The organism is Neisseria subflava (assembly GCF_005221305.1).
Classification (GTDB): domain Bacteria; phylum Pseudomonadota; class Gammaproteobacteria; order Burkholderiales; family Neisseriaceae; genus Neisseria; species Neisseria subflava.
This window is the reverse complement of sequence record NZ_CP039887.1, coordinates 1,840,546-1,955,888: the sequence shown is the minus strand read 5'-3', so window position 1 is coordinate 1,955,888 and position 115,343 is coordinate 1,840,546. Positions and strand designations below refer to the sequence as shown.

General features: G+C 50.9%; 96 protein-coding genes, 2 tRNA genes, 3 rRNA genes, 1 other RNA gene and 5 pseudogenes (1 of these 107 running past the window's edge). 53 read left to right on the top strand and 54 right to left on the bottom strand.

Annotation, left to right across the window (positions count from 1 at the left end; genetic code table 11):
- Positions 1–536: the 5' portion of a tRNA pseudouridine(65) synthase TruC gene (gene truC / locus FAH66_RS09565; protein ID WP_049352517.1), read on the bottom strand. The gene continues 181 nt to the left of window position 1, outside the view; only the first 536 of its 717 coding nucleotides appear in the window; it begins with the start codon at positions 534–536; its stop codon lies beyond the left edge, outside the window.
- Positions 537–676: 140 nt separating this feature from the next.
- Here truC and FAH66_RS09560 point away from each other — a divergent pair, with 140 nt between their 5' ends.
- Positions 677–1,405: an LOG family protein gene (locus tag FAH66_RS09560; protein WP_137041420.1), complete on the top strand. Its 729-nt coding sequence runs from the start codon at positions 677–679 to the stop codon at positions 1,403–1,405.
- Positions 1,406–1,517: 112 nt separating this feature from the next.
- On the opposite strand, the gene FAH66_RS09555 is transcribed toward FAH66_RS09560, so the two are convergent.
- Together FAH66_RS09555 and sstT are read right to left on the bottom strand one after the other, a co-directional pair.
- Positions 1,518–3,374 carry an ABC transporter ATP-binding protein gene (locus FAH66_RS09555; RefSeq protein ID WP_137041419.1) on the bottom strand — a complete coding sequence of 619 codons (1,857 nt, stop codon included), beginning with the start codon at positions 3,372–3,374 and terminating at the stop codon, positions 1,518–1,520.
- Between the two features lie 227 nt (positions 3,375–3,601).
- Positions 3,602–4,825 (bottom strand): serine/threonine transporter SstT, encoded by a 1,224-nt coding sequence (gene sstT / locus FAH66_RS09550; protein WP_137041418.1) that lies wholly within the window; start codon positions 4,823–4,825, stop codon positions 3,602–3,604.
- 447 nt (positions 4,826–5,272) lie between these two features.
- On the opposite strand from sstT, the pseudogene FAH66_RS09545 reads away from it, so the two are divergent.
- The 3 genes and pseudogenes from FAH66_RS09545 to FAH66_RS09540 all read left to right on the top strand — a co-directional run.
- A pseudogene (locus FAH66_RS09545) lies at positions 5,273–7,051 on the top strand (autotransporter assembly complex protein TamA); the annotation flags it as partial.
- Positions 7,018–7,197, top strand: coding sequence for a M78 family metallopeptidase domain-containing protein (locus FAH66_RS11245; protein ID WP_372512715.1), 180 nt, complete (start codon positions 7,018–7,020; stop codon positions 7,195–7,197). The pseudogene FAH66_RS09545 and the gene FAH66_RS11245, both read left to right, overlap by 34 nt.
- Positions 7,194–11,342, top strand: a complete 4,149-nt coding sequence (locus FAH66_RS09540) for a translocation/assembly module TamB domain-containing protein (protein WP_137041416.1) — start codon at positions 7,194–7,196, stop codon at positions 11,340–11,342. The genes FAH66_RS11245 and FAH66_RS09540 overlap by 4 nt, the downstream gene beginning before the upstream one ends.
- A gap of 239 nt (positions 11,343–11,581) precedes the next feature.
- Here FAH66_RS09540 and FAH66_RS09530 read toward each other — a convergent pair whose 3' ends face one another.
- The 10 genes from FAH66_RS09530 to gltX form a co-directional block, all read right to left on the bottom strand.
- On the bottom strand, positions 11,582–11,755 hold the full coding sequence (locus tag FAH66_RS09530) for an anti-sigma factor family protein (RefSeq protein ID WP_049323681.1): 174 nt from the start codon (positions 11,753–11,755) through the stop codon (positions 11,582–11,584).
- Between the two features lie 12 nt (positions 11,756–11,767).
- Positions 11,768–12,346 (bottom strand): sigma-70 family RNA polymerase sigma factor, encoded by a 579-nt coding sequence (locus FAH66_RS09525; RefSeq protein WP_137041414.1) that lies wholly within the window; start codon positions 12,344–12,346, stop codon positions 11,768–11,770.
- A gap of 142 nt (positions 12,347–12,488) precedes the next feature.
- A complete protein-coding gene (locus FAH66_RS09520; RefSeq protein WP_137041413.1) occupies positions 12,489–13,175 on the bottom strand; it encodes an HvfC family RiPP maturation protein in 687 nt (228 codons plus the stop codon).
- The gene (locus FAH66_RS09515) at positions 13,165–14,007 is read right to left on the bottom strand and encodes an HvfB family MNIO-type RiPP peptide maturase (protein ID WP_137041412.1); all 843 of its coding nucleotides are present in this window, start codon (positions 14,005–14,007) and stop codon (positions 13,165–13,167) included. The genes FAH66_RS09520 and FAH66_RS09515 overlap by 11 nt, the downstream gene beginning before the upstream one ends.
- 86 nt (positions 14,008–14,093) lie before the next feature.
- Positions 14,094–14,411, bottom strand: coding sequence for an HvfA family oxazolone/thioamide-modified RiPP metallophore (locus FAH66_RS09510; protein ID WP_003686668.1), 318 nt, complete (start codon positions 14,409–14,411; stop codon positions 14,094–14,096).
- 83 nt (positions 14,412–14,494) lie between these two features.
- The gene (locus FAH66_RS09505) at positions 14,495–14,944 is read right to left on the bottom strand and encodes an HvfX family Cu-binding RiPP maturation protein (protein WP_137041411.1); all 450 of its coding nucleotides are present in this window, start codon (positions 14,942–14,944) and stop codon (positions 14,495–14,497) included.
- A gap of 223 nt (positions 14,945–15,167) precedes the next feature.
- A complete protein-coding gene (recQ, locus tag FAH66_RS09500; RefSeq protein ID WP_137041410.1) occupies positions 15,168–17,477 on the bottom strand; it encodes a DNA helicase RecQ in 2,310 nt (769 codons plus the stop codon).
- A gap of 217 nt (positions 17,478–17,694) precedes the next feature.
- Positions 17,695–18,030: a zinc ribbon domain-containing protein YjdM gene (locus FAH66_RS09495; RefSeq protein ID WP_137041409.1), complete on the bottom strand. Its 336-nt coding sequence runs from the start codon at positions 18,028–18,030 to the stop codon at positions 17,695–17,697.
- A 59-nt stretch (positions 18,031–18,089) separates the two neighbouring features.
- Positions 18,090–18,428, bottom strand: coding sequence for a hypothetical protein (locus FAH66_RS09490; protein WP_003686752.1), 339 nt, complete (start codon positions 18,426–18,428; stop codon positions 18,090–18,092).
- 290 nt (positions 18,429–18,718) lie between these two features.
- Complete coding sequence (gene gltX, locus FAH66_RS09485; protein ID WP_137041408.1) at positions 18,719–20,113, bottom strand: glutamate--tRNA ligase; 1,395 nt, start codon at positions 20,111–20,113, stop codon at positions 18,719–18,721.
- Positions 20,114–20,276: 163 nt separating this feature from the next.
- Between gltX and FAH66_RS09480 the strand changes: the two genes are divergently transcribed.
- Entirely contained in the window at positions 20,277–21,371 is a 1,095-nt protein-coding gene (locus tag FAH66_RS09480; RefSeq protein ID WP_070631988.1) for an ABC transporter substrate-binding protein, read from the top strand.
- Positions 21,372–21,488: 117 nt separating this feature from the next.
- The gene (locus FAH66_RS09475; protein ID WP_003686739.1) at positions 21,489–21,746 is read left to right on the top strand and encodes a hypothetical protein; all 258 of its coding nucleotides are present in this window, start codon (positions 21,489–21,491) and stop codon (positions 21,744–21,746) included.
- A 70-nt stretch (positions 21,747–21,816) separates the two neighbouring features.
- On the opposite strand, the gene FAH66_RS09470 is transcribed toward FAH66_RS09475, so the two are convergent.
- Positions 21,817–22,473, bottom strand: coding sequence for a YdcF family protein (locus FAH66_RS09470; protein WP_049352480.1), 657 nt, complete (start codon positions 22,471–22,473; stop codon positions 21,817–21,819).
- A gap of 25 nt (positions 22,474–22,498) precedes the next feature.
- Complete coding sequence (gene arsC / locus FAH66_RS09465) at positions 22,499–22,858, bottom strand: arsenate reductase (glutaredoxin) (RefSeq protein WP_004519164.1); 360 nt, start codon at positions 22,856–22,858, stop codon at positions 22,499–22,501.
- 169 nt (positions 22,859–23,027) lie between these two features.
- Here arsC and FAH66_RS09460 point away from each other — a divergent pair, with 169 nt between their 5' ends.
- From FAH66_RS09460 to FAH66_RS09435, 6 genes are all read left to right on the top strand, one after another.
- Entirely contained in the window at positions 23,028–23,510 is a 483-nt protein-coding gene (locus FAH66_RS09460; protein WP_049349226.1) for a TlpA disulfide reductase family protein, read from the top strand.
- A 248-nt stretch (positions 23,511–23,758) separates the two neighbouring features.
- The gene (ftsE, locus tag FAH66_RS09455; RefSeq protein ID WP_003681151.1) at positions 23,759–24,409 is read left to right on the top strand and encodes a cell division ATP-binding protein FtsE; all 651 of its coding nucleotides are present in this window, start codon (positions 23,759–23,761) and stop codon (positions 24,407–24,409) included.
- Positions 24,406–25,323: a permease-like cell division protein FtsX gene (gene ftsX, locus FAH66_RS09450; RefSeq protein WP_063076502.1), complete on the top strand. Its 918-nt coding sequence runs from the start codon at positions 24,406–24,408 to the stop codon at positions 25,321–25,323. The genes ftsE and ftsX overlap by 4 nt, the downstream gene beginning before the upstream one ends.
- Positions 25,324–25,519: 196 nt before the next feature.
- On the top strand, positions 25,520–26,773 hold the full coding sequence (gene murA / locus FAH66_RS09445) for a UDP-N-acetylglucosamine 1-carboxyvinyltransferase (RefSeq protein ID WP_049333045.1): 1,254 nt from the start codon (positions 25,520–25,522) through the stop codon (positions 26,771–26,773).
- A gap of 127 nt (positions 26,774–26,900) precedes the next feature.
- Complete coding sequence (gene metG / locus FAH66_RS09440; protein WP_137041407.1) at positions 26,901–28,958, top strand: methionine--tRNA ligase; 2,058 nt, start codon at positions 26,901–26,903, stop codon at positions 28,956–28,958.
- 23 nt (positions 28,959–28,981) lie between these two features.
- Positions 28,982–29,176: a hypothetical protein gene (locus FAH66_RS09435; RefSeq protein WP_049328774.1), complete on the top strand. Its 195-nt coding sequence runs from the start codon at positions 28,982–28,984 to the stop codon at positions 29,174–29,176.
- Between the two features lie 109 nt (positions 29,177–29,285).
- Here the strand turns inward: FAH66_RS09435 and rsgA are convergent, their stop codons facing one another.
- Positions 29,286–30,152 carry a ribosome small subunit-dependent GTPase A gene (rsgA, locus tag FAH66_RS09430; RefSeq protein WP_070632024.1) on the bottom strand — a complete coding sequence of 289 codons (867 nt, stop codon included), beginning with the start codon at positions 30,150–30,152 and terminating at the stop codon, positions 29,286–29,288.
- 151 nt (positions 30,153–30,303) lie between these two features.
- On the opposite strand from rsgA, the gene FAH66_RS09425 reads away from it, so the two are divergent.
- The 5 genes from FAH66_RS09425 to FAH66_RS09405 all read left to right on the top strand — a co-directional run bounded on the left by FAH66_RS09425 (position 30,304) and on the right by FAH66_RS09405 (position 35,149).
- The gene (locus FAH66_RS09425; protein WP_137041406.1) at positions 30,304–30,921 is read left to right on the top strand and encodes a tellurite resistance TerB family protein; all 618 of its coding nucleotides are present in this window, start codon (positions 30,304–30,306) and stop codon (positions 30,919–30,921) included.
- 99 nt (positions 30,922–31,020) lie between these two features.
- A complete protein-coding gene (locus FAH66_RS09420; RefSeq protein ID WP_137041405.1) occupies positions 31,021–31,941 on the top strand; it encodes a patatin-like phospholipase family protein in 921 nt (306 codons plus the stop codon).
- A gap of 108 nt (positions 31,942–32,049) precedes the next feature.
- Positions 32,050–33,906, top strand: coding sequence for a ribonuclease catalytic domain-containing protein (locus tag FAH66_RS09415; protein ID WP_137041404.1), 1,857 nt, complete (start codon positions 32,050–32,052; stop codon positions 33,904–33,906).
- A gap of 135 nt (positions 33,907–34,041) precedes the next feature.
- On the top strand, positions 34,042–34,269 hold the full coding sequence (locus FAH66_RS09410; protein WP_003681131.1) for an exodeoxyribonuclease VII small subunit: 228 nt from the start codon (positions 34,042–34,044) through the stop codon (positions 34,267–34,269).
- Positions 34,253–35,149, top strand: coding sequence for a polyprenyl synthetase family protein (locus FAH66_RS09405; protein ID WP_137041403.1), 897 nt, complete (start codon positions 34,253–34,255; stop codon positions 35,147–35,149). The genes FAH66_RS09410 and FAH66_RS09405 overlap by 17 nt, the downstream gene beginning before the upstream one ends.
- A gap of 214 nt (positions 35,150–35,363) precedes the next feature.
- Here the strand turns inward: FAH66_RS09405 and FAH66_RS09395 are convergent.
- Together FAH66_RS09395 and FAH66_RS09390 are read right to left on the bottom strand one after the other, a co-directional pair.
- Positions 35,364–36,021, bottom strand: a pseudogene (locus FAH66_RS09395) (IS5 family transposase); the annotation flags it as partial.
- A 58-nt stretch (positions 36,022–36,079) separates the two neighbouring features.
- Positions 36,080–36,748, bottom strand: a complete 669-nt coding sequence (locus FAH66_RS09390) for a TetR/AcrR family transcriptional regulator (protein WP_137041402.1) — start codon at positions 36,746–36,748, stop codon at positions 36,080–36,082.
- A 404-nt stretch (positions 36,749–37,152) separates the two neighbouring features.
- Between FAH66_RS09390 and FAH66_RS09385 the strand changes: the two genes are divergently transcribed.
- From FAH66_RS09385 to FAH66_RS09375, 3 genes are all read left to right on the top strand, one after another.
- Complete coding sequence (locus FAH66_RS09385) at positions 37,153–39,198, top strand: TonB-dependent receptor (RefSeq protein ID WP_137041401.1); 2,046 nt, start codon at positions 37,153–37,155, stop codon at positions 39,196–39,198.
- 314 nt (positions 39,199–39,512) lie between these two features.
- On the top strand, positions 39,513–39,911 hold the full coding sequence (locus tag FAH66_RS09380; protein ID WP_137041400.1) for an extensin: 399 nt from the start codon (positions 39,513–39,515) through the stop codon (positions 39,909–39,911).
- Between the two features lie 115 nt (positions 39,912–40,026).
- Complete coding sequence (locus tag FAH66_RS09375) at positions 40,027–41,253, top strand: MFS transporter (protein WP_137041399.1); 1,227 nt, start codon at positions 40,027–40,029, stop codon at positions 41,251–41,253.
- 173 nt (positions 41,254–41,426) lie between these two features.
- Here FAH66_RS09375 and ftsY read toward each other — a convergent pair whose 3' ends face one another.
- On the bottom strand, positions 41,427–42,959 hold the full coding sequence (gene ftsY / locus FAH66_RS09370) for a signal recognition particle-docking protein FtsY (RefSeq protein ID WP_167480335.1): 1,533 nt from the start codon (positions 42,957–42,959) through the stop codon (positions 41,427–41,429).
- A gap of 145 nt (positions 42,960–43,104) precedes the next feature.
- On the opposite strand from ftsY, the gene msrAB reads away from it, so the two are divergent.
- A complete protein-coding gene (gene msrAB / locus FAH66_RS09365; protein WP_137041398.1) occupies positions 43,105–44,673 on the top strand; it encodes a bifunctional peptide-methionine (S)-S-oxide reductase MsrA/peptide-methionine (R)-S-oxide reductase MsrB in 1,569 nt (522 codons plus the stop codon).
- A gap of 131 nt (positions 44,674–44,804) precedes the next feature.
- Here the strand turns inward: msrAB and purB are convergent, their stop codons facing one another.
- Entirely contained in the window at positions 44,805–46,175 is a 1,371-nt protein-coding gene (purB, locus tag FAH66_RS09360) for an adenylosuccinate lyase (RefSeq protein WP_070749732.1), read from the bottom strand.
- A 210-nt stretch (positions 46,176–46,385) separates the two neighbouring features.
- Between purB and FAH66_RS09355 the strand changes: the two genes are divergently transcribed.
- Positions 46,386–46,826 carry a surface-adhesin E family protein gene (locus FAH66_RS09355; protein ID WP_137041397.1) on the top strand — a complete coding sequence of 147 codons (441 nt, stop codon included), beginning with the start codon at positions 46,386–46,388 and terminating at the stop codon, positions 46,824–46,826.
- 385 nt (positions 46,827–47,211) lie between these two features.
- Here the strand turns inward: FAH66_RS09355 and FAH66_RS09345 are convergent, their stop codons facing one another.
- A complete protein-coding gene (locus FAH66_RS09345; protein ID WP_036473516.1) occupies positions 47,212–47,781 on the bottom strand; it encodes an L-threonylcarbamoyladenylate synthase in 570 nt (189 codons plus the stop codon).
- 71 nt (positions 47,782–47,852) lie between these two features.
- Positions 47,853–49,124 (bottom strand): phosphoribosylamine--glycine ligase, encoded by a 1,272-nt coding sequence (gene purD / locus FAH66_RS09340; RefSeq protein WP_107868142.1) that lies wholly within the window; start codon positions 49,122–49,124, stop codon positions 47,853–47,855.
- Positions 49,125–49,263: 139 nt separating this feature from the next.
- Here purD and FAH66_RS09335 point away from each other — a divergent pair, with 139 nt between their 5' ends.
- Positions 49,264–49,575: a DUF4298 domain-containing protein gene (locus FAH66_RS09335; protein ID WP_003686705.1), complete on the top strand. Its 312-nt coding sequence runs from the start codon at positions 49,264–49,266 to the stop codon at positions 49,573–49,575.
- Positions 49,576–49,629: 54 nt separating this feature from the next.
- On the opposite strand, the gene FAH66_RS09330 is transcribed toward FAH66_RS09335, so the two are convergent.
- The 5 genes from FAH66_RS09330 to FAH66_RS09310 all read right to left on the bottom strand — a co-directional run bounded on the left by FAH66_RS09330 (position 49,630) and on the right by FAH66_RS09310 (position 53,834).
- Positions 49,630–50,241, bottom strand: a complete 612-nt coding sequence (locus FAH66_RS09330) for an IMPACT family protein (protein ID WP_137041396.1) — start codon at positions 50,239–50,241, stop codon at positions 49,630–49,632.
- A 61-nt stretch (positions 50,242–50,302) separates the two neighbouring features.
- Positions 50,303–51,235 (bottom strand): electron transfer flavoprotein subunit alpha/FixB family protein, encoded by a 933-nt coding sequence (locus FAH66_RS09325; RefSeq protein WP_137041395.1) that lies wholly within the window; start codon positions 51,233–51,235, stop codon positions 50,303–50,305.
- 10 nt (positions 51,236–51,245) lie between these two features.
- The gene (locus tag FAH66_RS09320; protein ID WP_137041394.1) at positions 51,246–51,995 is read right to left on the bottom strand and encodes an electron transfer flavoprotein subunit beta/FixA family protein; all 750 of its coding nucleotides are present in this window, start codon (positions 51,993–51,995) and stop codon (positions 51,246–51,248) included.
- A gap of 188 nt (positions 51,996–52,183) precedes the next feature.
- The gene (gene waaC, locus FAH66_RS09315; protein WP_137041393.1) at positions 52,184–53,152 is read right to left on the bottom strand and encodes a lipopolysaccharide heptosyltransferase I; all 969 of its coding nucleotides are present in this window, start codon (positions 53,150–53,152) and stop codon (positions 52,184–52,186) included.
- A 46-nt stretch (positions 53,153–53,198) separates the two neighbouring features.
- Positions 53,199–53,834 carry a nicotinamidase gene (locus tag FAH66_RS09310; RefSeq protein ID WP_137041392.1) on the bottom strand — a complete coding sequence of 212 codons (636 nt, stop codon included), beginning with the start codon at positions 53,832–53,834 and terminating at the stop codon, positions 53,199–53,201.
- A 170-nt stretch (positions 53,835–54,004) separates the two neighbouring features.
- On the opposite strand from FAH66_RS09310, the gene tsaA reads away from it, so the two are divergent.
- Positions 54,005–54,679 (top strand): tRNA (N6-threonylcarbamoyladenosine(37)-N6)-methyltransferase TrmO, encoded by a 675-nt coding sequence (gene tsaA, locus FAH66_RS09305; protein ID WP_137041391.1) that lies wholly within the window; start codon positions 54,005–54,007, stop codon positions 54,677–54,679.
- Positions 54,680–54,774: 95 nt separating this feature from the next.
- On the opposite strand, the gene gap is transcribed toward tsaA, so the two are convergent.
- On the bottom strand, positions 54,775–55,779 hold the full coding sequence (gene gap / locus FAH66_RS09300) for a type I glyceraldehyde-3-phosphate dehydrogenase (protein ID WP_137041390.1): 1,005 nt from the start codon (positions 55,777–55,779) through the stop codon (positions 54,775–54,777).
- 569 nt (positions 55,780–56,348) lie between these two features.
- Here gap and lpxC point away from each other — a divergent pair.
- The gene (gene lpxC / locus FAH66_RS09295; RefSeq protein WP_137041389.1) at positions 56,349–57,263 is read left to right on the top strand and encodes a UDP-3-O-acyl-N-acetylglucosamine deacetylase; all 915 of its coding nucleotides are present in this window, start codon (positions 56,349–56,351) and stop codon (positions 57,261–57,263) included.
- 237 nt (positions 57,264–57,500) lie between these two features.
- Here the strand turns inward: lpxC and ggt are convergent, their stop codons facing one another.
- Positions 57,501–59,270, bottom strand: a complete 1,770-nt coding sequence (ggt, locus tag FAH66_RS09290) for a gamma-glutamyltransferase (RefSeq protein ID WP_137041388.1) — start codon at positions 59,268–59,270, stop codon at positions 57,501–57,503.
- 482 nt (positions 59,271–59,752) lie between these two features.
- Here ggt and gnd point away from each other — a divergent pair, with 482 nt between their 5' ends.
- Complete coding sequence (gene gnd / locus FAH66_RS09285; RefSeq protein WP_137041387.1) at positions 59,753–61,201, top strand: decarboxylating NADP(+)-dependent phosphogluconate dehydrogenase; 1,449 nt, start codon at positions 59,753–59,755, stop codon at positions 61,199–61,201.
- Positions 61,202–61,396: 195 nt separating this feature from the next.
- Here the strand turns inward: gnd and FAH66_RS09280 are convergent, their stop codons facing one another.
- A complete protein-coding gene (locus FAH66_RS09280) occupies positions 61,397–62,347 on the bottom strand; it encodes a D-2-hydroxyacid dehydrogenase (protein ID WP_137041386.1) in 951 nt (316 codons plus the stop codon).
- Between the two features lie 128 nt (positions 62,348–62,475).
- Here FAH66_RS09280 and FAH66_RS09275 point away from each other — a divergent pair, with 128 nt between their 5' ends.
- Together FAH66_RS09275 and dinG are read left to right on the top strand one after the other, a co-directional pair.
- On the top strand, positions 62,476–62,694 hold the full coding sequence (locus FAH66_RS09275) for a DUF2061 domain-containing protein (protein ID WP_003686746.1): 219 nt from the start codon (positions 62,476–62,478) through the stop codon (positions 62,692–62,694).
- Between the two features lie 164 nt (positions 62,695–62,858).
- A complete protein-coding gene (gene dinG / locus FAH66_RS09270) occupies positions 62,859–65,009 on the top strand; it encodes an ATP-dependent DNA helicase DinG (protein ID WP_137041385.1) in 2,151 nt (716 codons plus the stop codon).
- Between the two features lie 64 nt (positions 65,010–65,073).
- Here the strand turns inward: dinG and FAH66_RS09265 are convergent, their stop codons facing one another.
- Entirely contained in the window at positions 65,074–65,529 is a 456-nt protein-coding gene (locus FAH66_RS09265) for a GNAT family N-acetyltransferase (protein WP_137041384.1), read from the bottom strand.
- A gap of 167 nt (positions 65,530–65,696) precedes the next feature.
- Between FAH66_RS09265 and FAH66_RS09260 the strand changes: the two genes are divergently transcribed.
- Positions 65,697–65,963, top strand: a complete 267-nt coding sequence (locus FAH66_RS09260) for a DUF3079 domain-containing protein (protein ID WP_003686685.1) — start codon at positions 65,697–65,699, stop codon at positions 65,961–65,963.
- 82 nt (positions 65,964–66,045) lie between these two features.
- Here the strand turns inward: FAH66_RS09260 and FAH66_RS09255 are convergent, their stop codons facing one another.
- Positions 66,046–66,528: a dihydrofolate reductase gene (locus FAH66_RS09255; protein WP_137041383.1), complete on the bottom strand. Its 483-nt coding sequence runs from the start codon at positions 66,526–66,528 to the stop codon at positions 66,046–66,048.
- Positions 66,529–66,724: 196 nt separating this feature from the next.
- On the opposite strand from FAH66_RS09255, the gene FAH66_RS09250 reads away from it, so the two are divergent.
- Positions 66,725–67,522 carry a factor H-binding protein gene (locus FAH66_RS09250; protein WP_137041624.1) on the top strand — a complete coding sequence of 266 codons (798 nt, stop codon included), beginning with the start codon at positions 66,725–66,727 and terminating at the stop codon, positions 67,520–67,522.
- An 89-nt stretch (positions 67,523–67,611) separates the two neighbouring features.
- On the opposite strand, the gene asd is transcribed toward FAH66_RS09250, so the two are convergent.
- On the bottom strand, positions 67,612–68,727 hold the full coding sequence (gene asd / locus FAH66_RS09245) for an aspartate-semialdehyde dehydrogenase (protein ID WP_137041382.1): 1,116 nt from the start codon (positions 68,725–68,727) through the stop codon (positions 67,612–67,614).
- Positions 68,728–68,969: 242 nt separating this feature from the next.
- Here asd and FAH66_RS09240 point away from each other — a divergent pair, with 242 nt between their 5' ends.
- Positions 68,970–69,557 carry an RDD family protein gene (locus tag FAH66_RS09240; protein ID WP_137041381.1) on the top strand — a complete coding sequence of 196 codons (588 nt, stop codon included), beginning with the start codon at positions 68,970–68,972 and terminating at the stop codon, positions 69,555–69,557.
- A gap of 89 nt (positions 69,558–69,646) precedes the next feature.
- On the top strand, positions 69,647–70,969 hold the full coding sequence (mltA, locus tag FAH66_RS09235; protein WP_137041380.1) for a murein transglycosylase A: 1,323 nt from the start codon (positions 69,647–69,649) through the stop codon (positions 70,967–70,969).
- A 108-nt stretch (positions 70,970–71,077) separates the two neighbouring features.
- Here mltA and rnpB read toward each other — a convergent pair.
- From rnpB to FAH66_RS09200, 7 genes are all read right to left on the bottom strand, one after another.
- Positions 71,078–71,439, bottom strand: an RNA gene (gene rnpB / locus FAH66_RS09230) — RNase P RNA component class A.
- A 52-nt stretch (positions 71,440–71,491) separates the two neighbouring features.
- Positions 71,492–72,199, bottom strand: coding sequence for a hypothetical protein (locus FAH66_RS09225; RefSeq protein ID WP_137041379.1), 708 nt, complete (start codon positions 72,197–72,199; stop codon positions 71,492–71,494).
- Positions 72,200–72,253: 54 nt separating this feature from the next.
- The gene (locus FAH66_RS09220; protein WP_137041378.1) at positions 72,254–72,487 is read right to left on the bottom strand and encodes a methionine-binding protein; all 234 of its coding nucleotides are present in this window, start codon (positions 72,485–72,487) and stop codon (positions 72,254–72,256) included.
- A 13-nt stretch (positions 72,488–72,500) separates the two neighbouring features.
- Positions 72,501–73,085 (bottom strand): Holliday junction branch migration protein RuvA, encoded by a 585-nt coding sequence (ruvA, locus tag FAH66_RS09215; RefSeq protein ID WP_137041377.1) that lies wholly within the window; start codon positions 73,083–73,085, stop codon positions 72,501–72,503.
- A gap of 98 nt (positions 73,086–73,183) precedes the next feature.
- Positions 73,184–73,903, bottom strand: a complete 720-nt coding sequence (locus FAH66_RS09210; protein ID WP_137041376.1) for a septal ring lytic transglycosylase RlpA family protein — start codon at positions 73,901–73,903, stop codon at positions 73,184–73,186.
- 48 nt (positions 73,904–73,951) lie between these two features.
- Positions 73,952–74,416: a tRNA (uridine(34)/cytosine(34)/5-carboxymethylaminomethyluridine(34)-2'-O)-methyltransferase TrmL gene (trmL, locus tag FAH66_RS09205; protein ID WP_049329344.1), complete on the bottom strand. Its 465-nt coding sequence runs from the start codon at positions 74,414–74,416 to the stop codon at positions 73,952–73,954.
- A gap of 64 nt (positions 74,417–74,480) precedes the next feature.
- Entirely contained in the window at positions 74,481–75,197 is a 717-nt protein-coding gene (locus FAH66_RS09200) for a ComF family protein (protein ID WP_137041375.1), read from the bottom strand.
- Here FAH66_RS09200 and bioH point away from each other — a divergent pair.
- On the top strand, positions 75,196–75,942 hold the full coding sequence (gene bioH, locus FAH66_RS09195; RefSeq protein WP_137041374.1) for a pimeloyl-ACP methyl ester esterase BioH: 747 nt from the start codon (positions 75,196–75,198) through the stop codon (positions 75,940–75,942). The two genes, FAH66_RS09200 and bioH, sit on opposite strands and share 2 nt — an antisense overlap.
- A gap of 55 nt (positions 75,943–75,997) precedes the next feature.
- Positions 75,998–76,792, top strand: a complete 795-nt coding sequence (locus tag FAH66_RS09190) for a class I SAM-dependent methyltransferase (protein WP_137041373.1) — start codon at positions 75,998–76,000, stop codon at positions 76,790–76,792.
- Positions 76,793–76,936: 144 nt separating this feature from the next.
- On the opposite strand, the gene FAH66_RS09185 is transcribed toward FAH66_RS09190, so the two are convergent.
- The 3 genes from FAH66_RS09185 to FAH66_RS09175 all read right to left on the bottom strand — a co-directional run bounded on the left by FAH66_RS09185 (position 76,937) and on the right by FAH66_RS09175 (position 78,956).
- Positions 76,937–77,185, bottom strand: coding sequence for a BolA family protein (locus tag FAH66_RS09185; RefSeq protein ID WP_003686612.1), 249 nt, complete (start codon positions 77,183–77,185; stop codon positions 76,937–76,939).
- Positions 77,186–77,311: 126 nt separating this feature from the next.
- Positions 77,312–77,641 carry an FKBP-type peptidyl-prolyl cis-trans isomerase gene (locus tag FAH66_RS09180; RefSeq protein ID WP_137041372.1) on the bottom strand — a complete coding sequence of 110 codons (330 nt, stop codon included), beginning with the start codon at positions 77,639–77,641 and terminating at the stop codon, positions 77,312–77,314.
- Between the two features lie 139 nt (positions 77,642–77,780).
- Positions 77,781–78,956 (bottom strand): cytochrome-c peroxidase, encoded by a 1,176-nt coding sequence (locus FAH66_RS09175; RefSeq protein WP_137041371.1) that lies wholly within the window; start codon positions 78,954–78,956, stop codon positions 77,781–77,783.
- A 381-nt stretch (positions 78,957–79,337) separates the two neighbouring features.
- Here FAH66_RS09175 and efeU point away from each other — a divergent pair, with 381 nt between their 5' ends.
- From efeU to efeB, 3 genes are all read left to right on the top strand, one after another.
- Positions 79,338–80,162, top strand: a complete 825-nt coding sequence (efeU, locus tag FAH66_RS09170) for an iron uptake transporter permease EfeU (protein ID WP_137041370.1) — start codon at positions 79,338–79,340, stop codon at positions 80,160–80,162.
- A gap of 12 nt (positions 80,163–80,174) precedes the next feature.
- A complete protein-coding gene (gene efeO / locus FAH66_RS09165) occupies positions 80,175–81,341 on the top strand; it encodes an iron uptake system protein EfeO (RefSeq protein WP_137041369.1) in 1,167 nt (388 codons plus the stop codon).
- Between the two features lie 134 nt (positions 81,342–81,475).
- Positions 81,476–82,741, top strand: a complete 1,266-nt coding sequence (gene efeB, locus FAH66_RS09160) for an iron uptake transporter deferrochelatase/peroxidase subunit (protein ID WP_137041368.1) — start codon at positions 81,476–81,478, stop codon at positions 82,739–82,741.
- Positions 82,742–82,819: 78 nt separating this feature from the next.
- Here efeB and FAH66_RS09155 read toward each other — a convergent pair whose 3' ends face one another.
- The 3 genes from FAH66_RS09155 to FAH66_RS09145 form a co-directional block, all read right to left on the bottom strand.
- Positions 82,820–83,287, bottom strand: a complete 468-nt coding sequence (locus tag FAH66_RS09155; RefSeq protein ID WP_137041367.1) for a CinA family protein — start codon at positions 83,285–83,287, stop codon at positions 82,820–82,822.
- 76 nt (positions 83,288–83,363) lie between these two features.
- Positions 83,364–84,209: a mechanosensitive ion channel family protein gene (locus FAH66_RS09150; protein WP_137041366.1), complete on the bottom strand. Its 846-nt coding sequence runs from the start codon at positions 84,207–84,209 to the stop codon at positions 83,364–83,366.
- A gap of 111 nt (positions 84,210–84,320) precedes the next feature.
- Positions 84,321–85,322, bottom strand: coding sequence for a thiamine ABC transporter substrate-binding protein (locus tag FAH66_RS09145; RefSeq protein WP_137041365.1), 1,002 nt, complete (start codon positions 85,320–85,322; stop codon positions 84,321–84,323).
- A gap of 64 nt (positions 85,323–85,386) precedes the next feature.
- Between FAH66_RS09145 and FAH66_RS09140 the strand changes: the two genes are divergently transcribed.
- The 4 genes from FAH66_RS09140 to glmS all read left to right on the top strand — a co-directional run bounded on the left by FAH66_RS09140 (position 85,387) and on the right by glmS (position 89,856).
- On the top strand, positions 85,387–86,034 hold the full coding sequence (locus tag FAH66_RS09140; RefSeq protein ID WP_137041364.1) for a pyrimidine 5'-nucleotidase: 648 nt from the start codon (positions 85,387–85,389) through the stop codon (positions 86,032–86,034).
- 61 nt (positions 86,035–86,095) lie between these two features.
- On the top strand, positions 86,096–86,380 hold the full coding sequence (locus FAH66_RS09135) for a membrane lipoprotein lipid attachment site-containing protein (RefSeq protein WP_003686634.1): 285 nt from the start codon (positions 86,096–86,098) through the stop codon (positions 86,378–86,380).
- Positions 86,381–86,478: 98 nt separating this feature from the next.
- On the top strand, positions 86,479–87,852 hold the full coding sequence (gene glmU / locus FAH66_RS09130) for a bifunctional UDP-N-acetylglucosamine diphosphorylase/glucosamine-1-phosphate N-acetyltransferase GlmU (RefSeq protein WP_137041363.1): 1,374 nt from the start codon (positions 86,479–86,481) through the stop codon (positions 87,850–87,852).
- Positions 87,853–88,017: 165 nt separating this feature from the next.
- Positions 88,018–89,856 (top strand): glutamine--fructose-6-phosphate transaminase (isomerizing), encoded by a 1,839-nt coding sequence (glmS, locus tag FAH66_RS09125; protein WP_137041362.1) that lies wholly within the window; start codon positions 88,018–88,020, stop codon positions 89,854–89,856.
- Between the two features lie 171 nt (positions 89,857–90,027).
- On the opposite strand, the pseudogene FAH66_RS09120 reads toward glmS, so the two are convergent.
- Positions 90,028–91,034 (bottom strand): annotated as a pseudogene (locus tag FAH66_RS09120) (IS5 family transposase).
- A gap of 208 nt (positions 91,035–91,242) precedes the next feature.
- On the opposite strand from FAH66_RS09120, the gene FAH66_RS09110 reads away from it, so the two are divergent.
- Positions 91,243–93,378, top strand: a complete 2,136-nt coding sequence (locus tag FAH66_RS09110; protein WP_137041360.1) for a Dam family site-specific DNA-(adenine-N6)-methyltransferase — start codon at positions 91,243–91,245, stop codon at positions 93,376–93,378.
- Between the two features lie 16 nt (positions 93,379–93,394).
- On the top strand, positions 93,395–95,389 hold the full coding sequence (locus FAH66_RS09105) for an AlwI family type II restriction endonuclease (protein WP_137041359.1): 1,995 nt from the start codon (positions 93,395–93,397) through the stop codon (positions 95,387–95,389).
- Positions 95,390–96,282: 893 nt separating this feature from the next.
- Here the strand turns inward: FAH66_RS09105 and FAH66_RS09100 are convergent.
- Together FAH66_RS09100 and FAH66_RS09095 are read right to left on the bottom strand one after the other, a co-directional pair.
- Entirely contained in the window at positions 96,283–97,581 is a 1,299-nt protein-coding gene (locus FAH66_RS09100) for a M16 family metallopeptidase (protein WP_137041358.1), read from the bottom strand.
- A 58-nt stretch (positions 97,582–97,639) separates the two neighbouring features.
- Positions 97,640–98,989 carry a M16 family metallopeptidase gene (locus FAH66_RS09095; RefSeq protein WP_137041357.1) on the bottom strand — a complete coding sequence of 450 codons (1,350 nt, stop codon included), beginning with the start codon at positions 98,987–98,989 and terminating at the stop codon, positions 97,640–97,642.
- A 193-nt stretch (positions 98,990–99,182) separates the two neighbouring features.
- Here FAH66_RS09095 and FAH66_RS09090 point away from each other — a divergent pair, with 193 nt between their 5' ends.
- A complete protein-coding gene (locus FAH66_RS09090) occupies positions 99,183–100,361 on the top strand; it encodes a phosphoglycerate kinase (protein ID WP_004519232.1) in 1,179 nt (392 codons plus the stop codon).
- Between the two features lie 165 nt (positions 100,362–100,526).
- Here the strand turns inward: FAH66_RS09090 and yccS are convergent, their stop codons facing one another.
- The 3 genes from yccS to FAH66_RS09075 all read right to left on the bottom strand — a co-directional run bounded on the left by yccS (position 100,527) and on the right by FAH66_RS09075 (position 105,190).
- Positions 100,527–102,662, bottom strand: a complete 2,136-nt coding sequence (gene yccS, locus FAH66_RS09085; protein ID WP_137041356.1) for a YccS family putative transporter — start codon at positions 102,660–102,662, stop codon at positions 100,527–100,529.
- A 165-nt stretch (positions 102,663–102,827) separates the two neighbouring features.
- The gene (locus tag FAH66_RS09080) at positions 102,828–104,057 is read right to left on the bottom strand and encodes a PilT/PilU family type 4a pilus ATPase (RefSeq protein WP_003682885.1); all 1,230 of its coding nucleotides are present in this window, start codon (positions 104,055–104,057) and stop codon (positions 102,828–102,830) included.
- Positions 104,058–104,143: 86 nt separating this feature from the next.
- Positions 104,144–105,190 carry a type IV pilus twitching motility protein PilT gene (locus tag FAH66_RS09075; RefSeq protein ID WP_003682881.1) on the bottom strand — a complete coding sequence of 349 codons (1,047 nt, stop codon included), beginning with the start codon at positions 105,188–105,190 and terminating at the stop codon, positions 104,144–104,146.
- Positions 105,191–105,307: 117 nt separating this feature from the next.
- On the opposite strand from FAH66_RS09075, the gene FAH66_RS09070 reads away from it, so the two are divergent.
- The 4 genes from FAH66_RS09070 to dksA all read left to right on the top strand — a co-directional run bounded on the left by FAH66_RS09070 (position 105,308) and on the right by dksA (position 108,087).
- The gene (locus tag FAH66_RS09070; RefSeq protein WP_137041355.1) at positions 105,308–106,003 is read left to right on the top strand and encodes a YggS family pyridoxal phosphate-dependent enzyme; all 696 of its coding nucleotides are present in this window, start codon (positions 105,308–105,310) and stop codon (positions 106,001–106,003) included.
- A gap of 76 nt (positions 106,004–106,079) precedes the next feature.
- Positions 106,080–106,877 carry a pyrroline-5-carboxylate reductase gene (proC, locus tag FAH66_RS09065; protein WP_137041354.1) on the top strand — a complete coding sequence of 266 codons (798 nt, stop codon included), beginning with the start codon at positions 106,080–106,082 and terminating at the stop codon, positions 106,875–106,877.
- 2 nt (positions 106,878–106,879) lie between these two features.
- On the top strand, positions 106,880–107,437 hold the full coding sequence (locus FAH66_RS09060) for a YggT family protein (RefSeq protein WP_137041353.1): 558 nt from the start codon (positions 106,880–106,882) through the stop codon (positions 107,435–107,437).
- Between the two features lie 233 nt (positions 107,438–107,670).
- A complete protein-coding gene (gene dksA / locus FAH66_RS09055) occupies positions 107,671–108,087 on the top strand; it encodes an RNA polymerase-binding protein DksA (RefSeq protein ID WP_070631586.1) in 417 nt (138 codons plus the stop codon).
- A gap of 235 nt (positions 108,088–108,322) precedes the next feature.
- Here dksA and FAH66_RS11240 read toward each other — a convergent pair.
- Positions 108,323–108,724 (bottom strand): annotated as a pseudogene (locus FAH66_RS11240) (transposase); the annotation flags it as partial.
- Positions 108,725–108,829: 105 nt separating this feature from the next.
- Positions 108,830–109,435: pseudogene (locus tag FAH66_RS11235) on the bottom strand (transposase); the annotation flags it as partial.
- A 602-nt stretch (positions 109,436–110,037) separates the two neighbouring features.
- On the opposite strand from FAH66_RS11235, the gene FAH66_RS09035 reads away from it, so the two are divergent.
- From FAH66_RS09035 to rrf, 5 genes are all read left to right on the top strand, one after another.
- Positions 110,038–111,578: ribosomal RNA gene (locus tag FAH66_RS09035) — 16S ribosomal RNA — on the top strand.
- Between the two features lie 105 nt (positions 111,579–111,683).
- Positions 111,684–111,760 (top strand) — tRNA-Ile (locus FAH66_RS09030).
- Positions 111,761–111,765: 5 nt separating this feature from the next.
- Positions 111,766–111,841: transfer RNA gene (locus FAH66_RS09025), tRNA-Ala, on the top strand.
- A gap of 348 nt (positions 111,842–112,189) precedes the next feature.
- Positions 112,190–115,078, top strand: a 23S ribosomal RNA gene (locus FAH66_RS09020).
- A gap of 95 nt (positions 115,079–115,173) precedes the next feature.
- Positions 115,174–115,287 (top strand): 5S ribosomal RNA (rrf, locus tag FAH66_RS09015).
- Together the 16S, 23S and 5S rRNA genes with 2 tRNA genes alongside form the textbook arrangement of a ribosomal RNA operon.
- The last annotated feature ends 56 nt before the right edge of the window (positions 115,288–115,343 follow it).

Sequence of the window (115,343 nt, the reverse complement as noted above, 5' to 3'; positions counted from 1 at the left end):
TTGGTGTCGCCGACGATGGGGTGAAAAATGTGTTTCATATGGCGGCGGAGTTGGTGTTTGCGACCGGTGTGCGGCGTGAGTTCGGCCCACGAATAACGCGAGGTCGGATAACGCAGGGCCGATTGGAACGGCAACTCGGTTTGTGCCAGACAACGGTAGGCGGTTTGCGCTTCCTGCAATGTGGCTTCGGTCTGCGCTTCGGCGATTTTGTCAGGCATATATTTGAGGGCGTAATCAATCAGGCCGTCTGAAGGCAGATGACCGCGAACTATCGCCCAATAAGTTTTTTCGATAGTTTTGTTTTCAAACTGCTGCGTCAATAACCGTGCGGCTTCCGTATCGAGGGCAAACAACAAGACGCCGGAAGTCGGGCGGTCGAGGCGGTGGACGGGATAAACGTGCTGCCCGATTTGATCGCGCAGGGTCTGCACGGCAAAACGGGTTTCGTGTTTGTCTAACCAGCTTCGGTGTACCAGCATTCCGGCAGGTTTGTTGACGGCGATGGTGCGGCTGTCGCGGTGGATAATATCGAGCATGGCGGAGCAGTTGAATAAAAGCAGATATTGTAACGGGCTTTTGAAGATGTGGCAGAAACACTTGCCGCCGAAACCCAACTTTCAGACGGCCCGCCCCTTTCGGGTTACAATACTGCACATAAAAACACGAAGGAAAAGCCGTGAGCCTGCTCAAAAAACTGCCCAAACCCATGCTGCCCGACGAAACCCGCCGCGATATTCAGGCGCGCGAGTCGTATCATGTATTGAAGATTATTTCCGAATTTGTCGAGGCCGGCGAAGAATTGCGCGCCATTCAGCCAGCCGTCAGCATTTACGGCAGCGCGCGCACGCCCGAAAACCATCCTGACTACGAGTTCACATTACGCTTGGCACGCAAACTGTCGGATGCCGGATTTTCCGTGATTTCCGGCGGCGGGCCGGGCATTATGGAAGCGGCTAACAAAGGCGCGTTTGCAGGCGCAAGTCCGGCGGTGGGGCTGAATATCGTGTTGCCGCACGAGCAAAAAGCCAATCCGTATCAGGATTTGTCGATTAAATTCCAACACTTTTTCCCGCGCAAAGTCATGTTCGTCAAACACGCCGTGGCGTATGTCGTCATGCCCGGCGGTTTCGGCACGTTGGACGAATTGTTTGAAAGCCTGACCTTGGTGCAAACCGGCAAAACGCCAGACCGCCCGATTATCTTAGTGGGCAAAGCATTTTGGGCAGGATTGTTGGACTGGATACGCGAGCAGTTGCTGAGCAGAAACCTGATTTTGGAAGAGGATTTAAACCTGATCCGCGTCATCGACGACGAAGACGAAATCATCGAAGAAATCTTCGCCCATTACGAAAACCGCTTGGAAGACTTGTCCGAACACCAAAATGCTTGGTCGTTGGGGCTGTAAAAAACTAAGGTTTCAACTAAAAAAAGGCGGTTATCCCGCCTGCCCTTTGCTTCATTAATAAAGGCCGTCTGAAAATCCGTTTCAGACGGCCTTTTATCTTCTTTCAAAGCGTTTAATTGTTTTCCCACTCGACATGCTCACTCAAGAAGCCGCCGCTTTGGTGTGCCCAAAGTTTGGCATACAGGCCTTGTTTCTCGAGCAACTCGGTGTGGCTGCCTTCTTCGATGATGCGGCCTTTGTCCAAGACGATGAGGCGGTCCATCGCGGCGATGGTGGAGAGGCGGTGGGCGATGGCAATCACGGTTTTGCCTTCCATCATTTTGTCGAGGCTTTCTTGGATGGCGGCTTCAACTTCGGAGTCGAGTGCACTGGTGGCTTCGTCAAGCAACAGAATCGGCGCGTCTTTGAGCATGACACGGGCGATGGCGATACGTTGGCGCTGGCCGCCGGAAAGTTTCACGCCGCGTTCACCGACGTGTGCGTCATAGCCTCGTCGGCCTTTGGCATCACTTAAGTTAGGAATAAAACCGGCGGCCTCGGCGCGTTCGGCGGCGGAAATCATCTCGGCTTCGCTCGCATCGGGACGGCCGTAGATAATGTTGTCGCGGACGGAACGGTGCAAGAGGGAGGTATCTTGCGTTACCAAACCGATTTGGGCGCGCAGGCTTTCTTGGGTAACGCTGTCCACGGTTTGGCCGTCGATCGAAATCGTGCCGCTTTGCGGTTCGTAAAAGCGCAGGAGCAGGTTGACGATGGTGGACTTGCCTGCGCCGCTGCGGCCGATCAAGCCGACTTTTTCGCCGGGTTTGATGTTCAGATTAAAGCCGTTGAGGAGCGGTTTGCCTGCTTCGTAGGAGAAATCGACGTGATCAAACTTGATTTCGCCTCGGGTAACTTTCAGCGGCAGGGCGTGCGGTTTGTCGAGGATGGTGTGGGGTTTGGACAGGGTGGCCATGCCGTCGCCGACAGTGCCGATGTTTTCAAACAATCGGGCGGATTCCCACATGATGTATTGCGACAAACCGTTGACGCGCAACGCCATGGCTGTGGCTGTGGCAACCGCGCCGACGCCGACTTGTCCGTGATACCAAAGCCAGATGCCCAGCGCGGTCGTGCCGGCGGTCAGCGAGCTGTTGACGATGAAGCTGCATGTGTGCAGCAGCGTCGCCAAACGCATTTGGGCGTGTACCGTAACCATAAATTCTTCCATCGACTGCTTGGCGTAAGCCGCTTCGCGCGCGCCGTGGGAGAAGAGTTTGACGGTGGTGATGTTGGAATAGGCATCGGTAATGCGGCCGGTCATCAGCGAGCGCGCATCCGCCTGCCGCGCGGCGGTTTTGCCGAGCTTGGGAATCAGGAAGCGCATCACTAAGGCGAAGCCGATAATCCAGCCGATAAAGGGCAACAGCAACCAGCTGTCGAACGAAATCAAAATCACGCCGGACGTGATGAAATACACCAGCACATACACAACCATGTCGGCAACCGTCATCACCACGTCGCGCATCGCCAGCGCGGTCTGCATGACTTTGGCGGACACACGGCCGGCAAATTCGTCCTGATAAAAACCGAGGCTTTGTCCCAGCATCAGGCGGTGGAAATTCCAGCGCAGGCGCATGGGGAACACGCCTTGCAGGGTTTGCAGGCGCACGTTGGACGCGAGGAAGGTCCAGAGGGCGAAAAACACCATCATCCCCGCCATTGCTGTCAACGCCCAGCCTTTTTCGGCAAACAGGGTGGCGGGCGTGTATTTGCCGAGCCAGTCCACGACTTTGCCCATAAATTGAAACAGCAGGGCTTCCATAATGCCGATACCGGCGGTAAACACCGCCAATACGGCAATCCATTTGCGCAAGCCTTCGATGTTGCTCCAGACAAACCGCCACAGCCCTTTTTCAGGCGTTTTCGGGGCGGCTTCGGGATAGGGGTCGATTCGGGATTCGAACCATGAGAATATTTTTTTAATCATTGTTTTTGCAAATGTGATAAGACGGTCAGGCCGTCTGAAAAGAGGTGTTCAAATACATTCAAGACTGTATTTTACGGTAAAAATCCAACTGATGACAGCGGATACCGTTAGTCCGACCAAACCAATCTCTCGGCGTGACCATCTAAAAATCCCTTTTCTTTGCATAAAACAAAGGCCGTCTGAAACTTTTCAGACGGCCTTTGCTGGATTTAGGTTGCCCTTAAAAATCACTCTTTACGTTGACGGCCCAAATCGGCAGCGGCAGTAAACAAGACGTCAGTGGAAGAGTTTAACGCAGTTTCTGCAGAGTCTTGAATCACGCCGATGATGAAGCCGACGGCAACCACCTGCATGGCCACATCGTTATCGATACCGAACAGGCTGCACGCCAAAGGAATCAGCAGCAACGAGCCGCCGGCCACACCGGATGCACCGCACGCGCTGACAGTTGCCACCAGGCTCAGCAGCAGGGCAGTGGCGAAGTCAACCGTAATGCCTTGCGTGTGCGCCGCAGCCATCGCCAAAACGGTAATGGTGATTGCCGCACCGGCCATATTGATGGTTGCACCCAATGGAATGGAGATAGAGTAAGTGTCTTCGTGTAAGCCCAGTTTTTTCGCCAATGCCATGTTCACAGGGATATTGGCGGCGGAAGAACGGGTAAAGAAGGCATAAACGCCACTTTCGCGCAGGCAGGTAAACACCAGTGGGAAAGGGTTGCGGCGGATTTGCGACCACACAATAATCGGGTTGACCACCAAAGCAATAAACAGCATACAGCCGAGTAATACAGCCAACAGCTGCATATAACCGGCAAGCGCTTCAAAACCGGTTTCCGCGATAGTAGAAGACACCAAGCCGAAAATACCCAACGGCGCAAAACGGATAATCCACTTCACGACGGTCGAAACGGTATCGGCCAAGTCGGCCGCCACTTGGCGGGTCGTATCCGAACCGTGATGGCGCAAAGCCGCACCCAATACCAAGGCCCAAGCCAAAATGCCGATATAGTTGGCATTGGCCAGCGCGTTAATCGGGTTGGCCACCAAATTCATCAGTAGTGTTTTCAATACTTCGACAATGCCGGAAGGCGGCGCAACGGATACATCACCGGCCGTACGCAGAATCAGCGTGGTCGGGAATGCCATACTGGCAATGACTGCCACCACAGCCGCAGCAAACGTACCGAAAATATACAAAATCAAAATCGGTTTGATGTGGGCCTGATTGCCTTTTTGGTGTTGCGCAATGGCGGCAGTCACCAAAACAAATACCAAAATCGGCGCGATAGCCTTAAGCGCACCGACAAACAGGCTGCCCAGCAGTCCTGCGCTGATACCGACTTGCGGCGAAATTGCACCCACAATAATACCTAAAACCAAGCCGATGGCGATTTGCGCCACCAGGCTGACGCGATTGAGCGCGTTCAAAATCGGATTGCCACTTGCCATATCCGTTCCTTCACAATTTAAAGATATGTTAAAAAAGTCTTACATTCTAAAATAAAAAATCATTTGTCGGCGAGGTTTTCATGCACACCTCACAAAAACAGCATTAAAGTTTAGCATTTATGACAAAGTTGGCACTTTATTCCAAAAATATGAGCAAATCCGCTCAAACCCTACTTTAAAGTATGCCCATACCGTTGCCTTATCCCTCTGTATCTTGATTTCGGACGGCCTGAAATCTGCACCATAAGGCCGAATACAAAGGCAAATTCATCAGTCAAAACACAAAACATAACTATTACAATCAGATAGAAAAAACCAAAATCCTCCCTTATGTCGCATTTTGCAACGTTATTGCGCTAAATTTCCGTTTATATCCATAGCCTGAAAGCTTGCAGAAATAATGTTAAAATCCCCAAACTAAAGAATTGTCGCTGTCGAACACACATCATGACCAAACTGACCTACCCTGTTTTATTTGCATCATTGGCGCTCGCCTACGGACACGCGTTGGCAGTAGATACTTCCGTTCCCAAAGCGGAAGACTACGAAGCTGTTCCCGAATCCGAAATGCCCAAGCAGCCCAAAGACGACCAAACAGGCAAACTCAAGCCCAAATTCCCCGTCAAAATCGACACTCAAGACAGCGAAGTCAAAGAAATGCTTGAAGAATACCTGCCGCTGATTACCCAGCAGCAGGAAGAAGAGCTGGATAAAGAACAGGTCGGCTTCCTCGCCGAAGAGGCACCCGACAACGCCAAAACCATGCTCCGGACCAAAGGCTACTTCAACAGCAACGTCAATATTCAAGACCACGGCGAGAGCTATACCGTCAACGTCACCCCCGGCCCGCGCACCAAAGTCGACAACGTCAGCGTGGCCATCCTCGGCGACGTATTGAATGACGACAACTTGGCCGAGTACTACCAAAATGCGATGGAAAACTGGCAGCAGCCTGTTGGCGAAAACTTCGACCAAGACGGCTGGAGTGCAAGTAAAACCTCCGTCCTCAGCGCGGTAACACGTAAAAAATACCCTTTGGCGAAACTCACCACCACCCAAGCCACCATCAATCCCAATACCCAAAAAGCCGACTTGAACGTCATCGTGGAGAGCAACCGCCCCATTTACTTTGGCGATTTCCAAATCACCGGCACGCGCCGCTACCCTGAGAGCGTGGTTTCCGGCATGGCACGTTTCCACCCCGGTTCGCCTTACGACTTGGACAAAATCCTCGACCTGCAACAGGCACTCGAGCAAAACGGCCACTACTCCGGCGCGTCCGTACAGGCCGATTTCGATCAACTGCAAGGCGACCGCGTTCCCGTCAAAATCAACGTGACCGAAGTCAAACGCCACAAACTGGAAACCGGTATCCGCTACGACTCCGAATACGGAATCGGCGGCCGCATCGCCTACGACTATTACAACCTCTTTAACAAGGGTTACATCGGTTCCATCGTTTGGGACATGGACAAATACGAAACCACGCTGGCCGCCGGTATCAGCCAACCGCGCAACAACCGCGGCAACTACTGGACCAGCAACGTTTCCTACAACCGCTCGACCACGCAAAACCTTGAAAAACGCGCCCTGACCAGCGGCATTTGGTATGTCCGCGACCGCAATAATATCGATGCCCGCTTCGGCCTCGAATTTATTACCGAAGACCGCAAAGTCCCCGACACCAGCTACGATTTGGGCCGAAGCCATGCCACCATGCTGACCGCCTCATGGAAACGGCAAAGCATTGAAACCGAGCTGCACCCTCAAAACGGCTACTACCTCGACGGCAAAATCGGCACAACCTTGGGCAAATTCCTCTCCTCCACCCAAATGGCACGCGCCACGGCACGGGCAGGCTATTTCTTCACGCCTGAAAACAAAAAAATCGGTACATTCATCGTACGCGGACAGGCAGGCTACGTTTATGCCCGCGAAGGCGAAGAAGTGCCGTCCAGCCTGATGTTCCGCACCGGAGGCGCAACTTCCGTACGCGGTTACGAACTTGACAGCATCGGCTTGGCCGGCCCCAACGGCTCCGTCCTGCCGCAACGCGCCTTGGTGGTCGGCAGCCTTGAATATCAATTCCCGGTTACCAAGAGCTTCTCCGGCGCCATCTTCCACGATGTCGGCGATGCGGCAAGCAACTTCAAACACATGACCTTAAAACACGGTACCGGCTTGGGCGTGCGCTGGTTCAGCCCGGTTGCACCGTTCTCCTTCGATATTGCCTACGGCCACCACGACAAGAAAATCCGCTGGCACATCAGCTTGGGCACAAGGTTTTAAAAACATACTCACCATCCATTCTTTCAGACGGCCTCAGCCATTTCAGGCCGTCTGAAAAACAGACAAACAGAAAAATATCATGACCGATACTGCAAACACTTCCACGCCGTCTGAACAACAGTCCGCCCCGCCAAAGCGCAAAAAACGCCTGTTGCGCGGCTTTGTCCTGTCCGCCTTGGGCGTATTGACCGTTTCCGCCGGCGCAATCGGCTGGCTGGTCGGTACGGAATCGGGTTTGCGTTTCGGTTTGTACAAAATCCCGTCATGGTTCGGCGTCAAAATCTCTTCGGACACGCTGAAGGGCACGCTGATTGAAGGTTTTGAAGGCGACAAATGGTTGATTGAAACAGAAGGTGCGGACATCAAAATCAGCAGCTTCCGCTTTGATTGGAAACCGTCCGAGTTGACCCGTCCATCCTTGCACATTACCGAAGTCGTGGCCGGCGACATCGCCATCGTGACCAAACGCACGCCGCCCAAAGAAGAAGAGCCATCAAAAGGCCTGCCCGACAGCATAGACCTGCCCGTTACCGCCTATCTCGACCGTTTGGAAACCGGCAAAATCAGCGTGGGCAAGCGTTTTGACAAGCAGACCGTCTATCTCGACCATCTGCACGCGGCCTATCATTACGACAAAAAAGAACACCGCCTCCACATCAAAACCGCCGATACGCCATGGAGCAGCTCGACAGGCGCGGTAGTGATCGGTTTGAACAAACCCTACGTCCTCAATACCGCCATCTACACCAAAGGCCAGCTTGAGGGCGAAACCCTACATGGTACGGTACGCCTGTGGGGCAGCCTGCAAGACGTATCCACCGACCTACTGCTCGATAGCGACAACGTTCATTTGTCTGCAAAATCCACTATTCATCCATTCGCCGACAGCCTCAATGAAACCGTCGGCGAAATCCTGATTAAAGGTTCCAACATCAATCCGCAGGCCTTCCTGCCCAGCCTGCCCAAAGCGCGCCTGAATTTCGACGCCACCACCATTCCGTCGTTTACCAACGGCGTTGCGTTGGAAGGCTCGATTGACTTGGAAAACGACCAAGCCGGTTTTGCCGATGAAAATTATATCCCTGTCAAACGCATCCTCGGCGAATTCATCGTCGACGATAAAGGCACGGTCATGATTGAAGACATCGGCGTCGACCTGCTCAAAGACGGCAGCATCGATGTGTCCGGCTCAATCGATACCGCCCAAGACCAGCTCAAACTCGCACTGGGCATCAACAATACCGGCGCAGACGACTTTGTCCGTCAAAACATCGCAGGCCGTCTGAACGGCAGTATCGACGTCAAAGGCGAAACCTCCTCCCCTGTCGTTAACTGGAATCTCGACAGCGGATTTGCACGTACAGACGGCATGCTGTTTTTCCAAACCGACAAACAGCTCGGCCAGCACACGCTCAAGCTCGACAAAGTCCGCCTGGTTCCGCAAAACGGCGGCGAACTCAACGCCAAAGGCTCGCTCGAACTCTTCAAAGACCGCAAACTGCAACTGGACATCGTCAGCAAAGCCTTCAACCCTGCGCGCATCGATCCGCAGCTTCCGCAAGGTAGTGTCAACGGCAACATCAACTTGACCGGCATCCTGGCGCAAGAAAAATTCGCCGGCAAAATGCAGTTTGCACCGAGTACGCTCAACGGCGTTCCGCTCAGCGGCAAAGCCGACGTCGCTTATGAAAACAAACACCTCTCACGCGCCCTGACCGATCTGACCCTCGGCAACAACATCGTCAAAACCAACGGCAGCTTCGGTAAAAAAGACGACCGCCTCAACCTCAATATTACCGCCCCCGATTTGTCGCGTTTCGGCTTCGGCTTGGGTGGGCTGCTCAACGCGCGCGGCTACATCTCCGGCAGCTTTTCAGACGGCCTCAAAACCCTTGAAGCTGATTTGAACGGCGAAGCGCGCAACTTCAAAGTCGCCGATGCCGTCAACATCCGCACCCTCGACTTCAAGCTTAAGGGTTCGCCCGACACCAACCGTCCGTTGAGTGCCGATATTAAAGGCGAACACATCGCCGTCTCCGGCGGCGCGGCCATGATCGACAACGTCAACCTGCTCATCAGCGGCACAGGCTCGCACCACCACATCCGCGGCAACAGCAGCATGGCGGTGGACAACAAACGCTACAAGCTCGACCTCAACGCCACCGGCGGTCTCAACAAAGACCAAACACAATGGAAAGGCACGGTTGACACGCTCGACATCAACGGTGCGTTCAACCTCAAACTGCAAAACCGCCTCAACCTCGAAGCCGGCAGCGAACGCGTTTCCCTCAGCAGCGCGCGTTGGGCGGCCATGGGTGGCAGCCTCAACCTGCAAAATTTCGTTTGGGACAAGAAAGCCGGCATTACCAGTAAAGGCAGCGCACAAAATCTGCACATTACCGAATTGCACAACTTCTACACTCCGCCTATCGAACACAACCTCGTTTTGGGCGGCGACTGGGATTTGGCGTACAGTCAAAACGCGCGTGGCTTCCTCAACATCAACCGTCAAAGCGGCGACATCATTCTGCCGAGCAAAGACCCGAAAAACAAACAGCCTTTGGGACTTTCCGCGCTCGCCCTGCGCACCCGTTTCCAAAACGGCCGCATCGACAGCACGCTGGAAGGCAACACCCGCTTCGGCAAAGTTAACGGCACGCTCGGCATCGCGCAACAGTTCGGCAACAATATCAACAACGCCCCTGTTAGCGGCAAGGTCAATATCAGCGTTCCCGATTTGGGCTCGCTCAAATCCTTTATGCCGGCGACAGCCCAAGGCATTGCAGGCCGTCTGAACGCGACCGCCACCATCGGCGGCCGACTCGGTTCGCCTACCGTCAACAGCAACCTCGACCTCCAAACCAATTACGGCCGTGCCGACGGTACCGTCAACATCGGTCAGGGCACCAGCTTCGATACCGCCCCTCTGAGCGGCAAGCTTAACCTGAACGTCGCCAACCTCGAAGTCTTCCGCAACTTCCTGCCCGTCGGCCAAACCCTCAAAGGCCGTCTGAACGTCGCCGTCAACTTGGCAGGCCGTCTGAACGATCCGCAACTGAGCGGCCTGATTAACGGCGACAACCTCTATTACCGCCATCAAACCCAAGGCCTGATTCTGGACAACGGCGTATTGCGTTCACGCCTGCAGGGTCAAAAATGGGTGATCGACAGCCTCAAATTCCACCGTGGCGGCACGATTGAGCTCAAAGGCGCGGTCAACCTTGCCAACGCCAATCCCGATGTTGACGTGGACATCGTCTTCGACAAATACCGCACCCTCTCGCGTCCGAACCGCCGACTGCAGCTCTCCGGCGCGGCCAAAGTCCTCTACAATCCGGAAAAAGGCGTATCGCTCAACGGCACACTCAACACCGACTTCGGCAGGTTTGGTTCGCAAAAATCCTCCATGCCGACCCTCGATGACGACGTGGTCGTACTGGGCGAAACCCCAAAAGAAACAACGGCCACCACGCCTATTAATATGAATCTTGTCTTGAACATCAACGACAATGTCCGTTTTGTCGGCTACGGCGCAGACGTTACCATCGGTGGCAAACTGACCCTCACTTCCCGCCCGGGCGAAACCGTCCAAGGCGTCGGTACCGTTCGTGTTGTCAAAGGCCGCTACAAAGCCTACGGCCAAGACCTCGAAATCACCAAAGGCGCGGTTTCCTTCGTCGGCCCACTGACCGATCCGAACCTCAACATCCGTGCCGAACGCCGTCTCTCCCCGGTCGGTGCAGGTGTCGAAGTTCTCGGCAGCCTTAACAATCCGCGCGTGACCTTGGTTGCCAAAGAAGCCATGAGTGAAAAAGACAAACTCTCCTGGCTCATCCTCAACCGTGCCAGCAGCGGCAGCGACGGCGACAACGCCACGCTCTCTGCGGCCGCCAGCGCATTACTTGCTGGCCAAGTCAACGACCGCATCGGCCTTGTCGATGATTTGGGCTTCACCAGTAAACGCAGCCGCAACGCCCAAACCGGCGAGCTCAACCCTGCCGAACAAGTCCTGACTGTCGGCAAACAGCTCACCAACAACCTCTACGCAGGTTACGAATACGGCATCTCCAGCGCCGAACAATCCGTCAAACTCGTGTACCAACTGACCCGCGCCATCCAAGCCGTTGCCCGCATTGGCACACGCTCCTCAGGCGGCGAGTTGAAATACACCATCCGCTTTGACAACCTGTTCGGCAAAGACAAACCGGAGCCGGAAGAGCAACAATAAGAGCCGTGAAAAAGGCCGTCTGAAATTTATCTTTCAGACGGCCTTTATCTTGTTCTACCGTATCAAAATCTTAAGCCATGCCTCCAAAAACAAAGGCCAACGGCGCAAGTTTGAAAACAAATACTGCTAAAAAAGTAAGCTGCAAAACATGTCTTATTCAAGATTAGCGATACATAAAGCAGATACAAAAAGGCCGTCTGAAACTGACAGGGGTAGGTTTCAGACGGCCTTTTTTTGAATCATCGAAACATCTTGTGCATGGCGTTGCTGATTAATTCGAGCTGTTTCTTATATTCGCGGCAACGGGGGCAGAGCGACAGGTGCACAGCAAGGGCAATACGGTTAAAAAGACTGAGGCGCACTTGGTCTTGCTGTTTGGAAATCAGATCGGTTATTTTTCGGCATTTTTTCATGACGTTTTCCTGTCAGGCATGGGAGAACCATTTGATTTGCAGGCACTGGCGCAAGGTTTCGCGCGCGCGGTGCATGATGGTGTGGTAGTTGGCATGGCTGATGCCGCATTGTTCGCGGATTTCATCGCTTGAAAAACCGAGGATCTCTTTCATGGTAAACACGCGGGCGGTATTTTCCGGCAGATGGTAGAGGCAGGTCTGTAAAACTTGATAGAACTCTTTATTGTTCAAACTGGCTTCGGGCGAGTCCCAACCCTGAGGCTGTCCTTCGTCCGTCCAATGCCCGTCGGCGGCAAAATGTCCTTCAAAGGCTTCATCTAAGGCTTCTTCGTCGCGCGTGACGAAAACTTGGCGTTGCCGCCCGATTTGGCGCAGGCAGTCGGTGATTTTGTTTTTCAAAATGGCAAACAACCAGCTGCTCACTTGGGCGCCGCCTTTGAAACCCTCGGCCGCACGGTAGGCGGAAAGCATGGTTTCCTGTACGAGGTCTTCCGCCAAATCGGGGCGGTCGGGCAGCTGGATATGGGCAAAGCGCAACAGCAGTTTGCGGGATTCGACAAGCTCGGCATCGGTCAGTTCGGGTAGGGCCATAATGTATCAGTATGAAATGAATGATCAATATGTTTCTGATTTTACGCTGATACGGAAAGAGCATGCGATTGAATCTATAAACGATTTCAGTAGTTTTTTTGTTTCGCCAAAACCGGCAGTACCCGTTTCAGACGGCCTTGGTTTATGCCGCAACCAAAATGCCCTGTTCCCGCCAATCCGTCCATTTCTGCCTTAATGCGTCCTGCCAAACGTTTTCAGACGGCATGAACTCTGCCAGCATGGTTTGCAGGCCGTTTAGGGAAGTGGGCGTTTCTGCCAGCGTTTCCAGCAATAATGCACCGAATCCATCAAGCGTTTGATACATCACGTCGTCTTCCTTATCGCGCCACACCAAAACAGCAGTTTCCGCCTCCTGCAATTCATCGGTCACATCATACTGATAACGGCGCACAAAGGCGGCGGGAGAAAGGGTGTAAGCTAAATCGTCTGAATCGGCGTGGGTTGTTTGGCTGTCGGTTTGAGCGGTTTCGGCGAGCAGCTGGGTGTGTTCAAAGTCCATCAATGCCAAGAGGTCGTCTGAAAGCGGCAGGCTTTGGCAATATTGGAGGAACTCGCCGGGGATTTCTTGAAAATAGGGCGTTTGGGCGCGCGCGTCGCGGACGAAACCTTCTTTCAGACGGCCCCATTCTTCGCTGTCAAAGTATTGCAGCGTTTCGGTATAACAGCGGTCGATAAAGCTATGGATATTGTTGCGTATCAATCGGATATAGACGTTCAACCGCTCTTGCGGCAATCCGTCTGCGGCTTTGCCTTCGCGTATGGCTTGGGCAAAGCGGTGTTGGTATTGGGCGGAAGTTTCAGGCTGCACGGCGGTATTCCTTTCCGGCACGCATTTGATAGTCGGCGATTTTGGCGACTTCGGCTTCGAGTTCGGCAAAAGGCGGGAAATTGAAATCGCGTTCCAACAGGGTGGGCGGGATGGTCGGCAGCTTGGTGTAGGCAAGTTCGAGCAAATCCCAAACAGTCGGCAAAACCGCCGCGCCATGCGTATCAATCAACAATTCCGGCGTTTCGACATCGTGTCCGGCGATGTGGATGTAGCACACGCGCTCTGCGTCAACGTTTTCCAAAAAGGCTTCGGGCGACAACAGTCCGTGGTTAACGGCGTTGACGTAGATATTATTCACATCGAGATGAATGCCGCAGTCGGCTTCGCGGGCAACGGCGTTGAGAAACTCGACTTCGTTCATTTCGGCAAGCGGGGAATGCAGGTAGTAGGAAGTGTTTTCTACGGCAATGCGGCAGCCCAACCGGTCTTGCACTTCACGGATACGCCGCGCGGTATGCCGCACCATTTCTTCAGTGAAAGGCAGCGGCAACAAATCGTAAAGATGACCGCCATCGTGGCAATAGCTCAAATGGTCGGAGAAAAACGTGCAGTCATAACGGCGCATCATTTCTTTGATGCCGTCTATCAAGTCGGTATCCAGCGGGGCTTGTCCGCCCAATGACATGGATAATCCGTGCAATGCCAGCGGCAGCCGCTCTGCCACGCGGTCAAACTGTTTGCGCGCCCTGCCGCCCATTTTCAGCCAATTTTCGGGGGCGGCTTCGATAAAGCGTATCGGGCTGTCGTCTGAAAGCGAGAGGAAGTCTTCCGCCAAGTCGCGGCGGTAGCCCAAGCCTGCATGTTGAATCATGGTGATGTCCTGTTATGGTGCCGTATGAACGACAAAGTCGCATTTTCGTTTATAAAATGCGACTTTGTTAAAGGTATATTGCAGGATTATTTAGAACCGCATTTACCTTCGCCGCATTTGCCTTCTACTACTTTGGCAGCTTTGGCTTTAGATGCTTTGCCTTTTTTAGCGTGAGTTTTTTCCACGGTTGAACCGCATTTGCCTTCGCCACATTTGCCTTCGCTTGCTTTAGAAACAGCGCTTGCACCGCATGAACCTTCACCGGCTTTAACCGCACCGCAAGAGCCTTGAGCAGATTTTTGAACACCTGCTTTGCTGCTTAACGGTTTATCAGCGGCAACAACACCGGCAGCCAGAGACAGGGACAATGCACCGGCCAGAGCAGCAGCTACATTTTTTTTCATTTTAACTTCCTTTTAAAAATATGGGTTTAAATAAATCAAGGGATAATATCGGGCATTTAAAGTCGGCCCGCGACCGTGAATCATTAAAGAAAATGCTTGATGCGGCAACAGCGTTTCTTCAGCAGGGCATCCAAAGACAGACCGCCTGCGCCCTGCAATAGGACAGGAAATAAAACCACCAAATAAATCAGTGCCATTTTATAACCGTTGTCGCACACATTGTACCCCAAGCCGGCATGTACCGCAGACCATGCGACAGCCGTTACGACCATCAATCCCAGCGCGGACAGCCGCGTTGCCAAGCCGACGATGAGTAGCGCAGGCAAAACCAGTTCCGCCCACATGGCCAAATTCCAGTTGACCGTATCCGGCAACAAATTGAACGGAAAGGTAAATTGACTGTTGATATCTGCAAACCAGTTTTCCCCGTTCCATTTTTCCAGGCCGGACTCAAGAAATTCATACGCGGCAAAAAGCCTGAGCGTCAACAAGCCGAAAGCAGCCTGCCAAGAGGGGTTGGATGAGGTGTTCATTTATTTTCCTTATTGATGTGTGTTGAATAGGATGGGACGAAAAATCAATCGGCACCATCCCATATTTCATGCCTGTTTAGACGTGACGGCCTCAAAAAACTGACACATTCAATACAAATATTTTCTTATTTATTGTTTTATAAAAATTAAAAATTCAAAAAGGCCGTCTGAAACACCATACTTGATTGGGTTTCAGACGGCCTTTGACAATAAACGCGGTCAATTAATCCGCTTGTTTGCACAATTCGACAATTTCCGCGCCATATTTATCGGTTTTTTCCACACTTATGCCGTGGATTTCTGCCAGCTCCGCCAAATCTTGCGGCCGTCGGGCGGCAATGGCGCGCAAGGTGACTTTACTGCATATCTGATAGGCTTCGAGGCCTTCATGGCGGGCAGTATCGATGTTCCACTGAAGCAAACGGCGCATCAATCGGCGTTTGCGTTTGTCCTCTTCGCTCAGGCCGTCTGAAAACGGGCTGCAGATGTTTAAAATACCCTCGCCGTATTGTTCGATACGTTTTTCGCCGAGTTTATACACGCCCAAAAGGTCGATGGGTTCGGCAGGCGTATTGGTCAGCAAGTCGTCCATGCTTTCGTTGGAGAATACCGTCCCCAGCGTCACTTGATCGGCACTTGCCTGCTGCTCGCGCCAAGTTTCCAAAGCCTGTTTTAAGGCCTGTTCGCGCTCGCCCAAGCTGTGGATAACTTGTGCGCTGTCTGTGGAAACCGTACCAGCTTCAGCCGTTTCGCAAACGTCGAGTACCTCCAAACCGAATTTATTGATTTTCGCCTCGCCCAAGCCGTAGATTTGATGTAAATCTTCCAAATTTCGGGGCATTTTTTCGACAATATCGCGCAGGGTTTTGTCGCCGCAGACCACATAGGCCGGCACTTCTTCTGCCCGGGCGCGTTGTTGCCGCCATTGGCGCAATGCCTGCCACAAACGCTCTTCGCGCTCGGTACGCAACCAATCGTCTTTCGGCTTTTGGGTGGCCGTTTTTTCGCGGCGCAGGGGGCGCAGCATGACTTCGGTTTCGCCCTTGAGGACTTTTTTTGCCGCTTCGGTCAGCTGCAAGGCTTGATGTTGCTCGACGTTGACGGTGAGATAGCCCAGGCTGATGCACTGGCGGATGACACTGCGCCACTCCTTGTCGGTCTGTTCGCTGCCGATGCCGAATGTGGATAACTTGTCATGGCCGTTGCGCTGTATCCAATCGTCGCTTTTACCGCGCAAAAGGTTGGTGATGTAACCGGCGGCAAAGCGTTGTCCGGCGCGGTACACGCAGCTGAGTAATTTTTGCACCAACACCCTACCGTCAAACCGCACGGGCGGATGCAGGCAGTTGTCGCAATGGCCGCAGGGTTCGGATTCTTCGCCGAAATGTTTGAGCAACAGTACGCGGCGGCAGGCGGCGGTTTCGCAGACGGAAAGCATGGCATCGAGTTTTTGCATTTCGATTTGCTTTTGCACCTCGTCGCTGTTGCCTTCGGCAATCCGTTCGCGCAGCAACACCCAATCGTTCAAGCCGTAACACAGCCAGCTCACGGCTGGCAGCCCGTCCCGGCCGGCGCGCCCCGATTCCTGATAGAAATGTTCGACACTCTGGGGCATATCGAGATGGGCGACAAAGCGCACGTCGGGTTTGTCTATGCCCATGCCGAACGCCACGGTCGCCACCACAATAATATTGTCTTCATGCGTAAAGCGGCGTTGGTTTTCCTCACGCACGTCCATGCTCAAACCGGCATGATATGGAATCGCCTCCAAGCCGTTTTCACACAAAAACTGCGCCACATCCTCAACTTTTTTACGGCTTAGGCAATACACAATGCCGCTTTGCCCATGCATCTGCTTGCGGATGAAATCCAGCAATTGTTTTTTGCCATTATTTTTTTCGATAACCTGATAATAAATATTCGGGCGGTCAAAGCTGGAGATAAATTCGGGCGCATTGTCCAAGTGCAGATAATGCTTGATGTCGGCGCGCGTGGCCGCATCGGCGGTAGCGGTCAGGGCGATGCGCGGGATGTTCGGATAGCGTTCGGCAAGCATGCCGAGCTGTTGATATTCGGGGCGGAAATCGTGTCCCCATTGGCTGACGCAATGCGCCTCATCAATGGCAAACAGGCTGACGGTTTGTTGGTCGAGAAAACGCAAAAAGCGGTCGGTAACCAAGCGTTCCGGCGCGACATAAAGCAGTTTCAGACGGCCTTGGGCAAGCTTGTCGGCAATCTCGCGCGCCTCATCTGCCGATGTGCTGCTGTTGACTGCCGCCGCTTCAATCCCGGCCACATGCAGGCTGGCCACTTGGTCGTTCATCAACGCAATCAGCGGCGATACGACAACCGCCACGCCTTCGCGCATCAGCGCCGGAATCTGGTAACACAAAGACTTGCCCCCGCCCGTCGGCATCAGCACCATCAAACTCTCGCCTCCGGCCAAAGCATTGACGATAGCCTCCTGCTTGCCACGAAATTCGGGATAACCGAATACTTCGTGCAAAATCTGTTTGGCGGTCGGCTGAGGCATAATGATTCCGTAGAATAGGAGAAAGCGTTATTTTAACGGTTTTACACCCGCGTATGTGCGGAACATTTTGCCGCTGCTTTTTCAGACGACCTCAAATTCAAATCTATCAAATTTATTTAATTTTAAATAAAGATTTGTTTTATTTTGAATGGAATGTATAAAGGCCGTCTGAATCCTAATCTTCGGATTTCAGACGGCCTTTTCAAAAATAAAATCTTTAGGCTTTTTTGACGAACTCAGACTTCAAATTCATCGCGCTGCCATCGATTTTACAACCGATATTGTGGTCGCCCTCTTGCAAGCGGATGCCTTTGATTTTGGTGCCTTGCTTGATGACCATAGAGCTGCCTTTGACTTTCAGATCTTTAATCAAGACAACCGTATCGCCATCTTGCAAGACCGTGCCGTTGGCATCTTTGACTTCCAAGGCATCATCGCTTGCAGCCGCAGCATCGGCCTCGTTCCACTCATGGGCGCACTCAGGGCAAACGTATTGAGCGCCGTCTTCGTAAGTATATTCGGAGTGGCATTTCGGGCAGGGAGGTAGGGACATGAGGTTTCCTTATAAATATGATAAAAGAAGCGTAAAACGCAAATAATACAATGTCTAAATTATTGCTTCGCCTTGCTGCCGCCTGCACCGTAAACGGCATTCCAAGCCGCGTCCAACATCTGGCCGGCCTGTTGCAACTTGGCATTTTGCTGCTCTTTCTGAGCCAAGGCCGTTTGAATTTCGCCTTTCAAACGGTCAATATCAGATTGCGCTGCCTGCAAACGGCGCTGCGCACTTTCCAAATCGCTTTGCAGGGAAATGATTTTGCTGTCGTTGCTGTTTTGCTCATGCAAAGCGGCACGGTAAACTGATTGGACGGACAACAAACGGTCTTCCGCCTCACCGGCATACGCGGCGGCGGCGGATAACATCATCAGGGCAAGTAAGGTTTTTTTCATGGGTTTTCCTTTAAAGTTGTTTGATTTGTAAAGTAAAGCGCAGAGCCGATTTTTCAGCCGCCAAGTACATAATAGGCTTGTTGGTCTTTGTTCTTGATGGTTTATTTTATCCAATCCGGACATTCAGGCTGCTGATAAAAGTTAATTCAATCAACTGTTGCAGCAGGCAGGTCGCTATTATTTTCTCATATTATTCTCTGCCTTATTCCATTATTTTCTGGTTTTATTAGAAAAGGCCGTCTGAAAACTTGGTATCCCCAGTTTTCAGACGGCCTTTTATTATTCATGCCTTACGAACGTATCCGTTTCAACACTTCTTCTTTGCCGATCAATGCCAACACGGCATCGACGCTGGGGGTTTTCGCCGTGCCGCAGACGGCGAGGCGCAGGGGCATGCCGAGTTTGCCCATTTTGATGCCTTCTTCGTCGCAGAAGGGTTTGAACAGGTCGTGGATGGCTTCGGCATTCCAGTCTTCCAAACCTTCGAGGCGTTCGGCAAAGCGCAGCATACGGGCGGCAGCTTCGTCGTCCCAGTGTTTCTGCACGTCTGCTTCGGCAGGCGTTTGTTTGACGTAGAAGTAGAGGCACTCGTCGGCGAGGGTGTTCAGGTCTTGGGCGCGGTCTTTGATCAGTGCCAACACGTCTTCCAACGCAGGTTTTGCCGTGTCGTAAATGTCGCGCAGGGCGAGGCGGGGTTTGACGAGTTCGGCAAGTTTTTCGTTGGCGGTGATTTTGATGTGTTCGCCGTTGATCCAGTAGAGTTTTTTCAAGTCCATACGGCTGGGAGACGGGGAAACGTCTTTCAAATCGAACCATTCGATGAATTGTTCCATCGTGAAGAACTCGTCGTCGCCGTGCGCCCAACCCAAACGCGCCAGATAGTTGAGCATGGCTTCGGGCAGGATGCCCATTGCGCCGAAATCGGTAATAGCAACGGTATCACCGCTGCGTTTGGAGATTTTTTTGCCTTGTTCGTTAAGAATCATCGGCAGATGGCCGTATTCGGGCAGGTTTGCGCCGATGGCTTTTAAGATGTTGATTTGTTTCGGAGTGTTGTTCACATGGTCGTCGCCGCGGATAACGTGGGTAACGCCCATGTCGTAGTCGTCCACGACGACGCAGAAGTTGTAGGTCGGCGTGCCGTCGGCGCGGGCGATAATCAGGTCGTCGAGCGCTTCGTTGGGAATGGAGATTTCGCCTTTGACCAAGTCCGTCCACTGGGTAACGCCGTCCAAAGGCGTTTTGAAGCGGACGACAGGTTGCACGTCGGCAGGGATTTCGGGCAGGGTTTTGCCTGCTTCGGGGCGCCAGCGGCGGTCGTAAGTCGCCGTGCCTTCTTTTTCGGCTTTCTCGCGCATGCCTTCCAACTCTTCTTTGCTGCAATAGCAGTAGTAGGCATGGCCTTTTTCTAAAAGTTCGGCAATGACCTCTTTGTAGCGGTCGAAACGGCGAGTTTGGTAAACGACGTTGTCGGCGTTGTCGTAGTTCAGGCCGACCCATTTCATGCCGTCGAGGATGATGTTGACGGATTCGGCGGTGGAACGCGCCAAGTCAGTGTCTTCGATACGCAATAGGAATTCGCCTTTGTGATGACGGGCAAACGCCCATGAAAACAAGGCGGTGCGCACACCGCCGATGTGCAGGTAGCCGGTGGGGCTGGGGGCGAAACGGGTTTTGACGGTCATGATGGCTCCAAAGTCTTTGAAAACAGGTATTTTACTTTTTCGGCGTGGTTTAAACAATGTAAGGCCGTCTGAAAATAATGTTGGCGCAGAAGGACCGTCTGGGACTTTTCTCCTGAAAACAAATCAAATATAATGATAATTATTTCTTTTAAAGGATCCGCTCATGAACAAACGCGCTTTATTTGCCGCCCTCGCCCTCCTGCCCCTTTTTGCCCAAGCCGAAATCAAAACTATCAAAGATGTATTGGGACGCGAAGTCAAAGTCGATGTCCCTGTCAAACGCGCGGTTTTGGCGTTTTACTATCCCGACTATATCGCGGTAACGGGCGCGGACAAATTTAAAAACGTCATCGGCATTTCGCGTGAGTTTTGGGAGAAATTCAATCCCGGCAGCTGGGCGATGTTCAAACAGAAGCTGCCTACGCTGCAAAACATTGCGGACATCGGCAACATCAACACCGGCACGTTTTCACTGGAGAAAACGCTCGCGCTCAAGCCGGACGTATTGATTCTGGCCGACTGGCAGTATAAGGCCATCGCCACCCATCTGCCGCGCATTAAAGCGGCAGGCATACCCGTCGTCGTGGTCGATTTCAACGCCGAAACCGTCGCGCGGCACACGCGCAGTGCGGAAATTTTCGGCGAACTCAACGGTACGCAGGCGCGCGCCCAAAAAATTGCCGCCGAATACGCCCGAGGCATTGCCGACATCCAAAAACGCGTCGCACGCGCCAAGCAGTCCAAACCGAAAATCTATATCGAGTTCGGCGACAAAGGCCCGTCCGAATACAGCTACACCTTCGGCAAAGATATGTGGGGCGCGATTGCCGACACAGCAGGCGGCAACAATATCGCCGCGCCTTACGTTAAAAACTGGGGACCGATAAACCCTGAAAAATTCCTGACGGCCAAACCCGACGTCATCGTCATTTCGGGGACGGAAAACGGCCATAAAGACAAGCCTGACATTATGGCGATGGGCATAGGCATCAGCCAGGCCGATGCGCAACGCCGCCTGGCCGGATTTGTCAAACGCAAAGGCTGGGCAGACATTCCTGCCGTCAAAAACAAACGCGTTTACGGCATCTACCACACCGCCTCCCGCTCGCTCGCCGATTTGGCCAGCGCGCAATTTATCGCCAAAACCCTGTATCCGCAGCAGTTTGCCGACATAGACCCAAACAAGACCTATCTGGACTTCTACCGCAAATACCTGCCCGTCGTGCCGGACGGTACGTTTTACATCCAATTGAAATAGCGGCTGCAAAAATCATAGGCTCAGGCCGTCTGAAGATTCAGACGGCCTGAGCATGCTATGCCCATAAAGATTTAATGAGTATAATTACTGTTCTTTCAACAAAATTACTGGGTACGTATGAACGGACAAAACCAAATCGGCCATCAGCAGGCTCCTGTTGTAAGCGTCAAAGAATGGTTGCTAACAAACTTGATTATGATGATTCCGCTGGTCAATCTGATCATGATGCTTGTGTGGGCATTCAGCTCAAACACCAATCCGAATAAAGCCAATTATTTCAAGGCTGCCTTGATTCTGTTTGCCATCGTAATGGCAATTTATCTGGTGCTGGCTGTAGTCATTTTTGGCAGTATAGCTGCAAATCAATATCAATAAGTAAGCATACATTTAGGCCGTCTGAAACCTAAAAGGATTCAGACGGCCTTTTACATGGATTACCGAAGGCTCAACCACCTATCCAATTCCAAACGGCATCGCTCCATTTGCCGATACGGTAGAGAAACAAAGAATAGCTCTCCTGCATCAGAAACTTGGCTTTCTTGCTGCGCTCATCAAAGCGCGTGGTCGGGGTGGCGGAGAACTGCGCATCTGACAAGCCCAAATCGGCGGCCATTTCTTCGGCACGCGCCAAATGATACGGGTCGCTGACAACGATAATACTGCCGACTCCGTTGGCGTGCATGATGGGGACGATATTGCGCAGGTTTTCGTAAGTGTTGCGCGACGTGTTTTCAAACAGGATATTGTGCGCCGGTATGCCCTGCTTGAGCGCGTATCGGCGCCCCACTTCGGCTTCGGTCATAAATCCTTTTTTGGGTGTCCCGCCGGTGAAAATGATTTTACCGACCCGATGGCTTTGGTAGAGCGTAATGGCGTGGTTGATGCGCTCACGGAATACCGGCGACGGGCGTTTGTCCCACGCCGCCGCACCCAACACCACCGCCGCATCGGCATGAGCGTCCTTCGGCAAGGTTTGCAAACCTGTCCGGTAAATCTGCCATGTGCCGGTCAAAAAAATACCGCACACCAGCAGAACGCTCAAAGCAAGGCCGCGAAACAGGTAATATCGCAGGCCATTGCGGCTTTTAAGCAGGGAAATCATCTTCAGACGACCTTATCCAACCCCGTCAGCCGAGTAGGGCGGCAATGTTTTCCAACGGACGGCCGATGGCTGCACGCGTAGGCGTTACCAAAACGGGACGCTCAAGCAGGGCAGGGTGTTCGGCGATTGCCTGAAGCAGGGCGGCATTGTCCAAATCGGGATTGTCCAAACCCAATTCTTTGTACAAATCGTCTTTCGTGCGCATCATGCCGCGCACCGATTCGATGCCGAGTTTGGCAAACATATCCTGCAAAGTCGCCAAATCAGGCGCGGTATCCAGATATTTGACTACATCGGCGGCAACGCCTTTTTCTTCGAGCAAAGCCAGCGCGGCACGCGATTTGCTGCAACGCGGGTTGTGATAAAGTGTGAATTCAGACGGCATGAAAGTCTCCGTATTATTGCAAAATCATTCAATGATGGCGGTTATTATCGTCTGCAACTGATTTTTACTCAAACTTTTTACCTGATATCTTGATATGAATCGGTAGGCATACCCACCAAACCGTTTTACAATAAACACAATTTCGATTGGCAACCTCAAGGATACAACCATGAAAGCCTTAACCGCCCTTCTCTTGTCCGCCACCGTTTTTACCGCTGCGCCGGCCTTTGCCGCCGATGAAACAGCAGGTTGGCAGGACAACAAACCGCAAAGCCTGGAATCGCTCAAAGCCCCCGTGCGCGTGGTCAACCTTTGGGCAACCTGGTGCGGCCCCTGCCGTAAAGAAATGCCCGCCATGTCGGCATGGTACAAAGCTCAGAAAAAAGGCAGCGTCGATATGGTCGGCATCGCGCTGGATACGACCGACAACATCGGCAAGTTCCTGAAACAAACGCCGGTCAGCTATCCGATTTGGCGTTACACCGGCGCCAACAGCCGCAACTTCATGAAAGCCCACGGCAACAACGTCGGCGTATTGCCCTTCACTGTCGTCGAAGCGCCGAAATGCGGCTACAAACAAACCATCACCGGCGAAGTCAACGAAAAAAGCCTGACCGCCGCCGTGAATTTGGCCAAAACCAAATGTAAATAAAACAGCGGATAAGGTGCTTAACCTACGCTGATACTGAGGCCGTCTGAAACCCAATCGTTCAGACGGCCCTTTTTCAAACCATATTGCTTTGTGTTGCAAACCGGCAGTGTCTCCACAGGCAGAACCGAGGTTTCACTATCAAAAAGCAGCCGAAATATTTATAATCTGTGAATATCCCCATTTTTTCAGACGGCATGTTGCCCTATCGATGACGCCGGCCGTCTGACTCCCTATTTTCAGGAAAACCCATGATCCGTTTCGAACAAGTTTCCAAAACCTATCCCGGCGGTTTCGAAGCCCTGAAAAATGTCAGTTTCCAGATTAACAAAGGTGAGATGATTTTTATCGCCGGCCATTCGGGTTCGGGCAAATCCACCATTTTGAAGCTGATTTCAGGCATTACCAAGCCTACCAAAGGCAAGGTTTGGTTCAACAATCAAGACCTCGGCACCTTGAGCGACAATCAGATCGGCTTTATGCGCCAACATATCGGCATTGTCTTCCAAGACCACAAAATCCTCTACGACCGCAATGTCTTGCAAAACGTTATCCTGCCTTTGCGGATCAGCGGCTACCAGCCGCGCAAAGCTGAAGAGCGCGCGCGTATTGCGATTGAGAAAGTCGGCTTGAAAGGCCGCGAAAACGATATGCCCATCACTTTGTCCGGCGGCGAACAACAACGTTTGTGCATCGCGCGCGCAGTGGTTCACCAACCCAGCCTGCTGATCGCCGACGAGCCGTCCGCCAGCCTCGACCGCGCCTATGCGCTGGATATTATGGAATTGTTCAAAACCTTCCATGAAGCAGGCACGACTGTGATTGTTGCGGCGCATGATGAAACGCTGATGGCGGATTACGGCCACCGCGTCTTGCGCCTGCAGAAAGGACGTCTCGCATGAGTATGATTCATTACATCTCGTTACACGTCGAATCGGCGCGCGCCGCGCTCAAAGAGCTTCTGCGCCAACCCATCGGCACGCTGCTGACCCTGCTCATGCTTGCCGTTGCCATGACCTTGCCGCTGTTTATGTATTTGGGTATCCAAAGCGGTCAAAGCGTATTGGGTAAACTCAACGAGTCGCCGCAAATTACGGTTTATATGGACACCGATGCAGCAGGTTCTGATGCTGACACGGTGAAAAATCTGCTCCAACGCGACAGCCGTATCGATAAAGTCCGCTTTATCAGCAAGCAGGAAGGTTTGGAAGAATTGCAGACCAATCTCGACCAAAACCTCGTTTCCATGCTCGATGGCAATCCGTTGCCCGATGTCTTTATCGTTACGCCCGACCCTGCCACTTCTCCGGATCAGATGCAGGCCATCTATAAAGACATTACCAAACTCCCACGCGTCGAATCGGCAACCATGGATACGGAATGGGTACAAACCCTTTATCGTATTAACGAATTTATCCGCAAGATTTTGTGGTTCCTCTCACTGACTTTGGGCATGGCCTTTGTCTTGGTGGCACACAACACCATCCGCCTGCAAATCCTCAGCCGCAAGGAAGAGTTGGAAATCACCAAGCTGTTGGGTGCGCCCGCTTCCTTCATCCGCCGTCCTTTCCTTTATCAGGCAATGTGGCAGAGTATTTTCTCCGCCGCCGTCAGCTTGGGTTTGTCGGCTTGGCTGCTGGCCGAAGTACGGCCGCTGGTGGACGCGATTTTCAAACCCTACGGTCTGAACATCGGCTGGCGTTTCTTCACATTTAGCGAAGTGTCGCTGGTATTCGGCTTCGTCATCGCGCTGGGCGTATTCGGCGCATGGCTGGCCACCACGCAACACCTCTTAGGCTTCAAAGCCAAAAAATAAGCCTTGGCAAACAGGCCGTCTGAACCATTCAGACGGCCTGAAATCTTATCCTTTCGCAACTTAAACAAACCTTGTGAAAATTTAATACTGCCAAATCTAACAGCAAGGGCATAATCCCTTATAATTGATGGCTTATTATCCATCTCATTTCATTTGTGCGGCATAAGCCGTGCAGACAAATAACGAAAGACATCCTGTGGACAAACTCAAAATCTCTGCCAACGGCCCCCTCAACGGCGAAATCATCGTATCCGGCGCAAAAAATGCCGCCCTGCCGCTGATGTGTGCCGGTCTGCTGACTTCCGGCACTTTACGCTTGAAAAACGTACCCATGCTCGCCGACGTCAAAACCACCCAAAAACTGCTGCAAGGCATGGGCGCACGCGTTTTGACCGACAATATCTCCGAATTTGAAATCAACGGCGGCACCGTCAACAACACCTGCGCACCTTACGAGCTGGTAAAAACCATGCGCGCATCCATCTTGGTTTTGGGCCCGACCCTCGCCCGCTTCGGCGAAGCCCAAGTCAGCCTGCCCGGCGGCTGCGCCATCGGCTCACGCCCGGTTGACCAACACCTCAAAGGCCTCGAAACCATGGGTGCGGAAATCACCATCGAACACGGTTACGTCAAAGCCAAAGGCCGTCTGAAAGGCACGCGCGTTACCATGGATGTCGTAACCGTAGGCGGTACCGAAAACCTGCTGATGGCGGCCACGCTTGCAGAAGGCACCACCATCCTCGAAAACTGCGCCATCGAACCCGAAGTCGTCGATTTGGCCGAATGCCTCGTCAAAATGGGCGCAAAAATCAGCGGCATCGGTACAGCAACCATGACCATCGAAGGCGTAAAAGAGCTTCACGGCTGCGAACACAGCGTCGTTCCCGACCGTATCGAAGCCGGTACCTTCCTCTGCGCCGTCGCCATGACCGGCGGCAAAGTCGTCCTGCGCAATGCCGCCCCAAAAACCATGGAAGTCGTATTGGACAAACTGACCGAAGCCGGCGCCATCATCGAAGCAGGCGACAACTGGATTTCCATCGACATGCAACAACGCCCCAAAGCCGTGGACATCCGCACCGTCGTCCACCCGGGCTTCCCAACCGACATGCAGGCGCAGTTTATGGCCATGAACGCCATTGCCGAAGGCAGCAGCCGCGTGGTGGAAACCATTTTTGAAAACCGCTTCATGCACGTTCCCGAACTCAACCGCATGGGCGCAGACATCACCACCGAAGGCAACACCGCCTACATCAAAGGCGTGGAAAAACTCTCCGGCGCCGTCGTGATGGCAACCGACCTGCGTGCCTCCGCCAGCCTCGTTATGGCAGGCTTGGTCGCAGATGGCGAAACCATCGTCGAACGCATCTACCACCTCGACCGCGGCTATGAATACATCGAGAAAAAACTCGGCGGCGTAGGCGCAAAAATCGAACGCGTACGCGGTTGATTCCATACGCAGCCGATAAATAAAAGGCCGTCTGAAACACCGGCAATCGGGTTTCAGACGGCCTTTGCGTATTGTTTTGCGGTATAATTCCCGACATCTTTATCCATTGTTTTTAAAAGCACAAACCATGACACGCAAAATCCTTGTCACTTCCGCACTGCCGTATGCCAACGGCAGCATCCACCTCGGCCACATGGTCGAACACATCCAAACCGACGTTTGGGTGCGCTTTCAAAAACTGCGCGGCCACGAGTGCCACTACTGCTGCGCCGACGACACCCACGGCACGCCCGTGATGCTGGCCGCGCAAAAACAAGGCATCGCGCCCGAAGACATGATTGCCAAAGTGCGCGAAGAGCACCTCGCCGACTTCACCGGCTTTTTCATCGGCTACGACAATTATTACAGCACCCATTCCCCTGAAAACAAACAGTTTTCCCAAGACATTTACCGCGCGCTGAAAGCCAACGGCAAGATTGAGAGCCGCGTCATCGAGCAGCTTTTCGACCCCGAAAAACAAATGTTCCTGCCCGACCGCTTCGTTAAAGGCGAATGCCCCAAATGCCACGCCCAAGACCAATACGGCGACAACTGCGAAGTCTGCGGCACGACCTATTCCCCAACCGAACTGATTAACCCGTATTCCGCCGTTTCCGGTGCCAAACCCGAATTGCGCGAATCCGAACACTTCTTCTTCAAACTGGGTGAATGTGCCGACTTCCTGAAATCATGGACTTCCGGCAACAACCCGCACGACGGCAAGCCCCATCTTCAACCCGAAGCCCTCAACAAAATGAAAGAATGGCTGGGCGAAGGCGAAGAAACCACCCTGTCCGACTGGGACATCTCCCGCGACGCGCCGTATTTCGGTTTCGAAATCCCCGACGCGCCGGGCAAATACTTCTACGTCTGGCTGGACGCGCCCGTCGGCTACATGGCGTCGTTTAAAAACCTGTGCGACCGCATCGGCATCGATTTCGACGAATACTTCAAAGCCGACAGCCAAACCGAGATGTACCACTTCATCGGCAAAGATATCCTCTATTTCCACGCCCTGTTCTGGCCCGCCATGCTGCATTTCTCCGGCCACCGCGCCCCGACCGGCGTGTACGCACACGGCTTTTTGACCGTGGACGGACAAAAAATGTCCAAATCGCGCGGCACATTCATCACCGCCAAATCCTATCTGGAACAAGGCCTGAACCCCGAGTGGATGCGCTACTACATCGCCGCCAAACTCAACAGCAAAATCGAAGACATCGATTTGAACCTGCAAGACTTTATCAGCCGCGTAAACAGCGACCTCGTCGGCAAATACGTCAACATCGCCGCCCGCGCGTCAGGTTTCATCGCCAAACGCTTTGAAGGTCGTCTGAAAGACGTTTCAGGCAGCGCATTGCTGGCAAAACTCGCCGCCGAAAGCGACACCATCGCCGAGCAATACGAGAACCGCGAATACGCACGCGCCCTGCGCGACATCATGGCCTTGGCGGACATTGTCAACGAATACGTCGATGCCAACAAACCTTGGGAACTCGCCAAACAGGAAGGTCAAGACGAACACCTGCACGAAGTATGCAGCGAACTCATCAACGCCTTCACCATGCTGACCGCCTACCTCGCCCCCGTATTGCCGCAAACCGCCGCCAACGCCGCGCGCTTCCTCAATCTGGACGCGATTACCTGGGCGAACACGCGCGAAACCCTAGGCGAACACGCCATCAACAAATACGAACATTTAATGCAACGAGTGGAGCAAAAACAAGTGGACGATTTAATCGAAGCCAACAAACAAAGCATTGCCGCCGCAGCCGCGCCTGCCGCTGAAGAGAGCAAATACGAAAAAGTCGCCGAACAAGCGAGCTTCGACGACTTCATGAAAATCGACATGCGCGTCGCCAAAGTATTGAACTGCGAAGCCGTCGAAGGCAGCACCAAACTTCTGAAATTCGACCTCGATTTCGGTTTTGAAAAACGCATCATCTTCTCCGGCATCGCCGCGTCTTATCCCAACCCCGTCGAATTGAACGGCCGCATGGTCATCGCCGTCGCCAACTTCGCCCCGCGCAAAATGGCAAAATTCGGCGTATCCGAAGGCATGATCCTCTCCGCCGCCACCGCCGAGGGCAAACTGAGGCTCCTCGATGTCGACGCAGGCACACAGCCTGGGGATAAAGTGGGCTAAGTATCAAATCTTAAGGAGAAACCATGTTAAACCTTTCCGCACCGGTACTTAAAGAAATTGAGTTGCTTCATGATGCAGGCTTATCAGTTGGCGCTATTGTTGCAGTGTTGCGTCTGAAGTTTCCGGTAGAGCTCCATGATCGGGAGGACAAGAAAATTGAAGAAGCCGTTCTTCTCATGATCAATCCGCCGCGAAAAGCACCTTCTCTTTCCCGCTAAGGTAGCAGTGCTGGTTGAAAGGTAAATTTGGTTATGCTTCAACAAAAGGCCGTCTGAAAGTTTCAGACGGCCTTTTTATTTATCCAAACGCTTAGTTTCCGTTCAATCTTTATCTTAACAATTCATCGGTAACGCGTTGCAGAAACTCGATACGCTCGGGTTTGGCTTCGCCTGATTCGGCAGCGGCTTTGACGGCGCAGCCGGGTTCGGCGCGGTGGGTGCAGTTGTGGAAACGGCACTGGCCGATAAGGTGGCGCAGGTCGGGGAAATATTGCAGTAAATCGGCGGCTTGGAGATGATGCAGGCCGAATTCTTGCAGGCCGGGGGAGTCGATGAGTCGGGTTTCTGCGTTTAAATCGTATAGTTGGGCGTGGGTGGTGGTGTGTTTGCCGGAATCGAGCGCGGTGGAAATGTCGCCGGTTCGGGCGGCTTGGTTGCCGAGTAGGGCGTTGGTCAGGGTGGACTTGCCCATGCCGCTTTGTCCGAGCAGGATGTTGGTTTGCCCTTCTAAAATGGGACGCAGGATGTCGGCGTTTTCCAATGCGTTGGTTTCGACCACTAAATAGCCGAGTGTTTCGTAGAATTTGAGTTTCTCGCGCCATTGGGCGGTTTCGGGGAGGTCGGCTTTGTTGAGGACAATGACGGCGTCGATGCCGGCCGCTTCTGCCGCGAGGAGGGCGCGTTGCAACAGGGCTTCGCTGGGTGAGGGGCTGGCGGCGGTTACGATGAGCAGTTGGGTAACGTTGGCGGCAATCAGTTTGGTTTTCCACGCGTCTTGGCGGTAGAGCAGGCTTTCACGCGGAAGGTAGTCTTCAATCACGACTTGTTCGCCGTTGATGGGGCTGATGCGGACTTGGTCGCCGCAGGCGAAATCGACGCGTTTTTTGCGGGTGGTGGCGTCATATGTTTGGCCGTCGGGGGTGCGGACGATATAACGGCGGCCATAGCTGGTAATGATTTGGGCGGTATCGGTCATGATGGGGTTTATTGTTTGGAATGGTGTGATTGTACCGAAAGTCGGCTATGGCCGTCTGAAAACTTGTTTGCACCTTTTAACTTTCTTTGGCTTGGTTTTTTGGTGTTTCTGCCCTATATTTGCAATGTATTTGTTTTCAGGAGATTTTTTTATGGATTTCAGTCAGTTGCTCAATCAGGTTTTGGGTGCGGCTCAAAAAGGTAGCAAAGCGGTGGCGGACAGTCCGCTCAATTCTTTCGGCGGCGGCGCGCTGACGGGTGCTTTGGCATCGATGCTGTTGAAAAAGAAAAACACGAAGAAGCTGGTCAAGGCCGGCTCGGTCGCTGCTTTGGGTTTTCTGGCTTATAAAGGCTATCAAAACTGGAAACAAAACCGCCAGCAGGAAGAATTGCCGCAAAGTGCGTTCCAACCTGCCGGTCTGATTGGTGAAAACCACAGCCGTGTGATTTTGCAAACGATGATTGCGGCGGCGGCTTCAGACGGCCTGATTGACGATGCGGAACGCGCGGCCATTGAGCGTGAAAGCGGCAACGATGCGGAAATGGCGGCATGGCTGCAGGCTGAATATGCGCAACCGGCCTCCATCGAGCAAATTGCCGCTTCAGTCGGCAGCGACGAGGCTTTGGCAGCCGAAACTTATCTGGCGGCCCGATTGGTCTGCGCAGACTTGTCGCGCAAGGAAATCGTATTCCTGAGCCGTTTGTCCCAAGCTTTGAATTTGGACGACCAGCTAGTCGAAAGCTTGGAAAAACAGCTCGAATTGGCTTAAGCTTGATTTAAAAGGCCGTCTGAAATCTGATTTCAGACGGCCTTTCGACTTAATTTAAGAGTAGAATAACCCTTTCGACATATTAAAGGCTGTCTGAACATGAATAAACTTTTTTCCACATTCAAAACGTTTTTAGCCGCTTCGTCCGTCTTGGTATTGGCTGCCTGTCCAAGCGGCAACGCGCCGCAATCCAAACCTTCTACGCAGGGTCAAAATACGGTTTCACATACTGCACCCAAACCGAAAGCCACGGTTGCGCTGGCTTTGGGCGGCGGTGCGTCCAAAGGCTTTGCCCATATCGGTATTATTAAGGTTTTGAAAGAAAACAATATTCCGGTCAAAATCGTTACCGGTACATCCGCCGGCTCGATTGTCGGCAGTATGTACGCTTCGGGAATGTCGCCCGACCGCCTCGAATTGGAAGCGGAAATTTTGGGTAAAACCGATTTGGTGGATTTGACCTTGTCCACCAGCGGCTTCATCAAAGGCGAAAAACTGCAAAACTACATCAACCGCAAAGTCGGCAACCGCCCGATGCAGCAGTTCCCCATCAAATTTGCCGCCGTTGCGACCAATTTTGAAAGCGGCAAACCGGTGGTGTTCAACGTTGGCAATGCCGGACAGGCCGTCCGCGCTTCTGCGTCGATTCCGAACGTGTTCCAGCCTGTCGTTATCGGCAACCGCAAATATGTAGACGGCGGCCTGTCGCAGCCCGTACCGGTCAGCGCGGCGAAAAAAATGGGCGCAAACTTCATCATTGCCGTCGATATTTCCGCCCGTCCGGCCAAAAATGTCAGCCAAGGCATGTTCTCCTATCTTGACCAAACCTTCAACGTAATGAGTCAAACTGCGTTGCGCCAAGAATTGGGACAAGCCAATGTGGTCATCAAACCGCAGGTTTTGGAGCTGGGTTCGGTTGGCGGTTTCGACCAAAAACAACGCGCCATCCAACTGGGTGAACAGGCCGCACGCGCCGCCCTGCCTGAAATCAAACGCAAACTGGCGGCATACCAGTATTAATCATCCGCCGTTTGAACAGGCCGTCTGAAAGTATGTTTTTCAGACGGCCTTTCTTGTGCAAATCTGCTAAAATCACGCGTTTCCTACAAATCATAAAATCCTAAAAAAATGAATATCTTTTACGAAGAGTCCGGCCAATTCAAAGTTGCCTCCATCGTCCAAAAAAACGACGCTACCTACCAAGTCGATACCCAACACGGCAAGCGCACCAAAGTGAAGGCAAACAATGTCTTTGCCGAGTTTGACGGCGATATGGCGGCATTTTTGGAGAACGCGCAAGCACAGGCGGCGGACATCGACACCGATTTATTGTGGGAAGTATGCGGCGAAGAAGAATTTACCGCCGAAGCCATCGCCGAAGAATATTACGGCCATGCGCCGACCAAAACCGAGCTGGCGGCAACTTTAATTGCGCTTTACGCCGCGCCGATGTATTTCTACAAAAAAGCCAAAGGCGTGTTCAAAGCCGCGCCCGAAGAAACTTTGAAACAGGCGCTTGCCGCCATCAAACGCAAAAAACAGCAAGACGCGCAAATCGACGCTTGGGCGGAAGCCTTGAAACACGGCGAGATGCCGTCTGAAATCGCGGCGGATTTGAAAACCATCTTACACGCGCCCGACAAGCAGTCACTGACTTACAAAGCCTTTACCAAAGCCGCCGACGAGCTGAAAATCTCCGCCTACGAACTGGCGAAAAAAACGGGCGGCATTACGTCCATTCCCCAATACCTACAAGACGGGTTTGAAATCAAATACTTCCCCAAAGGAACAGGCTTCCCCGACCTTCCGCTTCCTGAAATGCCCGACTTGCCCAAGGCTGACGTTACCGCCTTTTCCATTGACGACGAATCGACCACCGAAGTGGACGATGCCTTGAGCCTGACCGACTTGGGCAACGGCAAGAAGCGCGTCGGCATCCACATCGCCGCGCCGTCGCTTGCCATTAAACCAGGCGACAAAATGGAAAAAAACATCATGGAACGCTTGAGTACGGTCTATTTTCCCGGCGGCAAAATCACCATGCTGCCTGAAAACTGGATTGCCGCGTTCAGCCTTGATGCGGGTGCATACCGCCCTTCCATCAGCATTTATTTCGATGTGGACAGCGAGTTCAACGTCGGCGCGCCAACCTGCAAAATCGAAGCGGTCAACATCGCTGAAAACCTGCGCATTCAAACCATCGAGCCGCATTTCAACGCCGAAACCGGCTTGGACGAAGCGGGCGAAATGATGTTCGCCCACCATCAAGACCTGATTTGGTTCTATCAATTTGCCATCGCCCTGCAAAAAGCACGCGGCAAATACGAACCCGACCGTGCGCCGCAATACGATTACAGCATCGAATTGGATGAGGAAGGCAACGTATCCGTCGTCCGCCGCGAACGCGGTTCGCCCATCGATACGCTGGTCAGCGAAATGATGATTCTTGCCAACAGCACTTGGGCGCAAATGCTGGACGAAAACGAGCTGCCCGGCCTTTTCCGCGTCCAACCGGCAGGCAAAGTGCGCATGAGCACCAAATCCGAGCCACACATCGGCATGGGTGTGCAGCATTATGGCTGGTTTACCTCGCCGCTGCGCCGCGCCGCCGACTACATCAACCAAAAACAGCTGATCAGCCTGATAGATGATACTGCCGAGCCGCTGTATCAAAACAGCGATGCCGAGCTTTTCGCCGCGCTGCGCGACTTTGATGCCGCCTATACAGCCTACGCCGACTTCCAACGCCAAATGGAAGCCTACTGGAGCCTCGTCTATCTGCAACAGCAAGGCACGAGCGAGCTGACGGCCACCATCCTCAAAGAAGACCTCGTCCGCATTGAAGGCCTGCCGCTGGTAACGCGCGCGACCGGTATTCCGTTTGACGCGCTGCCTAAATCGCAGGCATTGTTCAAAATCACTGAATTGGATGCCGAGAAGCAGTTTATCGCGCTCAACTATCAAAAAGCCGTTTTACCGGGCTGATAACGTTATTCCGTTTGAAAAAAGGCCGTCTGAACAAAGAAACAGAAATCTTTGATTTCGTTTTCATCCCTGTTCAGACGGCCTTAATCATCTAAAAATGCTACAATTCCCCTTTTCTGCCCATCATTTCAAACCATGAAAAAAAACGCCCCCCAATCCTTTGAAGAAGCCTTATCCCGCCTCGAAACCCTGACCCAGGCCATGCAAAGCAGCGAAATGCCGCTGGAAGACGCTTTGGCCGCCTATCAGGAAGGCAACGAATTGGTCAGATACTGCCAAACCAAATTAGCGGAAGTCGAGCAGAAACTGCAAGTATTGGATGCTGGCGAACTGAAGGAGTTGAACCTTGAACCCGGCGAATGAACTCAAAACATGGCAGCAAAAAGCCCAAGCACAAACTGAATTGCTGCTGGCACATTTTTTGCCGTCTGAAAGCCAAGTGCCGCACACGCTGCACGAAGCCATGCGTTACGTTACCCTCGGCGGCGGCAAACGGCTGCGCCCGCTCTTGGTGCTTGCTGCGTCTGAATTGGGCGAAGCAAACCAAAACGCCGTCGAGCAGGCGATGGCGGCCATCGAAATGGTGCACGTCTATTCGCTGGTTCACGACGATATGCCGGCGATGGACAACGACAGCCTGCGCCGCGGCAAACCGACCTGCCATGTGCAATACGATGAAGCAACCGCCCTTTTGGTCGGCGATGCACTGCAAACCCAAGCCTTTGATGTACTGAGCCGTCCGACAGGCCTGCCTGCCGAACGTCAGCTTGCCATGTTGTCCACGCTGGCCCAAGCATCCGGCAGCCTCGGCATGGCGGGCGGACAAGCCATCGACCTTGCCAATGTCGGCAAAGCCATGAATCAGGCCGAATTGGAACAGATGCACAGCCTCAAAACCGGCGCACTCATCCGCGCGGCCGTAGCCTTAGGTGCACTTTCCTGCCCGGACTTAACACCGGCTCAAATCCAAACCTTAGACCACTACGCCGCCAAATTGGGCCTGGCTTTCCAAGTGATCGACGATGTATTGGACTGCGAAGCCGATACCGCCACCTTGGGCAAAACCGCCGGCAAAGACTCGGACAACGACAAACCGACCTACGTCAAACTGATGGGCCTGCAGACCGCGCGTACTTACGCAGAAACGCTGATTGCAGAAGCCGTTGCCCTGATCGAGCCATTCGGCGACAAAGCCCTGCGCCTGCGCCAACTGGCCGAGTTTGTTACCGCACGGAAAAACTAAACCTGAAAATAAATAAAGGCCGTCTGAAACCTGATTTTGGGTTTCAGACGGCCTTTTTAACAGCCTGAGACCTTTGCAAAAAAGCCTTTCCTCCAACAGCCGAAATCCAAACACAGGTTTTCGGCTGTTTTTGTTTCAAATATCCACTGATTCTACTCAAATACCCCCTTAATTATCCTTGTATACCTGATTAATCAGGCATCCGAGCCGCCTTTTAGGCGCTAACAGGCGCACTTAGCCTGTTAGCCGCTTTCAACAGGTTTAAACACATTGCCTTCAGATGGCTTTGCGCACTCACTTTAATCAGCCCGAAATAGGCTGCCCGCGCATAGCGGAATTTACGGTGCAGCGTACCGAAGCTCTGTTCGACCACATAACGGGTTTTCGACAAATAGCGGTTACGTTTGGTTTGTGCTTCCGTCAGCGGACGGTTGCGGTGGGCTTTGCATAATGCCGTCCAGCAACTGGTATTCTTTCAGATGTTGTCGGTTTTCCGCACTGTCATAGCCTTTGTCGGCATAGACGGTCGTACCTTTGGATAGTCCTTCCAACAAAGGCGACAGGTGTTTGCACTCATGGGTATTGGCGAGGGTGATGTGCAGTTTCTCGATATAGTCTTCCGCATCGGTGCGGGTATGTTGTTTGTAACCGAGTCTGTATAAACCGTTTTTCTTTGTCCAACGGGCATCTTTGTCCTTACTCGGTGTGGTTTGGCCGCTGACTTGTCCTTCTTCATCGACTTCTATGGCCTGACGCTGTTTGCTGCCGGCAGTCTGAATAATGGTGGCGTCAATGACGGCGGCGGATGCTTTCTCTACTTTTAGGCCTTTTTCGGTCAGTTGGTGGTTAATCAGTTCCAGCAGTTCAGACAGGATTAAAACGTCGTCTGAAAATCGACAATTCGTTTTCAGACGACGTTTTATGAGAAATTCAGCAAATCCCTTTCATCTTCCCCAAAAAATCAATCTCCTCACCCGTACCTTCCTCCCCTGCCAAACCGTGCAGCAGTAATCCTAATACGTCCTGCGGCAGTTTTTGCGGCGCAGCGGCATAAAGCGCGGCCAGTTGCGGATGGCGCATCAATATATCCGCCTGACGGATGAACAGGTCGATGAGTTCCACCGGCAAATCGGGCTGAATCAGGCGGCGTTGTTGCAGAGTGTGGAAGAAGCTGCGCATAAAGGCGTATTTTTCTTCGTTCAACTCATGGAAAAACCGCTCCAGCTCCAAATCGGTGTTTTCTTCGATGTCACGCAGGAAGGCGGCGGAATAGAGTTCTTCAAACGATTGTTTTTGTAGGACAAACACGGCTTCGGCGGCTTCGCGCAGGTTGCATTGCCGTGCAAGCAGCGCCTCAAATTCGGCACGGACGCGGTTTTTCTGTTCGGTAACGATTTCCTGCAAGAGCGCGTTTTTGCCGCTGTAATATTTGTAAAAGGTAACGCGGCTGACGGCGGCCTCGGCACAGATTCCGCCTACGGATACGGCGGAAAAGCCGTGTTCGCGGAACAGGCGGCGGGCGGTGTCGGTGATGGTTTGTTGTTTGCTGGCGGTCATGACGGTAGGAAGGTTTTGATTTTGTTCATAAAGGGTTTTCATTAAAGTTATCCGCAAGTCGGATACTCATCATATTTCCCCACGACGACAATGGCAATACGGCGGCGTTTCAGACTACCTCTTTCCTTATCCTGCCGCTCCGCCCTGCGGACAGGGGGCTGTCGGATGCTTAGCAAGCCAAATTCATAAAGGCCGCAGAATCGCCCTCCCCCAACCTTCTCCCGCCGAACGGGAGAGGGAATTGTTTTTTAGATGGTTCACTATAAAAAGGGGGGATGTAAAGTGAATGATAAATACTTGCATTCCTGTTTTTTGTTTCTTATACTTTACATTAATAGTTTGTTTTATGTAAATGTGTAAACAACAAATATTTGCATACTGCCGGATCGGTTGGATTGCCTGATGTTCAATCCGCCCCGGTGTATGCCGTCTGAAAGGATAAGGAAATGCAGAAACCCACCCTCCGCCGCCTGCCGCTGCTGCTTGCCGCCGCTTTCGCCTCCGAATGGATTTATGCCGCCGATGCGGCGCAAAACGCGGAACAAGTGCAGTTGGAAGAAGTCGTCGTCACCGGCGAACGCACCAACCGCAGCGGCTTTGAAACCGCCACGTCCAACCGCGTTTTCACCACGCCGAACATCGACCGCAGCGGCCACAATCTTTCTGCGACTGATCTGCTCAAACAGACTGTGAACACGGTGGACTTGGGCAGCGGCAACGATTTGCCGACCGTGCGCGGCGTGGACGGCTCCGGCCCCGCCACCGGCGCGGTGGCGTTTTTCGCGGGCACGCGGCCGCGCCTGAACCTCTCTATAGACGGCCGCTCCGCCACTTACAACGAATACGCCTTCGGCACGCAGTCGCTGTGGGACATGCAGCAGGTGGAAGTCTTGCGCGGGCCGCAAAGCCATGTGCGCGGGCAGAACGCGGTAGCGGGCGCGGTGGTGATGCGTTCCAAAGATCCGACCGACGAATGGGAAGGCGCGCTGCGCTTGGGTTTAGGCAACCAAAAAACACGCAACATCGCCGGCGTAGTGTCCGGCCCGATTGTGAAAAACAACCTTGCCTTCCGCTTGAGTGCGGAGCGGCAGCAACGCGAAAGCTACGAACCGTTCGTGTCCTACGAACCGACCGGCAACCCGCGACGCGTGGAAAACACCAACGTGCGCTTCAAACTCCTGCTCACGCCCGAAAACCATCCCGATTTTTACAGCCGCCTGACGCTGAACCACATCCGTTCGCGCGCACCGCAAAACGAAATCATGGGCAACACCGCCAGCCGCCGTTTTTTAAAAGAAAAGCCCGTGTTCGTAACCGGCTCGACATCAGGCATCTGGGACGTATCGTGGCAGCTTAACGACTATCTGAAACTGGAAAACAAACTGGTTTACGGCCGCTACCACAACGAGCGGCTGCACCTGCCGATGACCGTCAGCCCGCAAGGCGTGCCCGCCGAACTCAAAGGCCGCGAACTGCAATGGGAGCCGGTATTGCATTTTTCAAACAAAGGCCGTCTGAAAGGCCTTGCCGGACTGCACTACTTCCGCAGCAAACAAGACGAATGGGTGGATATCCGCAGCGTCGGCGGCCGCAACACCTTTGACGACCGCAACAGCGTGCGCGCCCTGTTTGCCGAAACCACATACAGCCCCGGCGAAAAATGGGACATCACAGCCGCCGCCCGCATTGAAAAAGAAACGCACAAACGAAGCGGCGGCAGCGGCGCACTGCACCTTGATTTAGACAAAGGCCAGACCGTGTTCCTGCCCAAAATCGACATCGCCTTCAAACCCACCGACCAATGGGTCAGCGGCATCAAAGCCGCGCGCGGCTACAACCCGGGCGGCGCGGGCATCACCTTCGGCCGCCTCGTCGTAACCTACACTTATGAACCCGAATATGTGAACAACTACGAGTGGTACACCCGCTGGCGCAGCGCAGACCGCCGCCTGCAACTCTCCGGCAACCTGTTCCTGAACCACTACCGCGACATGCAGCTTCCCTTCAATCTCGACATCAACTCCGTCGTCATCCGCAACGCCAAAAGAGTCCACACCTACGGTGCAGAACTCGCCGCCGACTGGCAGGCGACCGACAGCCTGAAACTCACCACCGGACTGGGGCTGCTCAACACCAAAATTAAAAGCTATCCCAACACTGGCATCGAAGGCAACAAACTCGGCCGCGCGCCCAAATACACCGCCAACATCGGCGTGAAATACCTGAACGACAAAGGCTGGGAAGCCGGCGGCGACGTGCGCTTCTACGGCGGCTACTACTCCGCCGCCAACAATGCCGAATCGGGCAAAATCGGCGCATACAACCAAGTCAACCTCTACACCGCCTACAACTTCAAACAAGGCCGTGTCTCGCTCTACGCCGACAACGTGTTCAACCGCCGCCGACCCATATTCATTTCCGGCGCCGACCGCCAAGACGCGCTCTACCAACGCCCCAGAAGCGTAGGCGTGAGCGCGGAATGGAAGTTTTAGGCGGGGCTGAAATAATGGAAGCCGTCTGAAACTATCGTAGGTCGGGCATCAATGCCCTACCTACGGTTACTGGAATAACGAAGGTCGTCTGAAACGGCCGTAACAACCGATTATCGTCATTCCCGCGCAGGCGGGAATCCAGAATGAAGCCTCGAAGGTACTTCTTTATCCGATAAGTTTCTATACGGATAGATTTGGATTCCTGCCTGCACGGGGGTAGCGAAGCGGACTTGCGTTAGCTAATGACGGCACAAGAAGTCTAATCATCAATATCTAACCTGCGCCTGCTCCCCAAAAACACCCAAAGGAACCCCATGATCTACTTCACCCCCGCCAAAACCCTGCCCGAAGGCACCATCTACCTGACCGACCTAACCCACGTCGCCGACTTTTCCGACTGGCTGGCAGAATTCGAAACCCTGTTAGACCAAAACCGCCGCTTCGCCACCGTCTGCACCCCGATGCGGCGGCAGGTGAGCGACGAACAGCGCATTGCCGATCGCAAAACCTACATCGAATGGATAAAGGCACACCGGCCGCAACTCGCCGACCGCTGCGCCGCCATGCTCCTCATCGAACCCGATGCGGCGCAACTGCAATTCTTCCGCGAACAATCGTCCAAACTCGCCCCCGCGCTGGGCGTGAACTATATCGTCGAAGCCGACGAGCAAACCGCCCTGCTGCGGGCGGAAGAAGCGTTAAAGGCCGTCTGAAAAGACTGCAAACACCGATAGCGGTTTTCGGCCGCAAATCGGCTGCACACGCTTGATTTTTTTATTTTCAGACGGCCTTTACCTTCACACGCTCCGCCCCAAGGAAAACCAACCCATGCCGCAAACCCCCGCTTCCCCCGCCCTGCGCGACTGGCTGCTGCTTATCGGCGGCAGCACCTACAAATTCACGCTGACCGGTTTTTATCTGGTCGCGCTGGTCACTATTTTGAAGAACCACGGTTACAGCCTGAACCAACTGAGCTGGATACATTTAATCGGCGGTATCGAAGCGGCGAAGGTGTTGTTTGCCGCGCTGATGGAGCGGCGGCCGGCGGGGCGGTTCGGGCGGTTTCGCGGCTGGCTGCTGGCGGCGACGCTGGGGCTTTCGGCGGTGTTCGGGCTGATGGCCTGCACCGACATGACACGGAATTTCCTGCTGCTTCTGGCCTGCTGCGTTTTGCTCTCGGCAATGTCGGCGGTGTACGGCTGCGCGATGCTGGGCTTGTCGTGTATCGTTCTGCCGCACCGCGAACGCGGTTTCGGCGGCGTGATTCAAACGATGGCGGCGCGCGGCGGCAAGATGATAGGCGGCGCGCTGGTGTTGTGGCTGTATCAGGAATACGGGCAGACGGCGGCGGCGGGCTTTATGCTGGCGTTCACCCTGCTGATGCTACTGCAACTCTTGTGCTACCGCGAGCCGGACAGCCCGACGGCGCAAGGCGGTTTGACGGCGTTGGCGGCGCGGCTGGTCTCCTTTTGGCGACAGCCTGAAACGGGCTGGCGGTGGCTGGTTTTGCTGTTTGCCGTTGCCGCACCGTATGCGTTTGCGGCGGCGACTTTTGTGCCCAAGCTGGCGGATTCGGGCTTCACCCCGAAGCAGACGGGCGGGATTCTGGCGGTGGGTATTCCCGTTGCCTGCCTGATTGTTACGCCGCTATCGGGCTGGTTTTCGCGCAATTATCCGCGCCGCAAACTCGTGTTCCTGCTCTACGCGCTGCAACTGCCGCTGTTGGCGTCCATGACCGCCATCGACGCGCTCGCCCGCGTCCATCCTTGGCTGCCGCCCGCGCAAATCATCACCCTGAGCCTGAGCTACACGCTGCTGCTGCCGGTAATACTGGCGTTGGTAATGGACAAATCCGACCGCGCCACCGCCGCACTCGACAGCAGCCTGCAATTCTCCGTGGTTCTGCTCGGCAGTTACGCGGCCGGTTTCGCCGCCCTGCGGCTGGCAAAGGCGGTCGGCTATGCCGATGCGTATTGGGCGGCGGTGGGTCTGGCCGTATTGGCGGGAGGGCTGCTGTATGCGTGCCGAGGCCTGTTTGATTCAGACGAGCCGTAAGACTCAAAGAAAGGCCGTCTGAAAACCTGAAATAGGGTTTTCAGACGGCCTTCCGTTATTTTCCGCTACTCTTGCGCTATGATTTTCACGCCCGCTTCTTGCAAGGCGAGATCTTTGCAAAATACGGCTCAGAAACCCCCGCAAACTGCGTTTACAAGCCTCAGCCTGTCTGTTTAATCCAATAGGGCATCTACGAACGCTTTGGCATTAAACGGACGCAAATCGTCGATGCCTTCGCCTACGCCGATGTAGCGGACAGGAACTGGGCGGTCGGAAGCAAGTGCGGCAAGGATACCGCCTTTGGCCGTACCGTCTAGCTTGGTCACGATCAGGCCGGTCAGACCCAGCGCTTCGTCAAAGGCTTTCACTTGGTTGACGGCGTTTTGCCCGATGTTGGCATCAAGCACGACGATGATTTCATGTGGCGCATCAGGCATGGCTTTTTGCAACACGCGCTTCACTTTTTTGATTTCTTCCATCAAATGAAGCTGCGTCGGCAGACGGCCGGCTGTATCGGCAAGCACGATGTCGATCCCGCGCGCTTTCGCGGCTTGGACGGCATCGAAGCAAACGGCTGCGGAATCGCCCGTAGTTTGCGAAATCACGGTCACATTGTTGCGTTCGCCCCAAGCCTGAAGCTGCTCACGCGCGGCGGCACGGAAGGTATCGCCTGCCGCCAACAACACGGATTTGCCCTGTGCTTGGAAGTATTTGGCCAATTTGCCGATAGATGTGGTTTTGCCTGCGCCGTTGATACCGGCAAGCATAATCACGAAAGGCTCCTTGGTTTCCGGCAAGACCAAAGGCTTCTCCAGAGGCTTAATCAAGTCGTACAGCGCATCTTTCAGCGCACCGCGCAATTCGTTGCCGTCTTTGAGGCCTTTGAGGCTGACACGGTCGCGCACATCTTTCATCAAGTATTCGGTGGCTTCCATGCCCATATCGCTGGTAATCAGCACGGTTTCCAGCTCTTCGTACAAATCCTCGTCGATCTGTCCGCCGCCAAACACGCCGGCCAACGATTTTGCCATTTTGTCGCGTGATTTGGTCAAGCCTTGTTTCAAACGCGCAGCCCAACTGAGCTTGTGTTCTTCTACCGGAGCAGAGGCTTCAGCCGGTGTTTCCGCAACGGCTTCTTGAACTTGCTCGACAGCTTCGCTAACTGCCTCAACAGCTGCTTCTTTGACCGCTTCGGCCTGTTCTGCTGCTTCCTCATCAGCCTCGGCTATTTCAGACGGCATCTCGGCAACGGTTTCTTGAACCTGTGCAACAGCCTCACTGACGGTTTCAACGGCCGCTTCTTTTACTGCTTCGGCCTGTTCTGCTGCTTCCTCAGCAGCCTCGGCTAATTCAGACGGCATCTCGGCAACGGTTTCTTGAACCTGTTCAACAGTCTCGCTAACGGTTTCAACAGCCGCTTCTTTTGCCGCTTCAACGTGTTCTTCTATTTTTTCGACTGTTTCAGACGGCGTTTCGGTCAAAGCTTCCCGAACCTGTTCGACGGTTTCACTGGCAGTTTCAACAGCCGATTCGACAACTGATTCAACATGCCCTTTGACGCTTTCTGCTAAAGATTCGGCATCTTCTTTAATATTTTCAACTACTTGAGCAACTTCAGATTCTACTTTTGCTGCGGTTTCCTGAACTTGAGCCTCCTCAGGAGCCGGAGTTTCCTGTTTTTTCTTGCGACGGAAGAAGCTGAACATTAAATTTTCCTTTTAATTTTAGAAACTTGAAATAGGGAGTATTGTAGCGTATTTTACGTGGCAAGGTCGTCTGAAAATCCAGGCTGTAAGGTTTTGGCATCTTCAACGTCTAATGATACAAACCATCTATACAGGAAACATAGAGATGAATCCCCGCACATTATTTTCACTTTGCACCAAGTTCGGCTGCCTGCTTGCGCTTGGCGCCTGCTCATCCAAAATGATGGATACCGAAGCCGCCACCGTACCGCAGGCATTGTCCTCGTTGAAAACCCCTGACAACCGCCCTGCCAGTGTTTTTCTGAAAAAAGACAAACCCACCCTGATTAAATTTTGGGCAAGTTGGTGTCCTTTGTGTTTGTCTGAATTGGGACAAACCGAAAAATGGGCGCAAGATACAAAATTCGGTTCTGCCAACCTGATTACCGTTGCCTCGCCCGGTTTTCTACACGAGAAAAAAGACGGCGACTTCCAGAAATGGTATGCCGGTTTGAACTATCCCAAGCTGCCCGTCGTGACCGACAACGGCGGCACCATCGCCCAAAGCCTGAATATCAGCGTTTACCCCTCGTGGGCGTTAATCGGTAAAGACGGCGACGTACAGCGCATCGTCAAAGGCAGCATCAACGAAGCGCAGGCGTTGGCGTTAATCAGCGATCCGAATGCCGATTTAGGCCGTCTGAAAAACGCGTTCTACAAACCCGACACACAGAAAAAGGATTCAAAAATCATGAACACGCGCACCATCTACCTCGCAGGCGGCTGCTTCTGGGGCTTGGAAGCTTATTTCCAACGCATAGACGGCGTGGTTGACGCCGTATCCGGTTACGCCAACGGCAAAACGAAAAATCCGAGCTACGAAGACGTGTCCTACCGCGACACGGGTCATGCCGAGACCGTCAAAGTGACTTACGATGCCGACAAACTCAGCCTTGACGACATCCTGCAATACTATTTCCGCGTCGTTGACCCGACCAGCCTCAACAAACAAGGCAACGACACCGGCACGCAATACCGCAGCGGCGTGTACTACACCGATCCCGCCGAAAAAGCCGTCATCGCCGCCGCCCTCAAACGCGAGCAGCAAAAATACCAACAGCCCCTCGTCGTCGAAAACGAGCCGCTGAAAAACTTCTACGACGCCGAGGAATACCATCAGGACTACCTGATTAAAAATCCCAACGGCTACTGCCACATCGACATCCGCAAAGCCGACGAATCGCTGCCGGGCAAAAGCAAAGCCGCCCAGCAAGGCAAAGGCTTCGACGCGGCAACGTATAAAAAACCCAGTGATGCCGAACTCAAACGCATCCTGACCGAAGAGCAATACCAAGTGACCCAAAAAAGCGCGACCGAATACGCCTTCAGCCACGAATACGACCATCTGTTCAAACCCGGCATTTATGTGGACGTCGTCAGCGGCGAACCCCTGTTCAGCTCCGCCGACAAATTCGATTCCGGCTGCGGCTGGCCGAGCTTCACTCACCCGATTAACGCCTCTGCTGTTACCGAACACGACGATTTCAGCTACAACATGCGCCGCACCGAAGTGCGCAGCCATGCCGCCGACTCACACTTGGGACACGTTTTCCCCGACGGCCCGAAAGACAAAGGCGGCCTGCGCTACTGCATCAACGGCGCAAGTTTGAAATTCATTCCTTTGGAAGAAATGGACGCGGCCGGCTACGGCGCGTTGAAAGACAAAGTGAAATAACGGTTTGAATCGAAAAAGGCCGTCTGAAAGAGATTTCAGACGGCCTTTTTAATTTGTCGGATGTAGAGGGTTGGTTTCTTATCTATCAAAAAAATCCCAATAACTAAGAAAGTGCGCCCTGCAAAAACCTTTTAAATTCGTTTTGCCAACTCTTCGGCTTTACCCACATACAACGCAGGGGTCAACTCAAGCAATTTGGCTTTGGCTTCTGCCGGAATTTCCAACGATTCGATAAAGAGTTTCAACACTTCAGGCGTAATGCCGTCTTTACCGCGTGTCAGGTCTTTCAGCTTCTCGTAAGGATTGGCCACGCCGTAACGACGCATTACGGTTTGGATCGGTTCGGCCAGCAGCTCCCAAGTAGCGTCCAAATCGGCAGCAAGGGCGGCAGGATTCGGCTCAAGCTTGTTCAGACCGCGCAGATGGGCGGCAAAGCCCAATACGGTATAGCCCACGCCTACACCCATATTGCGCAATACGGTGCTGTCGGTCAGGTCGCGCTGCCAACGGGAAATCGGCAGTTTTTCAGACAAAAAGCCCAATACGGCATTGGCCATACCGAGGTTGCCTTCGGAGTTTTCAAAGTCGATCGGATTGACTTTGTGCGGCATGGTGGAAGAGCCGACTTCGCCTGCTTTGACTTTTTGTTTGAAGTAACCCAAAGAAATATAGCCCCAAACATCGCGGTTAAAGTCGATCAGAATCGTGTTGACACGGCTGATGGCTTGGAAGAATTCCGCCATATAGTCATGCGGCTCAATTTGAATAGTGTAGGGGTTGAAGGTCAGGCCGAGGCTGATTTCAACGAAGTTGCGGCAATGGGTTTCCCAATCCACATCAGGATAAGCGACCATATGGGCGTTGTAATTGCCGACTGCGCCATTGATTTTGCCGAGGAACTCTTGCGCTTGCAGGTTTTTAAACTGACGTTGCAGGCGGTACACGACATTGGCGATTTCTTTACCCAGTGTGCTTGGTGTAGCAGGCTGGCCATGCGTGCGGCTCATCATAGGGACGGCAGCCAACTCATGCGCCATGCCGGTCAGTTTTTCGATGATTTCAGCCAGTTTCGGCAGCAAAACAACCTCACGCGCTTCTTGCAGCATTAAAGCGTGGGACAGGTTGTTGATGTCTTCGCTGGTGCAGGCAAAGTGGATGAACTCGCTGGCGGCAGCCACTTCAGGCACGCCGGAGAAGCGTTCTTTAAGCCAATATTCGATGGCTTTGACATCGTGATTGGTGGTCGCTTCAATGGCTTTGACGGCGGCGGCATCTTCAAGCGAGAAGTTTTCGATCACTTTGTCGATTTCGGCAAGCGTAAAATCGCTGAAAGCAGGAACTTCTACAATCTTGGGCTCGGCGGCAAGGGCTTTGAGCCAGTTTAATTCAACTTTGACACGCGCACGCATCAGGCCGTATTCGGAGAAAATCGGACGCAATGCTTCAACGGATTTAGCGTAGCGGCCATCTAACGGGGAAAGTGCAGCGATAGGGTTAATCATGTCGGATCTTCCTATGGGATGAAAACCAAATTGTTTGCAATTATACATGATTTTACACTTCAAGGCCGTCTGAAAGACAGGTTTCAGACGGCCTTTTAGGCGTATTTTTCATAAAATTCTTTTCAGAGGTTCAACTTTGCAAAATCGATTTACGATATATGCCATCTTCACGGATAATATCGGCTGACTTTCTGTAAATAATGAGGTTTTATGAATATCAAACGTTTTTCCCTAGCTGCAACCGTATTTGCGGCTTTGATGTTGAGTGCCTGTGAAACAACTACCACTTCGAGCAGCGGCGGCAGCTGGACCAATATCGGCACCATCTCTGAAGGCAATATCAAAGTGGCCATTGATAGGAGCAGCATTAAAAGAAATGGCGCACTGGTTACTTTCCGCGATAAAAAAACCGTTTCCAAACTGAAAGAGGAACGTTTCGTCAATACGCCGGCCTATAAAACAGCCATCGGCAACTGGGAAATTCATTGCTCAAACAAAACCTATCGTCTGGCAGCGCTGCAACTGATGGACGAACACGGCCGGGTAATTTCCAACCAAAGCTATACGCCGACCAGCATCCGCCCAATGAGCGTCATGAGCGGCACGATTACTGAAAAACAATACGAAACTGTGTGTGGACATAAGCTTTAATCCACACTTATTCACAAAGTTATCCACAGTTTAAATATTTAAAAGGCCGTCTGAATGCTTTAAATATCAAGTTTCAGACGGCCTTTTTATGTTTTGATGGAAATTTATCTTCAAATTTATCCACAAATTTTGTTTATTCAAAAATAATTTATTACAGCGATTCATCTACGCTCAAAATTTGCTTCATTCTTTGTAAGAGCATTTCACAAAATACTGCTTTCTACTCTATTTACTGACTTACTATCTGCTCAATCGATCTGTATTTACAGACTGCTATGCATCAAACTGGATCTGCACTCAATGCTTTTCACACAGGTATTCCAATCTTTTGGAAAAAATTTGCTTCTCAAAATAAATACCTTTCCTTTGACGATACAGCCCTTCTTTAACGCAGCCTTGCTCCTGTTTCTCCGTCAATAATCTGGCTAGGCGTTTTCTGCTTACCTATCAATCCGCCTACAACCCAGACTTTCCTGCCAAACTGTCTTCTGACTTCCCTTTCCGTTTTACATGCCCGTTTGCCTGCACGATTGCATGAAGTAGAGACTAAAGGTGTTTCCAAAACCTGACACAAACGTCTTGCACCTGCGTGCGCAGGAACCCTGACAGCCAATTTACTGCGTCCTTTTCCCCGCAATGAAGGCAATACTTTTTTGCTGGCCGGCAATAAGAAAGTTTTCGGAGCCGGCCATGCTTCATGAAGCATGGTTTGGATATTTTCAGACGGCCTTTGCAGCAAAGGTTGCAACTGTTCCAAGCTATGGCCAATGACAATCATGCCTTTGTGTTGCGGTCGTTTTTTCAGATGAATCAGTTGATTGAGCGCTTTGGACAAAGTAGGGACACAGCCCAAGCCATAACAAGACTCGGTAGGATAGGCAATCAAACCGCCTTTTTTAAGATGCGCCTGCAGCCTGCGTTGGGCTGCAGCCGATAAAATTCTGGGGAACATCATCATATACCAAGGCCGTCTGAAACTACGATTGTCGGACAATCTGTGTTCAGACGGCCTGTTTCTATTCATTATTAACGGTTGATGGCTTTATCGGCAATGTCTTTACGGTATTGCATACCGTCAAAACGGATTGTTTCCAATGCCTCATAAGCCTTGCTTTTAGCTTGGGCAACATCATCGCCCAAACCGACTACACACAACACACGGCCGCCGTTGGTTACCACTTCGCCTTTTTCATTCGTTGCAGTACCGGCATGGAAAACTTTACCGATTTGATTGGCCTTATCCAAGCCAAAGATCACATCGCCTTTTTTCGGAGAATCAGGATAGTTTTGTGCGGCCAACACTACGCCTACCGCAGTCTGCGGATTCCATTCGGCAGTAACACTATCCAGTTTGCCGTCGATTGCCGCCTCAACCAAATCCACCAAATCGCTATCCAAACGGCTCATAATCGGCTGGGTTTCAGGGTCGCCGAAACGGCAGTTAAATTCGATGGTATAAGGCGCACCAGTTTTATCAATCATCAAGCCCGCGTATAAAAAACCGGTAAATTCATGACCTTCTGCTTTCATACCGGCCACAGTCGGCAAAATAATTTCATTCATAGCGCGCTCGTAAACATCAGGCGTTACCACTGGAGCAGGGCTGTATGCACCCATACCGCCGGTATTAGGGCCTTTGTCGTCATCCAACAGGCGTTTATGGTCTTGACTGGTTGCCATCGGCAAAACATGATTGCCGTCCACCATAACGATAAAGCTCGCTTCCTCGCCTTGCAGGAAATCTTCAATTACGACTCGCGCGCCTGCATTACCCATTTTGTTGCCCAACAACATATCGTCGATAGCAGCATGAGCTTCATCCAAAGTCATGGCGACAATCACGCCCTTACCGGCAGCCAAACCATCCGCTTTAATTACAATCGGCGCACCTTTTTGGTTGACGTAATCATGTGCTGCATCGGCATTTTCAAAGGTTTGGTATTGCGCAGTCGGAATCTTATATTTTGCCATAAATGCTTTAGCAAAATCTTTTGAACTCTCCAGTTGGGCCGCGTATTGAGTCGGGCCAAAAATCTTCAATCCGGCAGCACGGAAATCATTCACCACACCGGCAGCCAAAGGAGCTTCAGGACCGACTACGGTAAAGGCAATATTTTCATTACGGCAAAAATCAATCAAATCTTGATGCGCCGTCAACGCTATATTCTGCAGTTTAGGCTCAATTGCCGTTCCGGCATTACCAGGTGCAACAAAGACAGTTTCAACTTTAGACGACTGCGCCAATTTCCAAGCCAGTGCGTGTTCACGTCCACCATTACCAATAACGAGCAATTTCATACCATCTCCTTGAAGAATAGATGTTGTAAATAAAATTCAATTTATGGAATATTGTTCCATCTTGTATAGATGTTTCAAATTAAGAATAATATTGCACCAAGACAACCATACTCTAATTTCAAACAACTAAAGGAAAATCATGCAAAAACGTATTGACGAAATTCAAAGCAAATACCGCGAATGGTGCGAATTACTGCCGCAACTGGAAGCAGATATTGCCCGCTGGAAACATGCCGCAAGCCTCATGCAAGACATGGATGACTTCTATACCAACGAATACCAAGCATGCCATCAAGCCATTGAAGAAGTGGCAGATGTTGATTTGCGCACACAGGGCGAATACAGCATTATGAGCGAAGATGCCCTATGGAACGCACTGGGGGAATTTCATCAACTGGCTTGGGAACATCTGCGCTCAAGCGTAAATGCTTTAGACAGATACCAAGGCTAAAACATCAAAGGCCGTCTGAAACTTTTGATTTCTCAAATATGTTCAGACGACCTTTTATTCAAACGGCTTATCAGTATCTACTTCAATTTGGCGCGTATTTTTCCAAGCAGCAATACAAGCTTCATAATCAGCCAATGCTATTTTCACTGTCAACTTACAATCCAGCTGCAAATCCTGTTCCACAATATCGGCCTGATATTGTTTGGCAATCCGTATAGCCTCATTCAAAACAGGATATTCACATTTCAACCAAACTGTCTTTTCGACATTCTTTTCAACAACTTCTGCTATCGCCAATGCCTGAGCTGTCGATTCCTTATAAGCATGAATCAGACCGGGAACACCTAATAGCGTACCGCCAAAATAGCGTACAACCACAACCAACACATCCGTTACGCCGACAGAATCAATCTGTCCCAGAATAGGGCGGCCTGCACTTCCGGACGGTTCTCCATCATCGTTTGCGCGAAACTGCATTCCATCCACACCCAATCGATAGGCATAGCACCAATGTCGTGCCTTGTGATGTTCTTCCTTTAATGGGTCGAGATACTTCTTCACATCGGCCAAAGTGCGAATCGGATAGGCGTACGCGATGAAGCGGCTGCCTTTATCTTTAAATTCAGCCTGTGTCGGTGTGGTAATGGTTTTATAGGTCGTAATCATGCCAAAATATTTTCAGACGGCCTTTGTTATAAAAGGCCGTCTGAACGTTTCACGTGAAACATTAGTTTTTCAGTGCTTCAGTCAGTTGAGGCACAACTTCAAACAAATCACCAACCAAGCCGTAATCTGCCACATTGAAAATCGGAGCGTCAGCATCTTTGTTGATGGCAACAATTACTTTACTGTCCTGCATACCGGCAACGTGTTGGATGGCTCCGGAAATACCGATAGCAAAGTACAGTTGTGGCGCAACCACTTTACCGGTTTGACCGACTTGGGCATCGTTTGGTGCATACTCGGCATCCACTGCCGCACGGGAAGCACCAATCGCGGCACCCAAAACATCCGCCAATGGAGTCAACACTTCATTGAATTTTTCAGCACTGCCCAATGCACGGCCACCAGAAACAATCACTTTTGCCTGAGTCAATTCAGGGCGGTCAGACTGGGAAAGTTGACGGTTTACGAAACGGCTCAGTCTTTGAGCAGGTGTTGCCTCAACATTGACCACTTCTGCATTACCGCCTTGTCCGGCAGCATCAAATGCGGTTGCACGGAAAGTCAGCACCAGTTTTTCAGAATTGGATTGAACGGTTTCAAAAGCATTACCGGCATAAATCGGACGGACAAATGTCGAGTTATCCACAACTTCGGTTAAATCCGAAACTTGTGGCACATCCAATAGGGCAGCTACTCGGGGCAGAAGATTTTTACCAAACGCAGTTGCAGTCGCAGCCACATAGCGGTAATCCGCAGCCAATTTAACAACCAAAGGCGCCAATTCTTCTGCCAAACCTTCAGCGTAATAGGGTGCATCGACTACCAAAACTTTCGCTACGCCTGCAACCTGTTTCGCCTCTTCAACCACCGCAGCAACATTGCTGCCGGCAACCAATAAATCTACATTACCCAATTTAGCGGCAGCCGTGACCGCATGCAAAGTGGCAGGATTCAAATGTTGGTTATTATGTTCCGCAATAATCAATACGCTCATTTCATACTCCTTAGATCACTTTGGCTTCGTTTTTCAACTTTTCAACCAACCCGGCAACATCAGCCACTTTCACACCGGCTTGACGTGCTTTAGGTTCGGCAAATTTCACGGTATTCAAACGCGGAGAAATATCCACAGCCAAATCGGCAGGGCTTAATTTTTCCAAAGGCTTTTTCTTTGCCGCCATGATATTAGGAAGTTTGACAAAGCGTGGTTCGTTCAAACGCAAATCTGCACTGATGACCGCAGGCAGTTTCAATGCAACAGTCTCTTCGCCGCCGTCAATTTCACGAGTTACCAGTGCTTCTTCGCCTTCAATTTGCACTTTTGATGCAAAAGTACCTTGAGCCGCATTCAACAACGCCGCCAGCATTTGGGCAACTTGGTTGGCGTCATCGTCAATTGCCTGTTTACCCAGCAGTAAAATTTGCGGATTTTCTTTATCCGCAACAGCTTTCAGCAATTTCGCAACGACCAAAGGCTCCAACTTCGCATCAGTCTCAACATGAACCGCACGGTCGGCACCCATCGCCAAAGCAGTACGCAACGTCTCTTCACATTTTTTCTCGCCAAGAGAAACAGCAACAATCTCGCTTACTTTTCCAGCTTCTTTTAAACGGACAGCTTCTTCTACCGCAATTTCATCAAACGGGTTCATCGACATTTTGACATTACCGATATCCACATCGGAACCATCGGCTTTCACACGAACTTTGACGTTGTAGTCCACTACGCGCTTTACTGCGACCAGTGCTTTCATTCAATTCTCCTAAAAAGAATGTCCATTAAATCAAGCATACTGCTTTTGATAATACATTCTTTATATAAAATCCAATTCGGTTTTCACCAACATGATAAAACCAAATTTATATAAATCTTGGCAAATAGAGCGGAATTATATCATTTCTAAAGCATTTACTCAGAAAATAAATCCGACTCCCCCAGCAATTATTTACCATATGCTGCAACACAATCCATCAAGGTTTGATAAACCTCGTCAACATTTGGGATTTGAGCAATACCGCCTAAATTTTTTGCATAAGCCGAAACTTGAACGCCGGTCTTGGCCGGATCTGTATCTGTATAAATTCCTACAACAGGCTTTTCCAACGCATTGGCAAGATGCAACAGTCCAGTATCTACGCCAATAATACCCTCTGCGTTTTTCAATAAAAATGCAGCCTGTAATAAATTCATTTTGTCGCAAACCGAAGCAAACGGTAAATCGCTTGAAATCTGTTCGGCACGCATTTTTTCGGTTTCATTTCCCCACGGCAGATACACATTGCATTGTTGTTCTTCATTCAACTTTCTCAATAATGCACGCCAGTGTTCTACCGGCCATAATTTACTGTCGCGACTGGTCGCATGCAAAGCAACGTAATAAGGGAATTGCAAATTTTTCAGACGGCCTGATTCAGGAACCGACAAACCAAATACCTGCGTCTCAGGCATTGTATAACCAAATACTTGAGCGAATAATTCACGGTTTCGCCAGACCGCATTTTTGCCTTTCGGTACGGCAAATGTTTTACTGTACGCAAGGGCAGCCAAACTTTCACGCGCGCTGTGTTTATCCAAGCCGTAAATAGAGGATTTTGCCATTTTGGCAAAGCATGCACTTTTAATCAGTCCTTGGCTATCTAAAACAAAATCAAAAGATTCAGCCTGTAAATCCGTTTTCAGACGGCCTATTTCACGCCACGTTTCAGCCTGAAAAAGGTGTTTGCGCCATTGCCGCCATTTCATTACATGAACTTTTTTGACAAAAGGATGCAAGCGGGCAATATCTGCAAACCCTGCCTCACACAACCAATGGAGCTCCACCTCAGGACATTGTCGCGCCAAATCTTCAACTGCGGGCAACGTATGAATTAAATCGCCCATACTGGACAAGCGGACAAGTAAAATCTTCATATTTTGAAAAATGTTTCACGTGAAACAACAAAATTTTAAATATAATTTATTGATTATTAATATATTTTTTTATTTCTTCGGCGTTTTCTAAAATAACTGCCCCGGCAGAATGCATTTCCTGCCATGCAGATTCAACCGTTTCCGGAGCAATGCCGCGACAAGCCGCCTGATTGACGATGACTTTCCAAGCCCCGCCTTTAAGCAACTGTAAAACCGTTGTTTTCACACAATAATCCGTTGCCAAACCGCCAACAATGACTGTATCTGCATTTTGACAGCGCAACCATTCGATCAAGCCTGTACTGAGCTTTTCTTCAATATCGTGAAAACATGCGCCGTAAGGATGTAACTCAGGATCGACGCCTTTCCAAACACAATAATCGTATTCTTTGGCTGAAGGCAGGCCATCTAACAACTCATAGCCATATGTTCCAATCATCGCATGCGACACCCAAGTCAAATCCGCATCGAGCAAACCCGTCGGTTTCAACATATCAACAGGATTATCCACAAGCCATTTTGCCGCGGCATGATGCGCATCTTTCGTCATAACGCGTAAATCCGCCAATGCAGCTTGGGCATTGAGTTCATCCGCAATCAGATGACCTTCGGCAACAGGCAATTCTTTCGGGCACAAAGGCGTAAACGTTTTTTGTGCATCTACATCGATAGAAACAATCATGTATTAATTTAACCTATTGATTTTATTTTATATTATTTAAATTGAGCATTTATTACCAATGTACGGACATTTGGAATAAATGCTTTGCATTATAACAAATTACTACCGCAAAATGTGGGAAAACATCTGTGATATGATGAGAGTTTGCACAGAATATTTATCCACAAATTATGTCCTATTCGATTACGCCTATTGCAACCGTTCATTCCCCCTACAAACAAAAATTCGGCATTGCCCGCCAACCCGGTTTGGTTCCTGCAGCAGAAATTTGCATTGAACTCACTCCTGAATTTACCGCAGACAGCGTTCGGGGCTTGGAACACTTCGATTATGTGTGGATAAATTTTATTTTTCACGGCGTATTGAATGAAGGTTGGGCGCAAATGGTGCGTCCGCCACGGCTCGGAGGCAAACAAAAAATGGGCGTATTTGCCACGCGCAGCCCGCACCGCCCCAATCATCTCGGACTATCACTCTTAAAACTCGAACGCATCGAAACAGGCAAACCTGTCCGCATCTATTGCAGCGGTGCAGACCTATTGGACGGTACTCCTGTAGTGGATATCAAACCCTACATCCCGTTTGTCGAGGCCAAACCTGACGCATCATCAGGCTTTGTCAGCGGCAAACCTGAAGAATTGAACGTTGTCTGGGCAGAAAGTACGCTTGCGGAACATTTATCCACAGAAGAAAAACATCTCATTGAGCAAAGCATCGCCCAAGATCCTCGCCCTGCCTATCAAGATATTCCCGAACGGATTTATGTGATGAATATTGCGGATTATGAAGTGCAGTTTAGGATAGAAAACAAATGTGCCACAGTGATTAAACTATCCACAATCTGATTGCAAATTAAATCTCTCTACACACAAAAGGCCGTCTGAAATGTTCAGACGGCCTTTTAATTATCCACAGACTGATTGATTCAGCCCGTTATTTTTTAGATTTTGCTGGCAAAGAATTCCAAGGTACGAACCAATTGGCAAGTGTAAGACATTTCATTGTCGTACCAAGCAACAGTTTTCACCAATTGTTTGTCGCCAACTGTCATCACGCGGGTTTGAGTCGCATCGAAGAGTGAGCCGTATTCGATACCGATAACGTCGGAAGAAACGATTTGATCTTCAGTGTAGCCTAAAGTATCGTTGGCGGCAGCTTTCATAGCTGCATTGATTTCTTCTTTGGTAACAGGGCGTTCGAGAATAGAAACCAGTTCGGTCAAAGAGCCGGTGGCTACGGGAACACGTTGGGCAGAGCCATCAAGTTTGTCGTTCAACTCAGGGATAACCAAGCCGATGGCTTTAGCGGCACCGGTACTGTTCGGTACGATATTCAAGGCAGCGGCACGGGCGCGACGGAAGTCGCCTTTACGGTGTGGCGCGTCAAGGGTGTTTTGGTCGCCGGTATAAGCGTGAATGGTGGTCATCAGGCCTTCAACAATGCCGAACTCTTTTTGCAATACCGCAGCCATAGGGGCCAGACAGTTAGTCGTACAAGAAGCGGCTGAAATAACGGTTTCGCTGCCGTCCAAAATATCTTGGTTTACGCCATATACAACTGTTTTCACATCATTGCCGCCAGGGGCAGAAATCACAACTTTGCGCGCACCGGCACGGATATGGGCCTCAGCTTTAGTTTTATTGGTAAAGAAACCGGTACATTCGAGGACAACGTCCACACCCAGCTCGCCCCAAGGCAATTCTTCAGGATTAGGATTGGCAAATACTTTGATTTCTTTGCCGTTAACAACAATCGCATCATCTTTCAATTCGGCAGAGCCTTCAAAGCGGCCTTGAGTACTGTCGTATTTAAAGAGGTGTAGCAGCATATCGGCAGGAGTCAAGTCGTTAACAGCAACGACTTCGATACCTTGGGCTTTTTCAATTTGACGCAATGCCAGACGACCGATGCGGCCAAAACCATTAATCGCTACTTTAATACTCATTTTGCTACTCCTGTCAGTAGGGAAAGGGATAAATTTCAATAAGGGCTATTGTATCCTGAAATAAAACTACTACCTAGAATTACACGACGCTACTTTTAAAATGTTTGATTTAAATAAAAAAACCGTGAAATAGGTCGTCTGAAAATACAGATTGGTACGGTTTGCTCCCATATTTGGGGATAAATTCCGGCCTGTTTTCAAAATTAATATGTAATTATTTAAAAAAATGGTGATTATGATGAGTACGTCCCTATTTTGTGAATAACCTGATTACTGATTGTATAATCAAATTGTTGTATTCATTTAAAGGCTGCGTTCAAGTTTTGTTTTGTGTGAGAACAAAGTCGGATAATCTGTAATCGTTTGAATATTTCTGTGGATAAAATCAGATTTTTCCACTCGGATTACACGGCATATTGTGGATAATCTTACCGGTACAAAAGGTCGTCTGAAAAATCTATGGTTCTGAAACGCCTACATTAGCAAATACTATTAAAAATAATGGATTATTTTTTCCTTTTTATCGTATTATCCAAACATCAAACCAATGATTACTAAGGAGACGGTTTATGCTGCAACGAACTTTGGCAAAATCCATCAGCGTAACCGGCGTCGGATTGCATTCGGGCGAACGGGTCGCGCTGACCCTGCACCCCGCGCCTGAAAACAGTGGGATTTCCTTCCGCCGTACCGATTTGGACGGCGAAATGGGCGAAACCATCAAACTTACGCCTTACCTCATCAACGATACGCGCCTGTCGTCCACTATCGTTACCGATAAAGGTGTGCGCATCGGCACAATTGAACACATTATGTCGGCTCTGTCTGCCTATGGCATCGACAATGCCTTGATTGAATTGAACGCGCCTGAAATTCCGATTATGGACGGCTCCAGCCTGCCGTTTATTTACCTTTTACAAGATGCAGGCGTGGTAGATCAAAAAGCCCAAAAACGTTTTTTGAGAATCCTCAAACCCGTTGAAATCAAAGAAACCGGAAAATGGGTGCGCTTTACGCCTTATGACGGCTTTAAAGTTAATTTAACCATCGAATTTGACCATCCCGTATTCAACCGCAGCGCACCTACTTTCGAGATTGATTTTGCAGGAAAATCCTATATCGATGAGATTGCCCGCGCCCGTACCTTCGGCTTTATGCACGAAGTGGAAATGATGCGCGCCCACAATCTCGGACTGGGCGGCAATTTGAACAATGCCATCGTGATTGACGACATGGATGTTTTGAATCCGGAAGGTTTGCGCTATCCCGATGAATTTGTCCGCCACAAAATTCTTGATGCAATTGGCGATTTGTACATTGTCGGCCATCCGATTATCGGCGCATTTGAAGGTTACAAATCAGGTCATGCCATCAATAATGCGCTGTTGCGTGCCGTTTTGGCAGATGAAACCGCTTACGAATGGGTTGAGTTTGCCGATGACGAAGACTTGCCCACCGCTTTTCACGAGCTGCCGGCAGCCTGATAGAAAATAGATAACGCAGTCCAATGAAAAAGGCCGTCTGAACCTTTCAGACGGCCTAAATTATGTCGTTTTCCACAAATAATTATCCACATATTCATCTATTTTATCTTATTGAAAAATAAAAATATTAAAATTTAACTCCATTCTTATACACATCTTATCCATATATTTTCCCAAACTAAAAGGCCGTCTGAACAACTAGGTTTCAGACGGCCTTTGCATGTAAAACCGATAAAATCAATCGCCCATAACTTTGCCTTCACGGCGTGGGTCGGCGCCACCGAGCAAACCGTCTTTGCCGATTAAAATCCCTTGTACGCCGGAATTCAAATCGCGGATTTGGACTTTGTAGCCCAATTTTTCCAAGGCTGCCGCTTTGTCTGCCGCTGCGGTTTTTTCCTCGATTTCATACTGACTGCCACGATTGAGCATATTCGGCAGAGAGATTGCCGCCTGAATATCCATGCCCCAGTCGATATGCGCCACCAGCGTTTTGGCAACGAAACCGATAATGCGGCTGCCGCTCGGCGAACCGACCGCCATATAAGGTTTTCCGTCTTTCATCACAATGGTCGGCGCCATCGAAGAACGCGGACGTTTTCCACCGGCAACGCTGTTTGCCACCGTTTTACCGTCTTCTCCGACAGGGTTGAAAGCAAAATCGGTCAATTCATTGTTGAGCAGATAGCCGTTTGCCATCAGCCCCGAACCGAACGCATTTTCAATCGAAGTCGTCATCGATACAACGTTGCCGTCTTTATCCCCAACCACCAAATGGCTGGTGGACGGTAGCTCGACCGCCATGCCTTGCGCGTATTCCTTGCCGAACTTGCCTGCCTGAATAGTTTCCAACGCCTTGTCAGCTTTGCGGATTTCTTCGGCACGTGGTTTCAAATAAGCCTGAGAAATCATGGCGCGGGTCGGAACGTTCACAAACTTGGGATCGCCGACATAATAATCGCGGTCGGCAAAAGCAATCCGCGACGCATCGCCTATCCAGCGCCAACTGTGGATATTTTCCGCACCCAACGCCTTCATATCCTGATTTTGCAATACGCCCAAAATCTCGCCCAAAGCAATCGCGCCTGAACTTGGTGCGCCCATGCCGCAAACTTCGTATTCACGATAAGGCGCACAAACCGGTTGACGCTCGACGACGCGGTAGTTTTTCAAATCAGACAAACTGATTTTGCCAGGGTTATCCACAGCGCTGGTAACGGCACGGACAATATTCTGCGCCTGCACGCCCTGATAAAACGGCGCGCTGCCTTTTTCCGCCAACAGGCGAACGGAGCGGGCAAATTCAGGGTTTTTCAACACCGTTCCCGCTGCCAAAGGCTTGCCGTCGGGCAGAAAATACGCGGCGGTTTGCGGATAGCGTTTCAAAGGCTCCAAATTTTGCTCGATGGATTTCGCCATGCGCGGTGAAACGGTAAAGCCTTGTTCCGCCAAAGCAATCGGTTTGTCAAACAGGCTTGCCCAAGGCAATTTGCCGTAACGCTTGTGGACATCTTCCAGCAGCTTCGGAATCCCCGGCACACCGACCGAACGACCGCCGACCACTGCGTTCATAAAGCCCATCGGTTTGCCGTTTTCGTCCAAGAAAAGTTCCGGTGTTGCCGCTTTCGGCGCTGTTTCACGGGCATCAAACGTTGTCAGCTTTTTCGCCTTATTGTCCCAATACACCAAAAACGCACCGCCGCCCAATCCGGAAGACTGCGGCTCAACCAGTCCCAAAGTTGTTTGCATGGCAATCATCGCATCTATCGCGCTGCCGCCTCGCTTCAAAATTTCATAACCGGCTTCAGTTGCCAGCGGATTGGCAGACGCCGCCATATAATGCTTGGCGCGGATTAACTTCTGCTCCGTCAGCCCTGTTCCTTGCTCCGGCGCATGGTTATCCATAGATATGGAGGGCAGGGCAACTTGAGGCTTTTGAATCGGCTGTTGTGCACAAGCGGCCAAAATCAAAACGGATAACAAATTAATACTAAAGGAAAACTTCATATACACACCCTTATTAAAATATTTTCAGACGGCCTTTTTCCAACTTAAACAAAAGGAAATATGAAAATAGCTTGAAATAAAAAACCATTTGACTATTTCTCTAGTCAATCAGTTCCAATTGGAGAAGTATAAAACAAGCTAAGATTGTGCACAGGCAAAAAGTTACCCACAGGATAAAGCAGCAGGAAAATTTTATCCACATCTGCAAACAAGGCCGACTTTACTTTATCCTCATCAAAAAATATCAGCTAAGTATTTGAAAATTTTTTGTAATCAAAGTTATCAACAATCTGGAGCAGCACTCAATATCATCTTCTATTTATTATTTAAAATCTAATTTATAGTTTGTTTTCCCAAAGGAAAAGGCCGTCTGAAACGTAAAGGCATCTTTTCAAAAAATTAAAAAGTTAAGGATTGTTAAAAAGTTGTAAATCAGCTAGAGTTACGGCTGATAAATTAAATTAATAATGGAGCTTCCATCAATGAAAGGCGATATCGGCGTCATCGGCTTGGCTGTTATGGGTCAAAACTTGATTTTGAATATGAACGATCGCGGTTTCAAAGTCGTGGCGTACAACCGGACCACCGCTAAAGTAGACGATTTTCTCAACGGCGCAGCCAAAGGCACCAACATTATCGGTGCCTATTCATTGCAAGATTTAGTGGATAAATTGGAAAAACCGCGCAAAATCATGATGATGGTACGCGCAGGTTCTGTCGTTGACGACTTTATCGAGCAACTTGTCCCGCTTTTGGAACAAGGCGACATTATTATTGACGGCGGCAATGCCAACTATCCTGATTCCACCCGCCGTACACACGAGCTGGCGGCAAAAGGCATCCGCTTCATCGGCGCGGGCGTTTCCGGTGGCGAAGAAGGCGCGCGTCACGGCCCTTCTATCATGCCCGGCGGCGACGAAGCTGCATGGCCTGCCGTTAAACCGATTTTCCAAGCCATCTCCGCCAAAACTCCTCAAGGCGAGCCTTGCTGCGACTGGGTCGGCCGCGACGGCGCGGGCCACTTCGTCAAAATGGTGCACAACGGCATCGAATACGGCGACATGCAGTTGATTTGTGAAGCGTACCAATTTATGAAAGATGGTTTGGGCCTGTCTTATGATGAAATGCACCAAATCTTCAACGAGTGGAACAAAACCGAACTGGATTCTTATCTGGTCGAAATTACCGCCGCGATTTTGGGTTACAGAGATAAAAACGGCGAACCTTTGGTTGAAAAAATCCTCGATACCGCAGGTCAAAAAGGTACAGGCAAATGGACTGGCATCAATGCCCTCGATTTGGGTATTCCGTTGACCCTGATTTCCGAAGCCGTATTTGCACGTTGCGTGTCCGCGTTTAAAGACCAACGCACCCAAGCAAACAGCCTGTTTGGCAAAACCATTACCCCGATTGAAGGCGATAAAGCCGCATGGGTGGATGCTTTGCGCCAAGCCCTGTTGGCATCCAAAATCATCTCCTACGCACAAGGCTTCATGCTCATCCGCGAAGCCAGCGAAAACAACGATTGGGCATTGAACTACGGCAACACCGCCCTTCTGTGGCGCGAAGGCTGCATCATCCGCAGCGCATTCTTGGGCAACATCCGCGACGCATACGAAGCCAATCCTGATTTGGTCTTCTTGGGTTCCGATCCTTATTTCAAAGGCGTGTTGGAAACCTGTCTGCCTGCATGGCGTAAAGTGGTGGCCAAAGCGATCGAGTGCGGTATTCCGATGCCTTGTATGGCTTCCGCCATTACCTTCCTTGACGGCTACACTTCCGAGCGTCTGCCGGCCAACCTGCTGCAAGCACAACGCGACTACTTCGGCGCGCACACTTACGAGCGTACCGACAAACCGCGCGGCGAGTTCTTCCATACCAACTGGACAGGTAAGGGCGGCGATACCGCTTCAACCACATACGATATCTAATTTGCCCGGGCAAACAAAAGGCCGTCTGAGTATTTCAGACGGCCTTTTTATAGGGTTATCCACAATGAAGAATGAAACGATTTAAAGCATTTGATAGATAACTTTATGAAATAAATAAGGATTAATAAAGGCCGTCTGAATATTTCAGACGGCCTTTAAAATTGTTCACAACCTTATCAACAGGTTTTCCATAGGTTAAACCAGATTTTGCGGATTGCCGGCCACGAAGCGGTTGATGTTGTCCAAAAGGATGTCAAACAGGCGGTTGGCGGCCTCTTGGCTTGCCCATGCAATGTGTGGCGTGACGATGAGGTTGGGCAGTCGGGCTTTCAGCAGAGGGTTGCCGTCGCGCGGCGGCTCTTGTGTTAACACGTCAAAACCTGCCCCGCCGATTTGGCCGTATTTCAACGCTGCAACCAAAGCGGCTTCATCAACCAAGCCGCCGCGTCCGCAGTTGATGAGGATGGCGCCGGGTTTCATTTGCTGCAATTCGGCTTCGCCTATCATATTGGCCGTTTGCGGCGTGAGTGGGCAATTAAGCGATACGACATCGGCGGAGCGGATGGCTTCGTCAAAGGAAACATAGTCGTCGCGGACGCTTTGGGCATTTTTATGTTCGGCGAACACGACATTCATTTTGAAAGCCTGAGCATAAGTTGCCAGCGTTTTACCGATATTGCCGCGACCGAAAATCGCCAGCGTTTTGCCGTTTAAATCACGCATCGGTGCGCCGAGGTGGCAGAAAAACGGCGAGTTTTCCCACAAGCCTGCCGCAACGTCGCGCTGATAGGCAGGCAGGTTGCGCATCAGGGTAATCATCATCATAAACGCGTGTTCCGCCACGGATTCATTGCCGTAAGCGCGGATATTGCACACTGCCGTGCCGTTTTGTTTGGCAGCCTCAACGTCCACATTGTTGACGCCTGTCGCCGTAACGGCAACCAGCTTGAGTTGTGGATTTTCGGCAAATGCTTGGGCGGAAATCACGACTTTGTTGGTAATCACAATGTCTGCGCCGCGGATACGCTCCAGTGTTTCGTGCGCTTCGGTTGTGCCGTAGCTGCTCAATGTATGTGGAAAATCAAAGTCAAACGGGCGGTTGACGAGGGTATCGCGGTCGAGGACGACAATATGGAGCGGGTTCATAAAATTCCTATCAGAAATAAAATATCGATTTATAAAATCTAAATCAGGATAAAGGATTTAAAATATACGCGTTAGTTGATAATAATTATTATGTAGCGATTAAAACATCAATGTATCAGGAAAACAGCATGATTAAAACCATTACATTTGCTATTTTGCATTTCAGCGTCGCATTTAGTGTCGCCTATATTCTGACCGGCAGTATCGGCGTTTCCAGCGCGGTGGCTTTGGTTGAACCCATCGTCAATACCGTTGTCTTTTATTTTCATGAGAAAGCGTGGAACCGCTACGAGAAAAACAAATCCGACAAGCAAAAGTTGTGGGTGCCTCTGCATCAGTGCGGCTAAAGTTTCAGACGGCCTTTTGCTTGATTAAAACCGATTATGCTTTTGCGGCTCGTCCATCACCATAAAAATGCCAAACCCTAAAATAGAGTAAGACTTTACGAAGGCTTCATGAAGGTAAAAATGCTAAAATACGCTATTCTTGCAAACCCATTCAGACGGCCTCAATGCTCACCGATTTAGAAAAAAACGCCATCCGCGACCATTACCAAAACATCGGCAAAAACCTGCCCGGTTTCCGTCCGCGCGCTTCGCAGCGGGAAATGATTGCGGCGATTGCCAACGCTTTTTCGCGGACGTTGACGCGTGAAGAAGGTGAAGAAGCGCCTAAACGCGAGGGCGAGAGCATTGCTGTAATTGAAGGGCCGACCGGCGTGGGTAAATCGTTGGCCTACCTTTTAGCCGGCGGCATCATGGCGCAAACGCGCGGCAAACGGTTGATTGTCAGCAGCGCAACGGTGGCTTTGCAGGAGCAGTTGGTTGACCGCGATTTGCCGTTTCTGGTCGAAAAAAGCGGTTTGGAGCTGACCTTTGCGCTTGCCAAAGGGCGCGGCCGTTATCTTTGCCCCTACAAACTCTATCAACTGACGCAAAACAACGCCCAGCAAAACCTGCTTGGTTTTGAAGCGCCGGAAGTGTTGTGGGACAGCAAACCCAAGCCGGAAGAATTGAACCTGCTGCGCGACATTGCCGATGAATTTTCCGCCCGCCGTTTTAATGGCGACCGCGATGCTTGGCCGGAAAAAATCGATGACGCGATTTGGCTCAAAGTTACCAACGACCGCCACGGCTGCCTGAAATCCGCCTGTCCCAACCGTGCGGAATGTCCGTTTTACCTGGCGCGCGATGTCTTGGAAACCGTCGATGTCGTCGTTGCCAACCACGATCTTCTGCTTGCCGACATCAGCATGGGCGGCGGCGTGATTCTGCCTGCGCCCGAAAACAGTTTCTATTGCATAGACGAAGCGCACCACCTGCCCAAAAAAGCTCTCAGCCGCTTTGCCGCCGAACATTCATGGAATATTGCCGTTTGGACGCTGGAAAAACTGCCGCAGCTGACCGGCAAAATTGCCGCGCTTACCGATAAAGCCGAACTTGCCAACCTTGCCGACGAAGCTGCCACATCTTTGCTCGACAGTTTGCACGAATGGCAGTTCCATTTGGCGGAAGAGCCGTCTTTAAGTCTGGGGTCGTCTGAAAATGACAGGCGGAAACACAACGAACCGACTTGGTTGTGGGAAGACGGCAAAATCCCCGAAGACCTGGAAACCACAGTTTCCAATACGGCCATTGCTGCACGCAGCCTGCTCAAACACGTTGTCGGGCTGAACGATGCGCTTTCCGCCGCGCGCCGCGAAAAAGAGCAGGACGGCGCGCTCCTCGACCGCCTGACCAGCGAGTTCGGCCTTTTTATCGCCCGTATCGAACAAATCAGCGCGGTTTGGGATTTGCTCTCCACCGTTCCCATTGAAGGCGAAGAGCCGTTGGCGAAATGGATAACCCGCCGTGCCGACGACAAAAACGACTACATTTTCAACGCCAGCCCCATCAGCAGCGCATCCCACCTTGCCAACAGCCTGTGGCGGCGTGCGGCAGGCGCGGTGTTGACTTCGGCCACCCTGCAATCGCTCGGCAGCTTCAACCTGATTTTGCGCCAAACCGGCCTGCTGTGGCTGCCCGAAACCACCACGCTTGCATTGGAAAGTCCGTTTAATTTCGATACGCAAGGCGAGCTGTATATTCCGCCGGTTCATGCCAGCCCCAAAGACCCTGATGCGCATACGGCCGCCATTGTCGAATGGTTGCCGAAGCTGGTTTCGCCGGTTGAAGCCATCGGTACGCTGGTGCTGTTTTCCTCGCGCAAGCAAATGCAGGATGTCGCCTTACGACTGCCTGACGAATACTTGCCGCTTCTGCTTGTACAAGGCGAGTTGCCCAAGACTGTCCTGTTGCAAAGGCACCATCAAGCCATTGCCGAAGGCAAAGCCAGCATTATTTTTGGCCTCGACAGTTTTGCCGAAGGCCTCGATCTGCCCGGCACGGCCTGCGTGCAAGTTATCATTGCCAAGCTACCGTTTGCCATGCCGGATAATCCCATCGAGAAAACCCAAAACCGTTGGATTGAACAACGCGGCGGCAATCCTTTTATCGAAATTACGGTGCCTGAAGCCAGCATCAAATTAATCCAAGCCGTCGGCCGCCTTATCCGTACCGAACAGGATTACGGCCGCGTGACCATTCTCGACAACCGCGTCAAAACGCAACGCTACGGCCAGCAATTATTGGCCTGTTTGCCGCCGTTTAAGCGGATAGGGTAGTTGTGGATTGTTCAAAAGGCAAAGGCCGTCTGAAACCAAATGTTCAGACGGCCTTTTATTCAAGCTATAAATCCAATTTCATGACGGATACGGTTTCCCCGTTGTGCCAAGTCTGCGTGATTTCTTTCCAGCCGAACTTTTCATACACGGCCTGCATATCCGGCGTATAGAGAAACAGATGCGGCAAACCCAGTTCGCATGCTTTATCCAGGCAAAACGAAACCAGCTGCCTGCCTACGCCCAAACCGCGAAACTGCGGCAAAACGAATACATCGCCCAGCCAATATTCGTATTCGGGAAAACATGCCATATCAAACCGCTTCAATGCCGCCGAACCCATCAGCCGCCCTTCGTTATCCACAGCCGCAAACGCCAGCGGCAAGTTATCCCCATCGAGGCACTGCGCGTAATACGCACGGATTTTGTCCAGAGACGACCACGGCTCAAAATCGTGCCATTCCTCAAACAGCGCGAGGGCTAAAGGCTCGACAAATTCAGGCTTCAGACGGCATATGTTCATATCAGGTCCTCTTGTTGTACCGCATAGGGATAGTTTTCACAGTATAGGCCGTCTGAAAGGTTAACACATCTTAAAAAATCAGCGTAAAACACGATAAACTCGCCGCCAGCCCCATTCAAATCACTTATAATTCTGCCCATACCGCACACAAACAAAAGAAGAACACCATGGCCAAGAAATTTCCCATTTTCCCGAAAAATCCCGAGCGTATCTGCTGGGGTTGCGACAAATACTGCAAAGAAGACGATTTGCAATGCGGCAACGGTTGCGAACGCATCCAACATCCAATCGAGTTGGACGGCCGCGACTGGTATAAAAAAGGCGACTGGAGCAATTTGTTGAGTGAAGAGCAGCAAATCGAACTTGGACTGAAAGAAGCGCCCAAGCCGGCCAAACCGCATATCAAGCTGCCTTTGAAAAACAAAACGGCTTAAACGGAATGCCGTAAACAAATGAAATAAAAAGGCCGTCTGAAACCTGAAAAACAGGGTTTCAGACGGCCTTTGCGTTGTCGGATTATGCCTTCACATAATGCACAAACGCGTATTCGATGCCTTTGGCGGAAACATGGTTTTCCCGAGAGGTTTCTTGCCATGTTTCTGTGGAAAACTCAGGAAAAAACGCATCGCCGTCCACATCCAAACCGACTTCGGTCAAACGCAAATCCGTGGCAATCAGCAGGGCTTGTGCATAAATTTGCGCGCCGCCCATGATGATGACTTCTTCAGCCCCCTGACACAAAGCCAGCGCATCTTCCAAAGAAGCCGCCGTTTGCGCGCCTTCGGCTTGATAATCTTGGCGGGTAATGACGATATTTTGACGGCCGGGCAGCGGCTTGCGCGGCAGCGACTCCCATGTTTTGCGGCCCATAATGACGGGTTTGCCGGTGGTGTAGGATTTGAAAAAGGCAAAATCCTCGGGCAAATGCCAAGGCATGGTGTTGTTGATGCCGATACAGCGGCGGGTGGCGTAGGCGGCGATAAGGGTGATTTTCGGCATGATGAAATCCGTTTGCAAAATAAAATGATTATAGCGGAATGGATACTGGATTAACGGAATATCCGTTGTTTTAAAAATGTTTCAATATTTATAAAATCAATATTCAAAATACTTAATTTTGACAAAAATCATTTATTGTTCATTTTTTTAGGTATATAATAAATATCATACCAAATAAAAAGGAAAGGAAAAAATGATGAGAACTTTTCATGTTTCTGCTTTGACTGCTTCCCTGTCTTTGATGTTGGCTGCCTGCGGCGGCGCAACAAGCGGCTTGTCGAATGCCGTGACCGAACCGCTCAATCCGCATCCGAAAGGCGTGTTGTCCATTGAATTGAACGAATCCGTCCCTGAAAACGGTACGTTGGAGCTGACGGCCAACGGTAAAACGCAAACCCTGCAAAAAGGCGGCAAACTCGATACCGGCTTTTTGAAAACCGATAAAGTGTCCTCTTACGACTACGCCCAAAAAATTAAGGTAAAAGGCCAAGTCATCACTTTGGAAACGGGCGACTTCCAAGTGTATAAACAAAATTATTCCGCTGTTGCCGCGCGTTACGCCAAACAAAAAGCCGATGACGCGGGCAAGCTGCAAAACCTCGATACATACACATTCACCGTCGGCGAAGTCCAAGGCGATGAAACCGCTTACCGCAATTTGCCCAAACAAGGCAGCTATCAGTATTCGGGCATTGCGTTTAACGGCGACGACCGCAGCGGCCGTCTGAAATACACCGTCGATTTCGATAAAAAACAAGGTTACGGCAAAATCAGCAGCATGGCTTCCCACAATAATGTCGACCTGCTTGCCGCAGGTATTGCCAATAACAATGGCAAAGCCGCCATCAGCGGTAAAACCAGTTTGAACGGTATCGAAAACGGCCGTTACGATTTGAAACTCTTCGGCCCGCAGGCTGAAGAAATTGCCGGTAAGGCGCAAATCAAAGTTGACGACTCCACCAAAGAAATTGGTTTGGCCGGTAAGAAAGAATAGGAAACAAGGCCGTCTGAAAGGTTCAGACGGCCTTGTTGTGACAAAAAAAGCAACGGCTCAAACCGTTGCTTTTTTCATGCCAACCTAAATTACAGGCTGCCCAAGATAATGCGCAATACGCGGCGCAACGGCTCGGCAGCGCCCCACAAGAGTTGGTCGCCGACGGTGAATGCGCTGATGTATTCGCCGCCCATCTCCAGTTTGCGGATACGGCCGACAGGAACAGACAGCGTGCCGGTAACTTTGGCAGGAGTCAGCTCGTGAATGCTGGCTTCTTTTTCGTTAGGGATGACTTTCACCCAATCGTTTGCACCTGCCAAGATGGCTTCGATTTCAGAAACAGGCAGGTCTTTTTTCAGCTTCAGGGTGAGGGCTTGGCTGTGGCAGCGCATAGAGCCGATGCGCACGCACAAGCCGTCGATTACGGTCGGATTGTCGCTGCGGCCGAGGATTTTGTTGGTTTCCACACCACCCTTCCATTCTTCTTTGGACTGGCCGTTGCCCAAGTCCACGTCAATCCACGGAATCAGGCTGCCGGCGAGCGGTACGCCGAAGTTGGCTTTCGGATAGTCTTCGCTGCGCAGGAAATCGGACACTTTGCGGTCGATGTCGAGAATCGCGCTGGAAGGATCGGCAAGCTCGTCTGCCACTTTGGCGTGAATCGCGCCCATGCCGCTGATGAGTTCGCGCATGTTTTTCGCACCCGCGCCGGAAGCGGCTTGATAGGTCATGCTGGTTGCCCATTCGACCAAATCGTTTTGGAACAAACCGCCCAAAGCCATCAGCATCAGGGAAACGGTACAGTTGCCGCCGATGTAGTTTTTCACGCCGTTTTTGAGACCATTGTCGATGACGTTGCGGTTGACAGGGTCGAGGACGATAATCGCATCGTCTTTCATGCGCAGGGAAGAAGCCGCGTCAACCCAGTAGCCGTTCCAGCTGCTGTCACGCAGGGGTTGGAAGACGGATTTGGTGTAATCGCCACCCTGACAGGTAACGATGATGTCCATTTTTGCCAATTCGGCAACATCGTTGGCATCCAACAATGTTTTGGCTGCCTGACCGAAATCAGGGGCCGCGCCGCCGACGTTGGAAGTGGTAAAGAAAAACGCTTCGGGAATGTGGGCGAAGTCGTTTTCTTCTTTCATACGCTGCATTAAAACAGAGCCGACCATACCGCGCCAGCCGACGAAACCTACTTTCATGTGCTACTCCTTGAGAAGAAAATCCTGATAAGTTTTATAGTGCATTAACAAAAATCGGAATGGTATCGCCTGCCGCTTTGTTCAGATTTTTGTTAACCCACTATAACAAAGGGGAAAACAAGTGTTTTAACGCCGTCTGCGGAAAATGTAAAGGTTTTTATCGAAATTTTTTAGAATGATGGAAAAATAGGTTAAGATGGCAATGAAATTGCATCTCATTAAATAGCACAGAGGAAGATTAAATGAGCGAAATCAATTTGTCGGATTTGCCTAAAACGGAAATAGTGGATGTCCATATTGCTTCAGTATGGTCACGGGTCGCGGCATATTTGTTGAATTATTTATTTAATGTAATTATTTTTTTACCCTATTATTATATTTTATATACTGAGACAGCAGCAATTGCCAAGCAGAAAAATATTGCTTTTACACAAGAGCTTATAATAAGTGTCAGCGAGCGGGCCGATATGACACAGATGCTAGGATTGACCTCTATCGTATATTTAATTGTCGGTATTGTTCAGCTTTATTATATGAGCCGCTATGGTCAATCCTTGGGTAAAAAGATCATGCGTATTCGAGTATTGAAAAGCAATGGCAGCAATCCGGGTTTTCTTGGTACGGTGTTAGTACGAGAATTAGCATGGGGCTTGATTGTACTTGTCATCTTGATTTCTGCATACTTTGTATTAAAAGTAAACATTTTAATTTGTTCCCTACTGATTTTACTGATCAACTTCATCATGCTCTTTTCCGTCAAACGCGACCGCCGTACGCTCTACGATATGCTGGCCGATACGGTTGTCGTCAAATTGCCGCCGCGCCGATAAATGGCTTTTTTGTGTTAAAATCAGCACTTTCCAACATAGGCCGTCTGAAAAATAGCTTTCAGACGGCCTTTCGACACGTTATTGATTCCATGAAAAAACACCTGTACCGCATTACGCTCGTCAGCATTGCCGCAGCCATTCTTGCTGCCTGTCCGAGCAAAAGCATTAAAAACCTTCCCGAAACCGGCACCAGCGTTATCAAAGGCCCTGACCGCCCCACCGGTACGCCTGATCCCATCGGTACGACTGTGAGCGGAGGAGGAGCAAACTACACCGTTGTTTCCTACAACGAACTGCCACACTGGAACACCCAACACTTCGCCCAAAGCCTGCAATCTTTCCGCTTAGGCTGTGAAAAACTCAAAAACCGCCAAGGCTGGCAGGACGTTTGTATCCAAGCCATGCAAACGCCGGCGCACCATTTCCAAGCCAAGCACTTCTTTGAACGCTATTTCACCGCATGGCGCGTTGACAATGGCGGTAATCCTGCCGGCACCATTACCGGCTATTACGAACCGGTCCTGCACGGCGACGACAAATCCACAAGCCAATCCCGTTTCCCTATTTACGGCATTCCGAACGATTTTGTTTCTGTTCCGCTGGCTACAAACTTGAGAGGCAGCAAAGCCACCGTCCGCATCCGCCAAACCGGTCAAAACAGCGGCGTCATCGACAATAGCGGCACATACACGGCCGATTTGTCCAGATTCCCGATTACAGCACGCAGCACTGCGTTGAAAGGCCGTTTTGAAGGCAGCCGTTTCGTTCCTTACTACACCCGCAGCCAAATCAACGGCGGCGCGCTTAACGGCAAAGCGCTGATTTTGGGTTACGCAGATGATCCGGTCGAACTTTTCTTTATGCACATTCAAGGTTCAGGTCGTCTGAAAACGCCGTCCGGTAAATACATCCGTGTCGGATTTGCCGATAAAAACGAACATCCGTATGTTTCCATTGGCCGCTATATGGCGGACAAAGGCTATCTGCCGCTGGGTCAGACCAGCATGCAGGGCATCAAGGCCTATATGAAGCAAAACCCCGGCCGCCTTGCCGAAGTTTTGGGACAAAACCCAAGCTACGTCTTCTTCCGCGAGCTGACCGGCAGCAGTGATTCCGGCCCGGTGGGCGCATTGGGTACGCCATTGATGGGCGAATACGCCGGTGCCATCGACCGTCACTACATCACGCTTGGCGCACCATTATTTGTCGCCACTGCCCACCCGACCACTAAAAAAGCCCTCAACCGCCTGATTATGGCGCAAGATACCGGCAGCGCGATTAAAGGCGCGGTCCGTGTGGATTATTTCTGGGGATATGGCGACGAAGCAGGCGAAGTGGCCGGCAAAATGAAAACCACCGGCTATGTATGGCAGCTTCTGCCCAACGGCATGAAACCGGAATACCGTCCATAAACAGCGGTTTAAAAAAAAGGCCGTCTGAAACCAAGATTCAGGTTTCAGACGGCCTTTTTATTTCTATAAAAATGCGGTAGGTTTTTAAAACCTGCCGCGGTATGGGGGCATACAGCTCGGACGGTAAGCCGGGTTCTGTCGCGGACAGTCATTCCTCTAGGCACATCATTGCTGGTGTGCTCAAGCAACCTACCCGAACGCTCGGCGAGCAGCGTCATCGCGTTCTGTTTGGTCTTGCTCCGAATGGGGTTTAGCCTGCTGCGCTTTGTTACCAAATGCACGGTGCGCTCTTACCGCACCTTTTCACCCTTACCTGTTTTGCCCGAAGGCAATCATCGGCGGTATTGCTTTCTGTTCCACTTTCCGTCGCGTTGCCGCGCCCGGCCGTTAGCCGGCATTCTGCTCTATGGAGCCCGGACTTTCCTCCCCGTATGCCTTACGCGATACGCGGCGACTGTCTGTCCGACCTGTATGAGTCGCGGATTATAGCACAGTCGCCATAAGGTTCAGACGGCCTGATATTTATTTTTTCTTTTTAAATGCTATCTCGGTTAAACCCAATTCCTGTGCTTTTTTGCGGACTGCGGATTCGGGCATTTCGCGTGCCAGGCGGCTGGTGCAGTATTCGGTCATGGTGGTGGCGCAGGCTTTGAAGTTGCCGGTAAAGTCGCTGGCGGCACTCAAAAACGGGATAAGGCGGCCGGCCATGATTTCTTCGGCCGGTGCGTCTGTTTGGGCGGATACGCGTCCGGACTCGACCGCCGAGAAAATTTGTTCGGTAAAGCGTCGGGCGAAGTTTTCTTCTGTTTGGCAGTCTTGGAATGCGGTGTTTTCGTGTTGGCAGACAAGGGTAACTTCGCCTTGAGCTTCTTGCAGCGGTTCGGCCAAATCGAGTTTGAGGGTTTGCTTGTCGGTTTGCAGCCAGGCGGTGCGGCCTTGGGTTTTGATGATTTTGCCGTAAACGCCGATGGCATCGTTTTGGGGGATGTTTTTCTGTTCGGCAAGTTGTTGGGCCGAGAATAAGGGGGCTTGTTCGGCAAATGCGCCGCCGGTTTCGTGTTTGAAGTAGGCGGCGAGGTCTTGTTTGATGAAGGCTTGGGTCAGTAGTTTTTCGCCTTCGGTCAGGCGGTGTGCAAAGCCGTGTGTTTTTGGGGAGGATGCGGCATCTGTGGTCTTGGTGTCCGGTGTGCAGGCGCTTAGGAATAAAAGCAGGGGAAGGATGTATTTCATGGTTGGTCTCTCAACAGGCTGTCTGAACATATGGTTTCAAACGGTCAGCGTTGTTTATCGATAATGATAAACCCGGCGCGGATAGACGGGATAAGCCGGATGGTTGTGAACGGGCTGGCTGTCTTGGTAAATGACGGTCGTTCCCGGCGGGGCGTTGATGGTTACGGTTTTGTTGATGGTGGTTTGCGAGTGGACGGGCAGGTCCAAGACGGCGGTGCGCCCATACGGAGTCTCGGTATAGACGCACGCGCTCAGCAAGAGGGTGACGCTCAGTGCCAATGCCTTCATGTTTCAGACGGCCTTATTTGAGCAGGTTTTTCAAGGCCAGGCGCACGCCTTCGCCGACTTCCGTACCTTTGGGAATGCCTTTGGTGGCGGCTTTGGCTTCGCGTTCGTTGTATCCGAGGGCAAGCAGGGTGTTGATGATGTCTTGGCTTTCGTCGGCAACGGCAGCAGGGGCAAACAGGCCGTCTGAAACGGTATGGGATACAAGTTTGCCGCGCAGTTCCAACACCATGCGTTCGGCGGTTTTCTTGCCGATGCCGGGGGCGGAGGAGAGGCGTTTGACGTCTTCTTCGGCAATGGCTTGCGCCAGCTCGTCGGCATTCATGGCCGACAAAATGCCCAATGCGGTTTTGGCACCAATGCCGCTGACTTTGACCAGTTGGCGGAAGGTGGCGCGTTCCTCGGCTGAGGCGAAACCAAACAGCAAATGCGCGTCTTCGCGGACGACCAGCTGGGTGTAGAGATGGACGGCTTCACCAACGGAGGGCAGGTTGTAGAAAGTCTGCATGGAAACGTCGGCTTCATAACCGACGCCGTTGACGTCGATAACGACCTGCGGCGGATTTTTCTCAATCAATTTGCCTGTAAGCCTGCTGATCATGGTGTTCCCCTGTGATTAAAAAAGGCCGTCTGAAACCTTGCAATCGGGTTTCAGACGGCCTTGTATTGTATCAAACTTCAGCGGTAACGCGGACGAAATCAGATGGCGGATGCCAGGTTCAGATGACGGGCGCGTTCGCCTGCTTCGGCGGCACGTTCTTGGCTGCTGAACGGACCCATTTTGACAACGTATTCGTAGTTGCGTTTTTCAAGCATGATTTTGCTGTCGGATGGTAGGTTTTGTGCGGTTTGGTTCAAATAAGCCTGCGCTTCGCGTTGGGTACCGAAGGATTTCAAATCAACAAAAAATTCTTTGTTGTTTGGGGAAATAATGGTTTGAGCGGCGGTTTGGCCGGGGATGATTTGTTCAACTTTGACGTTGGCCGAGCCTTGGTTGATGAAACCTAATTGTTGGGCGGCGGCTTTGGAAACATCGATGACGCGGTTGCCGTGGAAAGGGCCGCGGTCGTTGACACGGACGATGACGCTTTTGCCGTTTTGCATATTGGTCACGCGTGCGTAGCTGGGAATAGGGAGGGTTTTGTGGGCGGCGGAGAGGGCGTTCATATTGTAACGCTCGCCGCTGGAAGTTTTACGGCCGTGGAATTGGTTGCCGTACCATGAGGCTTTGCCGGTTTGGCTGAAAGAGGAAACTTTGGTCAGCGGCGTGTAGCGTTTGCCGGCAACTTTGTAACTGCGATTGGCAGAAGGATGCAGTTTTTCGACTCGGACCACACTGTCGGCGACGGCGGTATTGATGGAAAGGACGCCGATGGTAGCGGCGGCTAAGGAAAGGAGGGTTTTTTTAGTAAAAGTCAAAACGGGTTCCGTTCTTGAGTTGATAACGCAGCGGTTTCAGACGGCCTGTTATACGCCGCCGGCAAAACCGTTTTGTCGCCATGCTTCAAACAGAATGACGGCGACGGTATTGGAAAGATTCATGCTCCTGCTGTCGGGCATCATCGGCAGGCGGATTTTTTGTCCGGCAGGCAGGCTGTCGAGAACTTCGGCAGGCAGACCGCGTGTTTCGGGACCAAACAGCAACACATCGCCTTCACGGAAGGAAACTTCGTCGGGGCGGGTGGAGCCTTTGGTGGTCAGCGCGAAAATGCGGCGACCTTCGAGTGCCTTGAGGCAGTCTTCGAAATTCTCATGTACCGTCAGTTTGGCAAACTCGTGATAATCCAAACCCGCGCGTTTCATTTTGGACGAATCCAGAGGGAAACCAAGCGGCTTGACCAAGTGCAAATCAGCACCGGTATTGGCGCACAGGCGGATGATATTGCCCGTATTGGGCGGGATTTCGGGTTGGTACAAAACTATGGTAAACATATAAATCAATCACTTATAGAGTGGCATAATGCCGAAATGTTCCATGGGTGTCAAAAACTTTAAGCTATTTTTTCATTGGCGGCCGTGCCAAACTCCAGCAAAAAATCTTACCTGCGCCTGATTTTTTCAGCGTTTTCGCCAATTCGTTTAAAGTCGAGCCGGTGGTAAAGACATCATCAATTAACAGAATATTACACGCCTTCGGTAATTCGGCTTTGATTTTAAATGCATTCTTGATATTTCGCAGACGTTCGCCGCTTTTCAGCGTACTTTGCGGCTCGCCATGCCGTCTGAAAACCGCGTGGCGCGGCAGCAGCGTCCAGCCGTAGCGTTTTGCCAAAATATCCGTCAATACCTCGCTTTGGTTGAATCCGCGCTTGAGCCGCCGCTCTTTGCTCAAAGGCATGGGCAGGACGAAATCGAAGTGTTCCGTCGCCAGCCAGTCCGGTGCGTTTTGGCACATTAAATCAGCCAACGGCCGGCTCATACCCAAATCGGCCAAGTGTTTCAGCTCGCGTATCATGCTGCTGACGGGCGGTTCGTAGTACAGCGAGGCCCACATTCTATCAAATGCAGGCGGCTTTTTCTGACAACTGCCGCACACTGCCCCGCCCGCGATATGGCGGAAACACAAAGGGCAGCTTTGTGCCGCGTCGATAAAATATTCCGTCAAATCGTTTGCGCAGCCTCGGCAAAGGCCGTCTGAAACGGAATCGTGGCATAATACGCAACGTCGCGCATTGAGTTGTTTCAAACTGCGCCACCAAGAAAGAACATTCATGCCACACTCCGCCAAAAAAGTTTATCTGATACACGGTTGGGCGGCGAACCGCCATGTATTCGACGATTTGATACCGCGCCTGCCTGTCGATTGGGACGTCCGCGCGCTTGATTTGCCCGGACACGGCGATGCGCCTTTTGCCGAACCGTTTGATATTGCCGCCGTTGCCGAAGCCTTCGCCGGACAAATCGACACGCCGGCACACATTCTCGGCTGGTCGCTGGGCGGACTGGTTGCCCTGTATCTGACCGCGCTTTATCCCGACAAAATCCAATCGCTCTGCCTGACGGCAAGTTTTGCCCGATTGACTGCCGACACGGATTATCCCGAAGGCTTGGCACAACCTGCCTTGGGCAAGATGGTCGGCGCATTCCAGCAGGATTATGCCAAACATATTAAACAGTTTCTACAACTGCAACTGTTGCACACGCCCCATTCAGGCGAAATCTTAAACCGCGTATTGCCCGATTTGGCGCGCTGCGGCACGCCTTCCGCCTTACAGGCCGCGCTTGAAGCGGTCAACCATGCCGATGCGCGTCCGTTACTGCCGCTTATTCAAACGCCGTCATTGCTGGTGTTTGGACAGAAAGATGCCATCACGCCGCCGCGCATGGGTGAATATTTACACCGCCATTTGAGCGACAGCGAGCTGGTCCTTATCGACAAAGCCGCGCACGCGCCCTTTTTAAGCCATGCCGACGAATTTGCCGAAACCTACCGCAATTTTGTCGAAAAGGCCGTCTGAAACAGCCTTAAACCATAAAAACATTGTCGGGCAAAGCCCGCTGACACGACCCACCATGACCGAACAAGACAAACGTTGGCAGATTCACAGCCATCTCGCCCAAGACACCGACGAGCGCCTGCAGCTGGTCCGCAATGCACCCAAACGCATCATGCTGATTGGTGCCGATGCCGACATCAGCCGCAGCCTGCTGGCCGCGCGTTATCCCGACGCCGTGTTTGAAGAATACGATCCGAATGCCGATTTTTTAAAAACCGCCGCCGTCGCGCGCAAAGGCGGTTTCTGGCAGAAGCTGACCGGCAAAACCATTCCGCAGCATTGCCAAGCCCTGACCGCGCCGTTGCCCGAAGCATCCGCCGATATGTTGTGGGCCAACCTCAGCCTCAGCCGCGCCGACGATATTTTGCCGGTATTGAAAAACTGGGCCGCTGCTTTGAAAACGGACGGATTATTGTTTTTCACGCACTTTGGCCGCGACAGCCTGAGCGAGCTGACAGGCCGTCTGAACCATGAAGGCATCGAATGCGAAGCACCCACGCTGATTGATATGCACGACTTGGGCGATATGCTCGCCGACAACGGCTTTTACGATCCGGTAACCGACACGGCCAAGCTTGAGCTGAGCTATAAAAAAGCCGGGACGTTTTGGCAGGATATGGAAACCTTGGGATTGTGGAACGCGTTGAAGTTCAGCAATCCGCAAGCGGCAAAGGAATGTGTGGATAAGATTTTTGCCGACGAAGGCTGTCTGAACATCACGCTTGAAACCGTGTACGGCCATGCCGTGAAGAAATTGGTGTTGCCGCAAGGGGAGAATGTGGTGCAGTTTTTCCCGAAACGGCAGGGCTAGTTTGGCGGTTTGCCGGTAGGGTTTACACAGCGATTGCGTGTTGTCGAATGCGGTTTGGCGTTTGTATCGATTGCCTGCGCTGTTTGATATGTATGAAAAAGGCCGTCTGAAAACTTTTCAGACGGCCTTTTATTTGATTCCGAATTAAGCCTGTTTGGCAGCCCATTCGGCCGGAGTGGCGGCAACGGAAATAGACAGCGCGTGCAATTCGTTGCTTTCGAGTTGCGGCTTGAGGCCGTCTTTAATTAGGCGGTGGCGGGCGAGGCGGGCTTTGCCTTCAAATGAGGAGGAAACGATTACGGCGAAGAAGTGATGGCCGTCGCCTTCGACTTCGACGTGTTCGCAAGGGGTAACGCCTTCAATCAGGGTTTTGACTTGTTCGGGTAAAAGCATGGGGGTTCCTTGGGAAATGGTTTGCTTGTAAAAGAGGGCATTATACCGAATCTTGATAAAAACAGGCCGTCTGAAAAACCAAACTTCGGGTTTCAGACGGCCTCGGTCTTTTGAAGCGTCAAATGCTTATTCGTACACTTTCAGCAGCTCGACTTCAAAAATCAAGGTCGCGTGCGGAGGAATCACGCCGCCTGCACCGCGTTCGCCGTAGCCCATTTCGGAAGGAATGGTCAGCTTGCGTTTGCCGCCTTCTTTCATGCCGCCGAAGCCTTCGTCCCAACCTTTAATCACTTGGCCGACGCCCAGAGTGATGGTCAGCGGTTGACGGCGGTCGAGGCTGGAGTCGAATTTGGTACCGTCTTCCAACCAGCCGGTGTAATGTACGGTGATTTCTTTGCCTTTGACGGCTTCTTTGCCGTGGCCTTCTTGCAAGTCTTCAATAATCAGGCTCATGATGTTCCTTTCGGATGTATGGTGAAAATCGGCTCAAGATTACCATATTGTGTGGAATCGTGAAACAAAGCCGCCCATATGGCCGGCAACAAAAAGGCCGTCTGAAACGGATTTTCAGACGGCCTTTGTTTTGCGCTAAACCTTATTTGTTGTCAGGTCGGGATTTGACATCGGTGGATACAGGCAGCTCAGGCATGGTTCGGGCAGATTCAGGAACATTGCCGGAGAGGGCTTTCAAGAAGGCAACGATGTTTTCAGTGTCTTCCGGAGCCAGGGTTTTACCCAATTGGGCTTTCGCCATGATGTTGACGGCTTTATCCAATTCCCAAACGCTGCCGTTGTGGAAGTATGGATAGGTGCGTTCAACGTTTCTCAAGCCGGGAACACGGAAGAAGAATTCGTCTTCGGCTTTTTTGGTTACATCCGCACGGCCTTTGTCGTGTTTAGGATCGTCGATGTGTTTCCAGTAAGGACCATCCACCAAACCGAATTTTTGGAACATGGCACCGCCCAAGTTGACGCCGTTGTGACAAGCGATACAGCCGTTGTCCATAAATGCGCGTACGCCTTTGCGTTCTTGTTCGCTCAGGGCAGATACGTTGCCTTTCAGGTAGTCGTCCCAACGGGTCGGAGTCAGCAGGGTACGTTCAAACGCCCCCAATGCGGTGGTGATGTTTTTGATGGAAACCGCGCCGTCCTCAGGGAATGCGGCTTTGAATTTTTCTTGGTATTCAGGGATACCTGCGATTTTGGCGGCGGCATCGGCTTCGGTCGCGTTGGCCATTTCAACAGGGTTGAGCAATGGGCCGCCGGCTTGTTCTTCCACATCGGCTGCACGGCCGTCCCAGAATTGGCTGCCCAACAAGGCGGCATTCAGAGCAGTTGGGGAGTTGCGGCCGCCGAATTGGCTTTTGTGGCCCGCGCTGGTCGGCATGTTGTCTACGCCGGCAGTTGCCAAGTTGTGGCAAGAGTTACAGCTGACGGTGTTGCCTTTGGACAGGCGGTTTTCGTACCAAAGTTGTTGGCCGAGTTTGACCTGTTCTTCGGTAAACGGACGGACTTTTTGCATTTCGGCTAAGTCAGGCAAAGGTTTGAACGTAGCTTGCGCGCGTTCTAACAGGGCTTTGTCTTCGTCAGAAACATCGGCGGAATTTTGAGGGGCTGAAACGGCGGCGGTGCTTGCGGCAGCATCGGCAGCGCTCGCGGCAGAAGCTGCTTGAGGGGTTTCGGTTGTTTGAGCCGTTTTCTCGCCGCAGGCGGTCAGCGCGGCAGAAACGGCCAAAGCCAAAGCGATTTGGTGGAGTTTTAAACGTGGCATAGGAGGGTTCCTTTGTTATGCGTTTGTTATGTCATGGATTGCTGATTGCACCAGCAATATGCCAACTATAAAAGATAAGGCGGTTTTAATTTTTGTTGTAAATCAACCTTTTAAATTTGATAAATTTTGAAAATATCACCGATAGGGAAATTTATACTATAGAACTTTTTTATTATTTATTTACAATTAGTTACTGTTTTTAAGGCCGTCTGAAAAAATAAAATTCAGACGGCCTTTTAGTTTTTATTGATTACGTTCGTTATTTTCTTTTAAAAAATCTTAATAAATATAGGGTTATTAAAAAATAAAAATAATTTGCATTATTAAACATAAAGCGTTATAAATGCGTTAATAAATGAACGTTTCACTTTAGAGTTTTTTATGCTGATTGCTTTATTGATTATGCTACGCGAGGGCATCGAAGCTGCCCTGATCGTCGGCATTGTTGCCAGTTTTTTGAAACAGTCGGGACACAGCGAGCTGATGCCGAAGGTTTGGCTGGGCGTGTTTTTGGCTGCGGCCATGTGTTTGGGTATCGGTTACGGCATTCATTCCGTTACGGGCGAGATTCCGCAAAAAGAACAGGAATTGGTGGTCGGCGTTATCGGCCTGGTGGCTGTGGCGATGTTGACGTACATGATTTTGTGGATGAAAAAGGCCGCACGTTCGATGAAACAGCATCTTCAGGATTCTGTTCAGTCGGCCTTGAACCGCGGCAGCAGCCAGGGTTGGGCCTTGGTCGGCATGGCATTTTTGGCTGTGGCGCGCGAAGGTTTGGAGAGCGTGTTTTTCCTGCTGGCCGTGTTCCAGCAAAGTCCGACGTGGTCTATGCCGATAGGCGCGGTGTTGGGGCTGTTGGTGGCGGTTGTCATCGGTACGCTGATTTATCAGGGCGGTATGCGCCTGAACTTGGCGAAATTTTTCCGTTGGACGGGCGCGTTTTTGATTGTAGTGGCGGCCGGTCTGCTGGCCGGTTCATTTCGCGCGCTGCATGAGGCCGGCGTATGGAATGTGATGCAGGATATTGCTTTCGACACATCGAAATATTTGCATGAAGACAGCCCTTTAGGCGTGCTGCTCGGCGGTTTCTTCGGTTATACCGACCACCCGACCGAAGGAGAAGTCCTGATTTGGCTGCTGTATCTGGTTCCCGTCATGATTTGGTTTTTGCGCGGCAGTGCGCCGGCAAAAACGTTAACTAAATAAAAAGGAATGAAAATGAAAAAATTCAATCTAACTGCTTTGTCCGTAATGTTGGCTCTGGGTTTGACCGCGTGTCAGCCGCCTGAAGCCGAAAAAGCCGCGCCTGCCGCTTCAGGCGCATCCGCTGCCGCCAATGCCGACGGTTCGGTCAATATCGGCGTGAACGATACTGCTTGTGAACCAATGGAATTGACCGTCCCCAGCGGCCAAGTCGTGTTCAACATTAAAAACGACAGCGGCCGCAAGCTGGAATGGGAAATTCTGAAAGGCGTGATGGTGGTGGACGAGCGTGAAAACATCGCCCCGGGTTTATCCGACAAAATGACCGTTACCCTGCTGCCGGGCGAATATGAAATGACTTGCGGCCTGTTGACCAATCCGCGCGGTAAGCTGATTGTTACCGACAGCGGCTTCAAAGACACGGCCAACGAAGCCGATTTGGAAAAACTGGCGCAACCTCTGGCCGACTATAAAGCTTATGTTCAGGCGGAAGCCAAAGAGTTGGTCGCTAAAACTAAAGCCTTTACCGAAGCCGTCAAAGCCGGCGACATCGAAAAAGCGAAATCCCTGTTTGCCGCCACCCGCTTCCACTACGAACGCATCGAGCCGATTGCCGAACTCTTCAACGAACTCGACCCCGCCATCGACGCGCGTGAAGACGACTTCAAAGACGGCGCAAACGACGCGGCCTTTACCGGCTTCCACCGCATCGAACATGCCCTGTGGGTGAAAAAAGACGTATCCGGCGTGAAAGAGACTGCCGACAAACTGATGAAAGACGTTGAATCCCTGCAAAAAGAAATCGACGCCCTTTCCTTCCCGCCAAGCAAAGTGGTTGGCGGCGCGGCTGTTTTGATTGAAGAAGTGGCCGGCAGCAAAATCAGCGGCGAAGAAGACCGTTACAGTCATACCGATTTGAGCGACTTCCAAGCCAATGTGGAAGGCTCCAAAAAAATCGTTGATTTGTTCCGTCCGCTGATCGAAGCCAAAGACAAAGCATTGTTGGAAAAAACCGATGCCAACTTCAAACAGGTTGAAGACATTTTGGCGAAATACAAAAAACAAGACGGCTTCGAGCTGTACGACAAACTGAGCGAAGAAGACCGCAAAGCCCTGCAGGCGCCGATTAATGCCTTGGCAGAAGACTTGGCCAAACTGCGCGGCATTTTGGGTTTGAAATAAGATAACGCGTTTTCAGACGGCCTTTGGATATTGAAAGGCCGTCTGAATCTTATTGTCGCCCACACAAATATGCTTGAAAACCGACCTTACTTCACACGATTGCAATCTTTCCGTTCCCTGCCAAGGAGCAGACCATGAGCCAAAACAAACAACCGGCACAACCCGAAAAACGAACCCTTTTCAAAACTGCCCTTGCTGCCGGTGCCATCGGCGTTGCCGGTTATTTTGCCGGTAAAAAACAAGGCGAAGCCGCCGCCGAAACCCAAAACAATCAACATTCCGAGCTGGCCTATCCGTGTTATGGCGAGCATCAGGCAGGCATCGTTACGCCACACCAGCTCTTCGGCATTATGTGTGCCTTTGACGTTACCGCCAAAGACGCCAAACAACTTGAAAACCTATTCCGCGTCCTGACCGCCCGCATCGAATTCCTCACCCAAGGCGGCGAATACCAAGACGGCGACGACAAACTTCCGCCTGCGGGCAGCGGCATCCTCGGCAAACAATTCCGCCCCGACGGACTGACGGTTACCGTCGGCGTCGGCAGCAGCCTCTTTGACGACCGCTTCGGCCTCAAAGACAAAAAGCCGAAACACTTGCAGGAAATGCGCGACTTCCCCAACGACAAACTCCAAAAATCGTGGTGCGACGGCGACCTCAGCCTGCAAATTTGCGCATTCTCCCCCGAAACCTGCCAAGCCGCCCTGCGCGACATCATCAAAAACACCGCCCAGTTTGCCGTGATCCGCTGGAGCATAGACGGTTGGCTCCCTAAAGCCGAACCCGGCGCCATTGCCGCGCGCAACCTTTTAGGTTTCCGCGACGGCTCCGGCAATCCCAAAGTCGAAGATCCCAAAGTCGCCGATCAAGTCCTGTGGACAGGCGTTGCCGCCAACAGCTTGGACGAACCGGCATGGGCGAAAAACGGCAGTTATCAGGCCGTCCGCCTCATCCGCCACTTTGTCGAGTTTTGGGACCGCACCCCGATGCAGGAACAAACCGATATTTTCGGCCGGCGCAAATACAGCGGTGCGCCCATGGACGGTAAAAAAGAGGGCGACACCGCCGATTTTGCCAAAGACCCCGACGGCAAAATCACGCCCAAAGACAGCCATATGCGCCTTGCCAATCCGCGCGATCCCGAGTTTATGAAAAAACACCTGCTCTACCGCCGCGCCTTCAACTACTCGCGCGGCCTCGCCGCCAACGGCCAACTCGATGTCGGCTTGATATTCATCTGCTATCAGGCCAACCTTGCCGACGGCTTCATCTTCGTGCAAAACCTGCTCAACGGCGAGCCGCTGGAGGAATACATCAGCCCGTTTGGTGGCGGCTATTTCTTCATCCTGCCGGGTGTTGAAAAAGGCAGCTTCCTCGGCAAAGAGCTTTTGGGCGTATAAATCCGCCGATGGTTTGAATAGATAAAAAGGCCGTCTGAAACCTGATTTCCAGATTTCAGACGGCCTGTGTTTTTTCTATCAAACCAAATGTTCCGCCAAGAAAGCCAATGCGTATTCGACGGCTTGCGTCCTTACTGCTTCGCGGTTGCCTGTGAATAGTGCAGTTTGTTCAAACGAACCTTCGGGCGTGGCCAGGCCGAACCAGACTGTACCGACCGGTTTGGCCGCGCTGCCGCCGCTAGGGCCGGCGATGCCGGAAATACTCAAGGCGTAATCCGCCTGCGCGACGGCCTTTGCGCCGCGTGCCATTTCATAGACGGTCTTGCGGCTGACCGCGCCGTGTTTCAGCAAGGTATCGGGCATGACGCCGAGACGCTCTTGCTTGGCTTGGTTGCTGTATGTGACGAAGCTTTGATGAAACCATTGCGAGCTGCCGGAGAGGGAGGTCAGCGCACCTGCAAGCAGACCGCCGGTGCAGGACTCGGCGCAGGTAACGGTTTGACGGCGGCTGGTCAGGTGTTCGGCGATGGTTTGCAGATGGGACATGGCGGCTCCTTATGGAAAAGGGTGGAATGGGGCGGGCGTTTGACCCGCCGTGTTTCAGACGGCCTGAAAGCTGAAATCAGTCTTTCGGCTGAATGAGGTGGACATCACATTGTGGGAATGGGATGTTGATGTTGGCTTCGCGCAGGTTTTCGACGACCTGCTCGTTCAAACCGAATCGGAATAAGGCCAAATCCGCTTCGTTCGTCCATGCCCAAAGCGTGATTTCGATGGCGCTGGCGGCGAGGTTGGTAATGTATACGACGGCAGGTCGTTCTTTGGTTTGAACACACAATGGATGCTCGGTTGCCGCTCTCAATACGGCGGCTTTGGCGGCTTTCAAGTCGCAGGCGTAATCGACGCCGACAACGACTTGGGCGCGGCACAGGGGTAGGGAGGAGCGGTTGGTGATGCTATTGGTCATGACCACGCTGTTGGGCAGGACGACTTCTTCGTTGTCCGGCGTACTCAAAGAGGTCTGCACCATTTTGATTTCGCGGACGATGCCTTCAAAACCGTTGACGCGGATAAAGTCACCGACTTTAAACGGGCGGAACAGGATAATCAGCACGCCGGCGGCGAAGTTGGACAGTTGGTCTTTCAAAGACAAAGCCACGGCCAAGCCTGCGCCACCGATCAAGGCGGTCACGGAAGTGGTCGGAATGCCGAGTTTACCCAGTGCGGCGATGATGATGAGGATCAGTAGGCCGATGTTGGCGACGTTGCCGAGGAAGCTGACCAGTGTTTTATCGACTTTGGCGCGCGTCAGCGCGGCTTTCATCAGTGTCACCACGCGCGTGGTGACCCAGCGGCCGATAAAGAAGATGGCCAAGGCGGCCAGCAGGTTCGTGCCGAAAGACATGCCGGTTTGGGCGAGTTGTTCCCAACCGGAGAAGGGGGAGAGGGATTGAAGATCGAAATTCATAATTGTGTGCGTGTGAAGTTGTTTAAAAGGACATTGTAAAACAAGGCCGTCTGAAAAACTAATGATTTGGTTTTTCAGACGGCCTTTAATCTTTCTTAAATCTTTTTCAGCTTAACGTAAAACGGTTTTGCTCCAACGGCTCACCCATTGTTTTTGTTTGGTGTTGATGTCGGTGCGGTTGGGGGAATCGCTGTGTTTCGGGGTTTGGGCAAACTCGAATACTTTGGGCAGCGGCGTGTTTTTGGCAGCCGGATAGACCCACATTTCGGCAGGCAGGGCTTGTTGCACTTCGCCGCTTTGCAGCCAGCTCACCAGTTTGGCCGCCAGCTCGGGCTGTTTTGCGCCTTTCAAAACGGCCGCGCCTTCAACTTGGCGGAATGTGCCGCCTTTGAGGAAGAGGTTGCCGGTGGGCGGGGTGCTGTATTTGCCTTTGGAGTAGTGGACTTCGGCAGCCGGGCTGGTGGCATAGCTGACCACGAGGGGATAGGCGCCGCCGTTTTGGGTAAAGTCGGTGTAGTAGGCTTCGCTCCAGCCTTTGGCAACTTTCACACCGTTTTGGCGCATTTGTGCCCACCATTTGAACGCGCCTTCTTCACCCATGCCGCCGATGTTGGCCAAGAGGAAGGAGAGGCCGGGCGAGGATGTGGCGGGAGACGGGGTCACCAGAAGGTTTTTATATTCCGGTTTGGTCAAATCTTGCAGGGTTTGCGGCAGGGGCAGTTTTTTCTGTTCAAACCATTTTTTGTCGTAGTTGATGGTGACATAGGCGTAATCGACGGCCAGCGCATCGGGCAGGGAGGCGGTTACGGGTGCGGATTTGGGTTGGTTGGCGGCGAGGATGCCGGCGGCTTTGGCTTTGCCGATGTTGGCGTTGTCCAAACCGTAAACCGCATCGGCAATCGGGTTGGCCTTGCTCAAAATCAGCTTGTTGAGCATTTCGTTGCCGCTGCCTGCCTTGATAACGGACACTTTGGCATCGTTGGCTTTTTCAAATTGCGCGATGACGGATTGGGGTAGGCTGAAGGATTTGTGCACGGCCAAACGCACTTCGGTTTGGGCGTACAGGTTTGCCGAAGCCAGCAACAGAGCCACGGCGGACAATTTCAGTTTCATTCTCTTTCCTTTGTACGAGTAAAATACGAAATATCATAACAAAATCTGCATATCAAGGCACGATATGAATCATTCTCCCGTTTGGCTGTTTGACCTCGACAACACTTTGCACAATGCCGAAGCCGGCATTTTCTACATTATCAACCGCGCCATGACCGAATACATAGCAGGCCGTCTGAAACTTTCCGAAGAAGCCGCATCCCACCTGCGCCAAGATTATTGGCACCGATACGGCGCGACGCTTGCCGGTTTGCAAATCCACCATCCTGAAGTCGATATCGATGAATTTTTGCGTGAAAGTCACCCGCTTAAGCAAATTTTGGCAAAGGTGGAGGGTATGGATGGAACTGATGACGTTTTAGGCCGTCTGAAAGGGCGAAAAGCCGTATTTTCCAATGGGCCGTCGTTTTATGTCCGCGCATTGGTTGAGGCGTTGGGCTTGGAAGCGCATTTTGACGGCTTGTTCGGCACGGACGACTTCGGCCTGCTCTACAAACCCAATCCCCAAGCCTATCTCAACGTCTGCCGCCTGTTGGGCGTCAAACCCGAACAGTGCATTATGGTGGACGACAGCGCCGATAATCTGCACCAAGCCAAAGCCTTGGGCATGAAGACCGTTTGGTACGGCGAAAAAGCCCAACCGTTGCCATTTGCCGACGGCATAGCGAAAGATATGCAGGGTTTGCTTGAAGTTTGCACAAAACTGCCGTGAAGTTTTGCAAAAACAAGTACAATACACGGTATTGCCGACATTTAAAAACAAGGACAACATCATGCGTAAACTCGCTTTAATTCTGACCGCCGCCGCTGTTTTGGCCGGTTGCTCTTGGGAAACCTACACCAACGAATCCGGCCGTACCGCCGTACGCCAAAAATATGCTACCGGCACACCTATCGTTTATCAGGACGGTACTTATTCTAAAAACATGAATTACAACCAATTCCGCCCTGAGCGCCGCGCCGTCCAATCCAATCAAGCGGATCATGCCGAACACGGCGAACGCGGCCAACACTGGCAAAAACCGCAATTTGCCAACCAACAGCCAGCAACCGAATAACAATATCCCCAAGGCCGTCTGAAACGGAGTGAAAAACAATCAACATTTGTTGCCACACTTTTCAGACGGCCTCAAACAACGACAACGGAAACCGTATCATGGCTCAGACAGCTTTAAATATCGTCATCCTCGCCGCCGGCAAAGGCACGCGCATGTATTCCAAAATGCCCAAAGTGCTGCACCGAATCGGCGGCAAGCCCATGGTCGAGCGCGTTATCGACACCGCCGCCGCCCTGAATCCCCAAAACATCTGCGTCGTCATCGGACACGGCAAAGACCAAGTCTTGGACACCGTCAAACGTGACGTCGTCTGGGTCGAACAAACCGAACAACTCGGCACCGGACACGCCGTTAAAACCGCCCTGCCCCACCTTTCCGCCGAAGGCCGCACGCTGGTGCTGTACGGCGACGTCCCCCTGATTGACACCGCCACCCTCGAAACCCTGCTCGAAGCCGCCGACAGCGAAGTCGGCCTGTTGACCGACGTTCCCGCCGACCCGACAGGCTTGGGCCGCATCATCCGCGACAGCCAAGGCAGCGTAACCGCCATCGTCGAAGAAAAAGACGCCGACGCCGCCCAAAAAGCCATCCGCGAAATCAACACAGGCATCCTCGTCCTGCCCAACGCCAAACTCGAAAACTGGCTGAACAGCCTTTCCAGCAACAACGCCCAAGGCGAATACTACCTGACCGACCTCATCGCCAAAGCTGTTGCCGACGGCATCAAAGTCCATCCCGTCCAAGTGCGCGCCTCCCACCTCGCCGCCGGCGTGAACAACAAACTCCAGCTTGCCGAACTCGAACGCATCTTCCAAACCGAACAAGCGCAAGAATTGCTCAAAGCAGGCGTCACCCTGCGCGACCCCGCCCGCTTCGACTTAAGAGGTCGTCTGAAACACGGACAAGACGTCGTGATTGACGTCAACGTCGTCCTCGAAGGCGACATCGAAATCGGCGACAACGTCGAAATCGGCGCAAACTGCGTCATCAAAAACGCCAAAATCGGCGCAAACAGCAAAATCGCCCCCTTCTCCCACCTCGAAGACTGCGAAGTCGGACAAAACAACCAAATCGGCCCCTACGCCCGCCTGCGTCCGCAAGCCCGCCTTTCAGACGACGTACACGTCGGCAACTTCGTCGAAATCAAAAACGCCGCCATCGGCAAAGGCACCAAAGCCAACCACCTCACCTACATCGGCGACGCCGAAGTCGGCAGCAAAACCAACTTCGGCGCAGGCACGATTATTGCCAACTACGACGGCGTGAACAAATACAAAACCATCATCGGCGACGAAGTCCGCATCGGCTCCAACTGCGTCCTAGTCGCCCCCGTCAAACTCGGCAACAAAGTCACGACAGGCGCAGGCAGCACGATTACCAAAAACGTCGAAGACAACAAACTCGCCCTCGCCCGCGCCCGCCAAACCATCATCGAAGGCTGGGTGCGCCCCGAAAATGGCGATAAGAAATAAGGTTCGGCCGGTTTCTATCTTTTTCAGACGGCCTTCAAAACCAAAAGGCCGTCTGAAACCCAAATCCGCGCCGTTCGGATAATGTAAAACGGCTTTTTACCGCTGCCGCCTCCGGGAGCCGGAACGGCAGTTATTTCGTTAATCTTTTGATACTAAGGAACTTATATGTGCGGTATCGTCGGCGCCATCCGCGCCAATCACAATGTAGTCGATTTTCTGACCGACGGTCTCAAACGCCTTGAATATCGGGGCTATGACTCGTCGGGTATCGCCGTGAACACAGACGGCAAAATCAAACGCGTGCGCCGCGTCGGCCGTGTGCAACTGATGGAAGACGCCGCACGCGAAAAAGGCGTGTTCGGCCATATCGGCATCGGCCATACTCGTTGGGCAACCCACGGCGGTGTAACCGAGCCTAACGCCCACCCCCACATTTCCGGCGGCATGATTGCCGTCGTCCACAACGGCATTATCGAAAACTTCGAAGCCGAACGCGAACGCCTCCAATCCTTGGGTTACACCTTCGAATCGCAAACCGACACCGAAGTCATCGCCCACAGCGTCAATCACGAATACACCCAAAACGGCGGTAAACTGTTTGAAGCCGTCCGCGCAGCCACCGCCCGTTTCCACGGTGCATACGCCATCGCCGTGATGGCGCAGGACAAACCCGAAGAAATGGTGGTCGCGCGTATGGGCTGCCCGCTGCTGGTGGCATTGGGCGATCAAGAAACCTTCATCGCCTCCGACGTATCCGCCGTCATCGCCTTTACCCGCCGCATCGCCTATTTGGAAGACGGCGACATCGCCGTATTGAGCGCGAACGGTATTGAAAAACTGATCGACAAAACCGGTGCCGATACCCAACGCAAAGTCAAAGTATCCGAGTTGTCGCTCGCTTCACTGGAGTTGGGCCCTTACAGCCACTTCATGCAGAAAGAAATCCACGAACAACCGCGCGCCATCGCCGATACCGCCGAAGTCTTCCTGGACGGCGGCTTCGAACCCGAAAACTTCGGTGCGAACGCACGCGAAGTGTTCGACGACATCCGCAGCATCAAAATCCTTGCTTGCGGTACGTCCTACTATGCCGCGCTGACCGCCAAATACTGGCTCGAAGCCATCGCCAAAGTGCCGACCGATGTGGAAATCGCCAGCGAATACCGCTACCGCGACGTGATTGCCGATCCGAAACAATTGGTCATCACCATTTCCCAATCCGGCGAAACCTTGGATACCATGGAAGCCCTGAAATACGCGCAATCCTTGGGACACAAACACAGCCTGTCTATTTGTAACGTGATGGAATCCGCCCTGCCGCGTGAAAGCGAATTGGTATTGTACACACGCGCCGGCGCAGAAATCGGTGTTGCCTCTACCAAAGCGTTCACGACCCAACTGGTTGTCCTGTTCGGCCTGGCCGTTACCTTGGGCAAACAGCGCGGTCTGGTTTCCGACGAACAATCGCGTGAATACGTCGAAGAATTGCGCCAACTGCCGGGCAGCATTCAGCACGTTCTCAATCTTGAGCCGCAAATCGCCGCTTGGGCGCAAAAATTTGCCAAGAAAACCAGCGCACTCTTCTTGGGCCGCGGCATCCACTTCCCAATCGCCCTTGAAGGCGCATTGAAGCTGAAAGAGATTACCTATATCCACGCCGAAGCGTATCCTGCGGGTGAATTGAAACACGGCCCGTTGGCCTTGGTGGACGAGAACATGCCTGTTGTCGTGATTGCCCCGAACGACAGCCTGTTGGACAAAGTAAAAGCCAATATGCAGGAAGTCGGCGCACGCGGCGGCGAACTCTTTGTCTTCGCCGACCTCGACAGCAACTTCAACGCCACCGAAGGCGTGCACGTTATCCGCGCCCCACGCCACGTCGGCGTACTCTCGCCGATTGTGCATACCATCCCCGTGCAACTCCTGTCTTACCATGCCGCCCTTGCACGCGGTACAGACGTGGACAAACCGCGCAACTTGGCTAAATCAGTAACGGTTGAGTAAGTAATTAACCGGTTTAAAAAGGCCGAGACCTTTGCAAAATTCCTTTTTCCCCGACAGCCGAAATCTAAATAAAGATTTTCGGCTGTTTTTGTTTCAAATATCCAATGATTCTACTCAAATACCCCCTTAATCCCCCTTGGATACCCGATAATCAGGCATCCGGGCCACCTTTTAGGCAGCAACAGGTGCACTTAGCCTATTGCGGCTTTCAACAGGTTCAAACACATCGCCTTCAGATGGCTTTGTGCGCTCACTTTAATCAGCCCGAAATAGGCTGCCCGGGCATAGCGGAATTTACGGTGTAGTGTACCGAAGCTTTGTTCGACCACATAATGGGTCTTCGACAAATACCGGTTACGTTTGGTTTGCGCTTCCGTCAGCGGACAGTTGCGGTGGGCTTTGCGCATAATGCCGTCCTGCAGCCGACGCTCTTCTAGATGTTATCGGTTTTCCTCACTGTCATAGCCTTTGTCGGCATAGACGGTCGTGCCTTTGGATAGTCCTTCCAACAAAGGCGACAGGTGTTTGCACTCATGGGTATTGGCGGGGGTGATGTGCAGTTTCTCGATATAGCCTTCCTCATCGGTACGGGTATGTTATTTGTAACCGAGTCTGTATAAGCCGTTTTTCTTTATCCAACGGGCATCGCTGTCTTTACCCGGTGTGGTTTGGCCGCTGACTTGTCCTTTCTCATCAACTTCTATGGTCTGACGCTGTTTGCTGCCGGCGGTTTGAATAATAGTGGCGTCAATGACGGCGGCGGATGCTTTCTCTACTTTTAAACCTTTTTCAGTCAGTTGGCGGTTAATCAGTTCCAGCAATTCAGCTAAGGTGTCGTCTTGCGCCAGCCAGTTGCGGTAGCGGCATAAGGTGCTGTAATCGGGGTTGCTCAGTTCGTCAAAACGGCAAAATAGGTTGAAGTCGATGCGGGTGATGAGGCTGTGTTCGAGTTCGGGATCGGAGAGGCTGTGCCATTGTCCGGGCAGGATAGCTTTAAACATGGACAACAGGGGATAGGCGGGACGGCCGCGGTGGTCTCGGACGTAACGGGTTCTTTGACGATTCAGGTACTGTTCGATCGGTTGCCAATCAATCACTTGATCCAACTTCAATAGTGGGAAGCGGTCGATGTGTTTGGCAATCATGGCTTGGGCGGTTTGTTGAAAGAAGGTGCTCATGGAAAATCCCCTAAACTTCTACCAAGATACTTAGAGAATTTTGCAAAGCTCTTGGCCTTTTTCATCAAACCACCTGAAACACATCCTAAAACCCGACTAACCCTTCCATCTATGATGCTTTTAGCATCCATTTTTTGGTATAGTCACAGTTAAAAAGGTCGATTTATCATGTAAAATGCACATTAAAGTTCCAAACCGTGAGAAAAATATGAAAACTATCAGCTCAAAGAATCTTATTAATGAACTGGGAATCTCGCGTTCCTATCTTTATAAAATAATTAGTAAACATGACATTGCTGTTCAAAAAAATACTTCTGGCCATTTCATTTGGAATAAAGAGGCGGTAGAAGCGGTAAGAAATGCATTAAATCTTCATAACACTCAAAAAAAAGAAGATCATTGGCAACAATTAATTCAACAAAAAGGCCTAAAACTAGCAAGCATCAATAACCGGCGGTATCTTGGAAATAAATATAAGTTATCAGATTTTATCCGTGGTATTGTTGATGAACATTGCTCATCAATCAATATAGTTGCTGATATTTTTAGTGGAACAGGTGCTATAGCAAATGCATTTTCAGATAAAATGTTGATAACAAATGATTTATTGTATTTTAACTATATCATTCATTACACATGGTTTGCTTTTGAAAACTATGATGAAGAAAAAATTATTGAGATAACGAGCCAATATAACCAAATTTCAACCAATGAAAACAATTATGTTCGTAGGAATTTTGCCGATACTTTTTTTTCTGCCGATAATTGCAGCAAAATTGGTTTTATTAGAGAAGACATAGAAAAGCTCCATCTGAAAAAACAAATTAATTTCAAAGAATATACAATTTTAATTACCGAACTTCTGTATGCAATGGATAGTATTGCAAATACAGTTGGGCATTATGATGCATACCGTAAAAATGCAAAAAATAGCAAACCTCTTGAGTTACCAGTTATTCTACCTAACAAGAATCTTAATCTAAATAATCAATGTTTCAATACTGATTCCAATAAGTTAATTAAAGAAATTAAATGCGACTTATTATATTTAGACCCCCCATATAACTCTCGTCAATATTGTGATGCTTATCATTTGCTTGAAAATATTGCGAGATGGGAGAAACCTGAAGTGTCTGGTATTGCCCGAAAAATGGATAGAAGTTGCCTGAAAAGCAATTACTGTACAAAAGATGCGACAGAAGCATTTCGCAATCTAATTGAAAACGCTGAAACCAAATATATTTTATTGTCGTATAACAATATGGCCAACAAAGGTAATGATCGATCTAATGCAAGAATATCTGATGAAGATATTCTTGAAATCTTAGAAAAAAAAGGGGAGGTTCATGTTTTTGAACAATCACATAAAGCATTTTCAACTGGGAAATCAGATTTAAGCGACAATTCTGAACGGCTATTTCTATGTAAAGTTTTTGATAAAGAGGAAAAATTACCTTTTGTTGCTAGCCCCTTCAATTATACTGGAGGAAAACATAAACTATTAAATCAAATTATGCCTCTGTTACCTCCATCTGAATGTTTCTTAGATTTGTTTTGTGGTGGTGGGAATGTTGGTATTAATGCAAAATCTAGTAAGGTCATTTTTAATGATAAAAATGCCGAATTAATTCGTTTATTTAAATATATTCACAATAACTCCTCTCTGAATATCTTACTTAAAACACAAGAAATTGTTAAAAAATTTAAATTATCTGATTCAACAAAAAACGGATATAGATTTTATGATTGCGAAAGTAGTAAGGGGTTGGGAGGCTATAACAAAAATGCCTTCTTAAAGTTGCGCGAAGCCTATAATTTAAGTAAAGACATTGCTTTATTATATATATTAGTAATATTTTCATTTAACAATCAAATTCGCTTTAATCAAAAGGGGGAATTTAATCTGCCTGTTGGTAAAAGAGACTTTAATTTAAAAATGCAGCACAAGCTGAAACAATTTTCAGAAAGACTTAAGCAGATTGATGCTTCCTTTACATCTAAGGACTTTCGCCAAATTGATTTAGATATGCTATCAAAAGAGACTTTAATTTATTGCGACCCTCCTTATTTAATAACTCTAGCAGGTTATAACGAGCAAAATGGATGGACATTAAAGGATGAACAGGATTTACTGGATTTTCTAGACAAGTGCAATAAAAAAGGTTTACGCTTTGCTTTATCTAACGCACTAATAGCAAAGAATAAAGAAAATACTCTATTGATAGAGTGGCTCAAAGAACGGGATTATACCTGCCACTATCTTAATAAGACTTATGCTAACAGTAATTACCAGCGTAAAGAAAAAAACTCCGTTTCAGTAGAAGTTTTAATTACTAATTATTAAGAAAGGAGAGGAGCAAATGAAACAGCCAAAAATTTCCTACAAAAGTTTTTGTTGGGTGTTGGGAACTACCAGTTTTCGTACAGCAAAACTGAATCTAAAAATCGAACAACAATTATTGCTCCTTGACGAGCTATACAAACAAATTCAACAACAAGGTAAAGAATGGGATTGGAATCCAGATCTTCAAACGATCTTTTATGACCTAATGCATGAAGAAGGCTTTTTAGTTGGTAATGCTCCACGGAAGGATAAGGACGCCCGCCAAAAAACATCCGGTTTAGTGGATATTGGATTCGTTACTGAAAAACAAAGACTTTTGACAAAAGCAGGGTATGCTTTACTGGCTATTACCAAACAGAATGATTTTACCCCTGAGAATCCGCTTCATTTGTCAAAAGACAGCTTTATCTACTTCAAACAAATGCTAAAAGCAACATTGAAAATTGATAAAGACAACGTTAGACCTTATTTCATATTAGCGCATTTATTATCTGAGTTGAATGAATTATCTTTTGATGAGTTCCGTTATTTCCTACCTTTATGTATCTCCAAAGAAACAACCGTACAAGTAATTCAAATAATTAAGGATTATCGCAGTTATTCAATTAGTTTAGAAGAGGCAATATGTAAACATCTCATGCAGCTTGAAAACTATAAGATGGCATATGAGGTCTTCTTGGAAGAGGAGGTAACAGAAAAATTAATTTTTAGTATTGGTATGAATAGGAAAAGTCCCAACTACGACAAGGTATATTATCCTTTATATTTAAGTCTTAAGAACTATTTTTTAGATCAGCAAGGTTCGGCAATAGAATTATTATTTTTAATTAAAAATATAAAACAAGATACGAAATGGCGAAATTTGATTTTTAAAACATCAAATCAGTCAGCTATTAAAAAACAAGATAGAGATAGCATTAAGGGAAATTGTCCATTTTTAAATTTGAAAAATGAAAGGGAATTTAAAGCGGTATTTTTTAAATATCTTCATATATTTAAAGCCATGGCAACACTTGAAGATTATTTTGACTTAAACCGCCGCTATTTTAATCTAACAGACACTTTGGTTTTTGCTGATAATAAAGTCAAATTTGACTTAATTCCTCAGTATTTCTTTCAAGATTGTCATCAGGCTTTATTCGATTCGGCATTCACACCATGTACTTTAATCACCGAAGATATTGATTTAGAAAAAATTCATCCATCCTTGTTATTTAATGCAGCCAGTATTTATCAACGTATTTATCAGGATTACGGTATTGCCATTGAAAATAGCGAACAGGCTGCACAACTTATTCAAGATAAACGACATAACCGTTTTAATCAGTTGATTGATAAACATTTTGGAAAGGAAGTGTTATTAAATCTACTGACTTATTTTGAAAATAGAGATGATGATAAAATTGTCAAAATTGTTACTGATGAGGCTGATATTCCAACCATTTTTGAATATATTTTAGCGATTATTTGGTATGAATTGAGTGAACGAAAGGGCAATATTCTAAATTATATGAATCTTTCCCTTTCTGCTGATTTATTACCCAAAACCCATGCGTCAGGCGGTGCAGCAGATATTGTTTATGAATATGAAGCCAACTACATTTATCCAAAACACAGCTTGCTTATTGAGGCAACATTGGCTGAAAATAGTAATCAGAGACGCATGGAAATGGAACCAGTTTCCCGCCATTTAGGAAACTATCGCTTAAAATCCAACAATCCTCATGATTATTGCGTATTTGTTACCACAGATTTACATATTAATGTTATAGCTGATTTTAGAGGACGAAAACTAATCCCATACTATGATACAGATACAGGTGAAGAAATAATAGGGTTGAAAATTATTCCAATCGATACCGTATATTTACAAGATTTACTGAGAAGTAATACGACTTACGATAAGATTTATCCATTTTTTGAAAAACAATATCAGTCCGAACTTCAAGGCAAAAGATGGTATGAAACCATGCTGCAAGAGCAGCAGGCGGAGTATCGGATTGGGAAGTAATCATTAGGGTCGTCTAAAAATGGAGTAAAAACTGTTTCAGACGATCTTTTCCCATCAGGCTACCAGAAAAACATCCCAAAATTCGACCACACTTTATCGCCATCAGATTTTTATTTGTCGTTAATTACATTTTTATTGTTATTTTAGGATATTTAAATTCCTCTATCTATTAATCTTCGCTATCAGTCAGCCAGACTAAGTGGATAAAAACGAAATCATCTTCCGCCCTACTCATCAGGAAGTATGATAACCATCTAAAATAAAAAGATGAACAAGAATGCTCACCTTAAGAAAACAATATTTTACAACTAACCAAGCACGTTTTCTAAGTGTGTTTGTGTTTGGTAGTCAGCTAAATATTTTTTTCTTGTAGATTTTTAATCACATCATTACATCAACTTGATTACTGTTTTCAGCTATTGGACTAGTTGATAGCAGCTGCCCTACTCTTCGTCAGCATTTGTTTGTTCCTCACCCTATTTAATTGTATTGATAAACCCCTAAGGTACTTCTTTCTCGAAGAAGTTGAAGGTGCTCTGTATGATCGAAGCTCCCTCCCTGACAATTAAATGGTAGAGTTACAGTAAAAATAAGTAGCCTATTTTCGCTTAAAACCTATTGATTTTATACTAAAAATTAGATTAATATTGACCTGATATCTAGAGTATCATTAATCCTCGATATACAGGAATAAAAAGAGGAATTGGTAGAAGAAGAGGAAAATAAATTACATTATGCTAAATCCATAAAATGACAATTTAGTCTGCTAATTCCTGTTTCTCTTAGTTGTACGATCACTTACAGGATTCAAAAATAAAAAGGCCATCTGAATTTTTGCAAAGGTCTCAGGCCGTCTGAAAAATCTTTCAGACGGCCTGTTGTTTTAAAGCGTTTTATTCTGCGCCGACAACGACGGTGTTGAGGTCTTTGAATTTGACGCGGCGTTGCCATGCGTCGCGGACTTGTTCGACGGTCAGGCTGTTGATGGCTTTGGGGTAGGCTTCCAAGTAGTCGTTGGGCAGGTCGTAGAGGCCGATCAGGCTCAGGTAGTTGAGCAGTTTGTCGTTGGAGTCGTAGCGCAGGGGGAAGCCGCCGACGATGTTGGCTTTGGCCTGTTTCAGCTCGGCTTCGGTTGGGCCTTCGGCGATAAACTGTTCAATGACGGCTTGGGTGTCGGCCAGTGAGGCTTTGGTGTTTTTCTTTTGGGTGGAGTAGGAAATGGTAAACGTGCCTTCTTCTGTCGCCGGGGCGAGGCTGCTGTATACGCCGTAGGTGTAGCCGTGTTGGTCTCGCAAAACTTTCATGAGGCGGCTGTCGAAACCGCCGCCGCCGAGGATGTAGTTGCCGGCAACGAGGGCGTAATAGTCGGGGTCACGGCGTTTGAAGAGGGAAGTGCCGAGCAGGATTTGTGCCTGTGTGCCGGCAAAGGGGATGTCGCGGCGTTGGGCGGCTTGTTTCGGAACGGGCGGGATGGCGTGGGTTGCGGTGGCTTTGGCCGGCAGGTCTTTGAGGACGCGCTCGACCAGTTGCTCTGCCTGTTTGCGGTTGAGGTCGCCGACGATGGCGACGATGGCGTTGTCTTTACCGTAGTGGGTGCTGTGGAAGGCGCGGATGTCGTCCAGACTAACGCGTTTGAGGCTGTCAACGGTTACGTTTGCGCCGCTGCCGTAGGGGTGGTTCGGGTAGATGAGCTTGGTCAGTTCACGCGTGGCGGTGTAGTCGGGGGTGGTTTCCTGTTGTTGCAAGCCGGTAATGGATTGGATTTGACGGCGGCGGAAAACTGCTTCGTCAAAGCGCGGACGGGTCAGCGAGTGGTTGAGCAAGTTGGCGGCTTTGTCGCGGATGTCGGCTTTGCTGAGGCTGCGGAAGCCTGCGGATGCGCTTTCGGCATTGCTGTCGCTGCTGATGTGCGCGCCGATGTTGTCGGCTTCGGCATTGAAGGCTTCTTCGTCCAGCTCTTGGGTGCCGTCGGTCAGGAGGGCGGCGGTAAATTCGGCAACTTGGCTTTTGCTGTCCGGATTGGCAACGCTGCCTGCGCCCTTGAAGCTGACTTCAAGGTCAATGATGGGGTTTTCGTGGCGTTCGACAAGGAGGATTTGGGTGCCGTCACGGTTGCGCCAGCGTTGGATGTCGGTGGCGGCTTGGACGCTTAAGGGCAGGAGTAGGGTAAGGGCGAACAGGGTGGGTTTCATGTTGTGGCTTTCTGTTAAGGCCGTCTGAAAGGGTATGGGCTTTCAGACGGCCTGATGTTTATCGGCGTTTGGCAGCTTTTTTGCTTGGCGCGGCGGCAGGTTTTTGCGGCTCAATGATGACGGTACTCATGCGCTCGTCGGTCAACATCCGGGCGGCGGCCTGTACTTCTTGCGCGCTGACTGCCTGTAAGCGGCGGTGGATTTCTTGTTCGTCGGTATATTGGAAACCGCGCGCTTCGAGGCGGCCCATCATGGAGGCTTGGGAAGACATGGAGTCTTTGGCGTAGATTTCGCTGACCGCTGCCTGAGTTTTGACGCGCTGCAATTCTTCTTCGGAAACGCCGTTGTCGGCAATGTCTTTGATTTCTTGGCGCAGCTGGGCAATCAGAGTATCGGTTTTCACGCCTTCGGCAGGCATGGCCATTACGCTGAACAGCGGCATTTCACGGCTGATGATGTCGTAATGCGTTCCTGCGTTCAATGCGGTTTGCTTGCCGCGCACGAGGTTTTTGTCAAAACGGCTGGACGCGTTGCCTGCCAAAATATCGGAGAGGACGTCGAGGGCAAAAGGCATTGCGTCGTCGAATTTTTGGAGTTTCGGCACACGGAAGCTGATGGCAATCAGCGGCTGGCGTGTGACCGGAGAAGTGGCTTTGACCGTAACAGGCTTGCGCAAATAGGGTTCGGTATGGAGTTTGTTGCGCGGCGGCTGGGCTTTGGCCGGAATATCGCCAAAGAGTTTGGCGGCCGTCTGAAGCGTTTGTTTAGCATCGACATCACCGACAATGACCAATACGGCATTGTTGGGCGCGTAATATTGTTTGTACCACGCGCGCAGGTCGTCGGCTTTTAGGGTGTGCAAATCTTTCATGTAGCCGATGACGGAGGCGCGCATGGACGGTTGGGTAAAGGCGGCAAGATAGGCTTGTTCCCGCATTTTGCCGTCGGCTGTGTCTTCCGTGCGCTGGCGGCGTTCTTCACGGATGACGTTCATCTCGTTGAGGAATTCTTTGTCGCTGAAGTTGAGGTTGTGCATGCGGTCTGCCTCGAGCTTCAGAATCTCGGGCAGGTTGGCGGCGGCGACGTTTTCGTAATATACCGTTTCATTGCGACTGGTGTAGGCGTTATTTTGTCCGCCCAGCTCGGATACGCGGCGGTTGAACTCGCCGGAGGGAACGTCTTTCGTGCCTTTAAACATCATGTGTTCCAAAGCGTGGCTCAGGCCGCTTTTGCCTAGTTTTTCATCCACGCTGCCGATTTTGTACCAAATCTGCGAAACGGCCACAGGCGCGCGATGGTCTTCTTTAACGATGATTTTCAGACCGTTGGGCAGGGTTTCAGAAAGCGTCTGCGCCCATGAGGCGGCAGGCAGCGCGAAGGCAAGCATTAAAGCAATTCGGCGTAACATGGTTCAATCCGTAAAATGAAAATCAATCGCCAAAGTATAGCGGAAAATCTGGAAGATTGGCCGAATGTTTCAGACGGCCCGGGTCTTATCTGCTGATTCACATCAAGCGCGGCTGTTGCCAATCTTTACCGTCACGCCTCATTCGCGGATAATCCCAAACATTCCCGTTTCCAACCATCACAAAGGAATCATCATGGCATTTTTGAAACTGACCGAACAAAATGTTCAAGGCAAAACCGTTCTGATCCGCGCCGATATGAACGTGCCGTTCAAAGACGGCAACATCAGCGACGACACCCGTATCCGCGCTTCGCTCGCATCCATTAAATACTGCTTGGACAACGGCGCGTCTGTGATCGTGATGACCCACCTCGGCCGTCCGACCGAAGGCGAATTCCATCCCGAAGACGATGTCGCCCCCGTTGCCGCGCATTTGGGCAAACTGTTGGGCAAAGACGTGAAAGTATTGAACGACTGGCGTGAAAACAAACCGACTTTGAACGCCGGTGATGTCGTGATGTTGCAAAACGTGCGCATCAACAAAGGCGAGAAGAAAAACGACTTGGAGCTGGGCAAAGCCTACGCTTCTTTGTGCGACGTGTTCGTCAACGACGCATTCGGTACCGCCCATCGCGCCCAAGCCTCGACCGAAGCCGTCGCCCAAGCAGCGCCCGTTGCCTGCGCCGGCGTATTGATGGCGGGCGAACTTGATGCTTTGGGCAAAGCCCTGAAACAACCGGCTCATCCGATGGTTGCCATCGTTGCCGGCAGCAAAGTGTCTACCAAACTGACCATCCTCGAATCTTTGGCCGACAAAGTCGACCAACTCATCGTCGGCGGCGGCATTGCCAACACCTTCCTGTTGGCAGAAGGCAAAGCCATCGGTAAATCTTTGGCCGAACACGATTTGGTGGAAGAATCCAAAAAAATCATGGCGAAAATGGCGGCTAAAGGCGGCTCTGTTCCGCTGCCGACCGATGTGGTTGTCGCTAAAGCCTTCGCCGCCGATGCAGAAGCTGTGGTGAAAGACATTGCCGACGTTGCCGAAGACGACATGATTTTGGACATTGGCCCTAAATCCGCCGCTGCTTTGGCCGATTTGCTCAAAGCCGCAGGCACGGTGGTGTGGAACGGCCCGGTCGGCGTGTTTGAATTTGACCAATTTGCCGGCGGTACTAAAGTATTGGCCGAAGCGATTGCCCAAAGCGATGCGTTCTCGATTGCCGGCGGCGGCGACACTTTGGCGGCGATTGCCAAATTCGGCGTAACCGATCAAATCAGCTACATTTCTACCGGCGGCGGTGCGTTCCTTGAGTTCTTGGAAGGCAAAGAGTTGCCTGCCGTTGCTGCTTTGGAAAAACGCGGCGCATAATCGGTTTTAAAATCGATTGTTAAAAATAAAGGCCGTCTGAAATCTGGAAATCAGGTTTCAGACGGCCTTTTGTTTTGGTTTTTATTCGAGGAAGTGTTTAGCTGTATTTAACGCCGATGATTGGCAGACTTGTTGCTAAACAGGCTGGAAAGCATTCGGCTCTTTTCAGACGGCCTCTACGTCGGCTTGTCGGTGCAATGCCTGATAGCACGGGGTAAGCTGGCGGATAATCAGGTCGAGCTGGTGTTTGAGGATGTGGTCTTGCTGCGCTTGTGTGTTTTGTTCAAGCTCGGCAAATTCCTGACGGATTTGGGTCATGGCCGTTTCAAAAGCCTCGGGGTCGGTTTGGGGCATTTGGGTCAGCAACTCGGCGATGTGGTGGGTCAGCTTGGCATAGGGCGCAAAGCCGTCGTTGCCGTCGATTCGGACCTGGTCGCGGTATGCGCCGAGTGCGGAAATGTGGCCGGTCAGCGCATAGCTGGTTTTGAGCAGGGTAAAACCGTCTTGCAGGCGGTCTTGATATTTTTTCGGGTTGCTGCTCATGTCGGACAGGGTGCTGCTGAGGGCGGCGATGCTTTCGTGGGCTTGGCGGCGGGTGAGGCGGTAGTCGAAATCGTCGCGGCTGCCGTTTTGCAACTGCTCGAGGATGGCGTCGAGATAGCGGCCGTTGGCAGTGATGGTTTGGGCGGCGGTGTGGCTGAGGGTGAGGTAACGCCAATCGGGCCAGAGGTAGGTGGCGGCGGCCCATGCGATAACGGAACCGACAATGGTGTCGATGATGCGGATGGGCATGGCGTGGTACACGTCCAAACCGGCAAGCGAGAGGCTGGTCAGGGCTTGGATGGTGATGAAGAAGGTGGAGAAGCTGTATTTGTAGCTTCGGGTCATGAAGAACAGGGTAGTGCTGGCGATGACAATCCAGAGCTTGGTTTCAATAGACGGGGTGAAGTAGGGGACGAGCGAACCGACAATCACGCCGAGAATCGTGCCTGCGATACGTTGGTATACGCGGCTTTTGGTGGCGGTGTAGTTGGGTTGGCAGACGAAAAGGGCGGTCAGCAGAATCCAGTAGCCGAGGTTGAGATGGAGGATTTCGACAATGATGCAGGCTGCGGCCACGACAATGGAGAGGCGGGTGGCATGGCGGAATACGCCGGAGTCGAAATTGAGCTGGCTGAGGACGGTCTCGCCGATATTGCGGAACTTGGTGTTTTCAAGGGCGGCGATGCGGGTATCGGCGTTGTCGTTTTCGGCAAGGGACGCATCGTTTTGCAGTTGCCGCAGTTGGTAATCGACACTGCTGAGGTTGTCGAGCAGGCGGCGGATATTGTGGAGGTTGGCATTGTCGGCATGGGTCTCGGCAAAATGGCTGAGGGATTGGCGGCAGCCTTCCATGGCGCGGCCGAGGCGTTTGCTGTATGCGTAGGGTTTGTTGTTGCGCAGGGAGGAGGCAACGTTGCGGCACGCCTGGCCTTGCATTTCGAGCAGGCGGCGGATGCGGAAGATAAGGTCGGTATTTTTGAGCTGCTCGGCCATTTCGCTGTAATCGACGTGGGCGGAGCTGATGCGTTCGTGCATGTCTTGCGCGCAGAGGTAGTAGCGCAGCATTTTGGCGGTACGCGGATGGCGGTGTTGGCCGCGCAATCGGTAGAAAAGTGCGCCGCGGCATTGGTTGAAGGCGGTAATCACGCCGGTATTGCTCATGGCCAAGTCGATTTGACGGTTGCCCAACCATGCGGCTTCGTCGGGGTCGAAAAAGTCGGCTTTGGCATCGAAGTAGTTGCTGAGTGCGTCGTAGGCGTTGGCAACGGTTTCTTGGACGGGGCGGTGGGGCAGGATGATTTGGAAGATCAGGGTGTTGACGCTGTATAGGACGGTACCCAGCAGAATCATGACGGGGTTGGTCAGCCAGTAGGTCTCGGGGGTGTAGGTCAGCGTGGTGTAGGTGGCGACGGCAAGCGCACCGAAAGCGAAGGTGCGGTATTTGAGGCCGATGGTGCCGAGGATAGTGAAGCTGAAAGTCATCAAGGTCATGGCCAAGATGAAGGGAACGCCTGTGCCGATGGTGCTTTGGGCAAGCAATGAGGAGAGGGTAAACAGGGCAACGGTGATGACGATGTTTTTCAGACGGCCTGTGAGGCGGTTGTCCAAATCGACCAAACCGCCGGCAATAATGCCGAGCACGAAGGGCATAACCAGTTTGGGCGTGTCGAAGTGCCAAACGAGGGTAGCGGCGATGAACACGCTGGCGAAGACGGGCAGGGAGGCAATGATCAGAGGTTTGAGCGGCGGAGTTTTCATGATGTTGTTGTTTATTATTCGTTATGAGGTGAATGATTGGATTTTAACAGGATTTTCAGTCGGTTTCAGAATGCTTTAAATGAGATAAGGCCGTCTGAACGGATACGGAAAAATACTTGATTTCGTTTCCACACCCGTTCAGACGGCCTTTTTTGGCTTGCGCTATTAGGTCATCAGGTTGAGGTCGCTGATGCGGTCGTAGAGGCGTTCGGTATTGTTGCCCTCGTCGTGCATTTGAATGCGCAGGCGTAAATCGTTGGCGGATACCGCTTGGCGCAGGGCTTCGCTGAGTTCGATTTGGCCTTGTGCGTAGAGGTTGAAGAGGTTTTGGTCGAACGTCTGCATGCCGTTGCTGCCGGAGCGTGCCATCAAGTCGCGGATTTCCAGCAATTCGCCTTGGAAAATCAAGTCCTGCATGGCCGGAGTGTTGAGCAGGAGGTCGGTAACGGCCGTACGTTGGCGGTTTTTCTTGATGGTGAGGCGTTGGCCGATAATGCCGACGAGGTTTAACGCCAAATCTATCAAAACCTGTTGGCGGCGGTCTTCCGGATAGAAGTTGATGATGCGCTCGATGGTTTGGGAAGCCGTGTTGGCATGGATGGTGAAAACGCACAGATGGCCGGTTTGAGCCAGTTGGAGGGCGTATTTCATGCTTTCTTCGCTGCGGACTTCGCCGATACAGACGACATCGGGCGCTTGACGCATGGCGCTTTGAACGGCGATTTTCCAGTTGTCGGTATCGATGCCGATTTCGCGCTGGGTGAAGATGCTGCGGCAAGGTTTGTAGATAAACTCGATGGGGTCTTCGATGGTAACGATATGGCCGGGCAGCTTTTGGTTGCGGTAGTTGAGCATGGAGGCCATGGTGGTGGATTTACCCGAACCGTTCGGGCCGGCGAGGATCAGCAGGCCGCGCGGTGCGAGTGCAAGCTCTTGGAGCTTTTCGGGTAAACCGAGGGTCTTCATTTCGGGAATGTCTTGGCTGACGCGGCGCAATACCATGCCGACGCGGCCTTGCTCGTGGTAGGCGTTGACGCGGTAGCGCGTGTTGCTGCGCGATTGGACGGAATAGTTGATTTCCCAGTCGCGATTGAAGGCTTCGAGCTGGTCGGGGTTCATGGTGGATTCGGCGATGGCGGCGGTGTCCGCACCGGTCAGTGCTTTGTGGGGCATGGGCGTGAGGGTGCCGCCGACTTTGATGGCAGGGGGAAAGTCTGCGCTGATGAAGATGTCGGATGCGTTGCGTTTTTCGGCCTCTTCACACATGCGGTCGAGCAGGGGGTGAAGATGCGTGCCGATTTCGGCCGGGGTGGGGATGTGCGGTGCTTGGTTTTTTTGTGAGTAGGCTTGCACCATTTCGCTTAACAGGTCGTGCAGAGGGGCGAGGTCGCTCATGATGATTCTCTTTAAAACGGGTATTCGGTCAGGCTGAAAGGCCGTCTGAAAACGGGATGATGGGGTTCAGACGGCCTGAGTATGGTTTAGAAAATAGAGAGGTTTTCGATGTTTTGCGCCTTGCTGCGTGCCAGCTCGGGGCTGATGGTGCCTTGGCGGACAAGGGTTTGCAGGGCTTGATCGAGGGTTTGCATACCGTGGGCCTGACCGGTTTGGAGGGCGGCGTTGATTTGGGCGATTTTGTTCTCGCGGATGAGGTTGCGCACGGCCGGTGTAGAAATCAGGATCTCGTGTGCGGCGACACGGCCGTTGCCGTCGCGGGTTTTCAGCAGGGTTTGGGAAATGATGGCGCGCAAGGATTCGGACAACATGGAGCGCACGATTTCTTTTTCGCCTGCAGGGAATACGTCGACAATACGGTCGATGGTTTTGGCGGCGCCGGTCGTGTGCAGCGTGCCGAAAACCAAGTGACCGGTTTCGGCGGCGGTCAGGGCGAGGGAGATGGTTTCAGGGTCGCGCATCTCACCGATCAAAATCACGTCTGGGTCTTCGCGCAGGGCGGAACGCAGGGCGTTGGTAAAGCTGTTGGTGTGCTGATGCAGCTCGCGCTGGTTGATGAGCGCCTTTTTGCTTTGGTGGACGAACTCAATCGGGTCTTCGATGGTCAGAATGTGGGCCGGTTGGGTTTCGTTGATGTAGTTGACCATCGCCGCTAGCGTGGTGGATTTACCCGAACCGGTCGGGCCGGTTACCAAGACCAACCCGCGCGGATTTTCGGCAATTTTTTGGAAAATGCGCGGCGCACGCAATTCTTCCAGCGTCAGGACGGTGCCCGGAATGGTACGGAATACGGCGGCCGGGCCGCGTTCGGTCATAAAGGCGTTGACACGGAAACGGGCAACATTAGGCAGCTCAAATGAGAAATCGACTTCAAAATCCTGTTGATAGAGCTTGCGCTGGTGGTCGTTCATGACCGAGGTAATCATGGTACCGACTTCTTCCGAGCTCATCTCGGGCAGGTTGATGCGGCGGATGTCGCCGTGTACGCGTATCATAGGGGAAATACCCGAACTCAAATGGAGGTCGGAGGCTTTGTTTTTCACGCCGAACGCGAGTAAGTCGGTAATCTGCATAATGTGGCCTTGTTTTGGTTTAGAATAATAAAATTGCTTTATTTTAAATAGATAAACCCGTTCAACCAAGTAAAATTTTCAAAATGCCGAGTGATGAACGGGTTAAAGGAGAAAACCATGTCGGTATTGCAACAAAACTATCAGGACGTATGCCAGGCGGTTGAACAGGTGGCTGAGGCTGCCGGACGGCCTGCGGATGCGGTGAAGCTGGTAGCGGTCAGCAAGACGTTTCCGGCAGACGATATCCGCGAAGTATATGCGGCCGGTCAGCGCGATTTTGGTGAGAACTATATTCAGGAATGGTTTGAAAAAACGGAAACGCTGGCTGATTTGCCGGATATTGTTTGGCACGTTATCGGCGATTTGCAGTCCAATAAAACCAAATTTGTGGCCGAACGCGCACATTGGGTGCATACGATAGGCCGTCTGAAAACGGCGCGGCGCTTGAGTGAACAAAGGCCGTCTGAAATGCCGCCGTTGCAGGTGTGCATTGAAGTGAACATTGCCGCGGAAGAGGCGAAACACGGTGTGGCGCCCGCTGAAGCGGTTGCGCTGGCCCTTGAAGTGGCCCAGTTGCCGAATATTAAAGTGCGCGGATTGATGTGTGTGGCCAAGGCCGACAGCAGCGACGATGAGTTGCGCAGCCAGTTTCACACCATGCAACGGCTGTTGGCTGAGCTGAACGCGGCAGGCGTCGAAGCAGATGTTTTGTCTATGGGTATGTCCGGAGATATGCCAATCGCGGTAGAATGCGGGGCAACCCATGTCCGCATCGGCAGCGCGATTTTCGGCAAGCGGCATTATCCTCAATAAAAGTAATAGGCCGTCTGAACAGGGTAGACAGCAGTTTCAGACGGCCTGATCGATATCACAAAGGAGTAACATATATATGAATATCTATTTTCTCGGCGGCGGCAATATGGCGACTGCCATTGCAGGCGGTTTGGTCAAACAAGACGGTTATCGTGTCCACATTGTCGAACGCGGCGCCGAAAGACGAGCGCAACTGGTGCAAGAATTGGGCGTAGCCACTTCTGAAAACCTGCCTGAATTGAGTGCGGACGATGTCCTCATTCTCGCCGTCAAACCGCAAGACATGCAGGCAGCCTGTCAAAATATCCGTTTGAATGGTGCGCTGGTGTTGTCCGTAGCGGCAGGTTTGTCCATTGATACCCTCAGCCATTATCTGGGCGGTACACGCCGTATCGTGCGCATCATGCCCAATACGCCGGCCAAAATCGGTTTGGGCGTATCCGGTATGTTTGCTGATGCAGGCGTTTCAGAAGCAGACCGTACAGCCGCCGACGGCATCATGCTCTCTGTCGGCACAACCGTTTGGCTGAACGAAGAAGAGCAACTCCACAATATTACTGGCATCAGCGGCAGCGGCCCCGCCTATGTTTTCTATCTGTTGGGCGCGCTCCAAAATGCGGCTTTGGCACAAGGTTTCAACGAGCAAGACGCACGCGAACTGAGCCTCGCTACATTTAAAGGCGCAGTGGCTTTGGCCGAACAAACCGGCGAAGCATTCGCACAATTACAGCAAAACGTGACTTCCAAAGGCGGCACGACACACGAAGCCATCGAAACCTTCAAAGCACGTCACGTTGCCGAAGCCATCGAACAGGGCGTAGAAGCCTGCGTTAAACGTTCGCAAGAAATGGCGCAACAATATAAGGCCGTCTGAATATGCGCGGCGACTTGCTCTTATTATTGACAGACGCTATTGCCATCCTGTGTATCACACGCTTTTTGCTCCGATACGCAGGATTGGCAGCAGAATATCCCCTGCTCAAATTCAGCATACAGGCAACAGGCTGGCTGACCAAACCTTGGCAAAAAGCATTTCCATCCGGCGCGGAAACCGATTGGTACTGCCTGCCTTCAGGTTTTCTGGTGTACTACCTTGCCTGCACCGCCATTATTTTCATCTCGCCGGCGCTGTCCATCAGCAATAAGCTGATTTTGGCAAACTTTTGGTTTGCCGCACTCCATATGCTGAAAGCCGCGGCCTATACATTACTTATTGGTCTGATTATTAGAATGGTGGCCAGCATACAAGGCCGCTATTCGCCGTTGACTTATGCCATCGAACGAATTCTACAACCATTGCTCAAACCGTTTTCCTTCTTACGCGTAGGACGATACGATTTTTCAGGCAGTTTGTTGGCATTCTTATTATGGTTGTGGCTGGCCCGATGGTTTCCCCAACTTATCCAGCAAACCAACTTATGGTTGCTTCAATAGGCCGTCTGAAAGCGCAGCAGGCATTAACGACCAAAAATACAACGTCCTAAAAAGCGCTTTAATACATTTAGGTGTAAGGTAGTGCAAAAAAGTGCAAATCGAAATATAAAGAACAAATGAATAGGTAAAACATGATATGATTCGCCCAATTTCCAAAACGGAAATTTAAGAAAACCCAATAAAAGCAAACCCGTAGCATCCAAATCATTAACAACAAACCGAAAGCAGACACCATGGCAAAGCTGACAGAACAAGATATTTTAAACTGGAATGGTCCTGAAGAGGACTACATGAACAGCGACCAATTGGCCTTCTTCCGCGAACTACTGGTTAAAATGCAAGAAGAGCTGATTGAAAATGCAAACACCACTACCGGCCATCTTCAAGAGCACGAATCCGCCCCCGATCCTGCCGACCGAGCTACTCAAGAAGAAGAGTACGCTTTAGAACTACGTACCCGCGACCGCGAGCGTAAACTTCTCAATAAAGTTCAAGCGACTCTCCGCAGCATCGACGAAGGTAATTACGGTTTCTGTGCCGATACCGGCGAACCCATCGGCCTCAAACGCCTGCTGGCACGTCCGACTGCGACATTATCCGTAGAAGCGCAAGAGCGACGCGAACGAATGAAAAAACAGTTCGCCGACTAAAATATAAAGTATAGAGAAACCTCAAAAGGCCGTCTGAAAGAGTATTTCAGACGGCCTTTATTTTGTGTTTTTTGTATGTATGGATTGAGACCTTTGCAATAACATAGGTTGAGACCTTTGCAAAATTCCTTTTCCCCAACGGCCGAAACCCAAACCCAAGCTTCCGGCTGTTTTTTGTTCCCAATTTCCCTTTTTTCTCCCCGGATACCTGATTAATCAGGCATCCGGCCGCCTTTTAGGCGGCAACAGGCGCACTTAGCCTGTTGGCGGCTTTCAAAAGGTTCAAACACATCGCCTTCAGATGGCTTTGCGCACTTACTTTGAGCAGCCCGAAATAGGCTGCCCGGGCATAGTGGAATTTACGGTGCAGCGTACCGAAGCTCTGTTCGACCACATAACGGGTCTTCGACAAATATCGGTTACGTTTGGTTTGCGCTTCCGTCAGCGGACGGTTGCGGTGGGCTTTGCGCATAATGCCGTCTAACAACTGATGCTCTTCCAGATGTTGCCGGTTTTCCGCGCTGTCATAGCCTTTGTCGGCATAGACGGTCGTATCTTCGGCTATACCTTCCAGCAAAGGCGACAGATGGTTGCACTCATGGGTATTGGCGGGAGTGATGTGCAATTTCTCGATATATAGTGGATTAAATTTAAACCAGTACGGCGTTGCCTCGCCTTGCCGTACTAATTGTACTGTCTACGGCTTCGTCGCCTTGTCCTGATTTAAATTTAATCCACTATAGCCTTCTTCATCGGTACGGGTATGTTGTTTGTAACCGAGTTTGTAGATGCCGTTTTTCTTTGTCCAACGGGCATCTTTATCTTTGCTCGGTGTGGTTTGGCCGCTGACTTGTCCTTCCTCATCCACTTCTATAGCCTGACGCTGTTTGCTGCCGGCGGTCTCAATAATGGTGGCGTCAATGACGGCGGCGGATGCTTTCTCTACTTTTAGGCCTTTTTCGGTCAGTTGGCGGTTAATCAGTTCCAGCAATTCAGCTAAGGTGTCGTCTTGCGCCAGCCAGTTGCGGTAGCGGCATAAGGTGCTGTAATCGGGGTTGCTCAGTTCGTCAAAACGGCAAAACAGGTTGAAGTCGATGCGGGTGATGAGGCTGTGTTCGAGTTCGGGATCGGAGAGGCTGTGCCATTGTCCGGGCAGGACGGCTTTGAACATGGACAACAGGGGATAGGCGGGACGGCCGCGGTGGTCTCTAAGGTAATGGGTTCTTTGACGGTTCAGGTACTGTTCGATCGGCTGCCAATCAATCACTTGATCCAACTTCAATAGTGGGAAGCGGTCGATGTGTTTGGCAATCATGGCTTGTGCGGTTTGCCGGAAGAAGGTGCTCATGAGAAATCCCCTAAATGTCTTGGTGAGAATTTAGGGGATTTGGGGGGATTTTGCAAAGGTCTCAGGTTACTAAAATTTTATGCTCAATCTCATTTTCAAAATGCAAAACCTTTCTGATTTTTCCTACTTTTTGTTCAATATTTAGGAGGGTTTTAGTCAATTGAAAATTTTTTGGCGCATTTTTATGCGTCAAATTTCGTTAACAGACTATTTTTGCAAAGATCTCGGATTATGTAGAAAGGTTATTGGAGTTTTTTATAAAATAAAAACCCTTTTAAAACATGTCTGTGATTAATTTTCTGAAAATAATTTTGCGAAAGGTGTTGACTGGTTTTGTTGGGAGGCGTATAGTTCGGTTCTTCGCTGCTGACGCGGTGAAGAAAACGAAGCAGACAGTATAACACAGCTGGTTGAAATTTTCGATAATTTTAATTGACATTTGCTAAATGTACTGTATAATTCGATTTGCTCTTTAAAAAACAGATTACCGATAAGTGTGAGTGCATTAGGCCTCACACTGTTTGAAAGACAGACAAGATGATGTTTTAGACATTGTCCTGTCGGTTTCTTTGAAGCAGACCAGAAGTTATAAGTTAGAGATTGAACATAAGAGTTTGATCCTGGCTCAGATTGAACGCTGGCGGCATGCTTTACACATGCAAGTCGGACGGCAGCACAGAGAAGCTTGCTTCTTGGGTGGCGAGTGGCGAACGGGTGAGTAATATATCGGAACGTACCGAGTAATGGGGGATAACTAATCGAAAGATTAGCTAATACCGCATATTCTCTGAGGAGGAAAGCAGGGGACCTTCGGGCCTTGCGTTATTCGAGCGGCCGATATCTGATTAGCTAGTTGGTGGGGTAAAGGCCTACCAAGGCGACGATCAGTAGCGGGTCTGAGAGGATGATCCGCCACACTGGGACTGAGACACGGCCCAGACTCCTACGGGAGGCAGCAGTGGGGAATTTTGGACAATGGGCGCAAGCCTGATCCAGCCATGCCGCGTGTCTGAAGAAGGCCTTCGGGTTGTAAAGGACTTTTGTCAGGGAAGAAAAGGATAGGGTTAATACCCCTGTCTGATGACGGTACCTGAAGAATAAGCACCGGCTAACTACGTGCCAGCAGCCGCGGTAATACGTAGGGTGCGAGCGTTAATCGGAATTACTGGGCGTAAAGCGAGCGCAGACGGTTACTTAAGCAGGATGTGAAATCCCCGGGCTCAACCTGGGAACTGCGTTCTGAACTGGGTGACTAGAGTGTGTCAGAGGGAGGTAGAATTCCACGTGTAGCAGTGAAATGCGTAGAGATGTGGAGGAATACCGATGGCGAAGGCAGCCTCCTGGGATAACACTGACGTTCATGCTCGAAAGCGTGGGTAGCAAACAGGATTAGATACCCTGGTAGTCCACGCCCTAAACGATGTCAATTAGCTGTTGGGCAACTTGATTGCTTAGTAGCGTAGCTAACGCGTGAAATTGACCGCCTGGGGAGTACGGTCGCAAGATTAAAACTCAAAGGAATTGACGGGGACCCGCACAAGCGGTGGATGATGTGGATTAATTCGATGCAACGCGAAGAACCTTACCTGGTCTTGACATGTACGGAATCCTCCAGAGACGGAGGAGTGCCTTCGGGAGCCGTAACACAGGTGCTGCATGGCTGTCGTCAGCTCGTGTCGTGAGATGTTGGGTTAAGTCCCGCAACGAGCGCAACCCTTGTCATTAGTTGCCATCATTTAGTTGGGCACTCTAATGAGACTGCCGGTGACAAGCCGGAGGAAGGTGGGGATGACGTCAAGTCCTCATGGCCCTTATGACCAGGGCTTCACACGTCATACAATGGTCGGTACAGAGGGTAGCCAAGCCGCGAGGTGGAGCCAATCTCACAAAACCGATCGTAGTCCGGATTGCACTCTGCAACTCGAGTGCATGAAGTCGGAATCGCTAGTAATCGCAGGTCAGCATACTGCGGTGAATACGTTCCCGGGTCTTGTACACACCGCCCGTCACACCATGGGAGTGGGGGATACCAGAAGTAGGTAGGGTAACCGCAAGGAGCCCGCTTACCACGGTATGCTTCATGACTGGGGTGAAGTCGTAACAAGGTAGCCGTAGGGGAACCTGCGGCTGGATCACCTCCTTTCTAGAGAAAGAGGAGGTCTGATGCATTCACACTTATCGGTAAACTGTAAAAGATGCGGAAGAGAAAAGCTTGAGTGAAGACAAGATTCGCTTAAGAAGAGAATCCGGGTTTGTAGCTCAGCTGGTTAGAGCACACGCTTGATAAGCGTGGGGTCGGAGGTTCAAGTCCTCCCAGACCCACCAAGAACGGGGGCATAGCTCAGTTGGTAGAGCACCTGCTTTGCAAGCAGGGGGTCATCGGTTCGATCCCGTTTGCCTCCACCAAGAACTTTACAAATCAAAGGAAGCCTGCTATACTTAGCAGCTTATTTTGATTTGCGAAGTGAAATATCGACGCATCGATCTTTAACAAATTGGAAAGCCGAAATCAACAAACAAAGACAATGAGTTTGTTTTGATTTTTTGTTCTTTGCAAAGGATAAAAAATCTCTCGCAAGAGAAAAGAAAACAAACACAGTATTTGGGTGATGATTGTATCGACTTAATCCTGAAACACAAAAGGCAGGATTAAGACACAACAAAGCAGTAAGCTTTATCAAAGTAGGAATTTCAAGTTTGCTTCCCTAGTCAACGGGTAGGTAAACGAAGTCAAAGAGGTTCTTGAAATGATAGAGTCAAGTGAATAAGTGCATCAGGTGGATGCCTTGGCGATGATAGGCGACGAAGGACGTGTAAGCCTGCGAAAAGCGCGGGGGAGCTGGCAATAAAGCTATGATCCCGCGATGTCCGAATGGGGAAACCCACCTCTTAGGAGGTATCCTTATCTGAATACATAGGATAAGCGAAGCGAACCCGGAGAACTGAACCATCTAAGTACCCGGAGGAAAAGAAATCAACCGAGATTCCGCAAGTAGTGGCGAGCGAACGCGGAGGAGCCTGTACGTGATAACTGTCGAGATAGAAGAACAAGCTGGGAAGCTTGACCATAGTGGGTGATAGTCCCGTATTCGAAATCTCAATAGTGGTACTAAGCGTACGAAAAGTAGGGCGGGACACGTGAAATCCTGTCTGAATATGGGGGGACCATCCTCCAAGGCTAAATACTCATCATCGACCGATAGTGAACCAGTACCGTGAGGGAAAGGCGAAAAGAACCCCGGGAGGGGAGTGAAATAGAACCTGAAACCTGATGCATACAAACAGTGGGAGCACCCTTGTGGTGTGACTGCGTACCTTTTGTATAATGGGTCAACGACTTACATTCAGTAGCGAGCTTAACCGAATAGGGGAGGCGTAGGGAAACCGAGTCTTAATAGGGCGAACAGTTGCTGGGTGTAGACCCGAAACCGAGTGATCTATCCATGGCCAGGTTGAAGGTGCCGTAACAGGTACTGGAGGACCGAACCCACGCATGTTGCAAAATGCGGGGATGAGCTGTGGATAGGGGTGAAAGGCTAAACAAACTCGGAGATAGCTGGTTCTCCCCGAAAACTATTTAGGTAGTGCCTCGAGCAAGACACTGATGGGGGTAAAGCACTGTTATGGCTAGGGGGTTATTGCAACTTACCAACCCATGGCAAACTAAGAATACCATCAAGTGGTTCCTCGGGAGACAGACAGCGGGTGCTAACGTCCGTTGTCAAGAGGGAAACAACCCAGACCGCCAGCTAAGGTCCCAAATGATAGATTAAGTGGTAAACGAAGTGGGAAGGCCCAGACAGCCAGGATGTTGGCTTAGAAGCAGCCATCATTTAAAGAAAGCGTAATAGCTCACTGGTCGAGTCGTCCTGCGCGGAAGATGTAACGGGGCTCAAATCTATAACCGAAGCTGCGGATGCCAGTTTACTGGCATGGTAGGGGAGCGTTCTGTAGGCCGATGAAGGTGCATTGTAAAGTGTGCTGGAGGTATCAGAAGTGCGAATGTTGACATGAGTAGCGATAAAGCGGGTGAAAAGCCCGCTCGCCGAAAGCCCAAGGTTTCCTACGCAACGTTCATCGGCGTAGGGTGAGTCGGCCCCTAAGGCGAGGCAGAAATGCGTAGTCGATGGGAAACAGGTTAATATTCCTGTACTTGATTCAAATGCGATGTGGGGACGGAGAAGGTTAGGTTAGCAAGCTGTTGGAATAGCTTGTTTAAGCCGGTAGGTGGAAGACTTAGGCAAATCCGGGTCTTCTTAACACCGAGAAGTGATGACGAGTGTCTACGGACATGAAGTAACCGATACCACGCTTCCAGGAAAAGCCACTAAGCTTCAGTTTGAATCGAACCGTACCGCAAACCGACACAGGTGGGCAGGATGAGAATTCTAAGGCGCTTGAGAGAACTCAGGAGAAGGAACTCGGCAAATTGATACCGTAACTTCGGGAGAAGGTATGCCCTCTAAGGTTAAGGACTTGCTCCGTAAGCCCTGGAGGGTCGCAGAGAATAGGTGGCTGCGACTGTTTATTAAAAACACAGCACTCTGCTAACACGAAAGTGGACGTATAGGGTGTGACGCCTGCCCGGTGCTGGAAGGTTAATTGAAGATGTGCAAGCATCGGATCGAAGCCCCAGTAAACGGCGGCCGTAACTATAACGGTCCTAAGGTAGCGAAATTCCTTGTCGGGTAAGTTCCGACCCGCACGAATGGCGTAACGATGGCCACACTGTCTCCTCCTGAGACTCAGCGAAGTTGAAGTGGTTGTGAAGATGCAATCTACCCGCTGCTAGACGGAAAGACCCCGTGAACCTTTACTGTAGCTTTGCATTGGACTTTGAAGTCACTTGTGTAGGATAGGTGGGAGGCTTTGAAGCAGAGACGCCAGTCTCTGTGGAGCCGTCCTTGAAATACCACCCTGGTGTCTTTGAGGTTCTAACCCAGACCCGTAATCCGGGTCGGGGACCGTGCATGGTAGGCAGTTTGACTGGGGCGGTCTCCTCCCAAAGAGTAACGGAGGAGTTCGAAGGTTACCTAGGTCCGGTCGGAAATCGGACTGATAGTGCAATGGCAAAAGGTAGCTTAACTGCGAGACCGACAAGTCGAGCAGGTGCGAAAGCAGGACATAGTGATCCGGTGGTTCTGTATGGAAGGGCCATCGCTCAACGGATAAAAGGTACTCCGGGGATAACAGGCTGATTCCGCCCAAGAGTTCATATCGACGGCGGAGTTTGGCACCTCGATGTCGGCTCATCACATCCTGGGGCTGTAGTCGGTCCCAAGGGTATGGCTGTTCGCCATTTAAAGTGGTACGTGAGCTGGGTTTAAAACGTCGTGAGACAGTTTGGTCCCTATCTGCAGTGGGCGTTGGAAGTTTGACGGGGGCTGCTCCTAGTACGAGAGGACCGGAGTGGACGAACCTCTGGTGTACCGGTTGTAACGCCAGTTGCATAGCCGGGTAGCTAAGTTCGGAAGAGATAAGCGCTGAAAGCATCTAAGCGCGAAACTCGCCTGAAGATGAGACTTCCCTTGTGGTTTAACCACACTAAAGAGTCGTTCGAGACCAGGACGTTGATAGGTGGGGTGTGGAAGCGCGGTAACGCGTGAAGCTAACCCATACTAATTGCTCGTGAGGCTTGACTCTATCATTTGAAGAACTTCAAAAGATAAAAGCTTACTGACTGATTCAGTCATCACCAAATAATTGATTAAGGCTTTACCGATTTGTAACAGTTTAAGTTTGGCGGCCATAGCGAGTTGGTCCCACGCCTTCCCATCCCGAACAGGACCGTGAAACGACTCAGCGCCGATGATAGTGTGGTTCTTCCATGTGAAAGTAGGTCACCGCCAAACACCCATTCCGAAGCCCCCGACTGATGTCGGGGGCTTTTTACATACCTGTCGGTTCT

Bases quoted from the DNA above. Each gene is read 5' to 3' on its own strand.
- FAH66_RS09555 (WP_137041419.1), bottom strand. From the start codon at position 3,374: ATGATTAAAAAAATATTCTCATGGTTCGAATCCCGAATCGACCCCTAT.
- sstT (WP_137041418.1), bottom strand. From the start codon at position 4,825: ATGGCAAGTGGCAATCCGATTTTGAACGCGCTCAATCGCGTCAGCCTG.
- FAH66_RS09540 (WP_137041416.1), top strand. From the start codon at position 7,194: ATGACCGATACTGCAAACACTTCCACGCCGTCTGAACAACAGTCCGCC.
- FAH66_RS09530 (WP_049323681.1), bottom strand. From the start codon at position 11,755: ATGAAAAAATGCCGAAAAATAACCGATCTGATTTCCAAACAGCAAGAC.
- FAH66_RS09525 (WP_137041414.1), bottom strand. From the start codon at position 12,346: ATGGCCCTACCCGAACTGACCGATGCCGAGCTTGTCGAATCCCGCAAA.
- FAH66_RS09515 (WP_137041412.1), bottom strand. From the start codon at position 14,007: ATGATTCAACATGCAGGCTTGGGCTACCGCCGCGACTTGGCGGAAGAC.
- FAH66_RS09510 (WP_003686668.1), bottom strand. From the start codon at position 14,411: ATGAAAAAAAATGTAGCTGCTGCTCTGGCCGGTGCATTGTCCCTGTCT.
- FAH66_RS09505 (WP_137041411.1), bottom strand. From the start codon at position 14,944: ATGAACACCTCATCCAACCCCTCTTGGCAGGCTGCTTTCGGCTTGTTG.
- recQ (WP_137041410.1), bottom strand. From the start codon at position 17,477: ATGCCTCAGCCGACCGCCAAACAGATTTTGCACGAAGTATTCGGTTAT.
- FAH66_RS09495 (WP_137041409.1), bottom strand. From the start codon at position 18,030: ATGTCCCTACCTCCCTGCCCGAAATGCCACTCCGAATATACTTACGAA.
- FAH66_RS09490 (WP_003686752.1), bottom strand. From the start codon at position 18,428: ATGAAAAAAACCTTACTTGCCCTGATGATGTTATCCGCCGCCGCCGCG.
- gltX (WP_137041408.1), bottom strand. From the start codon at position 20,113: ATGACCGTCAAAACCCGTTTCGCCCCCAGCCCCACCGGCTACCTGCAC.
- FAH66_RS09480 (WP_070631988.1), top strand. From the start codon at position 20,277: ATGAACAAACGCGCTTTATTTGCCGCCCTCGCCCTCCTGCCCCTTTTT.
- FAH66_RS09475 (WP_003686739.1), top strand. From the start codon at position 21,489: ATGAACGGACAAAACCAAATCGGCCATCAGCAGGCTCCTGTTGTAAGC.
- FAH66_RS09470 (WP_049352480.1), bottom strand. From the start codon at position 22,473: ATGATTTCCCTGCTTAAAAGCCGCAATGGCCTGCGATATTACCTGTTT.
- arsC (WP_004519164.1), bottom strand. From the start codon at position 22,858: ATGCCGTCTGAATTCACACTTTATCACAACCCGCGTTGCAGCAAATCG.
- FAH66_RS09460 (WP_049349226.1), top strand. From the start codon at position 23,028: ATGAAAGCCTTAACCGCCCTTCTCTTGTCCGCCACCGTTTTTACCGCT.
- ftsE (WP_003681151.1), top strand. From the start codon at position 23,759: ATGATCCGTTTCGAACAAGTTTCCAAAACCTATCCCGGCGGTTTCGAA.
- ftsX (WP_063076502.1), top strand. From the start codon at position 24,406: ATGAGTATGATTCATTACATCTCGTTACACGTCGAATCGGCGCGCGCC.
- metG (WP_137041407.1), top strand. From the start codon at position 26,901: ATGACACGCAAAATCCTTGTCACTTCCGCACTGCCGTATGCCAACGGC.
- FAH66_RS09435 (WP_049328774.1), top strand. From the start codon at position 28,982: ATGTTAAACCTTTCCGCACCGGTACTTAAAGAAATTGAGTTGCTTCAT.
- rsgA (WP_070632024.1), bottom strand. From the start codon at position 30,152: ATGACCGATACCGCCCAAATCATTACCAGCTATGGCCGCCGTTATATC.
- FAH66_RS09425 (WP_137041406.1), top strand. From the start codon at position 30,304: ATGGATTTCAGTCAGTTGCTCAATCAGGTTTTGGGTGCGGCTCAAAAA.
- FAH66_RS09420 (WP_137041405.1), top strand. From the start codon at position 31,021: ATGAATAAACTTTTTTCCACATTCAAAACGTTTTTAGCCGCTTCGTCC.
- FAH66_RS09415 (WP_137041404.1), top strand. From the start codon at position 32,050: ATGAATATCTTTTACGAAGAGTCCGGCCAATTCAAAGTTGCCTCCATC.
- FAH66_RS09410 (WP_003681131.1), top strand. From the start codon at position 34,042: ATGAAAAAAAACGCCCCCCAATCCTTTGAAGAAGCCTTATCCCGCCTC.
- FAH66_RS09390 (WP_137041402.1), bottom strand. From the start codon at position 36,748: ATGAAAACCCTTTATGAACAAAATCAAAACCTTCCTACCGTCATGACC.
- FAH66_RS09385 (WP_137041401.1), top strand. From the start codon at position 37,153: ATGCAGAAACCCACCCTCCGCCGCCTGCCGCTGCTGCTTGCCGCCGCT.
- FAH66_RS09380 (WP_137041400.1), top strand. From the start codon at position 39,513: ATGATCTACTTCACCCCCGCCAAAACCCTGCCCGAAGGCACCATCTAC.
- FAH66_RS09375 (WP_137041399.1), top strand. From the start codon at position 40,027: ATGCCGCAAACCCCCGCTTCCCCCGCCCTGCGCGACTGGCTGCTGCTT.
- ftsY (WP_167480335.1), bottom strand. From the start codon at position 42,959: ATGTTCAGCTTCTTCCGTCGCAAGAAAAAACAGGAAACTCCGGCTCCT.
- msrAB (WP_137041398.1), top strand. From the start codon at position 43,105: ATGAATCCCCGCACATTATTTTCACTTTGCACCAAGTTCGGCTGCCTG.
- purB (WP_070749732.1), bottom strand. From the start codon at position 46,175: ATGATTAACCCTATCGCTGCACTTTCCCCGTTAGATGGCCGCTACGCT.
- FAH66_RS09355 (WP_137041397.1), top strand. From the start codon at position 46,386: ATGAATATCAAACGTTTTTCCCTAGCTGCAACCGTATTTGCGGCTTTG.
- FAH66_RS09345 (WP_036473516.1), bottom strand. From the start codon at position 47,781: ATGATGTTCCCCAGAATTTTATCGGCTGCAGCCCAACGCAGGCTGCAG.
- purD (WP_107868142.1), bottom strand. From the start codon at position 49,124: ATGAAATTGCTCGTTATTGGTAATGGTGGACGTGAACACGCACTGGCT.
- FAH66_RS09335 (WP_003686705.1), top strand. From the start codon at position 49,264: ATGCAAAAACGTATTGACGAAATTCAAAGCAAATACCGCGAATGGTGC.
- FAH66_RS09330 (WP_137041396.1), bottom strand. From the start codon at position 50,241: ATGATTACGACCTATAAAACCATTACCACACCGACACAGGCTGAATTT.
- FAH66_RS09325 (WP_137041395.1), bottom strand. From the start codon at position 51,235: ATGAGCGTATTGATTATTGCGGAACATAATAACCAACATTTGAATCCT.
- FAH66_RS09320 (WP_137041394.1), bottom strand. From the start codon at position 51,995: ATGAAAGCACTGGTCGCAGTAAAGCGCGTAGTGGACTACAACGTCAAA.
- waaC (WP_137041393.1), bottom strand. From the start codon at position 53,152: ATGAAGATTTTACTTGTCCGCTTGTCCAGTATGGGCGATTTAATTCAT.
- FAH66_RS09310 (WP_137041392.1), bottom strand. From the start codon at position 53,834: ATGATTGTTTCTATCGATGTAGATGCACAAAAAACGTTTACGCCTTTG.
- tsaA (WP_137041391.1), top strand. From the start codon at position 54,005: ATGTCCTATTCGATTACGCCTATTGCAACCGTTCATTCCCCCTACAAA.
- gap (WP_137041390.1), bottom strand. From the start codon at position 55,779: ATGAGTATTAAAGTAGCGATTAATGGTTTTGGCCGCATCGGTCGTCTG.
- lpxC (WP_137041389.1), top strand. From the start codon at position 56,349: ATGCTGCAACGAACTTTGGCAAAATCCATCAGCGTAACCGGCGTCGGA.
- ggt (WP_137041388.1), bottom strand. From the start codon at position 59,270: ATGAAGTTTTCCTTTAGTATTAATTTGTTATCCGTTTTGATTTTGGCC.
- gnd (WP_137041387.1), top strand. From the start codon at position 59,753: ATGAAAGGCGATATCGGCGTCATCGGCTTGGCTGTTATGGGTCAAAAC.
- FAH66_RS09280 (WP_137041386.1), bottom strand. From the start codon at position 62,347: ATGAACCCGCTCCATATTGTCGTCCTCGACCGCGATACCCTCGTCAAC.
- FAH66_RS09275 (WP_003686746.1), top strand. From the start codon at position 62,476: ATGATTAAAACCATTACATTTGCTATTTTGCATTTCAGCGTCGCATTT.
- dinG (WP_137041385.1), top strand. From the start codon at position 62,859: ATGCTCACCGATTTAGAAAAAAACGCCATCCGCGACCATTACCAAAAC.
- FAH66_RS09265 (WP_137041384.1), bottom strand. From the start codon at position 65,529: ATGAACATATGCCGTCTGAAGCCTGAATTTGTCGAGCCTTTAGCCCTC.
- FAH66_RS09260 (WP_003686685.1), top strand. From the start codon at position 65,697: ATGGCCAAGAAATTTCCCATTTTCCCGAAAAATCCCGAGCGTATCTGC.
- FAH66_RS09255 (WP_137041383.1), bottom strand. From the start codon at position 66,528: ATGCCGAAAATCACCCTTATCGCCGCCTACGCCACCCGCCGCTGTATC.
- FAH66_RS09250 (WP_137041624.1), top strand. From the start codon at position 66,725: ATGAGAACTTTTCATGTTTCTGCTTTGACTGCTTCCCTGTCTTTGATG.
- asd (WP_137041382.1), bottom strand. From the start codon at position 68,727: ATGAAAGTAGGTTTCGTCGGCTGGCGCGGTATGGTCGGCTCTGTTTTA.
- FAH66_RS09240 (WP_137041381.1), top strand. From the start codon at position 68,970: ATGAGCGAAATCAATTTGTCGGATTTGCCTAAAACGGAAATAGTGGAT.
- mltA (WP_137041380.1), top strand. From the start codon at position 69,647: ATGAAAAAACACCTGTACCGCATTACGCTCGTCAGCATTGCCGCAGCC.
- FAH66_RS09225 (WP_137041379.1), bottom strand. From the start codon at position 72,199: ATGAAATACATCCTTCCCCTGCTTTTATTCCTAAGCGCCTGCACACCG.
- FAH66_RS09220 (WP_137041378.1), bottom strand. From the start codon at position 72,487: ATGAAGGCATTGGCACTGAGCGTCACCCTCTTGCTGAGCGCGTGCGTC.
- ruvA (WP_137041377.1), bottom strand. From the start codon at position 73,085: ATGATCAGCAGGCTTACAGGCAAATTGATTGAGAAAAATCCGCCGCAG.
- trmL (WP_049329344.1), bottom strand. From the start codon at position 74,416: ATGTTTACCATAGTTTTGTACCAACCCGAAATCCCGCCCAATACGGGC.
- bioH (WP_137041374.1), top strand. From the start codon at position 75,196: ATGCCACACTCCGCCAAAAAAGTTTATCTGATACACGGTTGGGCGGCG.
- FAH66_RS09200 (WP_137041375.1), bottom strand. From the start codon at position 75,197: ATGAATGTTCTTTCTTGGTGGCGCAGTTTGAAACAACTCAATGCGCGA.
- FAH66_RS09190 (WP_137041373.1), top strand. From the start codon at position 75,998: ATGACCGAACAAGACAAACGTTGGCAGATTCACAGCCATCTCGCCCAA.
- FAH66_RS09185 (WP_003686612.1), bottom strand. From the start codon at position 77,185: ATGCTTTTACCCGAACAAGTCAAAACCCTGATTGAAGGCGTTACCCCT.
- FAH66_RS09175 (WP_137041371.1), bottom strand. From the start codon at position 78,956: ATGCCACGTTTAAAACTCCACCAAATCGCTTTGGCTTTGGCCGTTTCT.
- efeU (WP_137041370.1), top strand. From the start codon at position 79,338: ATGCTGATTGCTTTATTGATTATGCTACGCGAGGGCATCGAAGCTGCC.
- efeO (WP_137041369.1), top strand. From the start codon at position 80,175: ATGAAAAAATTCAATCTAACTGCTTTGTCCGTAATGTTGGCTCTGGGT.
- efeB (WP_137041368.1), top strand. From the start codon at position 81,476: ATGAGCCAAAACAAACAACCGGCACAACCCGAAAAACGAACCCTTTTC.
- FAH66_RS09155 (WP_137041367.1), bottom strand. From the start codon at position 83,287: ATGTCCCATCTGCAAACCATCGCCGAACACCTGACCAGCCGCCGTCAA.
- FAH66_RS09150 (WP_137041366.1), bottom strand. From the start codon at position 84,209: ATGAATTTCGATCTTCAATCCCTCTCCCCCTTCTCCGGTTGGGAACAA.
- FAH66_RS09145 (WP_137041365.1), bottom strand. From the start codon at position 85,322: ATGAAACTGAAATTGTCCGCCGTGGCTCTGTTGCTGGCTTCGGCAAAC.
- FAH66_RS09140 (WP_137041364.1), top strand. From the start codon at position 85,387: ATGAATCATTCTCCCGTTTGGCTGTTTGACCTCGACAACACTTTGCAC.
- FAH66_RS09135 (WP_003686634.1), top strand. From the start codon at position 86,096: ATGCGTAAACTCGCTTTAATTCTGACCGCCGCCGCTGTTTTGGCCGGT.
- glmU (WP_137041363.1), top strand. From the start codon at position 86,479: ATGGCTCAGACAGCTTTAAATATCGTCATCCTCGCCGCCGGCAAAGGC.
- glmS (WP_137041362.1), top strand. From the start codon at position 88,018: ATGTGCGGTATCGTCGGCGCCATCCGCGCCAATCACAATGTAGTCGAT.
- FAH66_RS09110 (WP_137041360.1), top strand. From the start codon at position 91,243: ATGAAAACTATCAGCTCAAAGAATCTTATTAATGAACTGGGAATCTCG.
- FAH66_RS09105 (WP_137041359.1), top strand. From the start codon at position 93,395: ATGAAACAGCCAAAAATTTCCTACAAAAGTTTTTGTTGGGTGTTGGGA.
- FAH66_RS09100 (WP_137041358.1), bottom strand. From the start codon at position 97,581: ATGAAACCCACCCTGTTCGCCCTTACCCTACTCCTGCCCTTAAGCGTC.
- FAH66_RS09095 (WP_137041357.1), bottom strand. From the start codon at position 98,989: ATGTTACGCCGAATTGCTTTAATGCTTGCCTTCGCGCTGCCTGCCGCC.
- FAH66_RS09090 (WP_004519232.1), top strand. From the start codon at position 99,183: ATGGCATTTTTGAAACTGACCGAACAAAATGTTCAAGGCAAAACCGTT.
- yccS (WP_137041356.1), bottom strand. From the start codon at position 102,662: ATGAAAACTCCGCCGCTCAAACCTCTGATCATTGCCTCCCTGCCCGTC.
- FAH66_RS09080 (WP_003682885.1), bottom strand. From the start codon at position 104,057: ATGAGCGACCTCGCCCCTCTGCACGACCTGTTAAGCGAAATGGTGCAA.
- FAH66_RS09075 (WP_003682881.1), bottom strand. From the start codon at position 105,190: ATGCAGATTACCGACTTACTCGCGTTCGGCGTGAAAAACAAAGCCTCC.
- FAH66_RS09070 (WP_137041355.1), top strand. From the start codon at position 105,308: ATGTCGGTATTGCAACAAAACTATCAGGACGTATGCCAGGCGGTTGAA.
- proC (WP_137041354.1), top strand. From the start codon at position 106,080: ATGAATATCTATTTTCTCGGCGGCGGCAATATGGCGACTGCCATTGCA.
- FAH66_RS09060 (WP_137041353.1), top strand. From the start codon at position 106,880: ATGCGCGGCGACTTGCTCTTATTATTGACAGACGCTATTGCCATCCTG.
- dksA (WP_070631586.1), top strand. From the start codon at position 107,671: ATGGCAAAGCTGACAGAACAAGATATTTTAAACTGGAATGGTCCTGAA.